The following is a 115,343-nucleotide window of genomic DNA, read 5'->3' on the forward strand; positions in this document are numbered from 1 at the left end:
AACGAATTTTGCAGTTAGGCTTGGTATATGCCGGGATGATTTTGTTGCTAAGTTTTATCTTAAGTCTCTTGGTAGATTTTGAATTACTGCTTCCATTGATGACAAGCGAAAAGCCAATTACTCCAGAGGCCTTACGCCAGGTTTACTTGATTCTCTTCTTCGGGGCAATGCTATATGTGCCAGTGGCAATGCTAATGTGGTTCTCTCCAGTACTGGTGGCATGGGCTGATATGTCTGTACCTCAAGCACTCTTCTCTAGCTGCCTGGCATGCTGGTCCAACAAAGCAGCGTTCTTTTTGTACCTCTCCATTTGGAGCGCCATTCTAATTGCTATTCCACTCACAGTCGGAATGATTTTTGATGCTCTCGATCTAGGGCAAGTAGCTTCCTTCATCATCGCCCCCATCTCTATGGCGGGTTTAACAGTGATGCACTGTACTTTCTATGCGACCTGGAAGGCCTGCTTTACCGAAGATGAAGTGTTGCCTATCTAACTGACTGATTAGTCAATCGCAGCAAGCTTCGCAATACTCAGCTGTAACCATTTAATGCCGTGGCGCTTGAAGTTCACTTGCGCCCGTGCATCAGCATCTACTCCCTCAAGACCAGTAACACGTCCCTCACCAAACTTGGTATGAAACACGTTTTGTCCAATCGTGAATGGATAATTTCCTCGCGGAGGAGAGGCTAATCTTTTCACCTCCATTGAAGCTGAGCCAACTCTTTTGGCTGGCCTTTGACGCTCAGAGCCTGAATCAAAAAAGTCATTGGACTCGTATTCACGCTGACGGGTGTAGCCATCTTGCCAGGTAGATCCTGATCTTGAGTTACTGTTACCACTGCCGCCCCAGCGTGCATCTCTTGCTTTAGGGGTGAGCCACTTCAATGAATCAGATGGAAGCTCTTCCAGGAAGCGAGAAGGCATGTTGTAGCGAACCTGGCCATGCAACATCCGTGATTGAGTGTGAGAGAGATACAAACGCTCTTTGGCACGTGTAATCGCCACATACATTAGGCGACGTTCTTCCTCCAAGCCATTCTGCTCATTAACACTGTTCTCATGGGGGAATAAACCCTCTTCAAGTCCGGTAATGAACACTGAAGTGAACTCCAATCCCTTGGCTGAGTGCACTGTCATTAACTGCACAGCATCTTGACCTGCCTGAGCTTGGTTATCGCCCGCTTCCAATGAAGCATGGGAAAGGAAGGCGGCCAAGGGTGAAACCTCAACTACGCCTGGGGCATTCTCACCGGGCAGCACAGCGGCTGCAGCATCCTGACCATAGCCTTCTTCTGCAATAAACGCAGTCGCAGCGTTAATCAATTCTTGTAAGTTCTCAACGCGATCTTGCCCTTCGCGCTCTGAAAGATAGTGCTGAATCAATCCGCTATGTTGAATCACAAATTCAACTGTTTCAGGCAAGGTGTTGTGACGAGTAGCTTCACGCATGTGATCTACTAAGCGCACAAATCCACCCAGTGCAGCACCGGCCTTACCCTCTAAAGAAGAGGCAGCCAAATACAAAGAGCATTGTTGTGCTCTGGCGGCATCTTGCAATGCTTCAATTGATCTTGCGCCAATTCCGCGAGTAGGGAAATTCACCACTCGGGAGAATGAGGTGTCGTCATTCGGATTTTCTAACAGACGCAAGTAAGCCAGTGCATGTTTAATTTCAGCGCGCTCGAAGAATCGCAATCCACCATAAACACGATACGGAATACCCGCAGAAAATAATGCATGTTCAATAATGCGTGACTGGGCATTGCTGCGATAAAGCAGAGCGACTTCTGTTCGTTTGATGCCGCTATTTACTAAGGCTTTGATCTCATCAACCAACCAAGCAGCTTCTGCATGATCGCTCGGAGCCTCATAGATACGGACTGGCTCGCCATGACCAGCATCGGTGCGCAGGTTCTTGCCAAGACGCTCGGAGTTATTGGCAATCAAGTGATTCGCTGTATCCAGAATATGGCCATGTGAGCGATAGTTCTGCTCTAACTTCACCATTAGAGGGTGATATTGCTTTTCGTAAAGGCGCATGTTTTCAACATCAGCCCCACGGAATGCGTAAATACTTTGATCATCATCACCCACTGCAAAAACGGAACTACTGCCCATGCCGCTGACATTGATACTGCTTGCGTCATGGCCTGATAATAATTTAAGCCATGCATATTGCAAGGCGTTGGTATCTTGAAACTCATCGATCAAGATGTGACGGAAACGCTCTTGATAGTGAGTGCGAATCGCTTCACTGTGCTTGAGTAATTCATAGCTACGCAATAAGAGTTCAGCAAAATCTACTACGCCCTCACGTTGACATTGCTCATCGTAAGCTGCATATAGTTGCGCCATCTTGGCCTGGAAATCATCCCCAAGCGCTAAATCTTTTGCACGCTGACCGCGCTCTTTGGCATGGGCAATGAAGTATTGCAATTGCTTAGCAGGGTACTTTTCATCATCAACCTTTAAGCCCTTTAAAAGGCGCTTAATCGCTGAAAGCTGATCCTGGGTATCTAGGATTTGGAAAGTAGACGGTAAACCTGCCTCTTTATGGTGAGCTCGCAATAAACGGTTACAAAGACCATGAAAGGTGCCAATCCACATTCCACGCGTGTTTATCGGTAGCATGGCACTCAGGCGTAGCATCATCTCTTTAGCGGCCTTATTGGTGAAGGTCACCGCTAGGACGCCAATGGGAGATACCTGGCCGGTCTGAATCAACCAGGCTATACGGGTGGTGAGGACGCGGGTCTTGCCGCTCCCAGCCCCAGCCAAAATCAAGGCTGACTGGGCTTGGCCATTTTCATTTACGGGCGGGAGGGTCACTGCCTCGCGCTGTTCTGGATTGAGGTTCGCGAGCAAGTCTGAGTACATCAGCCCAATTATAATTTGCCTCTTATGCCAAATGCCTCAAATACCCCTAATTCACCAGCGGCCAGCTCAGCGGACGAGCTCGCCAAATCCTACGAACCCGCCCCGATAGAGGCCTACTGGGGTCCAGAGTGGGAGCGCCGGGGTATTGCCGACTCCACTATGGATGAAGGTAAGGGTGATTTTTCCATTCAGCTTCCTCCTCCGAATGTGACTGGCACCCTACATATGGGTCATGCCTTTAACCAAACCATCATGGATGGATTGGTTCGTCATGCCCGCATGTCAGGCAAAAACACTTTGTGGGTACCCGGCACCGATCACGCTGGTATTGCCACTCAAATCGTAGTTGAACGTCAACTCGATGCGCAAAAAGTTTCTCGCCATGATTTAGGTCGTGAAAAGTTTTTAGAAAAAGTGTGGGAGTGGAAAGAAACTTCCGGAAACACGATTACTCGCCAAATTCGTCGTCTAGGCGCATCAATCGATTGGGGCAAAGAATATTTCACGATGGACGACAAGATGTCCAAAGCGGTAGTGGAAGTATTTGTACGCTTACATGAACAAGGCTTGATTTATCGCGGCAAACGCTTGGTAAATTGGGATCCAGTCTTAGGCACTGCAGTTTCAGATTTGGAAGTAGTCAGTGAAGAAGAAGATGGATCGATGTGGCACATCCGTTATCCATTAACCGATGGCTCTGGTCACCTCACCGTTGCTACCACTCGCCCAGAAACCTTATTGGGCGACGTTGCTGTCATGGTGAACCCAGAAGACGAGCGCTATAAACACCTCATCGGTAAGTCAGTAAACCTACCTTTGTGCGACCGCCAGATCCCTATCATTGCTGATGACTATGTCGATTTGAACTTTGGTACCGGCGTTGTGAAAGTAACTCCTGCACATGACTTTAATGACTATGCAGTTGGTCAACGTCACCAACTACCAATGATCAACATCCTTACCTTGGATGCGAAGATTAATGACAATGCGCCAACTGCTTATCAAGGCATGGAACGTTTTGCGGCACGCAAGCAAGTTGTCGCTGATCTGGATGCTGCTGGTTTACTAGAAAAAGTTCAGCCGCATAAATTAATGGTGCCACGCGGAGATCGCACTCAAACGATTATTGAGCCAATGCTCACTGATCAATGGTTTGTGGCGATGTCCAAACCAAGTCCAGATAACAAATATCAACCTGGCTCATCTATTGCTGGCGCAGCATTAGATGCAGTTACTAAGGGCGATATCAAACTCGTCCCAGAGAATTGGATTAATACCTACACCCAGTGGTTGGAAAACATTCAGGACTGGTGCATCTCTCGTCAACTCTGGTGGGGCCATCAAATCCCCGCCTGGTACGGCGATGATGGGCAAATTTTTGTAGGGCGCTCAGAGGAAGAAGCGAAAGCGAAAGCGGCGGCGGCTGGCTATACCGGCCAACTCAACCGCGATCCTGACGTTCTTGACACTTGGTTTAGCTCTGCCCTCGTTCCATTTAGCTCTTTGGGTTGGCCAGAAGAGACTCCGGCCTTAAATCATTTCCTACCCTCCTCTGTTTTGGTAACAGGCTTTGACATCATCTTCTTCTGGGTAGCACGCATGGTCATGATGACCTGCCACTTCACTGGAAAAGTACCATTCCACACCGTCTATGTTCACGGTCTGGTGCGTGATGCTGAAGGTCAAAAGATGAGTAAGTCCAAAGGCAATACTTTGGATCCAATCGATTTAATTGACGGTATCAAGATCGAAGAGTTAGTAGGCAAGAGAACTACTGGCCTTATGAATCCTAAGCAAGCGGAGAGCATTAGCAAGAAGACTAAGAAAGAGTTCCCAGATGGCATTCCAGCATTTGGTACCGATGCTTTGCGCTTTACCTTTGCATCTTTAGCATCACTTGGTCGCAATATTAATTTTGATCAAAAGCGTTGCGAAGGCTATCGTAATTTCTGTAACAAACTTTGGAATGCTACTCGCTTTGTACTCATGAACTGCTCGGGCAGTGATGAAGAAAATGGTTTGGCGCCATGTGACAACCAATGCGGACCCGAAGGATATTTAGACTTTTCGCCTGCAGATAAATGGATCGTTTCCCAACTCCAAAGGACTGAAGCTGAGGTAGCAAAAGGCTTTGAAGCCTATCGCTTTGACAATATCGCTAGCAGCATTTACCAATTTGTTTGGGATGAATATTGCGATTGGTACTTGGAGCTTGCTAAGGTGCAATTGCAAACTGGCACTCCAGCACAGCAACGCGCTACTCGCCGCACCCTCTTGCGTGTCTTGGAAACGATCTTGCGCATGGCACATCCACTGATTCCGTTCATCACTGAAACGCTTTGGCAAACGGTTGGACCGAAGTCTGGAAAAGAGCTTGCTAAACAAACCAAGCAAACCATTGCGCTTCAACCCTACCCTATTTCTCAACCTGAAAAGATTGATGAACAAAGCGAAGCTTGGGTTGCTCAGATTAAAGCAATTGTCGATGCGTGCAGAAATCTGCGCGGTGAGATGCAGGTTCCCCCTGGCAATAAAGTACCACTCTGGATTTATGGTCCACAAGCATTCTTAGAAAAAGCGACGCCGTATTTAATGGCACTTGCTAAGTTAGCCGAGGTCAAAATCTACAGCGATGAATCTGCCCTAGAAAAAGATGCCCCAGATGCACCAATTGCCTTAGTGGGTGATATCAAGCTCTTACTCAAAATTGAAGTCGATGTTGCTGCTGAACGCATCCGCCTTGGCAAGGAAATCGAGCGCCTAGCTAATGAAATCAATAAAGCCAAGGGCAAATTGACCAATGAAAGCTTTGTGGCACGTGCTCCAGTTGAGGTTGTTGCCCAAGAAAAGCAGCGCCTTGCCGGGTTTGAGCAAAACCATGAGAAGCTTGTTGCACAATTAGAACGTCTCAAATAAAAACGGTAAGAACGGATCTTCCATGACATTACGTTTCAGCTCCAAAAAAGTAACTAAGGCCGTCTTTCCGGTTGCGGGATTTGGCACACGCTTTTTGCCTGCCACCAAAGCAAGCCCAAAAGAAATGTTGAATGTCGTAGACAAGCCTTTGATTCAGTATGCGGTGGATGAAGCTATTGCCGCTGGCATTACAGAGCTGATTTTCGTCACAGGTCGCAGCAAACGCGCCATTGAAGATCACTTTGATAAAGCTTATGAATTAGAAGCGGCTCTGGAAGCAAAGAATAAGCAGGATCTCTTGCGTCTCGTTAGAAGTGTGAAACCGGATAATGTTGATTGCGTTTATATCAGGCAATCCGAACCTCTGGGATTAGGTCATGCGGTCTTATGCGCAGAGAAGCTAGTAGGCGATGAGCCGTTTGCCATTATTTTGGCTGACGATCTTTTGGATGGTCATCCACCTGTGCTCTCCCAAATGCTGAAAGTGCATGAAGAGCAACATGGATCCGTATTGGCGGTAGAGAAAATTGATCCTGCGAAAAGTAGCTCTTATGGAATCATCTCGGGGGATGCTACCAGCAAAGATATCTATCGCCTCAATGGCATCGTTGAAAAACCTCAACCTGCTGATGCACCATCCAACTTAGCGGTGGTGGGTCGCTATGTACTGTCCTCAAAGATTTTTGATCACATTCGCAATGTGAAGCCTGGTGCAGGAGGAGAAATTCAACTTACCGATGCGATCGCAGCCTTACTCAAGGAAGAGCCCGTATTTGGCTATGAATACGATGGAGTGCGCTATGACTGTGGCAGCAAATTAGGCTATCTCAAGGCTTCGGTAGATTTCGCCTTGCGTCACCAAGAAGTCGGCGAGGAATTCGCGGAGTATTTAAAAAGCTGGTCCTTAAAGTAATTCTCTTTAGTAGAAACAAAAAAGGCAGGGATCGATCTCTGCCTTTTTGCTTTATTACTTACCAAAAAGTATGTGGTTCAGACTTTTTCTTATCTACGCTTCATAAAGAAAACCAGCACATCACCTTCTGTAGTGCTTGCAAGCAGTTCATTACCAGTTTGCTTGGCAAATGCAGGAAAGTCATGAGCAGCACCCGCATCGGTTGCTTTGATTTTCAAGACTTCACCGGACTGCATGGTTGCTAAAGCCTTTTTGGTACGCAAGATCGGCAGCGGGCAGTTCATGCCAATCGCATCTACCTCTGCATTAAAAGTCATATTTACGGGTTCACTCATTTGCTTGCTACCCAGTCTTTAACACCGTCTAAAGCCACACCCAGCTTACTAGGGTCAGTTCCACCGGCCATCGCCATTTCTGGTTTGCCGCCGCCTTTACCACCCACCTGCTGAGCAACAAAGTTGACGAGATCACCCGCCTTAACTTTGCCAATGGAATCAGCCGTGACGCCAGCAATCAAACTGACCTTATCGCCTTGAACTGATGCCAACACAATAGCTGCAGTCTTGAGCTTCGCTTTGAGGGCATCCATGGTTTCGCGAAGTACGCCAGCATCAGCGCCATCAAGTCGAGCGGCAAGTACTTTGATGCCATTCACATCAATCGCTTGACCAGCTAACTCATCGCCTTGGCTAGCTGCCAATTTAGAATTCACTTTTTCTAACTCACGCTCAGCTTGACGCAGGCTTTCTTGAAGTTGCGCAACGCGATTCACCAGGTCACCTGGGTGGGTTTTGAGGATCGCTGCCGCTTCATTGATTTTGTCTTCTAAACCCTGCAAGAAGTGCAGTGCGTTATTGCCAGTCACTGCCTCAACACGGCGGATACCGGCAGCAACGCCACCTTCAGAAACAATCTTCAAGCTTCCGATATCACCGGTGCGTCCAACGTGTGTGCCGCCACATAGCTCTTTAGAAGAGCCAATCTCCAGCACGCGCACCTCATCACCATACTTCTCACCAAAGAGCATCATGGCGCCAGTCTTTTGCGCATCATCCAAGGACATGACTTTGCCTGAGGTTGCCGTGTTTTCCAGAATCTCTTGATTCACAATATCTTCGATGCGGCGAATTTGTTCTGCGGTAATCGGTGCATTGTGCGTAAAGTCAAAACGAGTTTTAGTAGCATCAACCAAAGAACCTTTTTGCTGCACGTGATCACCCAATACCTCACGCAATGCTTTATGCAAGATATGAGTAGCACTGTGATTGCGCATGATGTCAGTTCGCTGCTGGGTATCTACCAATGCGTTGAGAGAATCACCCACCTTGAGTTCACCTTCAAGAACTTCGCCCTGATGGCCAAATACATCAGCCTGGATCTTAAAAGTATCTTCGACCGCAAAACGAATGCTTTCGTTACGGAGCTCACCTTTATCGCCAACCTGACCGCCAGATTCAGCGTAGAAAGGGGTGTTATCCAAAACAATCACTGCTGCATCGCCCGCCTTAACTAACTGCACAGCTGAACCATCTACGTACAGCGCAGTTACTTTCGCTCCGTCATGTTTTAAGGTGTCATAGCCATGAAACTGGGTCGGCTTGCCTTTGTAATCCAATCCTTGGGCTACCTTGAACTTACCCGCAGCTCTTGCTTGATCGCGCTGTTTTTGCATCGCCACTTCAAAGCCTTCAGCGTCAACCGTCACAGCACGCTCACGACAAACGTCTGCAGTTAAATCTAACGGGAAACCAAATGTGTCATGTAAGCGGAAAGCAGTTTCACCATCGACTACTTTTGCACCGCCAGCCAAAGCGCCATCCAAAATTTCCATGCCATTAGCAATGGTCTGGAAGAAGCGCTCTTCTTCTTGCTTAATGACTTCGCTTACTTTGTCTTGCGCAGCACGCAATTCTGGATACGCATCACCCATCTCCTTAACAAGTGCAGGCACCAATTGATAGAAGAATGGTTTGCGAGCACCGAGCTTATAGCCGTGACGAATCGCACGACGAGCAATACGACGCAATACATATCCACGACCTGCGTTACCTGGAATCACACCATCCACCACAATGAAGCTACATGCACGAATGTGGTCAGCAATCACTTTTAATGAAGGGCTGTCTGCATCACAGTTCTCACCGCCAGCTGCATCTACCGCTTCCTTGGCAGCCTTAAGGAGATTGACGAAGAGGTCGATTTCATAATTAGAGTGAACATGCTGCAAGACTGCGGCAATACGCTCAAGACCCATACCTGTATCAACACTAGGCTTAGGTAGTGGGTGCATCACACCAGCTTCATCGCGATTGAACTGCATGAAGACGTTGTTCCAAATTTCAATGAAACGATCACCATCCTCATCTGGACTTCCAGGAGGGCCGCCAGGAATATGCGCACCATGGTCGTAAAAAATTTCAGTACAAGGGCCGCATGGACCTGTGTCACCCATCATCCAAAAATTATCAGATGCGTAACGCGCGCCTTTGTTATCGCCAATCCGAACGATGCGCTCAGCAGGAACGCCAATTTGTTTATTCCAAATCTCATAAGCCTCGTCATCTTCCGCATACACGGTGACCAAGAGCTTTTCTTTGGGTAACTCAAATACTTGAGTTAATAAATCCCAGGCAAATTGAATGGCATCTTTCTTGAAATAGTCCCCAAAAGAGAAATTTCCCAGCATTTCAAAAAAGGTGTGATGACGGGCTGTGTAGCCTACGTTATCCAAGTCGTTGTGTTTTCCGCCTGCCCGAATGCACTTTTGGGCAGTCGTAGCACGGTTATAGGGGCGCTTATCAAAGCCCAAAAACACGTCTTTGAACTGATTCATGCCTGCATTCGTAAATAGCAGGGTTGGATCATCCCCAGGCACTACTGGGCTGGATGGGACGATTTGATGGCCTTTTTGGGCGAAGAAGTCCAGGTAAGCCTGGCGAATTTGGGAGACTTTCATGCCAATAATTATCGCATTGGCACTAGCATAGGGCAAACGCTAGGCAGTTAGCCCCAAACCTGCCTTACAATCCCACAACATCAATAAAAATCGGCTTTAAGTCGACAATTAGGAGAGCATCTTGAAAATTCGCAATCAACGGGATTTTGGGGCCGGGATCATGTATATGGTCATTGGCCTCTTCTTCGCCATCATGGCCACTCAGTACCCCATGGGAACTGCCGCCAAAATGGGCCCCGGCTATTTCCCATTCTTCCTTGGGATACTTATGACTCTATTGGGCGTACTGGTATTACTACAGTCGCTAAATGCAAAAGCGGCCATTGAAAGCATTCCAAAATTCAATTGGCGCATCATTGCCCAGATAACCGGCTCTGTAGTGCTCTACGGATTACTCTTACCTCGCTTAGGCTTCTTGGTTGCCGTGGTTGTCTTGGTATTGGTGTCCGCAAGCGCCAGCAAAGAATTTACTTGGAAGGGCTCATTGATTAATGCCGGCTTCCTCGTTGCGTTTACTTATTCAGTGTTTGTGTTGGGTCTGAAGCTTCAGTTCCCACTCCTGCCTGTATTCCTACAACAATAACGAACCGGGACTCTGAAAAATGGATTTATTTGCTAACTTAGCGCTCGGTTTCGATACCGCGTTTACATTACAAAACCTGCTTTACTGCCTGATTGGCTGTATCTTGGGAACCTTGATTGGCGTATTGCCAGGCCTTGGCCCAATCGCAACCATTGCGATGTTATTGCCTGCTACCTATGCGTTGCCTCCAATTGCTGCATTGATTATGTTGGCCGGTATTTACTACGGCTCACAGTACGGCGGCTCCACAACAGCGATTCTCTTGAATATTCCGGGGGAGACGTCCTCGGTGGTGACGGCGATTGACGGCTACCAAATGGCCCGAAATGGCCGCGCTGGTGTTGCACTCTTTACTGCAGGTATGGGCTCATTCTTTGCAGGTTGCGTAGCAACTTTGGTATTGGCTGCGTTTGCTGCCCCACTCTCTCAGCTCGCATTTAAGTTTGGTCCTGCTGAATACTTCTCCTTGATGGTCTTAGGTTTAATTGGTGCGGTTGTATTGGCATCAGGCTCTTTGATCAAGGCGATTGGCATGATCATCTTGGGTCTCTTGATGGGCTTGATTGGTACTGACGTGAACTCTGGTGTATCACGCTATGCGTTCGACATTCCTGAATTGAGTGACGGTATTGGCTTCGTTGCTGTTGCAATGGGCGTATTCGGTTTCGCTGAAATCATGGGCAACCTTGAAAAGACTGGCGAAGATGAGGGTTTCTTGAATAAGATGACCACCATGATCCCAACCAAGCAAGACATCAAGCGCATGATTCCTTCTATCTTGCGCGGCACAACGATTGGTTCGATCTTGGGCATCTTGCCTGGTGGCGGCGCAGCTCTTGCAGCTTTCGGCGCCTACTCTGTTGAAAAGAAATCATCCAAGTACAGCCATGAATTTGGTAAGGGCGCAATTGAGGGTGTTGCTGGTCCAGAATCAGCCAATAACGCTGCTGCACAAACATCATTCATTCCATTGCTCACATTAGGTATCCCGCCAAATGCGGTGATGGCTTTGATGGTTGGTGCGATGACGATTCATAACATTCAACCAGGCCCACAAGTAATGACCAGCAACCCAGCTTTGTTCTGGGGCCTGATTGCTTCTATGTGGATTGGTAACGTAATGTTGATCCTCTTGAACTTGCCTTTGATTGGTATCTGGGTGAAGCTCTTGAAGATTCCTTATCGCTTCCTCTACCCAGCGATTTTGGTGTTCTGCTGTATCGGTGTGTACACCGTGAATAACACTGTGTTTGACGTTTATGTAACCGCAGGCTTTGGCTTGATTGGTTACCTGTTCTTCAAACTGGGTTGCGAACCTCCTCCGTTGCTTTTGGGCTTCGTACTTGGACCAATGATGGAAGAAAACTTCCGTCGCGCCCTGTTGTTATCACGTGGTGACTTCACTACCTTCGTAACCCGCCCACTTTCTTTAGGTTTGCTGATTGCAGCAGCCCTCTTGGTGGTGATCGTGGCCCTACCAGCGGTAAAGAAGACTCGCGAAGAGGCATTCGTGGAGGATTAATTCCCGCTACCTCTCCAGAAATGAGCCCGCAGCAGTTTGCGGGCTTTTTTCTTTATGGGTCAGGGGTTTTCTCTACAATGTGACTATGTCCCAAGATAGCAAACCCACTAAAGCAAATACCGGCGCTGTAGCTGAGCCATCCAATTTCTTACGCCAGATCATCGATCATGATTTGGCAAGCGGTGCTTTTTCACAGCGCACGAATTTAGCTGGGCAGCCGATTCCCTCCATCATTACCCGCTTTCCACCTGAGCCTAATGGCTATTTGCACATTGGTCACGCCAAAAGTATTTGCCTGAACTTTGGCTTAGCTGCTGATTACAACAATCAAACTGGTGGTGCTCGATGCAATATGCGTCTAGACGACACCAACCCTGTAAAAGAGGATGTTGAATACGCCGACAGTATTTTGGATGCCGTGAAATGGTTGGGCTTTGATTGGGGAACCAATCTGTATCACGCTAGCGACTATTTTGACAAACTGTATGAGTTTGCCGAGATCCTGATTCAAAATGGTAAAGCGTATGTGGACAGCCAAAGTGCTGATGACATTCACACCAATCGCGGCAATTTTGGTCAAGCGGGGAAAAATAGCCCCTATCGCGAGCGCAGTCCAGAAGAAAATCTACAGCTGTTCCGTGACATGCGTGATGGCAAGTTCAAAGATGGTGAGCATGTTCTCCGGCTGAAGATTGATATGGCGCATCCAAATATCGTGATGCGCGACCCAGTCGTATATCGCATTCGCCATACCGATCACCACCGTACTGGCAGCAAGTGGTGTATTTACCCTCTTTATGACTTCACTCACTGTATATCTGATGCCCTGGAGAATGTCTCCCACTCCATCTGCACGCTGGAGTTTGAGAATAATCGCCCTCTCTACGACTGGATTGTGAATTCCCTAAAAGAATTGGGTGTCTTCAAAGATCCCGTACCGCATCAGTATGAGTTCGCCCGCTTAAATTTAACTTACACCATCACTAGTAAGCGCAAGTTATTACAACTAGTCGAAGAAAAACATGTTGAAGGCTGGGATGATCCACGCATGCCAACCATCGTTGGTATCCGTCGTCGCGGCTACACCCCAGAAAGCATTCGTTTGTTCTGTGAGCGCATTGGCGTCTCTAAAGCAGATAGCTGGATTGATATGAGCACTCTAGATCAAGCCTTGCGTGACGATCTAGAAGCAAGGGCACCGCGCGCGACTGCAGTACTCAAACCGCTCAAGCTCGTGGTGGAAAACTTTGACGCCTCAGTAAAAGAAGCCTGTTCAGCTCCACGTCACCCCAATCATCCAGAATGGGGTAATCGTGAATTTAATTTCACGCGTGAACTATGGATTGAGGCGGATGACTTTATGCAAGAACCTGTAAAGGGATTCTTCAGACTGTATCCACCCATGGGCGATCAGCCTGGTAGCCGCGTACGTTTGCGCCATGGCTTTGTGGTGGAGTGCACCGGCTTTGAAACTGATGGCCAGGGCAATGTCACCCAAGTCAATGTGACCCATTTCCCAGATAGCAAGAGTGGCACTGCCGGCTCCAACAATTACAAGGTTAAGGGCAATATTCATTGGATTAGCGCTGCTGAAGCCATCCCAGCTGAAGTGCGCTTATACGATCATCTCTTTAGTGACCCACATCCAGATAGTGGCGATAAGAACTTCTTAGATGCGATCAATGCGAACTCCATGCAGACGATTAGCGCTTACTTAGAACCTTGTATGAAGGATGTTAAAGCCGAAGATCGCTTCCAGTTTGAGCGTCATGGCTACTTTGTTGCCGATAAGAACGATTCCAAACCTGGCAAGCCAGTATTCAATCGTACTGTTGGCCTTAAGGATTCTTGGAAATAGTTTTCAGAAAATGTCCTACGCTGGGATAGCGTAGTGGTGTTTTAAGTTCATGCAAGCGAGTGTTGGTCACTCTGCGTGATTCACGCATAAAGGACCAAAGCATCGGGCTAACGATTTTCTGCAATTCGCTACCAGGCAATCGATTCGGTCTTTCCAGGCCAAAAGCATCAGCTACCTCATTGAAGTAATCACCCATTTTGGTTTCACCACCATCACCTGTATTGATAATGCGCTGGGGTTTGCCGTGATAGACCGCTGCACATACTAGCCGCGCTAAATCATCGCTGTGAATATGATTGGAGTAAGCATCTTCCTCTGGCAGTAGCGCGGGTGTTTTGGCTCGCAAACGCTCAATCGGTAGACGGTCAGCGGCATAAATCCCCGGAACACGCAGAATGGTTAAGGCCACCCCGTGAGCAGGCGCCCATAAACGTAGCACCCTCTCCGCATCAACCCTTCTCTGAGCGCGTTCACTTTGGGGGTTGACTGGAGTTACCTCACTCACCTTGCCACCCCTGTGATCGCCATAGACACCCGTAGTGCTGATATAAATCAGGCGCCTGACGGTATTAGAGCCTTGGGCTAAAATTCGGAGTAGGTTGCGGGTTCGGCAATCGCGATTTCCACCATTTTGAGGTGGCGCCAAATGAATGACGGTTTGAGCTAAACCACTAAGGCGCCATAAGGACTCTGGATGATCCAGATTACCTAAAATAGGGATCGCGCCAACCTCCCTCAGCTCCTGAAAGCGATTCTGTTGAGAAGTGAGTGCGTAAACACGATGACTTCGCGAAAGCTGTTTAGCTACCCGGAGACCAATATCGCCGCAGCCAATAATCAGGATTGAAGGTTTACCAAAAGATTGCATAAGTAACATCGTAACGATTTATTGAAAGGAATGAGAGTGTCTTATCAAGTCACGCTCAAAACGAGCGGCAAACAATTTACCGTTAATCCAGATGAAAACCTTCTGGAGGCCGCCCTTCGTCAAGGCATCAACCTGCCCTATGGCTGTAAAAATGGTGCTTGCGGCTCCTGCAAAGGCAAAGTATTAGAAGGTCAGGTGACCCATGGCCAGCATAGCGAAAGCGCTCTCAGCAAGGCCGATGAAACAGCTGGCGGCATTTTGTTTTGCTGCTCCCATCCCCAGTCAGACCTACTGATTGAAGCTCGTGAGGTCCAAGGTGCGGGTGATATTGCGATTCGTAAGGTCCCCTGCCGCGTTAATACCATCAGTAAGCCTAGTAGCGATGTAGCCATTCTCAAACTCCAACTACCTGCTGCTGAACGTTTCCAATTCCTAGCCGGTCAGTATTTAGAGTTTTTGCTCAAAGATGGTCAACGCCGCGCTTACTCAATTGCCAATGCACCTGAGCAAGAAGGTCCGCTTGAGTTGCATATTCGCCATTTGCCTGGCGGCGTATTCACGGACTTCGTATTTGGCGCCGTCACTCCCGCACTAAAAGAAAAAGATATCTTGCGCTTTGAAGGTCCATTGGGAAGCTTCTTCTTGAGAGAAGACTCTAAAAAACCAATCCTCTTTGTTGCTGCTGGTACAGGCTTTGCCCCAATCAAATCCATCATTGAACAAATGCAGGCAAAGAAAATTCATCGTCCGATTCATTTGTATTGGGGCGGTCGTCGTCCAAGTGATTTGTATTTAGCTGATTTATGCAAATCTTGGGAAACGGCAATTGCCGACTTTAAGTACATCCCCGTGATTTCTGAAGCCCTGCCAGAAGATTCCTGGCAGGGTCGTACAGGCTTTGTACACCAAGCCGTCATGACAGACCACCCTGATATGAAGAATGTTCAGGTTTATGCCTGTGGCGCCCCGGTAATGGTCAATGCCGCCAGAAATGACTTCTCAGCCAAATGCCAACTGCCAGAGGAAGAGTTCTTTGCCGATTCCTTCACCAGCGCGGCTGATTTAGCGACTGCTTAAGTCCTGCGCCATAAATCCCATTCAGTTAGATAATAGACACCTCATTCGACTTTATTGACCACTAATTCAGCATGAACAAGCCAGCTCAAGCCATCAACACCCATTCAGTGATGTTCATTACCCCACGTCCAGAGGTATCCATGGTCGAGGGCAATGGTTCATGGCTAACGGATAACAATGGCAAACGCTATTTAGATTTCTTGCAAGGTTGGGCGGTGAATTGCTTGGGTCACTGCAATCCAGGAATAATTGAAGCACTCAATGTGCAAGCAAAAAAGCTCATTAACCCAAGTCCTGCGTTTTATAACGAACCCATGATTGGTTTATCTAATCTGCTGACTCAAAACAGCTGTTTTGATAAAGTATTTTTTGCTAATAGCGGTGCTGAAGCCAATGAAGGTGCGATTAAGTTGGCGCGCAAGTGGGGTCAACTAAATAAATCTGGTGCGTTTGAAATTATTACTTTCGACCACAGTTTTCATGGCCGCACATTAGCAACAATGAGCGCTTCTGGTAAGCCAAACTGGGACACGATGTTTGCTCCACAAGTAGCGGGCTTTCCTAAAGCAGATTTAAATGATTTGGAGTCAGTTAAAAAACTCGTCACCGATAAAACAGTGGCGGTCATGCTTGAACCTGTTCAAGGTGAAGGCGGCGTCATTCCAGCGACTCCAGAATTTATGCGTGAACTGCGCAAGTTCACCAAAGAAAACAATATTCTGCTGATTGCCGATGAAGTGCAGGCTGGCTGTGGACGTACCGGCGCGCTCTTCGCTTACCAAAACTACGGTATTGAGCCAGACATCATGACGCTGGGCAAAGGCATTGGCGGCGGCGTACCCTTGGCCGCTTTATTAGCAACTGATGCGGTAGCTTGCTTTGTGCCAGGTGATCAAGGTGGTACCTATAACGGCAACCCACTAATGACAGCTGTCGGTATTAGCGTCATTGAACAACTCTTGGCGCCAGGATTTTTAGATAACGTCAAAGCCAAAGGCGAGTTACTCAAATCTGAATTACTCAAGCTTTGTGCAGAATTTAATCTTGAAGGGGAGCGTGGCGCAGGTTTGTTGCGCGCGCTGATGCTTGGAAAAGATATTGGCCCAAAACTAGTTGAACTGGCACGCGATCGCAGTCCTGAAGGTTTGCTGATTAACTCACCAAGACCAAACTTGTTACGCTTTATGCCTGCCTTAAATGTATCTGATGATGAAATTCGTCAGATGTGCAATATGCTGCGCGAGTTACTCAAAGAAGTAGCTTAAAAAACTATCAGTCTACTCACCTAAGTAGGCTGCACGCACTCGAGAGTCTTCTAATAACGCTTTGCCGGACCCGCTCAGCGTTATTAAGCCACTTTCCATGACGTAAGCTCGGTCAGCCATCTGTAGTGCTAGGCGCGCATTCTGCTCCACCAGCAAAATAGTCATACCACTTCCCGACAGACTTCGAATCACATCAAAGATGGTCTCTACCATGATCGGTGAGAGCCCCATGGAGGGCTCATCCAACAGCAATAACTTAGGCTGGGCCATCATCGCCCTGCCCATGGCAACCATTTGCTGCTCACCACCCGAAAGAGTCCCAGCTAGCTGAGATAAACGCTCTTTTAATCTTGGGAAATAGGAATACACCTCTTCAAGCTTGCGCTCGATCTCCTTAGCATCCGACTTCAGGTAAGCGCCCATTTGAAGGTTTTCCAGAATAGTCATCCGCTTAAAGACGCCGCGGCCCTCCGGAACCATGCCCAATCCTAAGCGCACCAATTCATAGGCCGGCAACTTTTTAGTTGCATGATTTGCAAAATTAATTTCACCGGCAGATGGTGTCAGCAAGCCTGCAATCGCTTTCAAGCTCGAACTCTTACCAGCACCATTAGCACCAATCAATGCAACGAGCTCGCCATGATTCACATGCAAATCAATTCCTTTGACGGCATTAATTCCGCCATAAGAAACCTTGAGATCCTTGACGGTTAATAGGGCGCTCATTAAACGGCTCCCTGGCCAAGATAGGCTCTGATGACTTCTGGATGAACGCGCACATCTGCAGGCTTCCCTGCGGCAATGACTTTGCCGTAATCTAAAACCGTCAGGCTATCGCAAATTCCCATTACCAAACTCACATCGTGCTCAATGAGCAAGATCGTTTTACCGTCAGCTCGGATACGCAATAACAATTCACGAAGCTCTAATTTCTCAGTAGCATTCATGCCGGCAGCTGGCTCATCTAGCGCCAAGAGCTTTGGCTCTGTAGCTAGGGCCCTGGCTATTTCAAGGCGACGCTGGTGCCCATATGAAAGGTTGCGCGCCTCCATCTGGGCAAACTCACTCAGGCCAACATAAGTCAATAACTGCATTGCCTTATCTCGTATCGCTCGCTCTTCACGTCTTGTAGACGGAAAGCGGAAGATTGCACCCAGTAGTCCCGCCTTAGTTCGGCAGTGACAACCCACCATCACATTTTCAAGAACAGACATTTCACCAAAGAGACGAATATTTTGAAATGTTCTCGCCAAACCAGATTTAGTCACTTCAGACACTGACTCTGGAAAATAGGATTTGCCATCAAACAAAAAGATGCCAGAATCTGCGGGATATAGACCGGTGATGACATTAAAGAAAGTAGTTTTACCGGCACCATTGGGACCAATCAAGCCAACAATTGCTCCTTGTGGCACTTGTAAACCAACAGAATCTAGCGCCTGTACGCCACCGAAGCGCTTAGAAACATCCGTCACATCTAAAAGTAATGGAGTAGTCATCGGCCACCTCCACGCTTTTGCCAAATACCACCTGGGCGATATAGCATGATCAAAATCAAAGCGAGGCCATAAATTAATTGACGGATGATCTCCACGTCGACAATGACATGGCCAAATAGAAATTGCTGAACTGGTTGAGCAATCCCACGCAAGACTTCTGGAAATACTGCCAAAAGAACAGCGCCTAAAATTACTCCCGGAATGTGGCCAATCCCGCCCAGAACCACCATGGCTAGGACCACGATCGACTCCCAAAGGGTAAATGATTCCGGGGAAACAAAGCCCTGAAAGGCAGAAAATAGTACGCCCGCTACTCCAGCGAATGAAGCGCCGATTGCAAAGGCAAGTAATTTCATATTGCGGGTATTGATACCCATGGCTTTAGCTGCAATCTCATCTTCACGAATTGCAATCCAAGCGCGCCCAATGCGTGAGTCCTGTAAATGCAAACAAACGATCGCTACCGTAATCGCCAATAATAGGAATAAATAAAACACCAAATACAAACCCGGAATTTGAATGAAGCCTAAATCTAAAGGCTTTGTAAATGAAATACCAAATAGGTGAATAGGATCTATTCCAGAAATTCCTTTGGGGCCGTTGGTGAGATTTAAGGGGCGATCTAAGTTATTCATGAAGATACGAATAATTTCACCGAAACCTAAAGTGACAATTGCCAAATAATCACCGCGTAACTGGAGTGTTGGTAAGCCCAAGATCAAACCAAATAAGGCGGCCAAAATAATCGAGAACACCGCAACCAACCAAGGGGAAAAATGCATTCCCTCTGGGAACGTGGCTGCAATCGTTTCAAAATGTGTTGGTAAATGTGGGGAAGCCAATAATGCGTAGCTATATGCGCCCAGGGCATAAAAGGCGATGTAACCTAAATCTAAAAGACCTGCAAAACCCACAACCACATTCAAGCCCAGGGCAAGAACGATATAAAGCAAAGCAAAATCGAGCACCCGCACCCAATAGTTACCGCCACCAGCACCAACGATCCAAGGCAAAAGAACTAAAGCAATCAGTCCAAGCCATAGGTAGGTAGAACGACTCAGTCGATTGGCGAAAAAAATCTTAGGCACGATCCGAAACTTTCTCACCTAACAAACCTGTGGGCCGCAAAACCAATACCAAGATCAAAACCAGAAATGCAAAGATATCTTGATAGTTTGAGCCAAAGACTCCACCAGTAAGCTCACCGATATATCCAGCGCCCAAAGATTCAATCAAACCTAAAAGCAATCCTCCTAACATCGCACCCTGTAAATTTCCGATACCTCCAAGGACGGCGGCAGTGAACGCTTTGAGACCAGGAATAAAGCCCATATAAAAATGGACATTGCCATAGTTGCTCGCAATCATGACGCCCGCTAAACCTGCCAGAGCCCCACCCAACATAAAAGTAATGGAGATCACACGATTTGGATTAACGCCCATCAACGCAGCAATTTGAGTTTGCTCAGCAGTAGCCCGCATCGCTCTGCCAAGTTTTGTTTTTTCCACCAAGAACAGTAAGCCTGACATCACTGCCAATGCCACCACAATGATCACAATTTCTTTACCGGTAATGGTGGCACCACTTCCCCACAAATCAATTGGAGCAGCAGGCAACAACTGAGGATAGGTCATAGGATTGCGTGACCAAATCATCATTGCAATCGTTTGCAGCAAAATAGACATGCCGATAGCCGATATCAACGGCGCTAAACGCGGCGCATTTCGTAAGGGGCGATAAGCAATTCTCTCGATCCAATAACTTAATCCAGCACAAACTGCCATAGTCACTGGTAATACGATCAAAAGCGTCAGCCAACCTGGTAAATCACTAGTTAAATTCAGAATCAAGCGCAATAGAGACAACGAAACCATTGCACCAATCATCAATACTTCGCCATGTGCGAAGTTAATAATGCCCAACACGCCATAAACCATGGTGTAGCCCAACGCGATCAAGGCATAGATGCTGCCAAGCACTAAGCCGTTAATGATCTGTTGAAGAAGGATATCCATGGGGGTCGAGAATTTATTGAATCTTAATAAAAAAAATAGCACCGCATAAGCGGCGCTATTTTTGATTGAAGGATCATTACATCTTAATCACTTCAAGGACTGTTTTCTTTTTATCTTTGAAGTCATACAAGGTAATCACGCCCTCTTTCATATCGCCTTTGTTATCAAAAGCAATATTACCGATCAAGCCCTGCATTTTTGTATCAGGCATAGCAGCCAAAATCTTTGCAGGATCGGTTGAATTTGCGCGCTTCATAGAATCCACCAAGACATAGACAGCATCATAGGTGAAAGGTGCGTAAATCTGTACATCAGAGTTAAAGCGTTCTTTATAACGCTTCTGGAAGTCAGCTCCTTGAGCCATCTTTGATAAAGCCATGCCCGCTTCGGAGCAAGTCACATTGACCACAGCCTCACCCGCCAACTCAGCAAGCTTTTCTGTACACATACCATCACCACCAACTACCTTCGCCTTAATACCCAACTCAGCCGCTTGCTTGGTTAATGGACCACCGGTAGCATCCATACCGCCATACATGATGACATCGGGTTTGCTACCTTTAATCTTCGTCAAGATGGCCTTGAAATCAGTAGCCTTGTTATTGCTCGCCTCACGAGTCACCACTTTCACGCCAGCGGCTTTTACTGTTTTTTCAAACTCATCAGCCAAACCTTTGCCGTACTGGGTAGAGTCATCAATGATGGCTACAGTCTTTGCTTTCAAATTATTAACAACGTAGTTAGCAAGCGCTGGACCTTGTTGAGCATCCGTCGCCACTAAGCGATAGGTCGTTTTAAAGCCTTGCTTGGTGTAGTCAGGGTTAGTTGCAGATGGAGAAACTTGAGTAATACCTGCATCGCTATAAATACGTGATGCCGGAATGCTGGTTCCAGAATTGAGGTGGCCGACTACTCCGACTACTTTGGCATCCACTAATTTTTGCGCAACTTGCGTAGCCGTCTTTGGATCTTCAGCATCATCCTCAGGAACCAAAGTCAGAACTACTTTTTTTCCATCAATTGTTAAGCCCGCTTTATTGATCTCTTCTAGCGCGAGTCGGGCACCGTTCTCATTGTCCTTGCCCAAGTGGGCAATAGGTCCTGTGAGGGGAGCAACGTGGCCAATCTTTACCTCAACGCCATCAACCGGGGCTGTAGCAGACTTATCGCCGCCTTTGCCACAAGCAGTCAGCAGCAAAGCCGCGGCCGCCAAAGCAAGGGCGCTGCTTGTAAAAGTAATGTGTGATTTGATCATGTATAGCTCCTCTGTTATGAATGGATACTTCAATCAACTAAATTTTTAGGTAACGAAAAGGTAACGTCCTCAACTACACCCTCAAGAGGACGCACGCTTCTTGGTCCAAACTCTTGTATGCGGCTGACAATAGACTGAGCCAAACTTTCTGGAGCAGATGCTCCCGCAGTTAAGCCAACCCGTTTTTTACCAACAAACCATTCTGGTTTGAGTTGGTCGGGGGCATCCACCATGTAAGAAGGGACGCCAAGCTTTTCAGAAAGTTCACGCAGGCGATTGGAGTTTGAGCTCGTCGCACTTCCCACCACAATTACCACCTCAACCTGAGGCGCCATGAATTTCACAGCATCTTGACGATTCTGAGTGGCATAACAAATATCTTGTTTTCGAGGCTGAACAATATTGGGAAACTTTTTGGTTAGCGCTTCTACGATTTCTTTAGTCTCATCTACTGAAAGTGTTGTCTGGGTAACAAATGCAATTTTTTCATCGGCTGGAAACGTCAAAGAGTCCACATCACCGAGCTTCTCAATCAAGAAAATGCCTTCTTTGACCTGCCCCATAGTGCCTTCAACCTCAGGGTGTCCTTCATGACCAATCATCAACACCGTAAAGCCATCTTTGCACATCTTCACCACCTCAAGATGAACCTTAGTTACCAATGGGCAAGTGGCGTCATATACCTGAAGCCCTCTAGCTTCTGCATCCTTGCGAACTTCCTGAGAAACGCCGTGCGCACTATATACCACGATGCCGCCCTTAGGAACTTCATGCAATTCATCTACGAATACTGCGCCTTTATCACGCAACTCGTTCACAACATAGACGTTGTGAACAATTTCATGACGTACATATATGGGTGCGCCAAAACGATTGAGTGCCTCATTAACAATATTGATCGCACGATCTACGCCTGCGCAAAAACCACGCGGCTGAGCCATCAAAATTTCTGGGTTATTGAAATCACTCATGGTTTACAAAATCGCCACAATCTCTGCTTCAAAGCTGATTGGTCTTCCTGCCAGGGGATGGTTAAAGTCAAACCAAGCCCCCTCTTCATTAATCGATTGCAATACACCTGCGTATTGAGCGCCACCCGGCGCATTGAATTCAATCACATCACCTGGATTAAATTCCACGTCGTCATCACGACCTTCTTTAAGCGCCTTCAGAGATACCCACTGAACTAAATCCTCTTTGCGCTCGCCAAAACTTTCTTCAGGCGCAAGCAGCGCACTTTTTTTCTCACCAACACCTAGGCCCAATAAGACATTTTCAAAACAAGGAGCAAATTGTCCAGACCCCATCAAAACCGTCGCAGGGCGATCAATAAAAGTGTTGATGTAATCCTCCCCGCTGGGCAAAGTGAGCCGGTAGTTGAGAGTCAAAAAGGAATTAGGCAAAACGGTAAGCTTAGTCATAAGGTGATTGTATCTAGGCCTGCGCTAGCTGTGCACTCCCCAATTACAGGTTGGCCCAAAAATGAGCAGCCCCGAGAAAAGCTGCGCTTAAATGGCGCCGCGTCTCTTTCTGATGCTGAGCTACTTGCCATCTTTTTGCGGGTCGGGGTAAAGGGTAAAAGTGCTGTTGCCCTAGCCAAAGATCTACTGCACCATTTCGGAAGCTTGCCCCGCCTTCTGGCTAGCTCTCCTGAAGAATTTACCCGAATACACGGTATGGGGCTCTCCAAATGGTCTCAAATTCAAGCGGCATATGAACTTGTGAAGCGAAGCTTAGAAGATGGCCTTAGCCAAGACCCCATCTTTTCATCGCCAAACCACGTTAGAGAGTTCTTGCAGGCCAAAATTGGACGCCTTCCCCATGAGGTATTCCTATGCCTCTATCTGGACTCACGCCTGCATTTGATCGAATGTGACGAGCTTTTTAGGGGTTCCATCACCCAAACAGCCATCTACCCCCGAGAAATCCTCAAAGAGGCCCTTGCCAAAAATGCCAGCGCCCTGATCGTGGCTCATAACCACCCTAGCGGCAATCCATTACCCAGCAATGCAGACCAAGAACTTACAAAACTACTGGCAAACGCCTTACAACTGGTAGATATTCAGCTGCTGGATCATTGCATTGTGAGTGGCAGTGGTTTTTTCTCTTTTTCAGACTCTGGCCTTATGGGCAATATCAATAAATGATAGTAATTACTAACTTATTGACCCAAATGACACCCTGTCACATGGTTTATTTTCAATTCCCTCTCACGAAAGCTATTTAGGGCTAGCCCAAAATGGGCTGGGACTGATACAATCTTCTTTTTTCGCAATTAATGGAGTTATGTCATGGCAAAAGTTTGCCAAGTCACTGGGAAGAAGCCGATGGTTGGCAACAATGTATCCCATGCAAACAATAAAACGAAGCGTCGCTTTTTGCCGAATTTGCAAAACCGTCGTTTCTGGGTTGAATCTGAAAACCGTTGGATTAGCTTGCGCTTAACCAATGCTGGTTTGCGCGTTATCGACAAGAACGGCATCGATGCTGTGTTGTCTGATCTACGTGCACGTGGCGAAATTTAAGGAGCGCACAAATGGCTAAAGGCGGCAGAGAAAAAATCAAGTTAGAGTCATCAGCAGGTACTGGTCACTTCTACACAACTTCAAAAAACAAGCGTACAAAGCCTGAGAAAATGGAGATCATGAAGTTTGATCCAACTATTCGCAAGCACGTTGCTTATAAAGAAACAAAGCTGAAGTAACGCATTCATTTAATACTGACTTTCAGCAAATAAAAAACCCGCTACATCAGCGGGTTTTTTATTGTCTAGAAATTAATTTAAGCGTAACGACGTAGACGCAAAGAGAACTCACGCAGACTTGATAAGCCACTTTCTTCTGCATGTTGACACCATGTGTGCAACTGAGAAAGTAATTGCTCTTTGGTGGCGCTAGAGCGACCCCAAATAGCCTGCAGATCACGGCGCATCTCAATCATCTTGCGAAGCTGCGCATTGCTAGCCATGAGCTCTTCTAGCTTTGCTTTCTCTTCTACACTCAGGCGTGACTCATCTTTAGCCAGCCAAGTGCGGGCATCGCCTAAATGCGCTGCCAAGACTTGCATGTGCTGCACTTCATTATTGAAGAAGCGGCGTAATGTCTTGCTGTAACGCGCCATGATTTCATAGCGATTGGCGATGATAGCTTCAAGAGTGTTTTGATCGGCCGGACGCAAGTCACTTAGTACTGGCTTAGGTGGAGTCTTCTTCACAGTAGCCAAACCAACTGCACTCATCATCTGGATATACATCCAGCCAATATCAAACTCGTACCATTTGTTAGATAGCTTCGCACTGGTTGCGAAAGTGTGATGATTGTTATGCAACTCTTCGCCACCAATCAAAATACCCCAAGGCACAATATTTCTGGAGGCATCTTCACAGTCAAAGCTGCGATAACCCCAATAGTGGCCTATACCGTTAATCACGCCAGCAGCAGTAATTGGGATCCACAGCATTTGCACTGCCCAAACAGTTAACCCAACTGCCCCAAATAAAAACACATCAATGATGAGCATGATGGCAACACCCTGCCAAGAGAATTTGGAATAGATGTTGTGCTCAACCCAGTCATCTGGCGTGCCATGTCCAAACTTGTCTAAGGTCTCTTGGTTGGCGGCTTCTTTTTTATAAAGCTCAGCACCGCGAGAGAGAACGGTATTAATTCCTAAAACCTGTGGACTATGCGGATCGTCGACTGTCTCACATTTGGCATGATGCTTGCGATGAATCGCAGCCCATTCTTTGGTGACCATGCCTGTAGTTAGCCAAAGCCAAAAACGGAAAAAATGAGAAACGATAGGATGCAGCTCTAGGGCACGATGCGCTTGGCAACGATGCAAGTAAATAGTGACTGCTGCAATCGTGATGTGAGTGACTATCAGAGTGAAAACGATAATCTGCCACCAAGACCAATCCAAATATCCATTCGCAAGCCAATGGAGAAGCAAATCAAAACCTGAAGCTGTGTTCAAAAGGGAGTCCCTAAAGATGTCTAAAAGCTTATTTTAGATCTTTAGGGGCCTTCTTGTTTTTGACCTTAGTCTCTTTTTCATCGCCTATTTCAGACTTGGGAACTGGAGCAGCAGCTTTCTTCTGGAATACCGCCCCAAAGAAGCCGTCGGTTCCATGAATATGTGGCCATAACTGCCACCAAGGATTGTCGAGGCTGCATCCTAAGGGTAATTTTTCCTTTGGAAACAATGGCTTAAGAACTTCTGCGGCTGGAACAACCTCAAATTGCGGGTGATTTGCCAAAAATTCCTCGGCAATTGCCTGATTTTCCTGAGGCAATAGGCTACAAGTGGCATAAACCAAGCGTCCGCCTGGCTTTAACAGACGGGCTGCGGAGGCCAAGATGCTTCTTTGCTTTTGGTTAAGCTCCAACACCCCTTCTGGGGTCTGGCGCCACTTCAAGTCTGGATTGCGGCGCAAAGTACCCATTCCACTACAAGGGGCGTCTACCAGGACACGATCAATCTTGCCGGCCAAGCGCTTGATCTTGGCGTCGTTCTCACTGTCAATCCACACCGGATGAACGTTTGAAAGGCCGCTACGAGCCTGCCGTGGCTTCAAATTGGCTAAGCGACGCTCTGATGTATCTAAAGCATACAAACGTCCTGTGGAGCGCATGATCGCTCCAATTGCCAAAGTCTTACCGCCGGCACCAGCGCAAAAGTCTACGACCATCTCGCCGCGCTTAGGTGCGAGCAAGTAAGCCAAGAGTTGACTACCTTCATCTTGCACCTCAAACATACCCGCTTTAAAGCCTGCAGTATTTTGTAAAGCTGGCTTACCCATGATGCGCACACCATCAGGCGCGTATGGCGTTGGGATTGCTTGATAGCGACCACCCAATGCATTCATTTGCGCGAGTAATTCTTCGCGATTGGTTTTCATAGTGTTCGCACGCAAATCTAAAAGCGCTGGATGCATTAAAGATTTAGCAAGCTCTTCACGATTATCTTCACCGGGATACGTACCAAATGCATCCCACAACCACTCTGGCAAATTGTTACGCACAAGCGGATTTAATGCAGCTGGATCTACCGTTGCAAAACGTTGCAACCATTCGTATTCACCCGTCTTCAGTACATGCGCTAAATCAGCAATTGCGCTCTCTGCACGATTAGCAGAACCTAACCCACCTTCAGACAGAGCAGACAGCAAACCCAATAGGGCTAGGCGTCTAGCCTGAGAGCCTTCCCCGCTAGAAGCGAATTGGGAGAACTCATTTTTACGACGCAAAATGGCGAACGCACTCTCAGCAATCAAAGCACGATCGCGATTTCCAAGTTGTTTCTCTTCCCTGAAATAACGACTAACTACTCGATCAGCTGGCTGCTCAAAACTAAGCAATTCAGGAAGTAAACGCTCAAGATGAATCGCATGTTGTGGCAATGCTTTCGCATTAGAGAAATTCTTTTGACCTTCTGGTGCAATTAAATTACCGCTAGCATTGCGACGCTCGGGACGACGCAACGGATCTTTCGATTTCGTTGCGTAACTTTTGTGGGGGGCTAATCTGCTACCAGATCTGCGGGGTGGACGTTCTGCACTCATAATTTAAAAAATTGCGACTCCGGGGGTTGTAACTTCACTTGATTACCATCTATGCGCAATCGTCCATCAAGGAACCATTTTACGGCCCGCGGGTAAATTTGATGTTCAGCAGACAAAACACGGGCGGCTAGGGTGTCAGCATCGTCACTTTCTAGTACTGGAACCGAAGCCTGGCAAATAATCGGACCCTCATCCACACCCTCGTTCACGAAGTGAACAGTGGCGCCATGCTCCTTCACCCCAGCTTCCAAAGCCCGTTCATGGGTGTGTAAGCCAGGAAAGGCAGGCAATAAGGCGGGATGAATATTGATCAATCGCCCCTCAAAATGACGGATAAATCCTGGGGTCAGAATTCTCATAAAGCCCGCAAGAACCACTAAATCAGCCCCTAAGGCATCAATCTGCGCAATTAAGGCGGCATCAAAGGACTCGCGGGTCGCGTGCGCCTTATGCTCAATAGCAAAGGCCGGAATACCCTGCGAGCGAGCAAAATCAAGGCCCTTAGCCGCAGAGTGATTCGCTATGACCCCCGCAAAGGTGACTGGCCATTGCTCTTTTTGAGCTGTTTTGACGATGGCCTCGAAATTAGATCCGCGGCCGGAGATTAAGGTGACGATAGAAGGCATGCCCACAATATAATTGATGGCTACCCTGAAAGCGATTTTGTGAACGTATTCCGTGGCCCCACCCAGTTTTCTGCAGGACCAGCTTGTGCCCTAACTATCGGCAATTTCGATGGCGTGCACAGGGGTCATCGCGCCCTGCTCAAAGAACTCGTTGATGGCGCCAAGGAGCGAGGCCTAGTCAGTTGCGTAATGACCTTTGAGCCGCACCCAAAAGAATTCTTTGCTCCTGAACAAGCGCCGCCCCGCATTTTAAATCTGCGCGATAAATTAGCCGCTCTTTCCAACCTCGGAATTGATCGTGTTGTTGTTGAACACTTCAACTCCGCTTTTGCGAAACTTTCTCCCGAAGAATTTGTTTCAGAAATTATCGTGAAGAGACTGAACGCAAAATGGATCTTGATTGGCGATGACTTTTGCTATGGTGCAAAACGTGCCGGTAACTTTTCCAGCCTCAAAGCTGCCGGCGAAAAGTATGACTTTGAGGTGTCGAGCATCCAAACCATCCAAGAAAAAGGTGAGCGTATCTCGAGCTCCGCATTGCGAACTGCACTTGCAAATGGAGACATGGCACAAGCTGAAAAATTATTAGGTCGTCCTTACGGAATTTCTGGTCATGTTATTCATGGTCAAAAACTGGGCCGTCAGCTTGGCTTTCCTACTTTGAACTTAGCGGTTGCCAATCACCTACATCATCGCAAACCAGCAACAACCGGAATCTTTACGGCACAGGTTTTAGGGCTTGGAGATAAGCCGCTCCCAGCAGTTGCAAGCCTAGGCGTCAGACCAACAGTAGAAGACGAAGGTAGAGTATTGCTTGAAACCCACATCTTTGATTACAACGCAGATGTTTACGGCAAAATCATTACCGTAGAACTATTAGAAAAAATACGTGACGAGGCGAAGTACTCGGACCTCGAAACCCTTACACAAGCGATTGCAGCAGATGCAGCGCATGCCAGAAATTATTTCCAGAAAAAAGCTTATGTCTGAAAAAGAAAACTCTTATCCCGTTAATCTACTAGATACCTCTTTCCCAATGAGAGGAGATTTAGCCAAGCGTGAGCCTCAGTGGGTTTCCGGATGGCAAAAAAATAAGCTCTACGAAAAGATTCGTGCAGCCCATGCCAATCAGCCAAAGTTCATCTTGCATGATGGCCCCCCATATGCAAACGGCGACATTCACATTGGTCATGCGGTCAATAAGATTCTGAAAGACATGATCATCAAGTCACGCTGGCTCATGGGCTTTGACTCTGTTTATGTGCCTGGCTGGGATTGCCACGGCATGCCAATTGAAATTCAGATTGAAAAAGAATTCGGTAAAAATTTACCAACTGCTGAAGTGCAATCTAAAGCACGTGCTTATGCTCACGTCCAAGTCGAGAAGCAAAAGAAAGATTTTGAGCGTTTAGGCGTATTGGGCGACTGGAGCAACCCTTACCTCACCATGAATTTCCGCAACGAGGCAGATGAAATCCGCGCCCTTGGAAAGATCTGGGAAAAAGGTTACGTCTTCCGCGGCTTAAAGCCCGTGAACTGGTGTTTTGATTGCGGCTCTGCACTTGCTGAAGCTGAAGTTGAGTACCAAGATAAAACAGATCCAACCGTTGATGTTGGTTTTGCATTTGATGATGCGCAGCGTCCACAGTTAGCCAAAGCATTCGGGCTTGCAGAACTGCCAAACAAGCCAGGTCAAATTGTTATTTGGACAACAACCCCTTGGACTATTCCTGCTAACCAGGCGATGAATGTCCACCCAGAACTCACATATGCATTAGTTGATGTTGGCGATAAATTATTAATCCTCGCAAAAGATCGAGTTGATACTTGTCTAGAAGATTACGGTCTTGAAGGTAAAGTGATTGCAACCTGCACTGGCAGCCAGCTTGCGAATATTTCCTTCTGGCACCCCTTGGCTTCATTACACGAAGGCTATAAGCGCCTTTCTCCTATCTACCCGGCCGAGTACGTCACACTCGATACTGGCACAGGCGTTGTTCACTCTGCGCCCGCTTATGGCGAGGAAGACTTTAAGTCCTGCAAAGCCAACAAGCTTGCTGATAAAGACATTCTGAATCCAGTGATGGGTAATGGTGTGTATGCATCATGGTTACCACTCTTCGCCAACGAATACATCTGGAAAGCAAACCCAAAGATCGTTGAGGCCATGCGCGAAGCAGGCAGTCTCCTGCGCGATAAAACGTATACCCATTCTTATATGCATTGCTGGCGCCATAAGTCGCCCATCATTTACCGCGCCACATCACAGTGGTTTGCGAGCATGGATAAGAAGCCATCTGATAAAAAAGCCAGCTTACGTGAGACTGCGTTAGCGGGCATCGATAGTACTGAGTTCTTCCCAGCATGGGGCAAACAACGCTTAAGCAGCATGATCGCCAACCGTCCTGATTGGACCTTGTCACGTCAGCGTCAATGGGGTGTCCCAATGGCTTTCTTTGTCCACAAAGAAAGTGGTGAACCACACCCGCGAACTGTTGAGCTGCTGGAAGAGATTGCTAAGCACGTAGAAAAAGAAGGTATCGAAGCTTGGCAAAAGTTAGAAGTTGCCGACCTACTGGGTGAAGAAGCTGCGCAATATGAAAAGAACCGTGACACCTTAGATGTTTGGTTTGACTCTGGCACAACGCACTGGCATGTCATTCGTGGTTCACACCGTGATGAGCTGTTTACTGCTGAAGCAGAAACTCCAAACGGTCGTTTAGCCGACTTATATCTCGAAGGCTCAGACCAACATCGCGGTTGGTTCCACTCCTCCTTGCTGACTGGCGCAATGCTCGATGGCAAACCGCCATATAAGGCGCTCCTTACCCACGGCTTTACTGTCGATGGCCAAGGTCGCAAGATGAGTAAGTCTGTAGGTAATGTGATTGCACCCCAACAAGTAGCAGACAAGCTGGGTGCTGAAATCATTCGTCTTTGGGTGGCTTCAACAGACTACTCTGGAGAAATGACGATCTCGGATGAGATTCTTAAACGCGTCACCGAGAGCTATCGTCGCATTCGCAATACCTTGCGCTTCTTGCTAGCTAACTTGTCGGATTTTGATCCCAGTCAGCACACTGTGCCTGCCGATCAGTGGCTAGAAATTGATCGCTATGCACTTGCTCTTGCTAACCAATTGCAGAAAGATGTTGAGGCGCACTATAAGACATATGAATTCCAGCCTGCAGTTGCTCGCATGCTGACCTTCTGCTCCGAGGATTTGGGCGGCTTCTACTTAGATATTCTCAAAGACCGCCTCTATACAAGTGCACCGGACTCACCAGATCGCCGTGCTGCACAGAACGCTTTATTCCATATCACCCGCAATCTCTTAAAGTGGCTCGCTCCATTCCTCTCCTTCACTGCAGAAGAAGCTTGGAAGGATTTCCCGCATGGCACAGGAACTAAGCCTGCGGAGTCTATCTTTATGGAAGAGTTTGGTGAGTTCCCACAAATTGCTCACGCTGACGAATTGCTCGCCAAATGGGATCGCATTCGTGAAATACGTTCTGAGGTGACTAAAGCAATTGAAGTTGAGCGTGCAGCAGGCAATGTAGGCTCATCGTTGCAAGCTGAATTGACGATCAAAGTGGGGGATATTGACTTTGCCATCTTGCATTCACTTGAAGATGATTTACGTTTTGTAACTATCACTTCTAGCGCCAATATTGAACTCAGTAGTGCAGGCTTGGAAGTTTTAGTTCGCGGCAGCCAATACAAAAAATGTGGTCGCTGCTGGCATCACACCAAAGACGTGGGAAGCAATGCTGATCACCCTGAATTATGTAGACGCTGTATCAGCAATCTATTTGGTGATGGTGATCATCGCCTCTTCGCTTAAGCGGTCACCACATGAAAAGTCTTGCTCTGCCTCGTTACCTAGCAATTGCTGTCATAGTCCTATTGCTAGATCAACTCAGCAAGTGGTCTGCGCTAAGCAATTTGCAAATGGGTGTGCCTGAACCAGTTCTTCCTTTCCTAAATTGGTTGCTTCTCTTTAATCCTGGTGCAGCATTTTCATTTCTGGCGCAAGGCTCTGGTTGGCAGCGCTGGTTCTTTACTATTCTTGGCCTAGCAGCATCCATCTACATTATTTGGCTTCTGTATAAAAGCCAAAGTGACAAGTTGCTCTGTATTGCTCTGAGCCTAATCTTGGGTGGTGCACTAGGGAATGTCTTAGATCGTGTGATGTATGGTGCCGTAGTCGACTTTATTGATGTGTATTACGGTAATTGGCATTGGCCTGCATTTAATGTTGCCGATAGCGCCATCTGCATTGGCGCCACCCTCATCATTTGGGGTGAATTACGCAAGTCATTTGGCAAATCTGCCCAATCCCATTAAGCTGGCGCCATGCAATCACTTTTAAATAAGAAGATCGTTCTCGGCATCTCTGGCGGCATTGCCGCCTACAAAGCCCCTGAGCTTGCTCGTCAACTGATGCAAGAAGGCGCATCAGTACAAGTCGTGATGACTGAGGCTGCGCAGCAGTTTGTGACTCCTGTAACCTTGCAGGCCCTCACTGGCAATCCAGTTTACTTAAGCCAATGGGATAGCACTATTCCAAACAACATGGCGCATATCGAGTTGTCTCGCTCTGCAGATGCGATTTTGATTGCGCCCGCAAGCGCTGATCTGATGGCCAAACTATCCCTGGGTTTAGCTGATGACCTGCTAACTACGCTTTGTCTTGCAAGAGACTGCCCTTTGTTACTCACCCCGGCAATGAATAAGCAGATGTGGGAGCATCCCGCCACACAAAGAAGTGCACAAAGACTGATTGACGATGGTGTTGCCCTCCTGGGTCCTGCTAGCGGCTTTCAAGCTTGTGGCGAAATAGGCATGGGCAGAATGCTTGAGCCCGCTGAAATCACAGAACAAGTCATCTCCTTCTTTCAGAAAAAATCTTTAGCTGGTAAAAAAGTATTAATTACTGCGGGCCCAACATTCGAAGCAATTGATCCAGTGCGCGGCATTACCAATCACAGCTCAGGAAAAATGGGTTTTGCTATTGCAAGGGCGGCTGTTGAAGCAGGGGCTCAAGTCTATTTAATTGCTGGGCCATGCGACCTTCCGACGCCTCTTGATGCCACTGGACAAATCGTCCGAACTAACGTGGTCAGCGCTAAAGAAATGCATGCAGCCACGCTCGGCGCTACTGACTGTGACATCTTCTTTGCAGTAGCTGCCGTTGCTGACTGGGGCATCGCCAAACCAGCAAAGGAAAAGATCAAGCGCCAAGGAAATCAAGCGCCAAACCTTGAGTTTGTTGCCAATCCAGACATTCTTCTCGATATTGCTAAAGCAGCAAAGACTAAAGCTGGTAAACCACATCCATACTGCGTAGGCTTTGCGGCTGAATCGACGGATCTAGAAAAGCATGCTGATGAGAAGCGTAAACGCAAAGGCATTCCAATGATCGTTGGCAATATTGGACCAGATACCTTTGGTAGCGATCTCAATCAATTGATCGTCATTGATTCTGCTGGCAGCAAAAAAATTGCTAAGGCAGAAAAACTGCAATTAGCACGTCAACTTATTGCGCTAGTTGCCAAGAAAATTTAAACCCTGTTTTAGGAAATATCATGCAATCACTCCAAGTCAAAATTCTCGATGAGCGTATGCGCGACCAGTTGCCAAGTTATGGCACCCCTGGAAGTGCCGGCCTAGATCTTCGTGCATGCATTGATGAAGCGATTGAGATTGCCCCCGGTCAAACTGTCTTGGTGCCTACTGGATTGGCGATCTACGTGGAAGATCCACGTTATGCTGCATTTATTCTGCCGCGCTCAGGCTTAGGTCATAAACATGGCATTGTTCTTGGTAACTTAGTTGGTTTAATTGACTCTGACTATCAAGGTCAATTGATGGTGAGTACCTGGAATCGTGGCTCCACGCCATTTAAGCTTGAGCCAATGGAGCGTTTGGCTCAATTGGTTGTGATGCCAGTACAACAAGTAGAGCTAAAAGTCGTTGAAGAGTTTACCGAAAGCAGTCGTGGTGCAGGTGGCTTTGGAAGTACTGGCAGAGCTTAAAGAAATTACTGATAGTTGCATATAGAAAAAGCCACCCGCAGGTGGCTTTTCTTTTAAGCATGACCGCTTACTTACGAATATGTGCTTTGCGAGCAGCATCTTGTGACATACCGGCACCAGCGCCTTCACGAGACTCTTTTTCAGCGGTAATTTCCTTACGACGCTCTTTGCATGAGCCAGCAATCTCTTGCAAAGCCTTGCGCGCACGAGCTGCTGAAGCTTTAACACCCTTACCCTGAAACTTTTCGTTCTCGGCTTTGTAAGTTTCAAAAGCTTCTAGTAATTTATCGTGATGGGACATATTTTCCTTTTTTGGTTTGTTTTATTTAAATCAGTTGATTAATCAAATTTCTTCAGCAGGCGCTACATCAGCTTTAGTACGTTTGCCAGGCAACGCTGGGGCTTCAAAGTTCAATAAAACCTTGCCATCAGCATCAATATCGACGTCTACATGGCCACCTTGAGCTAACTTACCAAACAGAAGTTCATCAGCAAGCGCCTTACGCACAGTATCTTGAATAATGCGCTGCATTGGACGCGCACCCATTAAAGGATCAAAGCCATGCTTAGCCAAATGGGCTCGTAATGCCGGGCTGAAGGTTGCATCCACTTTCTTCTCGTGAAGCTGCTCCTCCAACTGCATTAAGAACTTATCGACAACGCGCATGATGATTGACTCATCCAGTGCTTTGAAGGAAACAATGGCATCCAAGCGATTGCGGAACTCTGGCGTGAAGAACTTCTTGATATCCGCCATCTCATCACCAGACTCACGCGCATTGGTAAAGCCAATGGTTGATTTCTGCATGGCTTCAGCACCAGCATTCGTGGTCATGATGATGATCACATTACGGAAATCAGTCTTACGACCATTGTTATCCGTTAATGTGCCGTGATCCATCACCTGCAAAAGAATATTGAAGATGTCAGGATGGGCCTTCTCGATTTCATCAAGCAAGAGAACGCAATGCGGCTTCTTATTGACGGCTTCAGTCAGTAAACCACCTTGATCGAATCCTACATAGCCTGGAGGTGCACCAATCAAACGGCTCACCGCATGACGCTCCATGTACTCAGACATATCGAAGCGCAGAAGCTCAATACCAAGGATGTAAGCAAGCTGCTTAGCCACCTCAGTCTTACCAACGCCAGTTGGGCCAGAGAATAGGAATGAACCAATTGGCCTATCGATCTTGCCAAGACCAGCACGTGTCATCTTGATGGCACTAGCCAAGGCCTCAATTGCAGGATCCTGGCCGAAGACCACACTCTTAATATCACGATCTAAAGTTTGCAGCTTACTGCGGTCATCTACGGTGACTGATTGGGGTGGTATGCGCGCAATCTTCGCAACGATCTCTTCAATCTCTGGGCGGCCAATAGTTTTCTTCTGCTTAGACTTTGGCAAAATACGTTGAGCAGCTCCAGCTTCATCAATAACATCAATCGCTTTATCAGGCAAATGACGATCATTGATGTAACGCGCAGAAAGCTCGGCAGCAGCAACTAATGCACCGGCCGCATACTTCACGCTGTGATGCTCTTCGAAACGTGACTTCAAGCCACGTAGAATTTGCACGGTTTGATCAACTGTTGGCTCTACAACATCAACCTTCTGGAAGCGGCGTGACAAGGCTGCGTCTTTTTCGAAGATGCCACGATATTCTGTAAAGGTAGTTGCTCCGATACATTTCAGCTGACCATTGGACAATGCAGGCTTCAATAAATTACTAGCATCCAATGTTCCACCAGAAGCTGCACCAGCACCAATCAATGTATGAATCTCATCAATAAATAAAACGCCATGAGCATGATCTTTTAAAGACTTGAGAACACTCTTTAAACGTTGCTCAAAGTCGCCACGGTATTTGGTGCCCGCTAAAAGCGCGCCCATATCTAATGAATAGACAGTTGCATCGGCCAAGATATCAGGCACATCGCCCTTAACAATTCTCCAGGCCAAACCTTCGGCTATAGCAGTTTTACCAACACCAGCTTCACCCACCAATAGCGGATTGTTCTTACGGCGACGGCACAGTACCTGAATTACACGCTCTACTTCACTCTCACGGCCAATTAGTGGATCAATCTTGCCTTGACGAGCCAGAACATTGAGGTTCTGGGTGTATTGCTCTAGAGGACTTTCTTTGCCAGAAGCACTAGATTCCTCAGTTTCCTGGGAGGGCTCAGCAGGTTTCACATACTCAGACTGATCCTTGCGTACACCATGACTAATGAAATTGACAACGTCTAAACGTGTGACGCCCTGTTGTTGCAAGAAATACACCGCATGCGAATCTTTTTCACCAAAGATTGCTACCAGCACGTTTGCACCAGTTACCTCTTTCTTGCCATTCGATGTCGACTGTACGTGCATGATGGCGCGCTGAATGACTCGCTGAAATCCTAGCGTTGGCTGTGTATCAACTTCATCATTACCCGGAACCACAGGTGTGTTGTCGTTGATAAAGTTTTTAAGTTGGGCACGTAGCTCTGCAATATTGACTGCGCAAGCCTTTAAGACCTCTACCGCAGTAGCGTTATCCAATAAGGCTGCGAGCAAATGCTCAACTGTGATGAACTCGTGTCGGGATGCCCTTGCGTCAACAAACGCCATGTGCAAACTCACTTCTAATTCTTGGGCAATCATGCTTCCTCCATAGTGCACTGTAGTGGGTGACCCGCTTCACGGGAGAGTTCAATAACTTGATGCACTTTCGTAGCAGCAACGTCACGGGTAAATATTCCGCAAACGCCTTTGCCAACTAAATGTACTTGCAACATGATGCGTGTAGCTGTTTCATGATCCTTATTAAAATACTCCTGAATCACCATCACCACAAATTCCATTGGCGTGTAATCGTCATTCATTAATAAAACTTTATACATCGAAGGCGCCTTAACTTGCTCGATTTCCTTTTCGAGCAGCAGGGTGTCTTCAACGTATGGATTGCTGGGGTTACCAGTAGTGGGATTTTTGGGTGTGCGACTCATGAGAAACATTCTAAACACAGATATCTAAACTTTAATTTACTAGGGTCTTGTTGCGAAAAACACGCAAAAAAGCCCTTTAAACCCATATTGGGGCATTTTTCTAGAAAAAAAGGGGTATTTAATAGGGGGTAGATGCATATAACTCCTTGACACCCCTCCAAAAAGGGCAAACAATCAGGGGGTAGGCTTCAAGAGAGGTTCTATTTAGGCGTGTTGTGGATTGAGACTGATTAAAAAGTATTTACCCTCATCACGGTTGTTTTAAGTTTATGTAATGGAGTTCGCATGGCGACCGGAATTGTTAAGTGGTTCAATGATGCAAAAGGTTTTGGCTTTATCAAACCTGATGATGGTGAAGAAGAGTTGTTCGCGCATTTCAGCGCAATTACTATGCCTGGGTTCAAAACCCTCAAGGAAAACCAAAAGGTAACGTTTGACATTACCCAAGGTCCTAAAGGCAAGCAAGCTACCAATATCCAAGCGGCTTAATAGTCCTTAGATCATTATTAAAAACCCAGGATTCGTTCCTGGGTTTTTTTTCGTCCGTAATTTGCCTCACTTAAAATGTAAGGCATGCTTATTTATAAAAACTCTATGCGCAAACTATTTGCCCTTCTTCTCCTTGCAAGCTCAAACCTTGTGCTTGCACAAGTCAATATCGGCCTACCAACTCTTGAATTAAAAGCAGGCATCTACCGCATTCAAGCTGAGTTAGCCGATACGCCAAAGGCTAGAGAGGTTGGCCTCATGAACCGCACTAGCATGCCAACCAATTCTGGAATGTTGTTTGTCTTTGAACAAAAGGCTGGTCACTGCTTTTGGATGAACAATACTAAGATCCCACTCTCCATTGCATTCATTGCCGACGATGGCAAGATTGTGAATATTGAAGAGATGCAGGCAGAAACTACAAATAACCACTGCCCTAAAGCAGCTGTGCGTTATGCGCTAGAGATGAATAAACAATGGTTTTCTGAGCGCGTGATTGTTCCGGGATCTGTGATTACGGGATTACCAAAAAAATAAGATCGCAGACTTAGCCCTGCCGCATCCAGGCTTTTATTTTATCTACAACTTCTTGCTCAATTCCCCTGTAGCCATGATGTCCGGCAGCCTGACAAGGATCTCCCTCATCAATGCCACCCTCCATAACAAAAAGAGTAGTGCCATAGCGCTGACCATTCTCAATCGATGAGCTTGTCGGTGTAATACGTGTGCATCCATCATGCTTGTGAGTCACGATCAAGTTCCGGCTTTTACGATTTCTGGTATCCAGGCCACCAATCGCACCTACTGAAGAAGTATGAATGAAGCCCGCAACCTCTCCATCCATATTCTCAGACATATAGATCGTTTCAGTTGTACTCATGCTGGTACCAGCTATGTATATTTGTGCCGTAGGAAATTTAGTTTTTAAATCAGCAATAACTCCGCGCATACGGTTTAAGCTTCTGCCTCGATCAATAACAACTACCGCTACATCATTATCTGCAAACATTCCCCTAGCACGAACCAAGAAATTACCTTTGCCCGAAAAAAATGGCGTTCCATCTGAGTTTTTCTTTAGCCCAATGGTCCCATGGCCGCCGGGCATAACGATCAGGACATACTTTGGTGGCGATACAAGGGAAGGTACAAATACATAAGGAATCTCATCTCCATCTGGATAGCGAGCTGTATCAACATACAAATCCACCTTCTCCGACTGCGCAAGCGCAATGGGAGCAAAGAAAAGAGTAAAGGTAATGCTAATAAAACATGCTTTTAAGATATTCATATTCATAGTCATAGCTTAGCCTAATTTTCGGACAAAAATAAAGCCACCCTAGGGTGGCTTTATTTAAAGCATCTTCTAGCTACTCAAAGTGGCAAACGTAATGCACTGGCTGCTCAGCACGAATAATGAAGTAGCCACCCTTTTCCACTTCCCAGCTTTGACCGGCCTTGAACTCTTGCTCAGGGGCGCCATTAATACTGACGAAAGCATTGCCATCCACTACTTCCATGACCTCTTTGGTACTCAAATCAAAACGCAAAGTGCTTGGCAACACAACGCCAACTGACTTACGAATGCCATTTGGCAAAGTCACGGTATGAGAAACACACTTGCCATCGAAAAATACATTGGCTTTCTTGCCTACGGAAACTTGATCAAATTGCATGCTAATTCTTTCTATTCTGTTGAGTTCTAATCGTTTATTTACTTTTACGCGTTTTTCTTTTAGTTATTTCGTGGCGCGCTTACGCTTTGCGATTTCAGCAATACGCATACGCAAAGCATTGAGCTTAATGAAGCCGCCAGCATCTGCTTGGTTATATGCGCCACCGTCATCATCAAAGGTTGCAATGTTTTGATCAAACAAGGTATTTGCTGAATCACGTGAAATTACGGATACAGATCCTTTGTAGAGCTTCAGGCGAACAACGCCATTTACAGCCTGTTGCGTATGATCAATCAAGGCTTGCAAAGCAAGACGCTCTGGCGCCCACCACAAGCCGTTGTATATCAAGCTTGCATAGCGTGGCATCAGATCATCTTTCAAGTGAGCTACTTCACGATCTAAGGTAATACTTTCGATGCCACGGTGCGCCTTCAGAAGGATTGTGCCGCCAGGAGTTTCGTAGCATCCACGACTCTTCATACCAACAAAGCGGTTTTCAACAAGGTCTAGGCGGCCAATGCCATGCTTACCGCCAATACGATTTAACTCAGCCAACAACTCATGTGGCTTATAAGTTTTGCCATCAATTGCTACAGGGTCACCAGCTTTAAATTCAATTTCAATAATTTCTGGGGCGTCTGGAGCTTTCTCCGGAGACACCGTCCAACGCCACATTGACTCTTCAGCCTCAGCATTAGGATTTTCTAAATGACGGCCTTCATAGCTAATGTGCAAAAGGTTTGCATCCATAGAGTATGGCGAGCCACCCTGCTTGTGTTTCATCTCAACCGGAATGCCATGCTTTTCTGCGTAAGCCATTAACTTCTCACGAGAAAGGAGATCCCATTCACGCCAAGGAGCGATTACTTTGATTCCTGGCTCTAAGGCGTAGTAACCCAACTCAAAGCGAACCTGGTCGTTACCTTTGCCGGTAGCGCCATGAGATACAGCATCTGCACCAGTTAAGCGGGCGATTTCAATTTGGCGCTTAGCAATTAGTGGGCGAGCAATAGATGTACCCAATAGGTATTCGCCTTCGTAAATCGTATTTGCGCGGAACATGGGGAATACAAAGTCGCGGACAAACTCTTCGCGCAAGTCATCGATAAAGATGTTTTCAGGCTTAATGCCAAACTGCAAAGCTTTAGCACGTGCCGGCTCCAGCTCTTCACCCTGACCTAAGTCAGCTGTAAAGGTTACGATCTCACAGCCATAAGTATCTTGAAGCCATTTCAAGATCACGCTTGTATCTAGACCACCGGAATACGCTAAGACTGCTTTTTTAATATCAGACATGTTTTCTTATTCAATCAAAAAATTATTCAATAACTAACTAAAAAAAACTATTTAATCCAAACGCCCACAGAGCAAATACTCCATCAACGCTTTTTGAACGTGTAAGCGATTTTCCGCCTCTTCCCAAACAATGCTTTGCGGGCCATCAATGACAGCAGCCGAAACCTCTTCACCACGATGCGCTGGCAAGCAGTGCATAAACAACGCGTCTGGCTTAGCGGCCGACATCAACTCTTCATCAACCATCCAATCCTGAAAGGCATTCATGCGCGAAGTATTTTCTGCCTCATAGCCCATGCTCGTCCATACATCCGTGGTAACTAAGTCAGCATCTTTACAAGCTTCCTTAGGGTCAGCACAAATCGTCAAATGTTTTGCTGCCTTTGGCGTCAAACGCGCAGCATCTAATTGATAACCCTCTGGAGCCGAGAAGCGTAACTGGAAATCTAAACATTCGGCAGCTTGAAGCCAGGTATAGGCCATATTGTTGGCATCACCTACCCATGCAACGGTCTTTCCCTGAATGGGGCCACGGGCCTCTACAAAGGTAAAGATGTCAGCCAACACTTGGCATGGATGAAATTCATTTGTCAGACCATTAATTACTGGCACGCGAGAGTTAGAGGCAAACCGCTCAATAATCTCTTGGCCAAAGGTACGAATCATGATGATGTCCGTCATCCTTGAAATCACCTGTGCAGCATCCTCTACCGGCTCGCCACGGCCCAACTGAGTGTCTCTAGTGTTTAGGTATACCGCGTGACCACCAAGCTGATGTATGCCTGCCTCGAAGGACAGGCGAGTACGGGTGGAGTGCTTCTCAAAAATCATTGCCAAGGTGCGATCATGCAGTGGGTGCCAGGTTTCGTAACTCTTGAACTTAGCCTTGAGCCAGGCGGATCGCTTCAGTAAATAGTCATACTCTTCACGAGTCAGGTCGGAAAACTGCAGGTAGTGCTTCACCTTCCCGGGCGCTTGAGGCTTTGCCAGCGATGTCATAGTTGAGCTTTCTACTAAAGTTTTGGCTTGCATTTTTTTCTTCAAACATTCGGCTGCACGAAAATAGATCCTAAAGTCATCTTACGGCCAACTCAGGCTGTTAAGCTAGAGGACTTAGTAATACTATTTCTCACAACCATCATTACGCGAACTTGAACCACAAAAAGCTTTTCATTCAAGGCATTACCACTTCTGGCAAACCATTTCGGCCCAGCGATTGGGCAGAGCGTCTGTGCGGGGTGATGGCTACTTTTCGCCCTCCCGGTGATTCCGGGGACCCTCGCTTCACTTATTCGCCCTATGTCAGACCAGTGCTTATTGCAAAAGTGAAATGCGTTGTTATTGATACTCGACTGAGAGACTTAGATCCTCGAGCGCTAGACTTTGTCATGAACTTTGCCAAAGACAATGACCTACCGATCGAAGAGGCATGTGAGTTCAACCCAACAGCCTCAGCACAGCCTTAAAAACAAAAACCCGCTCTGTTGAGGAGCGGGCCTAGGTCGAAACTACTTCGACCAGCCTAAAACTAAAACTCTATTACGCTGCCATCGCCTTGATAGCTGCAGACAAACGTGACTTCTGACGAGCCGCAGTATTTTTATGAGCGATCTTCTTGTCAGCAATCTTGTCGATTGTTGCCTGAGTTGCTGAGAAAACTTTCGCTGCAGCAGCTTTGTCACCAGTTTCGATCGCTTTACGAACTGCCTTAATGGAAGTGCGGAGCTTTGAACGCAAACTGGAGTTGTGTTCGTTTTGTTTTACTGCTTGGCGTGCACGCTTGCGCGCTTGTGCTGTATTGGCCATCTTTAAACCTTGCCTCTATAAATTCAAAATGCGATTAGTTAAAAATCTTGCGGACTTGCCAGATTCATAAGCAAGCTCGCCAAAACCCAAGATTTTACCTTAAAGGGGCAAAAAAGCCCAGCCGACCGATAAATAGGTGAAAATCGGCTCATGAATCTGCTTTCTGCCGCCGCTAAGGTCAGCTCCCTGACCATGCTTTCCCGTATTACGGGCCTGCTCCGGGAGACCCTGATAGCCCGTAGTTTCGGGGCCTCCGAGTGGACGGACGCCTTTAATGTGGCTTTTAGACTACCCAATTTGCTACGCCGGCTTTTCGCAGAAGGGGCCTTTTCTCAGGCTTTTGTGCCTATTTTGGGGGAAATTTCCACAAATGAGGACCAAAGTAAGGCCAAAATCCTTGTAAATGCGGTCGCCACGCTCTTATTTTGGGCCTTGCTGCTCACAGTACTACTTGGAGTCATAGGCGCCCCCTTGCTCATTTTGGCCATTGCTACAGGCTTTAAAGGGGGTCCGGCCTATGACGCCAGCGTTGTCATGACCCGCATCATGTTCCCTTATATCGGGCTGATTTCCATGGTCTCACTCTCCGCGGGCATTCTGAACACCTATCACCGCTTTGCCATCCCCGCTTTCACGCCCGTTTTACTTAATCTGGCCTTAATCGGCAGCGCCATCTTTTTATCGCCACATTTAGATCAACCGATTTATGCCCTGAGCATTGGCGTTCTCATTGGCGGCGTATTGCAACTAGCCATTCAAATTCCTGCGCTATCTCGCATTGGTCTATTACCGCGCATTGGTTTGTTACCAGGCGCTATCAAAACAGCCATCGCCAATCCAGATGCAAGACGAGTGTTGCGTTTAATGGGGCCAGCAGTCTTTGCAGTTTCAGTCGCACAAATCTCCCTCATCATCAATACAAACATCGCTTCACGCCTGCAGGCAGGAAGTGTTTCCTGGCTATCTTATGCAGATCGCTTGATGGAGTTTCCTACCGCACTACTTGGAGTAGCGCTCGGTACCGTGCTGCTGCCAAGCTTAAGTAAAGCCAATGCCAAGAATGATTTAGTACACGCAGGTGAATTATTAATCTGGGGACTGCAACTTACCTTCTTACTAGCAGCACCTTGCGCAATTGCACTCTTTATTTTCGGAGAGCCTCTAGCTGCTGTCTTGTATCACTATGGCAAATTTAATGCGCTTGATGTAGTAATGACGCAGCGAGCTTTAGCCGCCTATGGAGTTGGGCTGATTGGCTTGATTTTGGTAAAAATTTTGGCTCCTGGTTTTTATTCTCGCCAAGATATCCGCACCCCAGTCAAAATTGGTTTATTCGTTTTAGTGGCTACTCAACTAGCCAACCTCGTCTTTGTGCCCTGGCTTGGTCATGCTGGGCTTGCTCTCTCCGTCGGTACGGGCGCCTGCCTGAATGCTGCCCTACTGTGGGTTGGCCTACATCGACGTGGCGCTTTACCCAGCAATGCTTGGGCCAAGTACTTAGGTCAACTATTCCTGGCGCTGATTCCTTTTGCGGCAGTGCTTTTTTATGCTGCCAGCGCACACAATTGGATTGAGCTTCAAGCCGAACCATGGCTTCGCGTTGGTTTACTTGCTGCATGGCTAGGTATTGCTGCCATCGTTTACTTCGCATCCCTAGCCCTGGTTGGAATTCGCTGGCAAAAATTCTTACGTCATGCAAAATAGGCCTTATGCCAACACAACAACTCGACTATTTCACTTCCCTAGTTGCTGAAGACGAACACCTCCCTTTAACGGAGGCTGCAATCGCTGTCGCACAACATGCCTATCCCGATCTAGATGTCCAACACGTGCTGGATCAGCTTGATCAATTAGGTAATAAATTAAAGTCACGCGTGACTCCAGATACATCACCAGTTCAACGCTTACAAATTCTCAAGCATTTCTTTTATAACGAACTCGGATTTGGTCCAAACCCCAATGACTTTTATGCGCCCGAGAATTCGTACTTGCATTACGTACTCGAGAATCGTAGGGGCATTCCAATTTCCTTGGCGATTCTGATGATGGAACTAGGCAATCAAATTGGCTTAAAGATACGGGGGGTTTCATTTCCCAATCACTTCATGATGCGCATCTCTTTGCAACAAGGTGAAGTAATCATGGATCCTCTCACAGGAGAATCACTCTCGAAACACCAATTGCAAGAGATGCTAGACCCCTACTTAGATGCCAAGGGTTATCGCGGCGAGCTCAGCCTGCCGCTGAACATCTTCCTGCGCGCCTCTAGCTCGAGAGAGATTCTGTCGCGTTTTCTAAGGAACCTCAAAATGATCTACTCAGAACATGAGCGCTGGGAGCGTTTATTGGGGATTCAAGAACGTCTCGTCATTCTGCTGCCAGACTCTGTTGAAGAAATTCGAGATAGAGGCTTGATATTTGCACAGCTAGAGTATTTACGTCCCGCATTGGCGGATATGCATCGCTATCTGAGCGAAATGCCGGAAGCTGAAGATGCCGGAGATATTCGTGACCATATCGCCACACTGGAAAGCCAAACCAAGCTGCACTAAAGCCAGACTACTTTAGCTTTAGTGCTTTGCCTTCTTTAGTCTTGCTTGCGTTGGAATATTTTGTAGAGCGCCGCTAAAACCACGGGAATAGCGGCTGCACCAACACCTACCAGAACGATCACATTCAGGTTCTGGCGAATGATCGGAATATTGCCAAAGAAATATCCTGCAATTACCAACCCGAATACCCACAAGGCCGCGCCCGTGATATTAAAAAACTGAAAACGGGAAAAATGCATTTCAGATACACCGGCAATAAAAGGTGCGAAGGTCCTGATGATCGGCAAGAAGCGAGCAAGTATGATGGTCTTGCCACCATGCTTTTCATAAAACGCCTGCGTCTTCAATAGGGCGCCTTGATCAATCCAGCGCGATTTACTATTAAATACACGCTTGCCAATCCAGCGACCAATGAAATAGTTCACGGTATTGCCTCCGACCGCAGCGATTAACAAACCGATACATAAGGTCAAGATATTGAAATGCTCGGTAGCGCAATAAGCACCAGCAATGAACAAGAGAGAGTCGCCCGGCAAGAATGGCGCCACCACTAAGCCGGTTTCTGCAAACACAATCGCAAATAGCAAACCATAAGCCCAGGGGCCATATTGCTGAATCACTACATCTAGATGTTTATCGATATGAAGCAATAAATCACTGATTTGCAAAAGGGTATCCATCGACTCGCTCTCTAACTTATGGGTTGTTGCGGATATTAACAGGCTCTTATAATCAGGTATGCCAACTGAACCTTACATTCAGCCTATGCATGCTCCAGGCAATGCCCCCATTCTTTGTATTGTTGGGCCTACTGGTGCAGGCAAAACCCATCTCGCCATGTCTTTGGCTGAGTATGCAAAATCTATTGGCCAGACACTTGAACTCATCAGCATGGATTCTGCCCTTGTCTATCGCGGTTTAGACATAGGCAGCGCTAAACCAACGAAAGCTGAACAAGCTGCAGTCATTCATCATCTAATTGACATCATCGATCCCACCGAAGTGTATTCAGCGGCGCGCTTTGCTAAAGATGCAAAACGACTATGCACTGAGATTCGTGCGCGAGGAAATATCCCCGTTGTTGTAGGTGGAACTATGTTGTATTGGCGCGCATGGGCGCATGGACTCTCCTCGCTACCCCCTGCCAATCCTGAAATTCGGGCTCGTCTAGATGGAGAAGGTAAAGACATCGGATGGCCGGCAATGCACGATAAGCTTGCTAAGATTGACCCAGAAACTGCTGCTCGCTTAAAGCCAAATGACTCTCAACGAGTGCAGCGCGCACTTGAGGTTTTTGAAATCACTGGCAAACCCATGTCAGCATTACTTGCTGACTCACCCAGTGAAGATGGTAGAGAGGGTTCTGCCATTCCACCATGGATTAATTTGGTTTCACTAGAACCAAATGATCGCAAGCGATTACACCTGAATCTAGAAAAACGTTTTGATGAAATGCTTGCTGCGGGATTCATGGATGAAGTTAAAGCGCTCCGCATAAATACTAGATTACATGCAGATCTTCCAGCGATTCGTTCAGTAGGCTATCGCCAAGCTTGGGAATTTCTCAATGGAGAAATTAATGCCGAGGAGATGCGCTACAAAGCATTGGCAGCAACTAGACAACTTGGTAAGCGGCAGCTCACGTGGCTGCGTGCAATTGAGGGGAGAAAAACATTTGACCCCTTCAACCCCGAAGAGTTGAAGGCGGCTCTGGATTACTGCAAGAAGAATTTAAGTGACTAGCTTGGTAGATTAAATAACGATAGTCTGTGGTGCATCTTTGGGACGCTCAACTACTTCGCCAACTGTCCAAGCTTTGAGACCCTGAGCAGTTAATGAGTTGATCGCAGCATCTGCTTGATCTGGTGAAACGATTACCACCATACCGATACCGCAGTTAAATACACGCACCATTTCTGCATCAGCAACGCCACCCTTCATTTGCAACCAACGGAAGAGCTCTGGCATTTGCCAACTATCGCGATGCAATACCGCTTGCGTATTTTCTGGGAGCACGCGCGGTACGTTATCCACCAAACCACCACCAGTAATATGCGCCATTCCTTTTACATTGATTTCAGAAATCAATTTCAAAAGTGGCTTTACATAAATTTCGGTTGGTGCCATCACCACATCACCCAATGGGCGACCGCCTAAATCATCGCTTGGCTTTGCACCAGCACGTTCAATAATCTTGCGCACTAATGAATAACCATTCGAATGGGCACCACTAGAACCAATTGCTAAAACCGTATCCCCCGGAACAATGGTGGCGCCAGTAATGATTTTGGATTTCTCAACAGCACCCACTGCAAAACCAGCCAAGTCGTATTCACCTGGCGGATACATACCCGGCATTTCTGCAGTCTCACCGCCAATTAATGCGCAGCCTGATAATTCACATCCTTTAGCAATGCCACCAACAACTGTTGCCGCTGTGTCGACAGTCAGCTTGCCACAAGCAAAGTAATCCAAGAAGAACAGTGGCTCAGCGCCCTGAACTAAGATGTCGTTCACACTCATGGCCACTAAATCCTGGCCAATCGTTTCATGGCGATTCCACTCGAATGCCAACCTTAGCTTGGTGCCAACGCCATCAGTACCGGCAACCAAAACTGGCTCTTTGTAGCGCTTAGGCACCTCAAAAAGGGCTCCAAAGCCACCAATTCCGGCCAGAACACCCTCACGCATGGTCTTTTTGGCCAGCGGCTTAATACGATCGACCAAATCGTCCCCAGCATCAATATCGACGCCTGCGTCACGGTAGGAAAGGCCTTTTGAGGAAGAATTAGTAGATGAAGTCATGTCGGAGCCGGAATATTAGTAAAAAATGCTACTTCGTCAGTAGAATCATTGAATTCTAGAGGATTGAAGCACGATGGCCGAAATTTTTACCCCTTTTCTTACCGCATTCATTCTGGCATATGCCCTGCGCCCTTTTTGCCTGTGGCTTGAGGGGCGTAGAGTGCCCCGTGCGCTCGCTGCCGCCTTGGCCATGTTGATAGGTCTGATTGTTGTTTTCTTGGTTCTCAGCCTCCTCGTGAGCCTCCTGAGGTATGAAATTCCACTTATTAAGGCTCAGCTACCTAACTGGATTTCCAATACCCAGGCCTGGCTTGGTCCAAAACTCAGCGAATTTCACATTAGCCTTGATTGGGGCTCTCTCAAAGCTACTGCCACCCAAAAAATTACTGAGCACATTAATGACAATGCAGATAGCTTAATGTCCTCGACTATCAGTACTGTTCTCATGTCAGGCAGTTCAGTGATTGCTGGATTTGTGAATGCAGTGCTAATTGTTTTTGTGATGTTTTATTTACTGATGGACTGGGATCATTTTTTTGGTCTAGTCAAAAATATAGTTCCACTACGCGCTCAAGAAACTGTTCACCACTTAGCAATGCATACAGATGGATTGCTCTCTCAATACTTGCGCGGTATGTTGATTGTCATTGCCATCATGTCCATTTATTACAGTGCCGGCTTAAGTTTGATTGGCGTCAAAGGTGCTGCTGCTCTTGGCATCTTTACCGCGCTCATGATTGTGATTCCTTACATAGGCATCACCTTAGGTCTCACACTCGCAACCTTATCTGCGCTTCTCCAATTTGGCCCGGGCACAGAAATTATTGGTGTACTGATCTTATTTGGCATTGGTCAGTTCTTAGAAGGCTTCTTCTTGACTCCCCGCTTGGTGGGAGAGCGCATTGGCCTGCACCCAGTAGCAGTCTTGTTTGCCTTGCTGTTGTTTGGCAAGCTATTTGGCTTCTTTGGTGTATTACTCGCCCTACCAATTAGTGCCGTCAGCCTAGTCCTCGTCAAGTACCTATGGTCTCTCTACACGCAAAGCGCTTGGTATCAAAAATAAATTGGTAGTAATGAATACAACTCCGCTTCCAAAACAATTTGCGCTAGATATTAGTCACTTACCTATAGCTAGTTTAGAAAACTACCTTCCCGGAAAAGATCTCGCATTAATTTCTGCTCTACAACATATTGAAAAATCTTGGAGCGAGGCAAATACTCGAAGTTCAGAGAACCCCCTGAATCAGCGTTGGATTTACTGGTGGGGGCCTGAAGGTTCCGGGCGAACACATTTACTAGATGCAATTGGGAATGCAGCCGAACATGCTGGCTTAGATCGCATTGCCCTCACCCCATTCGAGCCTACTGCTTGGGTTCGCCTCGAAGAAAAAATGGGTGGAATCTCAGAAAGCGCCACTCCGTCAGTAATTACTGTAGATGATGTTGATCGTTTAGATGATCGACTAGTTGGGTCACTTTTTCGCATCCTCAATGGAGTGCAGGCAAGCAAAGCGGTATATATTTTCATGGCTGGTGACGCTGCACCAGCCAATTTAAAGCTTCGGGAGGACCTCCGAACCCGCCTGGGCTGGGGTTTGATCTTTCAGACGCAGCTTTTGGATGATGATGAGAAAATACAGGCTTTAGAGGAAGCAGCCAAAGCACGAGGACTGGTTTTATCTCCCGATGTGTTGCCTTGGTTATTAAGTCGGTTTTACCGGGATATGCCCAGCTTAATGGCCTTAATTGATGCATTAGATGCCTACTCATTAGAAACAAAACGTGCTGTAACCTTGCCTCTTGTACGCGAGCTTTTGCAGCCCAAATAATTTATTCAATATTTCATTCGTGACCCAGCTAGCCCTTTTCGATTTAGACCACACTCTTTTGCCCTGCGATAGCGATTACGAATGGGGTCAATTTTTAGCTCGCATTGGTGTTGTAGACAGCGAGTATTACGCACAACAAAATGAACGCTTTTATCAAGACTACAAAGATGGCAAGCTTGATATTCATGAGTTTCTGCGATTTGCTTTAAAGCCTCTTTCAGAGCACTCCCGTGCACAGCTTAAAGAATGGCATGATGCCTTTATGAAGGAAGTGATTAACGGCCAACTCCGCCAACAAGCGATGGATCTTGTAAAACGTCACCAAGATGCTGGCGATCTATGTTGCGTGATCACCGCTACCAACAGCTTTGTCACTCGACCCATTGTTGAGAGTTTTGGGATTGAGCATCTGATTGCTACAGAGCCCGCAACGGCCGATAACCAGCCCCTCGCCAACTACACGGGCGAAGTGAAAGGTATTCCTAACTTTCGTGAAGGCAAAATTCAAAATCTACATGACTGGTTGGCGACTCAAAAACTATCCCTAGATACCTTACCTTACAGCTATTTTTATTCTGACTCGATGAATGATCTTCCTTTACTCGAAAAGGTAAGTCATCCTGTTGCTACTAATCCAGATGATCGCCTGCGCAATGAAGCGAAGCGGCGTAACTGGCCCATTCTTGAATTGTTTGCATGATCACTAAATTTATTAAACGTATTTTGCGCCGTGACCCAATGGTCAAGCACACACAGGCGAACAATACTGGCGCCCCAAAACGCATTCCCAAAAAAGCGCATCGTATTGACCCTCACTTACTGTCTAAAAATGCAGTAAAGGTAACGCATACATTGCAACAAGCAGGCTATGAGGCATTTATTGTTGGTGGCGCCGTCAGGGATCTTGCACTCGGTATTAGCCCAAAAGATTTTGACGTTGCAACCAACGCAACGCCTGATCAGGTCCAAAGACTCTTTCGTAAAGCGCGCTTGATTGGCCGCCGCTTTCAGATTGTGCATGTGACTTTTTTTGGGAAGGGGCACCCAGAAATTATTGAGGTATCGACCTTTAGAGCTCTACTGGATAACGCAGGAGATCATGTAGCGGAAAGCGGTCGGATCCTCCGAGATAACGTCTGGGGATCGCAAGGTGAAGATGCGGCAAGACGCGATTTCACGATCAATGCCATGTATTACGATCCATCTTCTGAAACTGTTCTCGACTATCACGGCGGCATGGCGGACATGCAAAAGAAAACTTTGCGCATGATTGGTGATCCAGCCAAGCGCTATCGCGAAGATCCCGTTCGTATGCTTAGAGCAGTTCGGTTCGCAGCCAAGACTGGATTTGAATTAGACAGCGCTACACGTGCACCGATTGCGAAGTTAGGCAAGCTATTAAATGATGTTCCCTCAGCTAGACTCTTTGATGAAATTCTGAAGCTCTTGATGTCAGGCTACTCTTGGAAGGCCATCCAGGGACTGAAGGATGCCGGTCTACATCACGGCCTACTTCCGCTGCTAGATCACATTTTAGATAAAGGCGAGGACTCCAAAGGGGCGAATGATTTTGTAAAACTGGCTTTAGCCAATACTGATGATCGAATTCAATCAGGCAAAAGTGTTTCTGCAGGATTTTTATTTGCCACCCTACTTTGGCCTGACTTATTAAAGAATTGGAAAGCCAATTCCACTAAAGGGATGGCCAATATTCCCGCCTTACATGATGCGATGGATGACACGATTGCCACCCAAAGTAGCGGTATGACCATTCAGCGTCGCTTTGAAAGCGATATGCGCGAAATTTGGTCTATGCAACCCCGCTTTGAAAGACGTGTGGGGCGCTACCCCTACCGCCTGATCGAATCCCCTCGTTTTAGGGCAGGTTATGACTTTATGCTGCTCCGTTGCGCCACCGGAGAATTAAATCCTGCAATTGGCCAGTGGTGGACGGACTTCATCGCAGCTGACCCCACAGGCCAAGACGAGCTCATGGCTAGCGTTAAAAATGAATCCGGCAACAGTCCAAGCCCAGCCAAAAGACGGCGCCGTAGAAAGCCCAAATCAGCAGTGCCCCCAGAAAGTGCAGCAAGCTAAGCAAACTTAGAGAAATTTCAGTAAAGTAGTTTCATCTCTAGTTTGGAAACTTATGGCACGGGCATATATCGGATTTGGCGGCAACATCGGCGACACGCGTCAGCTTATTACTGATGCCATTGTTTGCTTGGCATTGCGCTCCGAACTGCAGATCCTAGCAAAAAGCTGTTTTTATCAAAGCGCGCCCGTTGAGGCTTTGGGTGGCGACTACATTAACGCCGTGATTGAAGTGGAAACTGAATTAAGCCCGTACGGTCTTTTGCACGTTTGCCAGGCTATTGAACAAGAGTTTGGTCGTGAACGGCCATATGCAAATGCCCCTCGCACACTTGATCTCGATATCCTGTCTTTTGAAGGGGTTGCTCAGAATGAAACTGAATTAATGCTTCCGCACCCAAAAATCATCGAGCGGTCTTTTGTACTTTTACCCCTACTGGAAATAGCACCAGACTTCTTTCTACCCAACTGGGGTGAACTCAAGGCCTATTTACCTAACGTAGCCCACCAAAGAATAGAAAAACTCCCTTGCAGGAACTGCAATTGCGGTGAAAAAGACGTTTATAGCCAAACGGCGCATTAATTCATTAAACTCTCGCCATGGGTTACTTACAGGGCGATAAGCCGATCACGATTACCAAGCTCCTCGCAATGCATGCTGAGGGTGAAAAAATTTCTATGCTTACTGCATATGATTCAACCATGTCAGCGCTTCTGAATCGCTGCGGAGTTGAAACTATTTTGGTTGGTGACTCTCTGGGTAATGTGATTCAAGGACACTCCAGCACTACACCAGTGACCATTGAGCAAATGGCGTACCACACCGAATGTGTAGCGCGTGCCAATACCCATGCATTTCTCATTGCCGACCTGCCATTTGCAAGTTATGGAGATCCCGTACAAGCCTTAGATTCAGCCGCTCAACTGATGCGCGCTGGTGCAGATATGGTGAAGCTTGAAGGTGGTGGTGAGTGGCAGGTGAATGTTATTAGCCACTTGGTAGCTCGAAGCGTTCCTGTCTGCGCGCACTTAGGCTTGTTGCCACAATCTGTTCACGTCTTGGGCGGGTACAAGGTGCAAGGCAAATCTAAAGATGCCGCTAGTGTCATGCTGGAACAAGCGCTTGCTTGCCAAGCAGCTGGGGCTCAAATGGTAGTTTTAGAAGCAATTCCATCTTCACTAGGTGAAAAAATTACTGCTGAACTTCATATTCCAACGATTGGCATTGGCGCCGGACCAGATTGCTCAGGGCAAGTATTGGTTCTGCAAGATATGCTGGGCATCAGCCCAGGAAAGCCGCCGAAGTTTGTAAAAAACTTTATGGACGGCCATCACTCTGTCGAAGCAGCCGTTAAGGCTTATGTTCGCGAAGTGAAGTCCGGGAAATTCCCCGGACCTGAGTACGGCTTTGCTGGCTAATTGCCAGCTAGCCTATCTACCAGCTACTAACTAAAGAAACTCTTCACCCCGTCAAACCAACCTTTTTGTTGGGGGCTGTGTTTGTCGCCACCCGACTTTAGACTGTCATCGAACTTTTGCAACAGTTTCTTTTGCTCATCAGTGAGTTTAATTGGCGTTTCCACCAAAACATGCACGAAAAGATCGCCTACCAAAGTTGAGCGTAAGCCCTTAATACCTTTGTTACGCAAGCGGAATGTCTTACCGGTCTGAGTGCCCTCTGGAATAGGAAACTCAACTCGCCCAGCAAGTGTTGGCACTTCAATATCACCACCGATAGTCGCTGTCGCAAAAGAGATTGGCATTTGTACATGTAAATCGCTACCATCGCGCTCAAATACTTTATGGGGTTTTACGCGCACCTCTACGTAAAGATCACCAGATGGTCCACCGTTGATACCTGGTTCGCCGTTACCAACTGAACGAACACGCATGCCATCATCAATACCCGCTGGTATTTTGATCTCAAGTGTTTTTTGTTCTTTGTGTTTTCCGCTGCCGTGGCAAGTTTTGCAAGGCTTAGGAATGTACTCACCAGTACCGCGGCACTTAGGGCAAGTTTGCTGCATAGAGAAAAAGCCTTGCTGCACACGTACTTGGCCATGACCATTACAAGTGGTACATGTCTCCGCTTTCGATCCTGGCTCCGCACCAGTGCCATGACATGGCTTGCAATTGCTCCAGCTTGGTACACGAATTTGGGTTGTATAACCCTCAGCCGCCTGTTCAAGCGTGATATCCATGTTGTAGCGCAGGTCAGCGCCCTTATAAACTTGAGGGCCAGACTGACGTCCGCCGCCTTGACCAAAAATATCGCCGAAGATGTCGCCAAAGGCATCCGCAAAACCGCCGCCGCCAAAACCACCCCCACCGAATCCGCCGCCCATGGAGGGATCAACACCAGCATGGCCATATTGATCATAAGCTGCGCGCTTATTAGGGTCAGTTAGGGTTTCGTAAGCCTCTTTAACTTCTTTAAACTGGGCTTCAGCCGTTTTACTATCAGGATTGCGATCTGGATGATGTTTCATCGCCATCTTGCGATAAGCTTTTTTCAACTCATCATCACTGGCACCTTTTGCTACACCAAGCACTTCATAAAAATCGCGTTTACTTTTAGGCACGGCCTATTCCTCTCAACAACCTGAATGACACAAGTCGGCACGAGGCCGACTTGTTATTTAAGTACATCAAAACTACGTTAACGAATGTCTGATTTCAGAATTACTTCTTGTCATCAACCTCTTTAAAGTCAGCGTCAACAACATCTGCATCAGGAGCAGCGCCTGGAGCTGCGCCACCAGGAGCGGCACCAGGAGCGCCACCAGCTTTAGCCTGTTCAGCAGCCATGACTTTTTCGCCCAGCTTCTGACTTGCTTTACCTAAAGCTTCTGTTTTTGCTTCAATCACTTCTTTATCGCTACCTTTGATTGCTTCGTCCAAATCTTTCAAGGCCGCTTCAATCGCTTCTTTTTCAGCAGCTTCTAAGCTAGCACCATGCTCTTCCAAGGCTTTCTTGGTGGAGTGAGCCAAAGCGTCAGCAGTATTGCGTGCTGTTACCAGCTCTAGTGCCTTCTTGTCTTCAGCAGCATTAGCCTCAGCATCCTTAACCATGCGTTGAATTTCTTCTTCGGTCAGGCCAGAGTTTGCCTTGATGGTGATCTTGTTCTCTTTGCCTGTCGTTTTGTCTTTTGCGGTTACATGCAAAATACCGTTGGCATCGATATCAAAGGTCACCTCAATTTGTGGCATACCGCGTTGCGCAGGTGCAATACCTTCAAGGTTAAATTCGCCGAGCAACTTGTTTGCAGCAGCCATCTCACGCTCACCTTGGAAGCACTTAATAGTTACAGCAGGCTGGTTGTCTTCAGCAGTGGAGTAAACCTGTGAATGCTTAGTAGGAATCGTGGTGTTCTTAGGAATCATCTTGGTCATTACGCCGCCAAGTGTTTCGATACCCAATGACAATGGGGTAACGTCCAAGAGCAATACGTCTTTACGATCGCCAGACAATACAGAGCCCTGAATTGCAGCGCCAACGGCAACAGCTTCATCTGGGTTAACGTCCTTACGTGGCTCTTTGCCAAAGATTTCTTTTACTTTGTCTTGAACCGCAGGCATACGCGTTTGACCGCCGACCAAAATCACGTCGTCAATATCAGCCACGTTCACACCAGCATCTTTAATCGCAGTTAAGCAAGGACCAGCAGTACGCTTGATCAATTCTTCTACCAAAGACTCTAACTTGGCACGAGTCAACTTCAAGTTCAAATGCTTAGGACCGCTAGCGTCAGCTGTCACGTAAGGCAAATTGATTTCTGTTTGTTGTGCAGATGACAATTCGATCTTGGCTTTTTCAGCAGCGTCTTTCAAACGCTGTAATGCCAATACGTCTTTGCTCAAGTCAACGCCTTGTTCTTTCTTGAACTCAGCAATGATCCAATCAATGATACGTTGGTCAAAGTCTTCACCACCTAAGAATGTGTCGCCGTTAGTAGAGAGCACTTCAAACTGCTTCTCACCATCAACGTTGGCAATCTCAATAATAGATACGTCGAACGTACCGCCGCCCAAGTCATACACAGCGATCTTGCGATCTACCTTGTCTTGCTTGTCTAGGCCGAAAGCCAATGCAGCAGCAGTAGGCTCGTTAATGATGCGCTTCACATCTAAGCCAGCAATACGGCCAGCATCTTTAGTTGCTTGACGTTGGCTGTCATTAAAGTAAGCAGGAACAGTAATCACTGCTTCTGTTACTTCTTCACCGAGGTAATCTTCGGCAGTTTTTTTCATCTTGCGCAGAATTTCAGCTGACACTTGTTGTGGTGCCATTTTTTTATCGCGTGCTGATACCCAAGCGTCGCCATTGTCTGCCTGAACAATTTCGTACGGCATAAGGCTAATATCTTTTTGCACTTCTGCATCTGTAAATTTACGACCCATCAAACGCTTCACTGCGTAGATAGTATTTTTAGGGTTCGTCACTGACTGACGTTTTGCTGGCGCACCAACCAATACTTCGCCATCTTCTACGTAAGCGATGATGGATGGAGTTGTACGACCGCCTTCGGCGTTTTCGACAACTTTAGGTGCATTGTTTTCTACGACTGAAACGCATGAATTCGTGGTTCCTAAGTCGATTCCGATAATCTTTCCCATAATTGCTCCAAAAAATTAAATTGTTTTGTTGTACTAATGAATATTTCGATACCCAGTAAATGGGGTCTAAAAAGGGGATTTCAAGGGCATAAAGAGCAAAAAAGGCAGAAATCTGCCTTTTTCTACCTTTTTGATGCCTTTTTTGGGGTATTAGCCCTTATTTAGCTTATTTTGGGGCGCTGACCGTCACTAAGGCAGGTCGGAGAACTCGATCAGCGACGGTGTAGCCTCGCTGGAGGACTGAAACCACGGTATTGGGCTCTTGCTCAGAAGGCACTGAGGCAATCGCTTGGTGGTGGTGAGGGTCAAATTTATCCCCAATAGCAGGGTTAATTTCTGTCATACGACCTTTTTCAAAGGCAGAGAGCAATTGCTTAAGAGTAATTTCCAAGCCTTCTTTAAATGCTTTGGCATCACCTGCATCGGTACTCAATGCCGCATACAGACTATCTGTAACAGGCACTAAATGCTCTGCAAAACTTTCAATTGCGAACTTATGTGCTTTAGCAATATCTTCCACAGCACGACGACGAATATTTTCACCCTCCGCTTTTGCACGCAAAAAGTTATCCTGCAATTCGCCAATCTTTTGATTCAGTTCGGCAATTTCCTGTTCGGGCGTTTTTACAGCTGAAGTTTCTGCTGCAGCTTCCGCGCCTGAATCAACCGCAGGATTCTCTTGCTCCGGGGATGGGTTTTGGTTTTCTTGTGTCATGAGGGCTATTTTACTTTTCTATAAAGATCGCTATTACTTTGTAATATGGGGTCAATCATGTTGATTTCAAGACTTCATTCTTTCAGCTAGCTCAGCCCTTTCATTGCGCTGCGCTAATTCAACCGCAGACTCCACCCCTAAAGACCAGCCTTGTAAATGATGGTGGGCAATATCACTAAGAGCCTCAATCCACTTGGGGTTGCTGTTTAAACAAGGGATGTAGCGATAGTCCTTGCCACCATGCTCCAAAAAGATTTCGCGGGCTTCCATCGCAATCTCCTCTAGTGTTTCTAGGCAATCTGCCGGAAACCCTGGGCAAAAAATATCAATACGCTGACAGCCTTCTTTGGCCAGTTTTTCAATGGTTGGTGCGGTGTAAGGCTTCAACCACTCGGCCTTACCAAAGCGAGATTGGAAGGTCACAATATATTGACCTGGTTCTAAGCCCAAAGATTCACCAAGTAAACGACCTGATTTCAGGCACTCACAATGGTAGGGATCACCCTTCATTAAATTGCGCTTTGGCAAGCCATGAAAAGACATGACAAAACGATCGCCTTTTGCAAAATCAGGACGTCCATCTTTGTCCCAGCTCGATAACACCTGATCACGTAACGCATGTATGTATGCAGGACTATCGTGATAGTGCTTCACTAAGCGCAACTCCGGTTGATCACGCCAGGTACCTAAAACACGAAAAACTTCGTCAAAGCTAGATGCCGTTGTAGTAGCGGAATACTGTGGGTACAAAGGCAATAACAATAAACGCTCCATGCCCTGCGCCTTCAGGCTCTCAAGGGCTGACTGGGTAGATGGCTCACCATAGCGCATTGCCAAGTCAACTAAAACGGTATGGCCTTCAAGCGCAAATTTTTCTCCCAACTCTTTCGCCTGTAGGCGTGAGTAATGCATTAATGGTGAACCTAATTTTGGCAACCAAATAGAAGCATATTTTTTGGCAGATGCACCACTACGAATAGGCAAAATAATGCCGTTCAGAATGCACCACCAAATAATGCGCGGAATTTCTACTACACGCGGATCGGAAAGAAACTCTTTTAAATAAGCGCGAACCGCTTTCGATGTTGGTGCTGATGGCGTTCCAAGATTCAACAATAAGACTGCGGTTTTGGATGCACGTAGATGCGGGTTCTGATTCAAGATGTTTTGTCTCTAGTAGTGTGTTTTAAATATAAAAGGTTTGGATCTATGGTTAAGAGCTTAAGGCGCCCGATAGTAATTTAGAAGTGATATCGACAATGGGAATCACTCTGTCATAAGCCATGCGAGTTGGCCCAATCACGCCTAGCGTACCCACTATCTGCCCATCAACGCTATATGGGGCGCTGATCACAGCCAAATCTTCATATGGCAACAAATCACTCTCACCACCAATAAAGATCTGAATGCCGTCCGCATGACTAGATACATCAAGCAATTGCATGAGTACGGATTTCTGCTCCAACATATCGAACATCTTGCGTAACTTATCCAAGTTAGAGCTTAAATCCCCAACATTCAGCAAACGACGTTCGCCAGAGAGCACCATGTCGCCACCACCCATATCGTAATCAGCAACACCGCTCTGTAGAGCTAAGGCCATCAACCCAGAAATATCGGCACGCAAATTATCCAAATCGGATTTGAGATGCATGCGCACTTGATCAAAACTTTTTCCAGCAAACTGAGCGTTAATAAAGTTGCCCGCCTCAATCAGTTGGCTCGGTGTGTAATCTTGAGTGGTGGGCAAGATACGATTCTGTACATCGCCTTCTGGGGTGACCATGATGAGCAAAATTTTGCCTTCACCCAAACGTAAGAACTCAATGTGCTTGAAAACCTGGGCTCGCTTAGGCGTCATCACTACACCAGCAAAATGGGTCAGGTTGGACAAAATCTGCGCTGCCGAGTTGAGAACCCTTTGCGGAGAATCTGGCAAAAGGCCTTTTTCTACCTCTCTAGCAGCCATTGCTTCCAAGGGGCGAACGGTCACCATGGTGTCCACAAACAGGCGGTAACCCCGTGGGGTCGGAATGCGACCAGCAGATGTATGGGGGCTGGTAACGAGCCCCATATCCTCCAAATCCGCCATGACATTACGAATAGTGGCTGCGGACAGGTCCAAACCCGAGAATCTTGATAGCGTGCGGGAGCCAATGGGCTGGCCCTCTTCGATATAGCGCTCGATGAGGGTTTTTAGTAGAGCTCGGGAACGTTCATCCATGGTGGAAGGGATTTTATGCCTATGGTTTAATCGTTATATGTTAAGCCCATCCCCAAATTCCAGCAAAAAGGCCTTTAGCCGAGTAGCGCTTGTCGGCAAATACCAGGCTGATGGTATTGAGGAGCACCTTAAAGACTTGGCTAAATTGCTCGCAGCCTTGGGTTGCGAGGCATTTATTGAGTTCGATACAGCCACCCATCTCGCCCTTTCAGGCTATCCAACCAAAACAGCGCGAGACTTTGCTGGGGCAATTGATCTTGTAGTTGTTCTGGGGGGTGACGGCACTATGCTTGGCATCGCCCGGCAGTTAGCCGGCAGCAATGTTCCGCTGGTCGGGATCAATATGGGCCGACTAGGTTACATGACGGATATTCCAATCCAATCCGTTCACACCACCTTACCAAAAATTATTGCGGGTGAATATGAGGCTGATACACGTACTTTGTTAGATGCGGTTGTTCTGCGTCATGGCAAAGAAATTAATCGCGCGCTTGCCTTAAATGATGTTGTTGTAAATCGTTCAGGCATTTCAGGGATGGTTGAATTAGCGGTGCATGTCAATGGTTCATTTATGTACAACCAACGCTCTGATGGCTTAATTGTATCTACCCCTACCGGCTCGACTGCTTATGCCCTTTCCGCTGGTGGCCCAATTTTGCATCCACACGTTGCGGGTATTTTATTGGCGCCAATTGCACCGCATTCACTCTCTAACCGTCCAATTGTCCTGCCACAAGATAGCGTCACAGTAATTGAAGTAGTAGATGGTCGTGAGGTGATTGTTAATTTTGATATGCAATCTCAAACCCAATTGCAAAGCGGCGATAAGATTGAAGTACGCCAGTCCAATAAAACCATTGATCTACTTCATCCAAGCAATCACAGTGACTACAAAACTTTGCGCGAGAAGCTGCATTGGAATGAGTATCCATCGACATTCTGATGTCAAGTTTTTTGCTACGCTAATACATGCTTCAAACCATCTCACTTCGTGACTTTGTCATTGTTGACCAACTAGAGTTAGATTTCTCTAGCGGGTTTACCGTACTTACCGGAGAAACTGGCGCTGGTAAATCTATCCTGCTTGATGCTCTTGGCTTGGTACTAGGTGAACGCGCAGATAGCAGTCAAATCCGCGAAGGCAGCAACCGTGCAGAAATTTCCGCACTTTTTCGCATTGAACCTGAGTTAGTAACCTCTTTTGGTCAATGGCTTGATGTTCAAGGGTTTCCATTGGAAGATGATGGCCAAAGTCTATTGCTTAAAAGAACCGTTGAAAGCAATGGACGAAGTCGTGCCTTTATCAATGGCAGTGTTGCAACCTTGGCGCAATTACGTGAAGCAGGTGATCAGCTGGTAGATATTCATGGGCAGCACGCACATCAACTTTTATTAAAGGGTGGCGCTCAACGTGAACTTTTGGATCGTCATGCTGGATTACTGCCACTGGCAAGCGAAGTTGCGCTGACGTTTAAAACTCTCGCTGATTCTCGCCGTCGCTTAGAGCAGGCAGAAAATGCCGGTCAAGATGTTGAACGTGAGCGTGAGCGTCTTGAATGGCAGCTAGAAGAGCTCACCGAACTTTCTCCACAAGTAGGGGAATGGTCCAGCGTACAAAGTGAGCATGCACGACTAGCCAACGGTGCAAAGCTCATTGGCGGCTGCCAAGAAGCGATTGAAATATTGAGTGACGCTGACAACTCTCTTGAATCTTCACTATCGAAGGTATGCGCCAATGTGGGCGCGCTAGCCGAGCATGACCCAGCGCTAGCGGATATTAATCAAGCCTTAGAGTCGGCCAGCATTCAGCTTGATGAAGCTATTCATGGGCTTAATCGTTACCTGCAAAAAATTGATTTGGATCCTGCCAGACTTGTCCAAGTTGAAGAGCGTATGCAAGCATTACATGGCACAGCCAAAAAATATCGTACCGAAGTGGATGAACTACCAGCATTACTTCAAACCACGACAGAGCGACTCGAAGCTTTAACAGCTTCGCAAAATATAGAAGTGTTACGAGAGCAAGTAAAGCAGGAAGAGGCGGCGTATTTAAAGCTTGCTAAACAGCTTTCACAAAAACGCCAAAAAGCAGCATCTGATCTTGGCAAATTAATAAGTGATGCCATGCAAGATTTATCTATGGCCGGCGGACGCCTAGAGATTGCCTTGGTACCTCTTAATGAAGGCGGTTCCCACGGTCTCGAACAAATTGAATTCCTAGTTGCAGGCCATGCTGGCAGCACGCCACGCTCACTTGCAAAAGTGGCCTCTGGTGGTGAGTTAGCCCGTATTAGCTTAGCCATTAGCGTGATCACCAGCAAAGCCTCATTTACACCAACTCTGATATTTGATGAAGTCGATGCTGGTATTGGTGGTGCAGTGGCTGAAACAGTGGGCAAACTCTTGCATCAATTAGGTCAATCTCACCAAATTCTGTGCGTAACCCATTTACCCCAGGTTGCCGCCCAAGGCAACCATCATCTCAAGGTCAGCAAGTCACAGTCTGGCGAGAAGACGGTGTCGCAAGTCCAGATCCTAGCCAGAAATGAACGTGTTGAAGAAGTGGCGCGCATGCTTGGTGGCGCTACTATTACAGACACCACCCGCCGTCACGCCCGCGAGCTGCTGGAGCAAAACTAGCGCCTGCTACCTTCTAGGCGATATTAGAGGGCGCCTTAAATATCTCCAACCATAGTGCTTGCACTTCATCTCTTGCAGCAATCAATTCCACTTCATTTACTAGGCTAATACGGGTCTTTTCTGCGCCGTCTAATCGCAAACGATGTTGACGTGCCCTCAAGAGGCGGTAAGCATCCCCCACAGATTGCGCAGCTTCATGAGTAATTAAACCCACATCACCAGCGATGCGTAACAGGGCAATATTACCTAGATTACCAATCAATTGAGGGTGCTGATGGGCATATGCTAGAACTAAAAACTGCACCATAAACTCAATATCAACCATGCCACCAGCGTCGTGCTTTAAGTCAAAATCAACGTTTGCATTAGGATGGCCCGCATGCACCTTGCGACGCATTTCTAATATCTCAAGTCGCAGTTGATTAATATCTCGCGACTGACTTAATACCTCTGAGCGAACAGAATTGAAGAATAGTCCCACACTTGAACTGCCGGCAGAGAAGCGTGCCCGAGTCAGTGCTTGGTGCTCCCACACCCAGGCAGCGTTATCACCTTCACGTAGTTGATATTTTTTAAAGGCCTCAGCGTTAGTTACTAAGAATCCGGCAGAGCCATTTGGCCGAAGGCGGGTATCAATTTCAAATAAGCTCCCGGTTGAGGTGAACGCTGTGAGCCAATTAATCATCCGCTTCGCTAAAAGCGCATAAATTTCTTGCGCTGCATAGTCAGATTCATCTGCCTGATATAAAAATATAATGTCCAAGTCAGAGGCATAGCCCAACTCCTTACCCCCTAATTTGCCATAAGAAATCACCGCAAATGGTGGATCAGCCTCAAGAGCCAGGTCAAACTTTTTGGCCACACTAGGCCATACACGCTCAAAGGTGGTCTGCAAAATTAAATCTGCCAGGGCGGATAAATGATCGCTCACACGCTCTACTGGTAAAGCTTGCTGAACACCGATACCCAAATCCGTTAACAACGTAATAAAAGTTTCGTTGTGATGGGTGACCCTCAAAATATCCATCGCCTGCTCAGAGCCATCTCCTTCGGCCATTACATCATCAAGCTGCATATTGAGATTAGATCGCACCTCCGCCCAATACTGCTCTGGATCTTCGATTAATGCTCTCTCTGATTGAGCATTCAATAGGTGATCCAATAAATGGGGATGTCGCGTTAAGTACTGAGCGCCCCATTGGGAGGCCTTAAGCAAATCAAGAACATTAGCTAGAGCCCTGGGATACTCCGCCAAAATAGAAAGATAAGCACTGCGTCTTGCAATTGCTTCTAGCAAGTCAAAGAAACGCAATAGTGTTTTGTCGGCATACCCTGGAGTAGCATTTGCAATTTGCAAAGCCTCTGCCGCCTTGCACATTAAATTATCAAAAATTAAGCGGCTTTTTTGCGGCAATAGTTTTTGTTTGGGACTGTCTATCCATGCCTGCCAACGAATGCAGGAATCCGGGAAATAAGTTTGGTCGGGCGCCCAGTCTTGAGCTAAGGGCGCAATCTCGAGACGCGCACCATCATCTAGTAAAAATGCTTTTTCAAATAGTTGTGCGACATTATTCTGATGATGCTCTAATTCAGCCATAAAAGCTTCGGTAGGGATATTTTGCCCCTGCATCGCAGTTGCTAAACGTGAGCGTGCCTCATTATCCCCTGGTAAATAGTGCGTTTGCTGGTCATCCCATACCTGAATGCGGTGCTCTAAGCGTCGCAAGTACCCATAAGCCGCCTGAAGGGACTCCACCTCGTGAGCAGGCAAGATACCGCACTGCTTAATCAACTCTAATACCTCTAAACTTGGGCGCACTCTAAAGCGAGGGTCTGTACCACCTCGCATCAGTTGAAACATTTGAGCCAGAAACTCAATCTCGCGGATGCCACCGCGCCCCAATTTAATATCTCTTGAGCGCCCCTGATGACCTGAGGATCGCTTCTCTGCCTCTGCCTGAATCTGTGCATGTAAATCACGAATAGAAGCAATCACACCATAGTCCAAATGACGTCGATACACAAAAGGACGAATGAGTTGATCAAGCTCTTTTTGACAGTGCATGAAATCCGGTGAATCTGGAAGGGGTGCAATTAATCTCCCTTTAATCCAGGCATAGCGCTCCCACTCTCTACCCTGCACTAATAGGTACTCTTCCAGCATATCTAGACTGCATACCAAGGGCCCCGAATCACCATTGGGACGAAGACGCATATCTACTCTGAATACAAATCCATTGGCGTCATGTTCAGCTAGTAACTTAATTAAACGCTTGCCCATTCGAGTAAACCACTCGTGGTTAGACAAACTCTTAGGGCCGCCAGTAGTGTCGCCCTCATGCTCGTACAGAAAGATCAAGTCGATATCTGATGAAAGGTTTAACTCAAGACCGCCTAATTTACCCATCCCAACAACCATGAGGGGCATCTCAGATTGTGTTGAATTACTCCAAGGCAGGCCAAAACGACTTTTGAGATCCTCGCGGACAAAGGCAATCGAAGCAGAAACCGCTAATTCAGCAAAGTGGCTTAGCGCATGAGTAACCTCTTGGAGGTCAGCCATTCCGTTGAGGTCCCGGAATGCCACCCACAGCATTAAACGCTGTCTTGCTAGACGAAGATTAGACATCCATAAGGTCTCATCCAGCTCATCGACCTGGCTATTGATGCCGCAGTCTTGCAGCAAATCTCTAATCCCCTCAATATCGACTTTTTTCTGCCCTAGAATGCGAAGCCAATCCAGCCATTCAGGGCGAGCACTTAACCAGCGTCGCGCATAAGTCGAGTGTTGCTCTAAAAAATCAATTTGTCGGGAAAAATCATCCATTCCCCCATCTTAATCCGACCCCAAGACCCAAGCCAGAAGCTTGGCGATCCAGCTAAGCCTGAAGGATAATAGAGGCCATGCTGCAAAAGTTCATCCCGCCTCGCCTCAAGAGCGTGCTTGCTAAACGTCCTCAAGGTTCGAGTGGGGCCTGGCGCAAGCGTGCTTTGATTTTGGCTGGTGTTGTAGCGACCCTTTTTGTCCTTGGGCATGTAGGAGTGCGCTTTGTCCTTTGGCCACAAATTGAAAAATCAAAAGCATCGGTTGAAAAACTCATTAGCGCCCGAATTGGTGCCGATGTTTCGATGGATTCTCTTCAGGTTTCATGGACAGGAATCAGACCCAATTTTGAAATTGAGGGTTTGCGTTTCAACAACCCAGATAAATCACAGCCGCTCTTATTTGTTCAAAAAATTAACGGTCAACTGAGTTGGGCATCTTTTTATCACCTCGCGCCTTTTTTTCATGAACTGAATATTGAAAATGCTGAGATATATACCCAACGCAATAAGAAAGGCGTCATTACTATTGCCGGTATTTCAGTTGATGGAAATTCAAATGACTATTCCGCAGAGAATTGGCTCTTTGCGCAAAATGAAATTCGTATCAGCAACGTCAAAATACTTTGGGATGATCGGCTCCAGAAGAAAGCAGTCACGACAATAGATATTCAAAGTCTATCTCTGAGCAATGGCATTCGTAGCCACCAGGGCTCAGTGAGTGCCGCCACACCATGGACCAAAGGTCCTCTGACGCTAGACATTGATTTAGTACATCATATCGGCGGCCAAGCTGGTAATTGGCGAGACTGGATTGGAACCATTTCCTGGAACTTAAATGAGCTACAGCTAAGTCAAATAGCTAGCGACTTTTCTCTCCCGCTTAATGCGCTGGAGGGAATACTCAATTCCAATGGAAAACTAAAAATTGATAACGGCAAACCTGATGGTGGGGAAATTTATCTGGCCGCTGATAACTTCACTATTCAGCTATCTAAAGATGAAGATGCCATTGCGCTTGGAAGATTAGAGACCAGCCTGATTCAAGAAAACGATGGTGGTTTGATAGCTGTTACCACGAAAAATTTTGCTTGGCGCGATAGCGATAGCCCCAAATCCTCGCCGCTAGAGAACCTGAGTCCCATGACTTTCCGCTGGAGACCTCCTGCTGGAGACGGGGAAATTAAAGAGTTCGGGTTTTCCTCGCCAAAGATATTGGTTGAAGATATTGCATTGTTTGCCCTCAACCTGCCTCTATCCAAAAAAGTTCATCAATGGATTAAGGCCTCAAAAGCAGACGGAGAATTACAAGATCTAGATATCAATTGGTCAGAAAGTAAATCCCCTTTATCCGCCCTCAATATTCCTGGCGGCTGGTTTAAGTCCAACAAGCTAGACTTTACCGTGAGTGGCAAGCTGATTGACTTAAGTTTTGTTGGCATTAACAAATCAATGCCTTCTGTAAAAAAGCTCTCGGGGTTTTTAACTGCAGATCAGAATAAGGGAAGTTTCTCGGTTAAATCCAATAATCTGGAGCTTGAAGTAAATGACTTATTGGTGGACCCAAAAATAACTTTAGATCAAGCCAATGGTCAAATATCCTGGTCAAAGCAAAAAGGAAATTGGGTTATTACTGCTAAGCAGTTGGCACTAAGCAATCCCGATATTTCAACAACACTCAATCTAAATTACATCGTTGGCGAGGCTAAAAAGCCAGACTATATGACATTAGATATGGACTTTGCACAAGCCAACCTCAAAACTGCCTATCGTTATTTACCAGTTGGAATGGGTGGGGATGTTAAGACTTACGTAAGTAAAGCCTTCGATGCAGGCGTTATTCAAAAGGGTAGTCTTCATATTCAAGGCGATCCCAATGCGGTGCCTTTCCCTGTTGTGGGCGCAGGAGAATTCACACTGAATCTGCCGATCACTGGCGCAACTTTCAGCCCAGCTCCCACAGCATCACCTGCGCTAGGTGTTTGGTCCGCACTGAATAAGGTCAATGGCGTTCTGAAGATGCAGAATGCCAAATTTACGGTAGATATTGATCAAGCAAGCTACAAGCAGGTTGTCCTCAGCAAATTCCATGCGGAAATTCCAAGCGTTAGTGCAAAGCAATTACTGCTAACAGTTGACGGTGAAGTGCAAGGTGATGCCCCGCAATTATTGGAGTATTTATTTTTATCGCCCGTAGGTAAAAAACAAGTTGATCTTGAGAAAAATCTAAAGGTAACGGGACCTACCAACCTTAGTCTGGGCCTGAAGATTCCACTGTCGGGCAATGGAGACACCAACTCCGACATTCAATTAAGTTTTCCTGGCAATAGAATTCAATGGGCCGACTTACCACCCTTTGAGAATCTCAAAGGAAAGATGCGAATTACCGAAGTCAATCCAGAATTTGAAAACATTACCGCCAATTTCTTAGGTGGTGACATCAACATTTCCAGCATCGGATCAAACCAAGGCAACCAGAGCTACAACATCTCAGGAGATATTTCAGCGAACTTTATCAAGAACTACTTTGCAAAAGATACTGATGTGCAAGCATTTCCGATATTGCAGGCAATGGGCGGTGTCGCTAAATATGACGGCACTATTAGCTTTAACAAAGGAAATAGCGACACTAATCTCAAGATTGATATGCGCAACTGGAGTAGCTCCGCTCCCGTACCCGTTAAAAAACAGAATGGCACCCCAATGTCAGGCCAGCTGAATCTTAAGACTTTTGCAAAAACTAAAACTAGTTCAAGCCGCCTCTCTTGGGATGGAAAGATTGGTGATGCCTACTTTATTCAAGGTGAAATAGCCAGCGACGATACCCTTCGTCATGCAGTTGGAATTGGAACGCCTGCCATAACTCCTCAACAGGGCTTTCAACTGAATCTGCTAAGCAATGAGCTCAACTTAGATATTTGGCAAGAGTTTTTGAGCCAGCAAAATATCAACAAATCCGCGCACAATTCTGCCTCGCATAACGCAAAAAATATTCAAGTTTCAGCACAGGTAAAGCAATTGACCTTGTTTGACCGCGTTTGGCAGGACTTAAACCTGGCGGCAGCTAACAAAAATTCGGCCTGGCAACTGCGCTTAAGAGGCTCTCCTCAAATTGCCGGCAACATCCAGTATCAACCTGGCAATCAATCTCAGGCTGACCTTATCAGCGGACGTCTTGTGCGCCTCAAAGTACCTGAGGTGGTCATTGCCCCACCGCCTCCGCCGACAAAGCAGGCTCAGAAAACGCCAGCCATTAAAAATTCGCTTGAGCCTGGTTCTATACCTAATCTTGATTTAACCATTGATGACTTTGACTGGGATAAAGCGCAGCTTGGACAGCTAAAGATTAAAACCACTACCAGTGGCAATGCTCTCAATATCGACTCTATTCAATTTAGCAGCCCACAAGGTAGCTCAAAGATTACGGGCCGTTGGGTTGGCAGCACGCCTAATTCCTCGACCCATACAAACTTAAATGTTGATCTAGATATTAAAGATGCTGGTCAGATTATTGGGCATTGGACTAATCAGAAATCAGTAGAGGGCGGGCAAGGTAAATTAATTGTCAATGCCGATTGGGACGGATCTCCGTTTAATCCTAAATATGACACTCTTGCGGGCAAGGTAAATCTCAATCTGGAAAAAGGTCGTCTGTTAGAGGTTAATACTAATGGCGCAAAATTGCTCGATGTTCTGAGCTTACAAAGTTTATTTAGATTTGCCACGTTTGACCTAAAAGGAAGCCTAGGCGATATTGTCGCCAAAGGCACTCCGTTTAATACTATTGATGCTTCATTTGAAATGAATGCAGGGGTTGCTCAGACTAAGCAATTCACGATGGGCCTAGATCAAGCAAGGGTAGCTATGTCTGGTCAAATTAACATTCCTAAGCAAACACAAGATTTGCGGGTCACTATTTTTCCAACGATTGATGCTACAGCAGGCTCTTTGGCTGCGTTTGTCATCAATCCAATCGTAGGGCTTGGCGCATTAGTAGGGCAATATTTAATTACCAGCCAAATTAATCGCAATTTTCAGTCAGACTACTTAATTCAAGGGTCCTGGGATAACCCAGAGGTAATCCCGCTTGATCAAAAGGGTCAGCCAATTGATAGCAAAACAATTGATACGATTCGCAGTAAAGATTTACTAAAAGAACAGGCTAAACCGAGCATTAATAGTACGAACCCACAAAGCAATCCAAATAATTCGACCAGCCCCATTAAAAATCCTAATTAAATTTAACGAATACAGCATGAGCACATTAGCCAGTAGTGCAAAAATGAAGATTGCCTCGATTCAGATGGTCTCAACCCCTGATTTGCAGGAGAACTTATCCACTGCTAGTAGGCTCATCGCTGCTGCTGCCGCAGATGGTGCGCAATTAGCCGTTCTGCCAGAATATTTTTGCTTAATGGGCCTTAAAGATACAGATAAGGTGCGTGCTCGAGAGAGTGTTGGCAGCGGCCCCATACAAGAGTGCCTCTCACGGATTGCCCAAGACAATAATCTTTATTTGGTAGCTGGCACGATTCCATTGGAGGCGAAAGACCCCAACAAGGTGCTCAATACAACTCTTGTATTCGATCCTACGGGCGCTCAAATTACACGTTACGACAAAATCCATTTGTTTGGCTTTCAAACGGCGACTGAGCGGTATCAAGAATCAGAAACCATTGAAGCCGGTAATGAGCCAGGTCTTTTAAAGATTTCAATCAACGGGATCGATTGGACGTTTGGGTTAAGCATTTGTTACGACTTACGCTTCCCTGAGCTTTATCGCGCCCTAGGGCAAGTCGACTGCCACATCATCCCAGCTGCATTTACCTATACAACCGGCAAGGATCATTGGGAAATCTTATTGCGTGCCAGAGCTATTGAAAACCAATGCTATGTGTTGGCATCAGCACAAGGTGGAAAACATCAGAATCAGCGACGTACTTGGGGTAATAGCATGTTCATTGATCCCTGGGGTGATGTCCTGACCAATCTCCCTGAGGGTGAGGGCTTTATTTCCGGGGTCTTGTGCAAAGATAAATTAAACGAGGTACGCTCTAAGTTACCTGCACTTGCACATCGCAAGCTTTAAAGAAAGATCTGCCCAATCACATGAATGCACCAGAAGCACTATTTCCCGCCAATTGGACTAAAGCCAAAAAGCAAGCAGACCTCATTAAATTAGCCAAATCTATTTTGCTTGAGCCGACAGGGCTATCAGAGCAGGACCTACATCACACCTTTGGCAATCTATTCACCCATCGCCTTGATGATGCGGACCTTTACTTTCAACACACACGCAGTGAAAGCTGGAGTCTTGAAGAAGGCATTGTTAAATCAGGCAGCTTTAATATTGATCAAGGTGTTGGCGTGCGCGCCATCTATGGCGATAAGACTGCTTTTGCTTATTCAGATGAAATTAATCTAGAAGCATTAAATAAAGCCGCTAAAGCTACTCGAGTGATTGGTCCTGAGGGTGGCAAGCAAGCCGTTGCAACCAAGCTATTTAATAACGTATCGAATAAGCTCTACTCAGACATCAATCCTTTGGATTCACTACAGCCCAAAGAAAAAATTGCGTTGCTAGAAAGTATTGAGCGTCGTGCTAAAGCACGTGACCCCCGCATCATTCAAGTCATGGCAAGTTTGGCTGGAGAGTTTGATGTCGTTTTAGTTGTGCGCGCAGATGGTCTATTAGCTGCCGATGTTCGCCCTTTAGTGCGCGTTTCAGTACACGTTATTGCAGAGCAGAATGGTCGTCGTGAGTCAGGCTCTTCTGGAGGTGGTGCACGTCATGACTATCTTTACTTCAACACCGATCTCATTAATCGCTATGTAGATGAGGCTGTTGATGGCGCCTTAATTAATCTTGAATCTCGCCCAGCGCCTGCTGGTCCAATGACAGTAGTGATGGGGCCAGGCTGGCCTGGTGTTCTATTGCACGAGGCAGTAGGTCATGGCCTCGAGGGCGACTTTAATCGCAAGGGATCATCTGCTTTTGCTGGTCGCATTGGGGAACGTGTGGCAGCTAAGGGTGTCACTGTTGTTGATGACGGCACACTAGCTGGACGTAGAGGCTCATTAAATATTGATGATGAAGGCACGCCCACACAATGCACTACCTTAATTGAGGATGGCATCTTAAAAGGTTATATCCAAGACAGCCTGAATGCCCGCCTCATGAATATGCCACTCACTGGCAATGGTCGTCGTGAAAGTTTCGCCTCTCTCCCAATGCCACGCATGACCAATACCTATATGTTGGCAGGTAAAGATGATCCCCAAGAAATTGTCGCCAGCATTAAGCGTGGCTTATATGCCGTCAATTTTGGCGGCGGGCAAGTGGATATCACTAGCGGAAAATTCGTTTTTTCCGCTTCAGAGGCATATTGGGTTGAGAACGGCAAAATCCAATATCCCGTAAAGGGCGCCACTATTATTGGCAGCGGTCCAGAGTCCCTAAAACAGGTGTCTATGATTGGAAATGACCTGAAATTAGATGGCGGCGTGGGGGTTTGCGGCAAAGAAGGGCAAAGCGTTCCAGTCGGGGTTGGGCAACCTACCCTCAGGATTGATAGCCTGACCGTAGGTGGGACTGCCTGATATCGGCTAATTACGGCTTAAAATAGCCGAATGAGCCAACAAAATACGAATCCCGCTAATTGGTACTCCGCTGTCGACAAGACTTCGGATACTGACGATCAACGCATTGACAATATTTCTGTTCTGCCTCCGCCAGAGCATTTGATTCGTTTCTTTCCAATATCTGGAACACCAACAGAAACATTGATCAGCAATACTCGCAAAAAGATCCGCGACATTATTCATGGCAAAGATGATCGCTTATTAGTCATCATCGGACCATGCTCTATTCATGACCCAAAAGCAGCGCTGGAATATTGCCAACGACTCTTAGCAGAGCGTGAGCGCTTTTCTGGTGAATTAGAAATTGTGATGCGTGTGTATTTTGAAAAGCCGCGCACTACGGTTGGCTGGAAAGGTTTGATTAACGACCCATACTTAGATGAGAGCTATCGCATTGAAGAAGGTCTACGCCTAGCTCGCCAAGTATTAATGGAAATCAATCGCCTTGGCATGCCAGCCGGTAGTGAATTCTTAGATGTGATTTCACCGCAATATATTGCTGACCTAATTTCTTGGGGCGCAATTGGTGCACGCACTACTGAGAGCCAAGTTCATCGCGAACTAGCATCTGGCCTCTCTGCTCCTATTGGATTTAAGAACGGCACTGATGGCAATATCAAAATTGCAACTGATGCCATTCAAGCAGCAGGTCGTCCACACCACTTCTTATCCGTTCATAAGAATGGTCAGGTATCCGTTGTAGAAACTAAGGGCAATAAAGATTGCCACGTGATTTTACGCGGCGGCAAAGAGCCAAACTACGAAGAAAAGTATGTTCAGGCTGCCTGCTCCGAGCTAGAAGCAGCAAAGCTCCCAGCCAGTTTGATGGTTGATTTATCGCATGCTAATTCAAGCAAGAAGCATGAGCGTCAAATCGTGGTTGCGGATGACGTAGCTAAGCAGATGGAATCTGGATCTCATCAGATTTTTGGTGTGATGATTGAAAGTCATTTAAATGATGGTGCCCAGAAATTCACCCCAGGAAAAGATGATCCAAGCAAATTGGAGTATGGTCGCAGCATCACTGACGCCTGCATTAACTGGGATGATTCTGTGAAAGTATTAGAGCGTCTTGCGACTGCCGTTAAGAATCGTAGAAGTAAGAAAAAGTAATGCGGATTTCTAAAATCTGAGCTTTAAGCAATGCAGATAAAAGAGACTAATTTATTTAGTCTCTTTTTTTTCGTGCTTCCAAAGCACATCAGAGCCACCAGCAGCGCGATTCAGAATACGTGCAAGCACAAAGAGCAGATCAGACAAGCGATTGACGTATTGCCGCGGAGAATCGTATAGAGGCTCTTCCCAGCCTAAACGAACAATTGAACGCTCTGCTCTACGACATACAGTTCGACAAACGTGCGCTTGTGCAGCAGCGCGAGTACCGCCCGGCAAAATGAATTCAGTCAAAGGTGGCAATTCTTTGTTGTACTTTTCAAGCCAAATATCCAATTGCGCGACATGGTCGGGATTCAGGAGTTTGTAATTAGGTATACAAAGCTCGCCACCCAAATCGAATAAATCGTGCTGAACTTGTAGAAAAAGCTCATGTAATTCCGGGGCAATAGCCGCAGGAATGTCTTCAGTCATCAAAACACCGATTTCTGAGTTCAACTCGTCAATATCGCCCATGGCGCAGATTCGCAGGTGATCCTTCTCTACGCGACTCCCATCGCCTAAGCCTGTCATCCCTGCATCACCCGTTCTAGTGGCGATTTTTGATAGTCGATTTCCCATAAGCTTAATTATAGGTAAATGGCTAAAATGATTCTTATGAATATGGTGACCCCGCCCCCTGATTTAGCCGCTATTAGCGCCCTACAGTCCAAATTGGTAAAGGCATTGCGCCCCATCCTGCCGGAACACGCCCTGCTATGGGAGCCGGAAGACACCATTCCCTATGAATGTGATGGTTTAGCGGCCTATAGGCGTATGCCTTTGGCGGTAGCTTTGCCTGAAACAGAAGAGCAAGTTGCTCAAATTTTGAGGATTTGCTATGCCATGCAGATTCCTGTGGTGCCGCGTGGGTCAGGCACGGGTCTTTCTGGTGGTGCGATGCCCCTTTCTCAAGGGTTGGTCCTGTCGTTGGCTAAGCTCAAGAAAATTATCAGCATTGATCCGTTTACCCGCACTGCAGTCGTTCAACCTGGCGTGCGTAATCTTGCTATCTCTGAAGCTGTTGCCCACCTTGGTTTGTATTACGCGCCCGACCCCTCTTCACAAATTGCCTGCTCCATTGGCGGCAACGTCAACGAAAACTCAGGTGGCGTGCATTGCCTTAAATATGGTTTGACATTACATAATGTTCTGCGTGTTCGCGGATTACTCATGAACGGTGAGATCGTTGAATTTGGTGGCTTAGCACCAGATGCGCCTGGACTCGACTTACTGGCGATCATGATGGGTAGTGAAGGTATGCTCGCCGTGGTTACCGAGGTAACCGTGAAATTAGTCGCCAAGCCAAAATTGGCTCGTGTGATCATGGCTAGCTTTGATGATATTGAAAAAGGTGGCAACGCCGTTGCTGCCATCATTGCTGCCGGCATTATTCCCGCTGGTTTAGAAATGATGGATAAAGCAACCACTCGTGCTGTAGAAGAATTTGTACATGCCGGCTATGACTTGGATGCGGAAGCCATTTTGCTTTGTGAATCTGACGGTACACCGGAAGAGGTTGCCGAAGAAATTGAACGCATGACTAAGGTGCTTGAGGATTCTGGTGCAAGCGGCATTCAAATCTCCAAGGATGAAAGTGAACGCTTAAAGTTTTGGAGCGGACGTAAGAACGCTTTTCCAGCAGCAGGTCGTTTAGCTGCCGATTACTACTGCATGGATGGAACCATACCCCGCCGGCACATTGCCACACTACTGAAGCGTATTCAGGGAATGGAAAAAAAATATGGCCTTGGTTGTTTAAACGTCTTTCATGCAGGCGATGGCAATATGCATCCATTAATTTTATTTAATGGCGCCGATCAAGATGAATGGCACCGTGCAGAAGAATTCGGAACCGAAATTTTAGAAGCCTGCGTAGAACTCGGCGGCACCATCACTGGTGAACATGGTGTTGGTATCGAAAAAATTAATTCCATGTGTGTACAGTTTGGTGAAGGTGAGCGCGAATCTTTCTGGGGCGTGAAGAGCGCTTTTGATCCAGAAAAATTACTCAACCCAGATAAAGCCATCCCAACTTTGAGTCGCTGCGCAGAATATGGTCGTATGCGCATCAGCGGCGGCCAATTGCCTCATCCAGAATTGGAGCGCTTCTAATGAGCCTCTCCCATCCAAAAATCGATGCATTCCGCGAGCAAATTCTGAATGCAGCGAAGAATAAAACTCCGCTCTCAATTGAAGGTGGTGGCACTAAATCCTGGTATGGAAATCCGAATAGCTATACCAAGCTAGATACTCGCTCCTACTCAGGCATATTGGAGTACCAACCAGAAGAGCTAGTCATCACTGCTTGCGCTGGCACCCCCCTAAAAGAAATTGAAGCGGCCCTCAAAGAAAAAAATCAGGCTCTCGCTTTTGAACCGCCTCATTTTGGCGAGAATGCAACCTTTGGTGGTGCCATTGCTGCGGGGCTAGCTGGTCCAGGACGAATTACTGTTGGTAATTTCCGCGACTTTGTATTGGGCGCTCGTATCCTTGATGGTAAAGGTCAAGATCTTTCCTTTGGCGGAAAGGTCATGAAGAACGTCGCTGGATATGATGTCTCCCGTTTATTGCCCGGTTCTTTAGGAACACTGGCACTTTTACTAGAAGCCTCAGTTAAGGTATTACCAAAGCCTGCCGCAACTGCAACCTTACGTTGCCAGATCTCCCAAGCGAATGCTCTTAGAGTATTAAACGAGTGGGCCGGTCAGCCACTCCCTTTATCAGCAAGCTGCTGGATCGGCTCATCTAAAGGTGGTGATGGAGAATTAACTTTCCGCCTTGCAGGTGCCGCAGCAGCAGTGAAAGCCGCCATTCCGCTCATGAGTTCTTTGGTAAATGCCACAGAGCTTAATAGTGAAATTGCAGAAAATTTCTGGAATGAATTGCGTGAGCAAAAACTTTCTACATTTATCAATCTAGGCGCTAATCAAACGCTTTATCGCTTAGCGCTGCCCGCAGCGTGTGGGCCAATCAACATTGATGGCGCTGACGAAGAAATTATTTTGGAGTGGCATGGGCAACAGCGCTGGGTTAAAGCACCTAGTGATGAAGCTCATTTCAAGATGATCAAAGCGTTAGCTAGCGCTCATGGAGGACATGCAACTCGTTTCAGACAAGGTGCAGATGTAGATCCTACCTATCAGCGCTTTACTTTGCTATCAGAGCAAGCGCATTCCAAAGCCCTTGAGGCAGTGCAAGAGCGCCTGAGATCAGCCTTTGATCCCGCAGGTGTATTCGCCACTAAACGTCTTCCATAAGTCTCTATATGCAAACTCAACTCGCCCCCCAATTTGCCAACACACCGGAAGGTATCGAAGCTGCTCGCATTCTAGGCAAATGTGTTCACTGCGGCTTTTGTACCGCTACCTGCCCCACCTATCAACTTCTTGGTGATGAATTAGATGGTCCCCGTGGACGAATCTATCTCATCAAACAAATGGCTGAAGGTCAAGCGCCTACTGAAAAAACTCGCTTACATTTAGACCGCTGCCTAACCTGTCGCAATTGTGAGAGCACCTGTCCTAGTGGCGTGCAATACGGCAACTTAGTTGATATTGGTCGTAAGTGGGCCGAAGAAAATACGCCTGAGCGACCAATCGCCCAACGCCTTACTCGTTGGGCCCTCAAAGAAGGCTTAACAAAACCCGCTTTATTTAATTCGGCGATGGCTTTAGGCCGCCTGGTTCGACCATTAATGCCTAGTGGTATTCAACGCAAGATTCCATTAACTGTTAATAAAGCGCTAGCTAATTCCACCGATGCCTATGCGAGACCCACAGCATCACATCAGCGCAAAATGGTTTTGCTTGAGGGTTGCGTTCAACCCGGCATGCTTCCGAACATCAATTCAGCAACAGCGCGTGTACTCAATGCACTAAAGATCCAACTCATTAGCGCACCCAATGCCACTTGCTGTGGCGCGCTTCGCTATCACCTCAATGATCAAGCTGGTGGATTAGATAATGCCAAGCAAAATATTGATGCATGGTGGCCATTAATTGACAGTGGTGTAGAAGCCATTGTGATGACAGCCTCAGGTTGTGGCGTGATGGTCAAAGACTATGGCCATCTCTTTGCAAATGATCCAGCCTACGCAGCCAAAGCGAAAAAGATTTCTGAGCTAACAAAAGATATTTCTGAAATACTGCCTTCCTTACAAGATGAGTTGGTGCAACTGGTAGGTAGTGATACAAAGCCTGGCGTGGTGTATCACCCGCCGTGCACTCTTCAACATGGTCAGCAAATTCGCGGCAAGGTTGAGGGGCTGCTTTCTGGTATTGGCATTGGTGTGCGTTTATGTGCTGATAGCCATCTTTGCTGCGGATCCGCTGGTACCTATTCAGTTACTCAACCAGAACTATCTGAGCAACTCCGCAAAAATAAGCTAACTCACCTCAATGCCGCATGCGAAGAATCTGGAGCAGAAGTGATTGTTTCTGGAAATATTGGTTGTATTGCCCATCTGCAACAAGATGACACACCAGTAGTCCATTGGATCGAAATGGTAGATCAGTTGCTTAGCAAATCCTCTAAGGCCTCATGAATTCGATTGTTGCAAATCTGATGCAAGTCAGGGCAAGAATTGAGCTTGCCGCTCTGGCAGCAAAGCGAGAGCCCGAAGAAATTGAACTCCTTGCGGTAAGTAAAACGTTTCCGGCTTCGGCAGTTGAGGAGGCGATGCATGCTGGTCAATCTGCCTTTGGTGAAAACTATGTACAAGAGGCCGTTGAAAAAATTGAGAAGCTTGCCAAATTACGCCCTTGGTTAACCTGGCATTTCATTGGCCCCTTACAGAGCAATAAAACCAGAGAGGTAGCACAGCATTTTGATTGGGTTCATAGTGTGGACCGCCTCAAAATTGCAGAACGCTTATCCACCCAAAGAGGTGAGTTTCCAGATTTACCGCCATTGATGGTTTGCGCGCAGGTCAATGTAAGCGATGAAGACAGTAAAAGCGGCGTTTCTTTGTCAGAAGTCGAAGGGCTGTGCAACGCCATTACCGCTTTGCCAAACTTAGTTCTTAGAGGTCTCATGGCTATTCCAGAACCCAGTTCTGATCCAGCCCAGCAGCGCAAGGCTTTTGCAGCCGTACGAGATTGCTTTTTGAAGATCCAAACCGCCCATGCCGTTGAACTGGGATACCAATTCTTTGACACTCTATCGATGGGCATGTCAGATGATTTAGAGGCTGCTATTGCTGAAGGTAGCTCGATAGTTCGCGTAGGTACGGCCATTTTTGGGAAGCGCGATAAGATTAGCAAATGAGCACAAACAAAACCCCACAAAATAATAGTAACGCCCACATTACCTTTATCGGTGGCGGCAATATGGGGCGCGCCCTTATTAGCGGCCTCCTTGCAAGTGGATTTGAGTCCAATCAAATTTCTGTTGTAGAAGCCAATGCCGCGACCGCACTCAAGTTACACGAAGATTTTGGTGTGCAAGGAATTGGCGCATTAGAGCAAGTCGCTTTTGATTTCTCAAAAAATAATGTGCTTGTTATGGCAATCAAGCCCCAAGATTTCAATGTAGTTGCCAAGGGATTGGCTGCAAAACTTAAGCATGCCAGTGCACCCGGCCCCCTGATTCTCAGCATTGCAGCTGGCATTCGCTTAAAAGATATGAGTCGCTGGCTTGATCACACGCGTTGTGTTCGTGCTATGCCCAATACTCCCGCCTTAATTGGTAAAGGTATTACCGGCCTCTTTGCGGATGCTGCTGTAGATCAATCTGACCGCTCACTAGCAGAAACGATTTGTAATGCTGTAGGGCAAGCAGTTTGGGTAAAAGAAGAGAAGTTGATGGATGCAGTGACGGCTGTTTCTGGCAGCGGCCCCGCCTATGTATTTGCGTTTCTTGAGGCAATGCAGTCTGCTGGCGAGAAGCTAGGTCTTGATACAGAAACAGCTCGCAAGTTGGCTTACGCCACTCTTGAGGGTGCTACACAGTTAGCCCATAACTCCGATGAACATGCGGGTGTATTGCGTGAGAGAGTCACCTCTAAGGGCGGTACTACTGCAGCAGCTTTGGATGTCATGAAGCAGCAGGGCTGGAATGAGATTCTAGAAAAAGCGATTGATGCGGCAAGTCAACGTGGCAAAGCCATGGGTGATGAGCTAGGTCAGGGCTAATTAAGGCTTAGCCCCAACACAATCCCTAGAAATAAAAATCCGCCTAGCCAGTTGTTATGGCGGAATGCCTTAAAGCAATCATCTCCATTGCGAGTTGATACCAGTTTTAAGTGATAGACGGCACAAGCGAGCGCAGCAAACCAACCCAATAAGAAGTAATTGCTTAAGCTAGCCAGCTGCGCCACCCACAATTGACTAATAAATAGCACTCCATAGCTCATGGCAATTGCCATGACATCGTACTTACCAAAAGTAATAGCAGATGTTCTCAAGCCTAAGCGCAAGTCATCATCACGATCGACCATGGCATAGGCAGTGTCATAGGCAATTGCCCAAAAGATATTTCCAACAAATAGGATCCAGGCCTCTAGGGGAATGAAATCCAAAATCGCCGCATATGCCATGGGAATACCAAAGCCAAAGGCAATTCCTAGGATGGCTTGGGGCATAGCAAAGAAGCGCTTAGTGAAGGGATAGATAAAGGCAACCAGTAAAGCAAGTACTGATAGTTGCTTTGTAAATATATTCAAGGGCTGAATCAGCAGAAAAGCAATAAAAGCTAATGAGCCAGCCACTGCTATAGCCTCTTTGCCAGAAATCTTTCCACTTGTTACAGGGCGGCCTTGAGTCCGCTTGACATGGCGATCAAAGTCACGATCAGCGTAGTCGTTGATTGCACAACCTGCGCTGCGCATTAAAAAAGTGCCAATGATAAAGATCAGCAAAATAGATAAATTAGGCACCCCACTACTTGCCAACCAAAGTGCCCAAAGCGTAGGCCATAAGAGCAACAGAGTCCCGATAGGCTTGTCCAGCCTAATAAGATAGGCATAAGAAATGAACCGCTCTCTAAAATTCATGGGGTAATTATCAAGCCTTTAGAAATTCTGCACGAGATCCAAGCCAACGCTCTAAATGACGCTCTACTAAATCCGCATGTTCAGCAAGTAAACGTTCGGCTGCCTGCTGAGCCAGCTCAATTAACCAAGTATCGCGTTGCAAATCGACAAAACGCAGCATGGCATCGCCCGATTGTTTTGCGCCAAGCAATTCACCAGGGCCGCGAAGAGACAAATCCCTCTCAGCAATCACAAATCCATCTGATGTTTCACGCAAGGTTTGCAAACGCTCCTTAGCGGCCATCGAAAGAGGTTCGGCATACATCAAAATGCAAACCGAATCTACAGAGCCTCTGCCTACGCGCCCCCGCAATTGATGAATCTGAGCATAACCAAAACGCTCAGCGTGCTCAATGACCATAAGCGCTGCATTAGGTACATCGACACCAACTTCAATCACTGTAGTGGCTACCAAAAGCTGAATTTCATTTGCTTTAAAGGCAGCCATGACAGCTGCTTTTTCTTCGGCCTTTAGTCTGCCGTGTACCAAGCCAACCTTAAAGTCAGGCAAAGCCTGTGTAAGTTGTTCAAAGCTCTCAACGGCTGTTTGCAATTGCAGCACCTCAGACTCTTCAATAAGAGGACAAACCCAATAGGCTTGCAATCCTTTTGATAGCCAACTTTGTAGACCGCCGATTACTTCATCGCGGCGACTAGCTTTAATGACTTTAGTGGCAATCGGTTTTCGACCTGGGGGTAACTCGTCAATAACCGAAACATCTAAGTCCGCGTAATAGGTCATTGCTAAAGTACGAGGAATAGGAGTGGCAGACATCATCAACTGATGACAGTAAAATAATTCCGAGCCAACACGTTGCTGAATTTCTAATCGCTGTCTAACGCCGAATCGATGTTGCTCGTCAATCACTGCTAAACCCAACTTGGCAAAGCTTACGCTCTCCTGAATGAGGGCATGCGTACCAATAATCAGTTGCGCTTTGCCATTCTCAATCACCTCTTGCGCCAATCTTTTGTCTTTAGCTTTCAGACTTCCTGATAACCAAGCGATTTTTACCCCCAAAGGCTCAAACCATTCCTTCATTTTGAGATAGTGCTGCTCGGCCAATATCTCCGTGGGGGCCATGATGGCGGCTTGATACCCATGATCCATTACCCGCGCTGCAGCCAGGGCAGCCACTACAGTCTTGCCACTACCCACGTCTCCCTGCAGGAGGCGATTCATGGGGAAGGATTGAGTGAGATCTTTACTGATTTCAGACCAAACACGTTCTTGTGCATTTGTTAATTTAAAGGGCAAAACCTTCAGCAAACCCTCTTCAAAACTTTCCTTTTTACTGATGTATTTACTCGCATCCTGTATTTTTTCAAAGCTTGGCGCATGTCGCTCTCGACGAATCGCATGCGCTCTCTTTAACGAGATTTGCTGTGCAAGGAGCTCCTCAAATTGCACTCGACGCCACGCAGGGTGAGTGCGCTCCAGTAATGACTGAGTATTAGCATCTGCAGGTGGTTGATGTAAGTAGGTAATCGCTGCTTGCAAGTTTGGCCAGTCATTACTTGGCAATAACTCTGCCATCAGTTTTTTAGGCAGGAACTCGGCCAAACTGTCTTGCAGACTTGGATCGCACAAAGCTTGCTTTACGGCTTTACGAATAATCGTTTGTGATACACCGACACTTGCCGGATATACAGGGGTCAAACTGGCAGGCAATGGGGCATCTGGGGCTACGGCTCGCACTGTGGGGTGAACCATTTCTGAGCCTTGGAAACCCTCGCGTACCTCACCGCGTACCCGAATATGAGCCCCCACCGCCATCTGCTTTTGCTGACTTGGATAGAAATTGAGAAAACGCAGATTTAAGGTTTCAGTCTCATCCTCAATGGTGACGAGCATCTGTCTTCTAGGTCTGAACAAGACCTGGTTGCGGATCACCACTCCCTGGGTCTGGGCTGAGTTAAATCTCCCCTGGACAATAGCTTCTTCGATGGTGAGTAGCTCAGTCTCATCCTCATAACGGGATGGCAAGTGCAAAGCAAGGGCCATAGGGCTGTCTAAACCCATCTTTTGGAGTGTGCTTGGCGCTTGTTTAGTAGTCATCGTTAAAATCTAATACCTGATGGTAATGCTATGCAACTTTCCGACTTCAATTACGAACTTCCTGCCGAACTAATCGCCCAACATCCCTTGGCGAATAGAACCGATAGCCGCCTCTTGGAGGTCAAGGCTGATGGGCCAAATCACGCCCAACTGGTAGACCGACAGTTTAAGGACATTCTGAGTATTGTTCAGCCTGGTGACTTATTAGTCTTTAACGACACCAAGGTTATTCCAGCGCGACTCCACGGCAAAAAAGAGACTGGCGGGAATGTAGAGCTACTTATTGAGCGCATTAGTGGCGAAAAGCAGGCCTGGGTACAAATCAGAGCATCTAAAGTGCCAAAAACTGGGACCATTGTTTATATCCACAATCAGGCTGGTGAAACCTTCCCTGTCGAGATGATTGGATATGACGGACGTTTTTACGAGGTTCGGTTTCCTGACAATGTCTTTTCATTGCTGGAGAGGTTTGGCGAGCTACCTCTTCCCCCATACATTGAACATCAACCCGATGGTGAAGATGCTCAGCGATATCAAACAGTAGTTGCCAAAAATCCAGGGGCAGTCGCCGCTCCAACAGCAGGCTTACATTTTGATGAAGTCATTTTGCAAAAGCTAAAAGAGTTGGGCGTGAATCAAGCAGCCGTCACCCTGCATGTCGGTGCTGGAACATTTACTCCGGTGCGTGAAGAAGATCTTACAAAACATAAGATGCACTACGAGTGGTTCTCTATCCCCAGTGATACTTTACGAGCAATAGAAGCTACCAAGAAAAATGGCGGCAGAGTGATTGCAGTCGGTACTACGAGCCTTCGGGCCCTTGAGAGCCAGGCGGCCAGCGGGGATAACAGCGGCGAGACCAATCTCTTTATTACACCAGGCTATCAATTTAAAACGGTAGATTGCTTGTTAACAAACTTTCATCTGCCAAAATCTACTTTATTAATGTTGGTAAGCGCATTTGCAGGAATGGATAACATTCGCGCTGCTTATCAACATGCCATTCATCAGAAGTATCGTTTCTTCAGCTATGGAGATGCGATGTTTCTTTGCCGACTCGAGAAAACAAAGTTATGACCAAACCTGTTCACTTCAATATCCTGGCACGCGACTCACAAAGTCCGGCCCGCCTTGGGCAGCTTGATCTCCCGCACGGCAGTGTGCAAACACCGATCTTCATGCCAGTGGGCACCTATGGCACCGTCAAAGCCATGACGCCACGCGACCTCAATGAAGCCAAGGCGCAAATTATTTTAGGTAACACCTTCCATCTCTGGTTAAGACCCGGATTGGATGTGATTAAAAAACATGGTGGCTTGCATCGCTTTATGGGCTGGGACAAACCCATCCTCACCGACTCAGGCGGCTTTCAGGTATTTAGCTTAGGAGCACTTCGTAAGATATCTGAAGAAGGCGTGACCTTTGCCTCACCGATTAATGGCGATAAATTATTTATGTCGCCAGAAGTATCGATGGAAATTCAGGCAGTGCTCAATAGCGATATCGCTATGCAATTTGATGAATGCACTCCATACGAAATCAAAGGTCAACCCACTTCTGAAAAAACAGCTCGCGCCTCATTGGAGATGTCCTTGCGGTGGGGTGATCGCTCACTCAAACGGTTTCGTGAACTGAATACTGGTAACGGACTCTTTGGCATCGTTCAAGGTGGTATGTTTGAGAATCTCCGTGAATTTTCTTTGGATGCCGTAAGCCAACAAGGTTTTGATGGTATTGCTATTGGCGGCCTCTCCGTTGGCGAACCTAAACCAGAGTTTGAGCGCATCCTGAATTTCACCGCCCCAAAATTACCAGAACACATGCCCCATTACCTGATGGGTGTGGGTACCCCAGAAGACCTCATTTTGGGCGTTAGCCTTGGCATCGATATGTTTGACTGTGTAATGCCCACCCGCAACGCCCGCAATGGCTGGCTCTTTACCCGCTTTGGCGACCTGAAGCTACGTAATTCTGGGTACAAAGACGATGATCGCCCTGTTGACCCTACCTGCGCCTGCTATACCTGCCAAAATTTCACCAGATCCTATCTAAATCACCTCCAAAAGGCCAATGAGATCCTCGGGTCCCAACTCAACACTATCCACAACCTGTCCTATTACCTCCAACTCATGACAGAGGTGCGGGAAGCGCTCAGCAAAGACCGTTTTAGCGCTTATCGCGAGGAATTTCATAGTAATCGCCAACGTGGCGTTGAGCCCGGACAGGACTAATAACCCCACGGGGGACAAAACCCCGTGCAAATCACCCCCGAAGCCCCACACAGTTTAGAATTGCGGGTTACGACCTGAGGTTTGTAGGTCAAAAAACTCAGTAGTTTTTAATTGGTAATTAATGGAGGTTTTGTATGTGGATTAGTAACGCTTTTGCCCAAGCTCCTGCAGCGGGCGCAGATTCTGGTGGCTTGATGAGCTTCCTTCCTTTGGTTCTGATGTTTGCAGTGTTGTATTTCATCATGATTCGCCCACAAATGAAGCGTCAAAAAGAAACTAAAGCCATGCTTGAGTCATTAGGTGTTGGTGATGAAGTGGTTACTGTTGGCGGCATTATGGGCAAAGTAACAGCATTGAAAGATCAAGTGGTTACCGTTGAAATTTCTGCTGGCACCGAAGTGCAGATGCAAAAAGGCGCTATCACTACAGTATTGCCAAAAGGCACACTGAAGTCTGCTTAATACATTTGCTTAATACGTCTTACTAAAAGTATCTCAATATGAATCGCTACCCTCTCTGGAAATATCTAGTTATCGCCATTGCATTACTGATCGGCGGACTATATTCATTACCCAATTTCTATGGTGAGGCCCCAGCGGTTCAAGTCTCGTCTGCCAAACCAACCATCAAGGTTGATTTGGCAACTCAGGCTCGTGTAGAAAAGATTTTGACAGATGCCAGCATTAATAACACTGGCATCTTCTTTGAAGTCGCCGGCAATGTAGGCTCAATCAAAGTTCGCTTCAACAATACTGATATTCAATTGCGCGCACGCGATCTATTGCAGCAAAAATTGAATATTGATCAGAACGATCCCAATTACACAGTTGCATTAAATCTTCTATCCAATACGCCGGGCTGGTTAAGTGCGATCAACGCATTACCAATGCCCTTAGGTCTTGACTTACGTGGCGGCGTCTACTTCCTTTTGCAAGTGGACATGAAGGGCGCCGTTCAGAAGAAGGTTACTTCTTTGGCAACAGATATTCGCAGTCAATTGCGTGACAAAAGCATTCGTCATCAGGGCATTGAGCGCGGAGCTGATTTCATCTCTATTAATTTCGGCAGCACAACAGATGCCGAAGTGGCTCGTTCCGTATTGCTGACTGCTCAACCAGAACTCATCTGGCAAGTAAAGCCTACCGGCCTTTCGCCAAAGTTAGTTGGTGAATTTAAGCCAGCCGCATTAAAAGAAATTCAAGATAACGCCGTTAAGCAAAACATCATTACCCTTAATAAGCGCGTAAATGAATTAGCAGTTAAAGAGCCAGTGATACAACAACAAGGTGCTGAGCGTATCGTGGTGCAGCTACCTGGCGTACAAGACACGGCCCGTGCGAAAGATATTATTGGTCGCACAGCAACACTGGAGTCTCGTTTGGCAGATCCTTTGGTATCTACCATTGGCCTAGGCGAAACTCCTCCTCCAGGCATGGATACATTCCGCTTTGGAGAAAATCGTTTGGGTGTATTTAAAAAGTCAGTCATCTTCAGTGGTGATCGCATTACTGATGCAAGTGCCGGCTTTGATCAAAACCAACGTCCTGCTGTAAACATCTCCTTAGATGCTGCTGGTGGCCGAGTCATGCAAGAAGTGACTCGTGAGAATATTGGCAAGCCAATGGGCATGATCTTGTTTGAAAAAGGCAAGGGTGAAGTACTCACTATTGCCACCATTCAAAGCGAATTTGGCTCAAAGTTCCAGATCACTGGTCAGCCGACTACCGAGAGCGCAAATGATTTAGCCCTCCTCTTGCGTGCAGGCTCTTTAGCGGCTCCAATGGAAATCATTGAAGAACGTACTATCGGACCTAGCCTTGGTGCAGAAAATATTGAAAAAGGTTTCAAATCCCTCTTGATCGGCTTTACTGCGATTGCGATTTTCATGATGGCCTACTACTTGTTGTTTGGCACATTCTCTGTTGTGGCTTTGGCGGTGAACTTGCTCTTACTCATCTCAGTGCTATCCATGTTGCAAGCTACGCTCACCTTGCCTGGTATCGCAGCGATGGCCCTAGCCCTGGGTATGGCGATTGACTCCAACGTGTTAATTAACGAACGTATTCGTGAAGAGTTGCGCAATGGCGCGGCGCCACAAACGGCAATTGCTGTTGGTTTCGATAAAGCCTGGGCAACTATCTTGGACTCAAACGTAACTACTTTGATTGCTGGTCTGGCATTGTTGGCATTTGGATCAGGTCCGATCAAAGGCTTCGCGGTGGTTCACTGCTTAGGTATTCTGACTTCAATGTTCTCGGCTGTCTTCTTTTCACGTGGCCTTGTTAACCTCTGGTACGGCAGACATAAGAAGATTCAAAAACTCGCTATCGGCCAAGTTTGGCGACCACAGGAGAAATAAGCCATGGAATTTTTCCGGATTAAAAAAGATATTCCCTTTATGCGCCATGCACTGGTGCTCAATGCGATTTCTTTAATTACTTTTTTAGCAGCAGTCTTTTTCCTCTGGCATAACGGTCTACATCTCTCCATCGAATTTACTGGTGGTACGGTGATGGAAGTCAGCTATCCGCAGACCGCTCCGCTAGACTCAATTCGAACCAAGGTTGAGAAGCTCGGCTATGCCGATACTCAGATTCAGAACTTTGGTAGCTCACGCGATGTGATGATTCGCTTACCTTTACAAAAGGACGCTGAGGGCAAACTCATTTCCTCAGCCGATCAAAGCACGGCAGTGATGCAGGTTCTCGATCCAGCGGCAACTGGTGTAAAGCTTCAGCGCGTGGAATTTGTTGGTCCACAGGTTGGGCGTGAGCTAGCAATGGATGGACTGATGGCTTTGCTATTTGTCATCATCGGCATCGTGGTCTACCTCTCTTTCCGCTTTGAGTGGAAATTTGCTGTTGCAGGCATCATCGCGAACTTGCACGATATTGTGATCATTCTGGGTTTCTTCGCATTCTTCCAATGGGAGTTCTCACTATCAGTATTAGCAGCAGTTCTGGCAGTTCTAGGCTACTCAGTAAACGAATCTGTGGTGATCTTTGACCGTATCCGCGAAAACTTCCGCAAATACCGCAAGATGAACACCCGTGAAATCATTGATAACGCAATCACCAGCACTATTAGTCGTACCGTCATTACTCACGGCAGTACTGAGATGATGGTTCTGGCGATGCTGATCTTTGGTGGCCCTACGCTCTTCTATTTTGCCTTAGCGCTAACCATTGGTATTTTGTTTGGTATTTACTCTTCAGTGTTCGTTGCTGCGGCATTGGCCATGTGGCTTGGTGTTACACGCGAAGATTTAGTTAAGGGCGATAAAAAGCCTGATGACAATGCCCGTAACGATGACCCTAATTTCGGGGCACGCGTTTAACTAAGTAATTTTTAGTTTAGAGAGAAGTTTTGACGATCAAGGGCGGCTAAGATTCTCTTAGTTGCACCTTGATGTTCGGCTGAGTAAGACTTCGCAGCCATACCCATCTTTGCCAACTCGGCAGTATTGAACAGTAACCCCTTCAAAGCTTCCGTCAAGGCAATTGGTTCGGTTAAGAGCAGTTCGCCCTTAATACGTTTTGCTGCACCACTCTCAAGCGCATCTAAGGCTGCCTGCTGAAAGTTATAGGTATGCTCACCCAACAAAACAGGGCAGCCAGCTGCGCATGCCTCAATGAGGTTTTGGCCCCCAAATGGCAAAAGACTGCCGCCCATAAGCACCAAGTCTGAAGCGCTGTAATACAACGGCATCTCGCCCATGGAGTCGCCAAGAACAACATCTAAACCAGCACAATCATTGGGAATGCCAGTCCATTCACTGCGACGACGAAACTTCAAGCCAGCACCGCTAATCTGATCTGCCACTTCATTAAATCGCTCGGGATGACGTGGCACTAAACAAAGCAAAGGAGGGGTCGCAAATGCATCACTTAAAAGCAAATCCTTCCAGGCCTTCAGAATGATCGCCTCTTCTCCATCGCGCGTACTGGCAGCGCATACCATCATACGATTTTCAGTATGCAATTCTTTCTGCCACTCTTTACCTTTAGCTAGTAACTGAGGATCCAATGGAACGTCAAACTTTAGATTGCCTGCAATGACAACCTTTTCCACGCCTAAGCTACGATAACGTTGTGCGTCAAACTCAGTTTGGGCCACGATGCCAGCAAAGGCCTGAAACAATGCACGTCCAGCTTTACCAAATCGATTGACGCGACGAGCACTTCTCTCAGATAAGCGTGCATTGACCAAGAACAATGGCAGATCAATTTCTTTGCAACGAAAGACTACTGTTGGCCAAGCTTCAGTTTCCATGAAGAGTCCAAGTTTTGGTTTAAAGGTTTTTATGAAATTCTCAACAGCCCAACAAATGTCATACGGCAAATAGACTTGTCGAATTTTCCCAGAGGCAATATCTTTGGCAAATAACTGTTTGCCGGTGCGACGACCATTCAAAGTCATATGCGTGAGAAGGATGGATTCACCCTTAGCCAAATAGGCTTCAATCAAAGGTTGAGCTGCGCGAGTTTCACCCACTGAAACCGCATGAATCCAAATAGACCCTTGAGTAATGGGTTTGATATAGCCAAAACCCAAGCGCTCAGGAATATGATGCAAATAGGAGAAGGAGTGACGAGCCCGCCAAGCCAAGCGTATGAATGCTAACGGCAATAAGAGATGCCATAGCAGTTGGTAAGCAGCAAACCAGATCCGGGGACGCGCCCCGTATTCTGAATTGGTAGTCAAGCTCACTTTTTGAGACGTTCGGTCAGCTCGACCGCCTTACCCAAATAGGAGGATGGAGTCATCTCCAATAGACGTGCCTTAGCATCTTCCGGAATCTTCAAGCCACGAATAAAGGTCTGTAGATCTGCTTGGTTAATACCTTTACCACGAGTCAATTCTTTTAATTGCTCATAGGGGTTCTCAATACCGTAACGACGCATCACAGTTTGTACTGGCTCAGCCAATACTTCCCAGCAAGCATCTAAATCAGCGGCAATTGCAGCATGGTTTACCTCCAACTTACCAAGTCCACGTAAGGCGCTGTCATAAGCTAATACGCTATGACCAAATGCAGGGCCTAAATTACGCAACACAGTAGAGTCAGTCAAGTCACGCTGCCAACGAGAGATTGGTAATTTTTCAGCAAGGTGACGCAGCAATGCATTGGCAACACCTAAATTACCCTCGGAGTTTTCAAAGTCAATCGGGTTTACTTTGTGCGGCATTGTTGATGAACCAATCTCGCCTGCTTTAGTGCGCTGCTTAAAGTATCCAACAGAGATATAAGCCCAGAAGTCACGGTCCATATCCAAGAGAATCGTATTGGCACGAGCAATCGCATCAAAGAGCTGGGCCATACCGTCGTGTGGCTCAATTTGAATGGTGTAAGGGTTAAAGGTGAGACCCAGTCGCTTCTCAACTACATTCTTGGAAAAATTTTCCCAATCGAAATCAGGATAGGCCGACATGTGAGCGTTGTAGTTACCTACTGCACCATTCATCTTACCGAGCAAGGGAGCTGCAGCGATAGATTCAATCGCACGCTCTAAACGCTTGGCAATATTCGCAATCTCTTTGCCCAAGGTGCTTGGTGAGGCTGGTTGGCCATGAGTGCGGGAGAGCAAAGGCACTTTAGCGTTCTCAATCGCGAGATCAGTCAATACTGAAAGTACTTTTCTGAGTTGAGGCAAGAGCACCTCATCACGAGCACCACGTAACATCAAACCGTGAGAAGTGTTGTTAATGTCTTCTGATGTACAGGCAAAATGAATAAACTCACTTGCTTTTAATAAATCAGGGCGACCTGCTACTTTTTCTTTTAAGAAGTACTCAACGGCCTTTACGTCATGGTTGGTTACCGCTTCGATATCTTTAATACGCTGCGCATCGGCATCGGAAAAGTTTTCTGGGAGTGAAAGCAAAAAGGCTTCGTCAGCTGCGTTAATTTTGGGCACATCAGGAAGACCGGCAGAAGCCAAAGCCAAGAGCCAATGAATTTCCACAAAAACACGTTGACGCATAAAAGCGGCTTCGGAAAGCCAGGGACGCAAGGCATCCAACTTTCCGGCATAACGGCCATCTAAGGGTGAAAGGGCATTAAGGGTTGAAAGCGGCTGACTCACGAATATTGCCTTTACATTGAATATGTCAATAAAAGCTAATTTTAATGCGTTCCGGCGTACAGCAAACCCCAAATAGGATGGCTATACTTGAGCCCATGAAACTAATCGGATCCCTAACCAGCCCCTACGTACGCAAAGTACGCATTGTTTTTAACGAAAAAAAGGTCGATGTTGACCTGGAACTAGAGAATGTCTGGGCTGCAGACACCAAAATAGCCGCTACTAACCCCCTAGGGAAGGTTCCTTGCCTGATTGCTGACGATGGAGAGGCCATCTATGACTCCCGCGTTATCGCCGAATATGCTGATGGCCTAAGCCCTGTAAGCAAGCTCATTCCAGCAGATAACCGTGAACGCGCTGCCGTAAAGACCTGGGAAGCACTTGCGGACGGAATTATGGACGCGGGTATTTTGGCTCGTTTAGAGCGTACTTTGCGACCAGCAGAACAACAAAGCCAAACTTGGTATGACCGTCAAATGGGCAAAATTGACGCCGCCCTTCGTCAAATGTCAGAACAGCTTGGCGAAAATGCCTGGTGTCATGGCAATCAAATCACATTAGCTGACATCGCTGTAGGTTGTGCAATCGGATATTTATTGTTTCGCTTCCCAGAAGTGAAATGGCAAACTCAGTATCCAAACTTAGATCGTCTGTATCAAAAGTTATTGCAACGACCTTCTTTTATAGAAACCGAACCACCTGCTGCTTAATTAACCTGCAGATTAACAAAAAATGCCAATCAACACTGATTGGCATTTTTGTATCTGATACTCAGCGATAAATATTATGCGGAAATAATTCCGCCGCCCAAACAAACATCTCCGTCGTATAAGACAGCAGATTGTCCAGGCGTAACCGCCCACTGCGCATCTGGAAAACTTAAATCAAAACTCAGCGCTTCATTACCAGCACTCAATGTACAAGCGGAGTCTGCCTGTCTATATCGCGTCTTAGCTGAATAATTTCCAGGCGCTGGCGCAGCACCGGCAACCCAACTGGCATCCATTGCAGCTAGCTGGTTAGCCAACAACCACGGGTGTTCATGGCCTTGCGCTACATACAAAGTGTTGTTAGGTACATCCTTGCGCGCTACATACCAAGCATCACCATTGCCATCTTGGCTGCCTCCCAAACCAATGCCCTTGCGTTGACCCAAGGTAAAGAACGCTAAGCCCATATGCTCGCCAACTATCTTGCCCTCTGGTGTTTTGATGGGACCGGGTACGCGTGGTAAATAGCGATTTAAGAATTCTCTAAAGGGCCGTTCACCAATAAAACAAATTCCAGTGGAGTCTTTTTTCTTGGCATTGTGCAATCCAATTTGCTCAGCAATTTTTCTCACTTCTGTTTTGGGGATTTCTCCGAGCGGAAACATCACGTTCGCCAATTGTTGCTGCGTTAAGCGATGCAAAAAATAACTTTGATCTTTGCTTGCATCAACCGCTTTTAATAGTTGTACCCTGCCGCCCTCATGACGAACGCGTGCATAGTGGCCTGTTGCAATAGCATCAGCACCTAGACTCATAGCGTGATCTAAAAAAGCCTTGAACTTAATTTCAGCATTACATAAAACGTCGGGATTGGGTGTTCGCCCTGCGGCGTACTCACGCAAGAAATCAGCAAATACCCGCTCACGGTACTCAGCTGCAAAATTCACTGCTTCGACGTCTATTCCGATCATATCGGCCACCGACACGACATCTAGCCAGTCCTGACGGGCCGAACAGTACTCGTCGTTATCGTCATCCTCCCAATTTTTCATAAAAAGGCCAATAACCTCAAAGCCCTGCTCCTTGAGCATCCAGGCAGCAACCGACGAATCTACCCCTCCAGACATGCCAATAACGACTTTCTTGGGCTGGGAGGACGGGATTGAAGAAGAATTGAGCGGGATCATCAAAAAATGCGAAAATTCAATATAAGCTGACAGACCATATTGTAGAAGTCTTAGCCCGATTTCACAGAATTTTGGGCAAAAACCAAGCAAGAGGACTTAGGGGTAAGTAAATAGGTGCGATTAGCCCTATTTAACTAAAATAGATTTTTTATAAATTTTGCTTTTGGAGACATGCCATGCGCATAGGAGTGCCACTGGAAACAAGGCCTGGGGAAACTCGAGTAGCCGCCACACCAGAAACCGTTAAAAAATTAATTGGTCAAGGTCATACCGTCGTTATTCAAAAAGACGCCGGGGTAAAAGCCAGTCAACCTGACTCTGTATACGAGGCTGTAGGTGCAAGCATTGGAAGCGCCGCAGATGCATTTGGCGCAGAGATTGTTCTCAAAGTACGCGCACCAGAGGCGGCTGAACTAAAACAGATTAAATCCGGTGCTGTGCTTCTAGGTATGCTTGACCCATTTGATAACGACATGATTGCAGCCATGGCTGCGCAAGGTGTTACCGCATTTTCCTTAGAGGCTGCACCACGTACAACCCGCGCACAAAGCATGGACGTTTTATCTTCCCAAGCAAATATCGCTGGTTACAAAGCAGTATTAGTTGCAGCAAATGAATATCAACGCTTCATGCCAATGTTGATGACTGCCGCGGGAACTGTTAAAGCAGCTCGCATCCTCATCTTAGGTGCTGGTGTTGCCGGCCTTCAAGCAATTGCTACTGCAAAGCGCCTTGGCGCGGTGATCGAAGCGTCTGATGTTCGTCCTGCTGCTAAAGAACAAATTGAATCTTTAGGCGCTAAGTTCGTTGACGTTCCATACGAAACAGATGAAGAGCGTGAGATCGCCCAAGGTGTTGGTGGCTATGCCCGCCCAATGCCTGAGGCTTGGATGAAGCGTCAGGCTGCCCTGGTTGCAGAGCGTGCACAACAAGCTGACATCGTCATCACTACCGCATTGATTCCAGGACGTAAGCCACCCGTACTTTTGCATAGCGACACTGTTGCCAATATGAAACCGGGTTCGATCGTGATCGACTTAGCTGCCGGTAGAGGTGATAACGGCTCAGGTAACTGTCCTTTAACGCAAGCAGACAAAGTGGTTGATGTGAATGGCGTGAAGATTGTTGGCTACACCAATTTAGCCAGCATGGTTGCAGCAGATGCTTCTGCACTCTACTCGCGCAACTTGCTCGATTTCATGAAACTCATTGTGGATAAAGAAGCGAAGTTAGTTATCCCAGCTGATGATGACATCGTTACTGCTTGCTTAATGTGTCGTGATGGCCAAGCCATCCGCAAAAACTAATAGTAAAAATACTAAGGAAACACTATGGATCTCGCTGCCTTTCAAAGCATCCTCACCGTTCAAAACATTACCGTGTTTGTATTGGCCATTTTTGTTGGTTATCACGTAGTTTGGAACGTCACTCCAGCATTGCATACGCCTTTAATGGCGGTGACCAATGCCATCTCCGGCATCATCATTGTTGGCGCATTGCTGCAGACTGAAGTCATTGGTGGCGATGAAATTACACTCACTAGCATTATTGGTGCAGTAGCGGTATTCCTCGCATCTATCAATATTTTTGGTGGCTTTATGGTCACCCGTCGCATGCTTGAAATGTTCAAGAAAAAAGCTCCTAAAGCTGATGCGGCTGGAACCAAATAAACCTAGAACAAGACCTATATAGAGACCAAAACTATGTCAAACATAACCGCTATTTCTTATCTCATTTCATCGGTGTTGTTCATCCTCGCTTTGCGTGGCTTATCTTCACCGACCACTTCACGCCAAGGCAATACTTTCGGCATGATTGGTATGTTGTTAGCAGTCATTACCACCTTCTTCATTCCTGATTTCAAGCCAGTCATCTCTTTGATTGGCGTTGCAATTGTGGGTGGTGCCATCATTGGAACTATCGCTGCTAAGCGTGTGCAAATGACCAAGATGCCTGAGTTGGTTGCTTTGATGCACTCCTTCGTAGGTTTATCAGCTGTATTAATTGCGATTGCTGCAGTATTTAATCCAGCGCATGACCATACAGGTGCACAGAAGATTGAACTCTTTATCGGTGCATTTATTGGCGCCATTACCTTTACAGCATCTGTGATTGCATTCGGCAAGTTATCCGGCAAGGTTAGTGGCAAGCCTGTGAGCTTTGCTGGCCAACATTTGCTGAACTTGATCTTGGCTGTTTCCATGGTGGGCGCAGGTATCGCTTACTACATGGGTGATAGCCACGCAGCCTTCTTGGCAATGTGTGCTATTGCTCTGGTATTGGGTGTGACTTTAATCATCCCTATCGGCGGCGCTGATATGCCGGTGGTTGTATCAATGCTGAACAGTTATTCTGGTTGGGCCGCAGCCGGTATTGGTTTCACATTGAACAACCCAGTATTAATTATTGCGGGCGCTTGCGTTGGTTCATCCGGCGCAATTCTGTCTTACATCATGTGTAAGGCCATGAACCGCTCTATCTTGGCTGTATTGCTCGGCGGCTTTGGTGCTGAAGCCGCTGCTGGCGGCGGTGATGATGGCGGCCCGAAGAATTACAAAACAGGTTCACCTGAAGATGCGGCTTTCCTGATGGAAAATGCCGACACTGTAATCATCGTTCCAGGCTATGGCTTAGCAGTAGCTCGCGCTCAACACGCCTTAAAAGAGCTAACTGAAAAGTTAACCCACCATGGCGTGACCGTGAAGTATGCGATTCACCCGGTAGCAGGTCGTATGCCTGGTCATATGAACGTACTTTTGGCCGAGGCTGAAGTTCCTTACGATCAAGTATTTGAGATGGAAGACATCAACAGCGACTTTGGTCAAGCTGACGTAGTGCTAGTACTTGGCGCTAATGACGTTGTTAACCCAGCGGCACGCACTCCAGGTAGCCCAATCTTTGGTATGCCAATCTTGGAAGCTTTCAAAGCCAAAACCATTATTGTGAACAAGCGCTCTATGGCAGCTGGTTATGCAGGCCTAGATAACGAACTTTTCTACATGGATAAAACCATGATGGTGTTCGGTGATGCGAAGAAGGTTGTGGAGGAGATGGTTAAGGCAGTTGAATAAGCTCGATTCAAAAATTATTAAATAATTAACCGCCTTCGGGCGGTTTTTTATTACACTAATTACACTTCTTAACCTTATCACCCTATCTTACGAGAACTTGCTATGCACTATTTCATGGAGAATCACCTCAATGTAGTGAAATATGCCCCCTATATATTCTTAGTATCTATTCTCATTTTTTTAGGCATAGGCTGGCTATTTGGTAAGTACCGCCTGCGTACTTCAGAAAAGGTCATTGTTCGGGACTCTTTAGCAGCAGCAATCTTTGGCTTGTCTGCACTTGTTTTGGGTTTTACATTTTCGAGTGCTAATGACCATTTTGATAAACGTATTAGCCTTATTCGAGCACAAGCAGATGCACTTACTCAGGTCTATCAATCTAGTAAGTACCTAAGCGCTGCAGATCAAACTGCAGTAAGAAATTCTCTTAAAGAAATTCTTATCGATCGACTGTCGATCTATCAAGATGTCCACACATTTGTAGCGCTCAATCAAAATGTGGCCCACCTGGGAAATAAGTTAAATAATTTTAATGAGTTAATGATGATGAGCATTCCTCGCGCGCCAATAAATAACAGGGAAATGGCAGATAAAATCTTGAGGCCGCAAATGAATCACCTCATGGAAGTGATGAGAGATGGAATGCTGAATGCTAGACACCATCCGCCCGCCATTCTTGAACGCTTTTTATTTACTCTCCTAACGATTGGCGCACTTTTAAGTGGTTACGCTATGGCAGTGAAGAATGAAGAAGATTGGTTTTTAACCTTCATTTACCTGGCACTGATGGGGTTTGCTCTGTACGTCATCTTCGCATTAGAGTTCCCAAATGAACTATTTCCATATAATTCCTTTAATGCAGACTTACTGGGGACTCAAACTCTAATGCAATAAGCAGTCGAGCAAATCTATCTTCTTTGATAGCTATTGGATAAATTGTCCTGCAGCACATAGGCAATACCATTAGCTAGCAAAGAAAGGTCTTGATCAAGTACGCGGCTTCTGTAAGTCCAACCAGCAGGTAATTTGAGTTGCTCGCCCAACACCGGTAGATCTCTCATGCTGAGCGCAGGATTCACGATTTGCGAATAAGACTGCATCACATAAACATCGCCTCCAGGAGAGGTGAGTTCGTATACGGCGCTGCCAACCCTATATATAAAATTAGTGGTACGAACAATTTCATTTGGGGTGTATTGTTTGCTACCTATCAATTGCTTCAACAAACTCAATTGGATTGTTGCCCGCAAATTCATTTCAATTCCGCCAAAAGATTCTTTAACGTCACTTATTGTGCTGCCCGCTGCCTGAATTTCATCCATAGTCCAATAGCGCGGTCCATTGAGGATAGCAAAAGAGACATCGAAAGTCTTTTCAATAGATTCTTTCGTTAAAGAATCCCACTGTGCTTCAGGACAATGATTGAGTCCTTGAGTGTTAAATACCTTAACCTCTAGCTTAAGCCACGTGCGCTTACCCAGTAGAACCTCACAATAGCGTTGGTTACGAAGGTTAGAGACACTTTTTTGAAATACCGGCTGCGCATCAGCTGACTGAGCAACTACAGACTCAGCAGTAAATAGATAGCCCATTACGAGCAAGCCTATTGAAATGAAGTAGGTGGCTCGATTGCGACTAGTCATTTTGACGCCCATTCCAAAGGTAAAGTTGGGTATAGCTTACTCCTATAAAGAAAAAGCGCCTGGTCTTTTGAACCAGGCGCTCCTATTTCTACAGCTTGGTAGCCGAGGAAATTAACGGCTATTACATCATGCCGCCCATACCACCCATACCACCCATGCCACCCATATCAGGCATACCGCCAGCACCAGACTCATCTTTTGGTGCTTCAGAGATTGCGCAATCGGTAGTCAACAACAAGCCAGCAACAGAAGCAGCATTTACCAATGCAGTTTTTGTAACCTTAGTTGGGTCAATAACACCTTGTGCAACGAGGTCACCATATTCACCGGTAGCTGCGTTGTAGCCGTTATTACCTGTGCTTGCTTGTACCGCATTAACAACTACACCAGCGTCTTCACCGGCATTGCTAACGATAGTACGCAAAGGCTCTTGCATAGCGCGCAACACGATGCTGATACCAGCATCTTGATCGGCATTGTCGCCCTTCAATCCCTTGATACCTTGCATTGCACGAATCAACGCTACGCCACCGCCAGGAACAATGCCTTCTTCCACGGCTGCACGAGTTGCATGCAATGCGTCGTCAACACGAGCCTTCTTCTCTTTCATCTCTACTTCAGTAGCAGCGCCAACACGAATTACTGCAACACCGCCAGCCAACTTGGCTACACGCTCTTGCAATTTTTCTTTGTCGTAGTCGCTAGTAGCTTCTTCGATCTGAACACGAATATTCTTCACACGAGCTTCAATCGCTTTAGCATCGCCAGCACCGTCAATGATGATAGTGTTTTCTTTACCTACTTCGATACGCTTTGCTTGACCCAAGTGCTCAAGAGTTGTTTTCTCGAGTGTGAGGCCGATTTCTTCAGCGATCACTGTACCGCCAGTCAAAATTGCAATGTCTTCCAACATAGCTTTACGACGATCACCAAAACCTGGAGCCTTAACAGCACAAGTCTTGATAATGCCGCGAATATTATTCACAACTAAAGTTGCCAAGGCTTCGCCTTCAACATCTTCTGCAATGATCAACAATGGACGGCCAGACTTTGCTACTTGCTCAAGGACTGGGAGCAAATCACGGATGTTGGCAATCTTCTTGTCAAACAAGAGAACGTATGGGCTTTCCAATACGGCAACTTGCTTTTCTGGTTGATTGATGAAGTATGGAGAGAGGTAACCGCGGTCAAACTGCATACCTTCAACGACTTCAAGCTCATCTTCTAAAGACTTGCCATCTTCAACAGTAATAACACCTTCTTTACCTACTTTTTCCATTGCTTCTGCAATGCGCTGACCAATGCTGTGGTCGCTGTTTGCAGAAATAGAACCTACTTGAGCGATTTCTTTAGTAGTGGTGCAAGGCTTGCTGATTTTTGCGAGCTCTTGAATCGCAGCTGCAACAGCTTTGTCGATACCGCGCTTCAAGTCCATTGGGTTATGGCCTGAAACTACATATTTCATACCTTCGCGAACGATAGACTGAGCCAATACAGTAGCGGTAGTAGTACCGTCACCAGCGATGTCAGCAGTTTTGGAAGCAACTTCCTTAACCATCTGTGCACCCATGTTCTGGAGCTTGTCTTTGAGTTCGATTTCTTTTGCTACGGATACACCGTCTTTAGTGATTGTTGGTCCACCGAATGAACGCTCGATCACTACGTTGCGACCCTTTGGTCCCAAAGTGGTTTTCACTGCATTAGCAAGAATGTTTACGCCTTCGACCATCTTGGTGCGGGCGCTATCTCCAAATACAACGTCTTTTGCTGCCATGATTAAATTCCTCTCTTAAATACCGAAATTACTTCTGTACAACAGCCATGATGTCGTCTTCACGCATCACGATGAGTTCTTCATTGTCAACTTTTACTGTTTGACCTGCATATTTACCAAACAACACACGGTCGCCTACTTTGACGTCAGGTGCATTTAATTTACCGCTGTCATCGCGCTTGCCTGGTCCTACTGCCAAAACTTCACCTTGATCAGGCTTTTCTGCGGCAGCGTCAGGAATGATGATTCCGGAAGCAGTTTTTGATTCTTGATCTAAACGCTTGACGATTACGCGATCATGTAAGGGACGCAAATTCATCTCTTCTCCTATGTTAGTAAGTGTTAACTATTTAAATAAACTATATAAATCAATGCTTTGTAATCTCTTCACACGGCAGCCAAGGGTTATTTACGGATAAATTGCCTCTTTAGCACTCGCATGCAGGGAGTGCTGATTATATAGGTCTGAATGCCCAGATTTCAAGGGCGGATCTCCATAAATTCTTTAAGGAATTAGCCTCTATCTATACTTTGGACAGGCTGGTAGGACTATTCCTACAGATAAATCAGCCTAAAGCCCTTACCGCTCCAATCTGTCCTGCCTAGACTGGACAGTCACCGATTGGAGAATGCTGATGAGCCCGAAATCCCGGCTGTACACGCTTGTAAAGGCATGGAAGAACAAACCCTTCCAAGAAGTACGAGACGCCTGTGGCGACCCCTGGCTTGGCCTGAGTAACCAAGCCCTTGAAGAACACCAATCGTGGTCCAAGCGACAAGTGATTAGTCATGAACCCATTTTTAACTGCAAGGGAACAAAACTGACAGGATCTTTATTTAGACCACTTCTTACTGCGTCCGATATGCAATTACTACGCCTTTTTATGGAAGGCTTAGACACTATCGCGTATTGGTATCGCAGCGGTAGATTTATTCCAGGAATTTTGCCAGTGCCGGCACATGCCTTAGCTTCAAGTGGCTATGTCGATGCCATGAGTGAACTCATTTTGAACTCACGTCTACCGGTGGGCTTGGTCAGCATTGGCATACAAACAATTCCTGAGTCTGCAATAGCAGATGCTTTTAAAGAAGGATTGTTACGCTTACGTCGCCTTGGTGTCTTACTGCACTTCCTCAAATTCACAGGCAGCATTGAAGAGATTCGGTGGATCACTGAGATGCAATTAGAGGGCGTACATATTGATATGAGTCAGATACGCGAGCACGAACTGGCAGGCGATGTTCTTTCTCAACTCAGGCAATCGCCGTATTCACCGACACAAATTTATGCCAGCAATATCGGGTTGGTAAGGGATCTAGAAAACGCCTCCACTCTCATCGCTGATCATTCCTATGGAGGCCTCATGATGTCGCCCGTCAGCCGCCATCAGATGCTACAGATTAGCGATAGTCGTATCGCTAAAGCCATTTTTTCGCTGCACCCTCATCAACACCCAAACCAAAACGGAGATAAGTAATGAGAAAACGCGTGATGTTGGTAGATGACCATCCAGCAATGCTGATGGCTCTTAAAAGTATGTTGCAAGATCAGTTGTTATTTGAAATTGCAGGGCAAGCTCAGAATGGGGAGGAGTGCCTCAGATCGATGAAAGAGGTTAATCCCAATATGGTGATTCTAGATCTAGATATGCCCAAGACCGATGGCTTTGACGTCATACGTCGCATCGGATTAATGTACCCCGAAGTTCGCATGCTCGTTCTATCTAGTATGGATGAAGCAGTTTACGGCGGGAGAGTTCGCTCATTAGGTGGGCACGGCTTTGTAAACAAAACTGCTGGGGCAGATGTGATCTTAGCTGCGTGTGTTGCTATCTCTCAAGGCTACAACTTTTTCACTCATGGCAAAAATGGTAATAGTTCATTAACCGATAACGATAAGCTCGCCTTAATTTCTGATCGCGAATTACAAGTTATGAAATACCTTGGCAAAGGCAATACCAATCAACAGATTTCTGACATGTTGCATATCAGCAATAAGACGGTGGCAACTTACAAGACTAGGGTATTTGACAAGTTAGGGATTAACAACATTGCTGATCTCATTTTGTTCTGTCGTATGAACAACATTATCGAAAGCTAAGTAGAAATGCATCGATCCATCACTCGCATTACCCTCTTTGTCATATTGAATGGCCTTTTGGGTAGCGTTTCTGCCAAATTGCTTAGCTCAACAGAGCAAGAGTGGATCGATGCCCATCCTGTAGTGCGTTTTAGCATTCATGAGAAATATGCTCCCTATCTAGACGCCAATGAAAATGGTCAGTCCGGAGTCTTTCACAGTCTCTTGAATAAGTTAGGTGAATTTACCAAGCAAGAATTTCTTCCAAAATGGCGCAAGAGCGATCAAGAAGGGCTTGATCAGATTGCTAACGGGGAGGTCGATTTCATGATTGATCCACCTACCTTGGAGGATGAGCACCTCAAGTTTGGCTCATTATCGGAAGCAATCTTTTGGGGTCACGATGCCATTCTGACCAAGCGATCAAAGAACGATGTACCTATTGAACCAATCAATATTGCTTACTTTGATCGTGGTTTTGAAAACCCGCCGACACCAAATAACCTCCAAGCTAGTGTTTCTGATCATGTTGATAAGTTGGTCTTTGATCTTCTCAAAAATGATGTTCAAGCACTTGTCTTGCCACTTCGCTTAGCGCAAAAACTGATTCAGAAATTGAATGGCGATAATCTACAGGTTGATGGACTGTACCGTAGAGAACCATTTGAATATCGCTGGTTTATTTCCCATCAAGATGAGGCTTTGCATGGTGTGCTTGGGCACTTTCTTAAAAACCTAGACCCAATCGCATCTCGTCAACTGTTTAATCTCAATGCATCTACTCTTGAGGCAGAACCCTCTGCTGTATCAAACTCAATATCCTGGCTTTCTACTTTAGGAGTCCTATTCATTGGTGCCTATTGGTTATGGCGCATGCATCAAAAGCAATCCCTTCAAAAACAAGAAGCGGATATTTTGACGTCATCAAAAGAGCAGGCCGAGCATGCAAATGCTGCGAAGTCCGCCTTCCTTGCCACCATGAGCCATGAGATTCGAACACCAATGAATGCAATTTTAGGTGTCCAGGAATTATTACTCAAAAGCCCTCTTCCCGAAAATGAAAAAACTTTATTGAAGAGCGCACACTCATCAGCAGAATCTCTGCTGGGAATCCTAAATCAAGTTCTGGATCTATCAAAGATAGAGGCTGGCAAGCTCACACTTAATATTGAACCCTGTAATCTCATTGCCTTGATTGATGACATCGATGCAGCATTCTCAACCGTTGCTCATAAACAGAATCTCAAACTACGTACCTCAAAAGACCCGCGTATTGCTGCAGTATTGATGCTAGATACCCTGCGCTTACGTCAAATACTACAAAACCTCATTAGTAACGCCATCAAATTTACCAATCAAGGTGAGATTTATTTCTCAATCAGCGTCTTAGCAGATGATCATGCGGGACAGCTGATTGAATTCAGAATCATTGACACGGGGGTTGGGATGGGAGCGGAGGAAATTACCCTTGCGCTGCAAGCCTTTGAGCAAATACCTGGTACTACAGAACAAGCAAATGGAACTGGTCTTGGTTTAACCATCACCAACCATCTTGTCACCTCCATGAATAGCCAACTCTATTTTGAAAGTTCTCCTGGCTATGGAAGTAATATCCATTTTTGCCTTGCATTTCCGCGTACTAGTATTGCTGCAACCAGAACTTCAGCTCCAGAACAAACCAATACTCCTAGAAAGCTAGTATCTAAACATGCCCAAAGTAGTGAACATCCATTGCAAGCTTTAGTGGTCGAGGATCATCCCGCCAGCCGTCAAATTATTTCCCTCCAACTACAGGCCCTAGGCATCGAGTCATCAGTTTGCGATAACGCCACTACCGCCCTAGATCTCATTAACCAAAAACATTTTGATCTACTTTTAACCGATCAATCCATCCCCGGAATGCAGGGCTCTGAACTTGCCAAGTATCTACGCGATAAGGGGCATCAAGATCTCATCATTATTGGAATTACTGCGGATATCTATGCCCTAGACTCACGCCATCAATTTTTGACTGCCGGCATGAATGGGGTTCTCATAAAGCCGTTAAGCCTGATGGCCTTAGAAAATGAACTCTCGCGTTATTTCCAAACTAAAGAATCCACTGAAACCACAACAGGCAATCAGGATTTGGAGGAGTATTCATTTACCGCCTTTGGGAATCTTCTTAAAAATAGCCCTGAATACATTCAGCTCATCCTAGATGAAATTAAAAAGGTTCATGATGAGACCCTTCTTGTCTTAAGGAATGAAACGGTAGATGAAGCCAGTTTCAGAAGCATGGTCCATAAAGTGAAAGGTGGGGCTCAGCTTCTTAATGCTGAAAAATTTTCTAAGGCCTGCCAGGATCTCGAACACGACGGGGATCTAGGCAACCGAACTGCTTCTTTTATCCAATTACTTGAAGAGCAAAATCAAATGATAAGTAGGCATAAATCTCGATATTCAAAGCTTTAATCTTTGATAAGGTAGGTTTATCCTATGGGAGATGCTTTTTTACTATTCCCGCCCATCTGCTTTTATTGCGACTCTCTTTTGGTTGGCTAGCTCTCTAGCCTTAGCCGGCGAAACTCCATCACTAACCATTCCACAATCCGTAACAAGCAGCCTAGAGCGCAATCAAATCCCGCTTGATACGATAAGCATTTCAGTTTCCGAGATCGAACCTGGACGTCCTGGAAAGCATATTGGCAAGAAAGTTTTAGATTGGCGCGCTAACGATCCAATGAATCCGGCTTCTACGATGAAGCTGCTCACCACATTGAGTGGCCTAGATATCTTGGGTCCACAGTATCGATGGCGCACTAATGTCTACACTGATGGTGTAATTCGTCAGGGAGTTTTAAAGGGTAACTTGTATTTACAAGGCACTGGAGATCCTAAACTCGTTCCTGAAGAGCTTGCGAAAATGATGAAAGATCTTCAGGGCTTAGGTATTCAGAAGATTGATGGAAATCTATTCTTTGATCGCAGCGCCTATGCGCCCAGCGTAATGGAGCACAACACCATTGATGGCGAATCTCTTCGCGCATACAACGCCCCGCCAGATCCCTTGCTCTACGCATTTAGAACGCTCTCATTTCAACTCAGCAAGTCACGTACTGCCGACTTTATCGATATCAGCTACACACCGCCACTTTCACAACTCAAAATATCCAACCAAATGCAATTGGTTGATCGATCGTGTGATAACTGGAAAAGCAATATTCGCTTTAATTTAGATCCAGAAGGTATCAGCAATACTGATCAACCTTTGACTGCACAGTTTTCCGGAGCATTTCCAAGTTCCTGCAAGGGCGTGAACTTTAATGTTGTCGCGCTTGATGCAAATACCTTTCTAACGCAAGGTTTTGCTGCCGCCTGGGAATTGGCTGGCGGCACATGGTCACAGCCACCAGTTGGAAAAAACGGTACTGTGCCGCTAGCAGCCCGACTGCTAATTCAGTTTGAGGGTATTGCTCTCGCAGACGATGTTTTAGATATCAATAAATACTCTAACAACGTCATGGCACGTCAACTTCTGCTGACCCTGGCTTTAGAAAAAATGGGTAAACCTGCAACTACAGCCAATGGCGACTTAGTGATTCAGAGTTGGCTAAAACAAAATGGGTTGGATTTTCAGGGGCTGGTAATTGAGAATGGCTCAGGCCTGTCTCGCAATGAAGCAATCTCCGCTAGCCAGATGAATCAACTCCTCTTGACTGCTCGCAATCTTCCCGTGGGTGATATTTTTTACAATAGCCTACCAATCGCCGGTACTGATGGCACGATGCGCAATCGTTTAATGGTTCAACTACGTAAGTTTTTACATCTGAAGAAAAAACCCGAGGCCAGAATTAAGACTGGCTCTCTTGCAGATGTACGAGCAATCTCAGGTTATGTTTTAAGTAAATCTGGAAAGATGTATGCGGTAACTTCATTCATCAACCACCCCAATGCTTGGAGAGGATTAGAGGCGCATGATCAGTTGCTGTCGTGGCTACTTGAAGATGGGCCAGAGCCAAAGCACGCACGCTGAAGTCGATCTCTAACGCCGTCCCACTCCTCGCCTGATGGCGGCTCTGGAAACAATATTAAATCCCAGCCCTGCTGATCTAGATCACGTAAGGAGCGATATAAGAGACTTGCAAAAGCGCTGCTATCACTAGGAACCTCCACTTCCTCAAAGTGAGCTGATGGATGTCCATCCTCGCTTAAAGAAGACTCAGAATCCCACACAGCTACAGCGACGCGCGATTTAATGTCTGGAAACTCGCTCAAGGCATCTAAGACACGCCCTGGAGCATATAAACGTAAAGGTGTAGTTGGCGCGTAATGAGCCTTAAGACTTCCAGATACCCTTGGAAGATCTGCTGTTACTTCATTGGCTGCCTCATTAGCCTTTACTTCACCAGGCTGATAAACCTTCACGCCTGTCTTGGCGAAGATCTCACTTGGAGTAATTGCACCAGGCCTTAGAAGTACCGCTTTATCGCCAGAGGACAAATCAATAATGGTTGATTCAATCCCCACTTCACAATCGCCACCATCTAACACCATCAAATCAAACATGCCTTCAAATTCATTACGGACATCTGCAGCACTAGTAGGGGATACTTTGCCAAAGCGATTTGCAGAGGGTGCTACAACTCCACCTTTAAATTTACGTAATAGCTCTTGAGCAATCGGATGGGAAGGCGCACGAATCGCTACAGTATCCTGCCCACCTGTTAGTTCATTTAAAACGCTTTTATCCTTCTTAAAGACCAGCGTTAATGGGCCAGGCCAAAATGAATTGATTAACTTTATGGCCTCATCGGATAAATCCCTCACCCAAGGTGCCAATAGCGCAACCCAATCAATGTGAGTTTGATCGAATTTATCTGGAGCAGCTAAGTGAACAATTAAAGGATGATTTGATGGACGACCTTTGGCGGTAAAGATTTGCTTAATCGCCTCAGGGTTCTTGGCATCTGCACCTAAGCCATAAACCGTCTCAGTAGGGAACGCAACCAACCCACCATCGCGCAAGGTTTGTACTGCTTCATTAATCACTGCCGATGATTGCAGTGACGTACTATCGCTAGACATTCTAGGGCTCGATCCCTAATTCAATAGCAACAGCTGCGCAATTTTGGCGAGCCTCATTGAGGGCTTCACCTAAGCAGTTAATGTGACCCATTTTTCTACCAATGCGGGGGGCAGACTTACCGTAAAGATGTAACTTCGCATCAGGATGAGCAAGCACTTTGTTCCAAGCTGGTTCGCGCGCTTTGTCTTCGCTACCTTCAAACCAAAGATCGCCCAATAAGTTCAGCATGGATACAGGGGCTAACTGACGGGTATCACCCAAAGGCAATCTTGCCATAGCTCTCACCTGCTGCTCGAACTGGCTGCTCACACAAGCATCCATAGTGTAGTGACCAGAGTTATGTGGGCGTGGCGCTATTTCGTTAGCAACAATGTCCCCATTCTTGAGAACAAAAAACTCTACACAAAGAACACCAACGTAATCAATCTTCCGAATAAGTGCCTTAGCTGCATCAATAATTTTCTTCTCTTGAGCAGGCTTAAGTGACGGGGCTGGCACAGTCGAGGTATGCAAAATACCATTGCGATGAATATTTTGAGCCACTGGATAGGCCACTACAGCGTCGTCATAACCGCGCACTACCAAAGCGGACACTTCAAAATCTAACTCCATGCGCTTTTCGAGCACGCAAGGTACGCGCCCAAATTCAATCCATGCAGCTGTTAAATCTTCCAATGTATATACAGTCGCCTGACCCTTACCGTCATAACCCATACGAGCAGTTTTTAAGATTCCAGGAAAGAGATCTGTTGGAGTATGGGCAATATCTGCCTCATGCTCAATCACAAAGTTGGGGGCCGGACCAATATTGGTTTCTGATTTCCAAGTAGCTAAGAAATTTTTCTCAGCAATGCGGTTCTGCGCCAAAGAAACACAACTACTGCGCGGCGCCACAAAGACACCCAGAGACTCCAACTCATCTAAAGCTTGAGCAGGGACATTTTCAAATTCAGTACTCACTGATGAACATAGGGAGGCCATCTCTTTTAAAGCGGCACTATCAGTGTAATCAGCTTGAATAAACTTCTCTGCAATGGAGCCAGCAGGGCTGTCAGATCCTGGATCAAGGACGCAGACTTTATAGCCCATCGCTTGAGCAGCTTGGGTAAACATTCGCCCCAATTGACCGCCACCTAAAATTCCTAAATACGAACCCGGCAAAATGGGTTCCATACGATCTGCCATGTAATTAATATCCCGGCAAATTCATTGAACGTGCAGTATCAGACTGTTTTGCACGGAAATCTTCTAGGCGCTTAGCCAAATCAGCATCATGTAAAGCCAAACCAGCAATCACATGAAGTGCGGCATTAGCTGCACCAGCTTCACCAATCGCAAAAGTAGCAACCGGGATACCCTTTGGCATCTGCACAATGGAATAGAGAGAATCTTCACCGCGCAAATATTTGCTTGCAACGGGAACACCATAAACTGGAACAATAGTCTTAGATGCAAGCATGCCTGGTAAATGGGCTGCGCCACCTGCTCCAGCAATAATTGCCTGCAGGCCATTGGCTTGTGCCTTTTCTGCATACTGGAACATATCGTCAGGCATACGATGCGCGGAGAGGACTTTTGCCTCATGAGCAATGCCAAATTGCTCGAGCATTTGAGCAGCGTGCTGCATGGTGTCCCAATCTGAATTGGATCCCATCACTATTCCGACGATTGGCTTCTTGCTCATTTACCTCTCCAAATGCCCTAAATATTTACTTGCCATCTATTAAGGACTCTATTATCCCTGAGTTACGTCTTCTGAGTTAAGCGGGTAAGGGCTTCACGGTACTTTTGGGCAGTCTTTTCAATGACATCTGCTGGCAATTGAGGCGCAGGGGCTGTTTTAGGCCATAACTTGCCATCCACCATAGCGGTTTCAAGCCAATCTCGCACAAACTGCTTGTCATAAGAGGGTGGGTTTGAGCCCACATAGTAAGTCTCCGCTGGCCAAAAACGAGAAGAGTCAGCGGTTAATATCTCATCCATCAACACCAACTGGCCATTGACATCTAATCCAAACTCAAACTTGGTATCGGCAATGATGATGCCGCGAGTCGCAGCGTATTCGGAAGCCTCTTTGTACAAACGAATACTCACTTCACGAATTTGATTGGCCAACTTTTCGCCAATCATCTCGATCACTTTTTCAAATGAGATATTTTCATCATGCTCACCGACTTCAGCTTTAGCCGCTGGAGTAAAAATCGGCTCAGGCAATTTTTGGGCATTTTCCAAACCTTCCGGTAAAGCAATGCCGCATACCTTGCCAGTTTCTTTGTAATCTTTCCAGCCACTTCCCGCTAAATAACCACGAACTACTGCTTCAACCAATATTGGCTTCAAACGCTTAGCCACAACCGCACGGCCTATAACCTGATCAACTTCATCTGTAGTAACAACAGTAGCTGGGTCAATCCCAGTCAAATGATTTGGAATAACAGACGCCAATTTATCAAACCAAAAATTAGCCATTTGATTCAGAACCACACCCTTCTCAGGAATAGGCTCACCCATCACCACGTCAAATGCGGACAGGCGGTCAGTTGTAATCATTAGCAATTTGTCATCATCTAATGCATAAACATCGCGCACTTTACCTTTGGACAACAGAGGCAATGACTTAATGGAGGTAGCGTAAAGAGCTGGCATAGTTAAATCACTTCACAATTTGAGTTAATTTTCCGCTCTTATAGAGCTCGGCCATCTTCTCTAAAGGAATCGGCTTAATTTTGGAGGCTTGTCCAGCAGAACCAAAGGCCTGGAAACGAGCAATACAAACCTTTTTAGCAGCTTCACGAGCAGGCTTTAAATAATCGCGTGGGTCAAACTTGGATGGGTTTTCAATAAAGTAACGACGGATCGCGCCAGTCATTGCCAAACGGATATCGGTATCAATATTGATCTTGCGTACGCCATTCTTAATGCCTTCTTGAATCTCTTCAACAGGAACGCCATAAGTCTCTTTCATGTCGCCACCGAATTCACGAATCTCCGCCAGCAACTCTTGAGGAACGCTAGAAGAACCATGCATTACCAAATGCGTATTCGGAATACGCGCATGAATTTCTTTAATGCGATCGATAGCCAAAATATCGCCTGTTGGCTTTTTGGTGAACTTATAAGCACCGTGACTAGTACCAATAGCAATCGCTAAAGCATCGCATTGGGTTGCCTTCACAAAATCAGCAGCCTGTTCTACGTCGGTTAGCAACTGCTCGCGAGTCATCTTGCCATCAGCGCCGTGGCCATCTTCCTTATCGCCCTGCATAGTCTCAAGTGAGCCCAAAACACCTAACTCAGCCTCAACAGTAACCCCAATAGAGTGAGAGAACTTTACTACCTCTTTGGATACGTCGACGTTGTACTCGTAGCTAGCAACACTCTTGCCATCTGCTTCCAATGAACCATCCATCATTACGCTAGTAAAGCCGCTCTTGATTGCTGCCATACATACTGCAGGGCTTTGACCATGATCCTGGTGCATTACCACCGGAATATGAGGATAAGCCTCAACCGCAGCAGAAATCAGATGGCGTAAAAATGCTTCACCAGCATATTTACGAGCGCCTGCTGAAGCTTGCATGATGACCGGGGAATCAGCCTCATTCGCCGCTTCCATAATCGCAGTTACTTGCTCCAAGTTATTCACGTTAAACGCTGGCAGGCCGTAACCATTTTCAGCAGCATGATCCAAGAGTTGTCTTAAAGATACTAAAGCCATGGTGTTCTCTTAATAAATAGTAATGAAGTTAAAAATAAATCTGTTGTAAGTCTGTTTTCAGGGTGAATTACTTCACATGAATAATCTTAAGGGTATTGGTTCCACCGGGTTCGCCCATCGGCTCACCAGAAGTTAACACTACAGTGTCACCTTTTTTAACGGCGCCCACTTTTTTCAAGCAAGCCTCTACCTCTTGCAAGGCAGTATCACGGTCTTTGGTGTAGTCCAAGCCAATCGGCGTGACATTACGATAGGTACTTAAAGCGCGCTGGGTTGCAATCTTCGATGTCAATGCAAAGATTGGCACGTGAATATTATGACGACTCATCCAAATCGCCGTTGAGCCAGAATCAGTCAATGCAGCAATAGCATCGGCATTCAGGTGATGCGCTGTAAATAAAGCTCCTAAAGCAATCGTTTGATCAATGCGGGTAAAAGTCTGGTCTAGGAAGTCGGTATCGAGCTTCACAAGGTCGGATTTCTCAGCCTCAATACAAATTTCTGCCATCGCCTTAATCGTCTGCACAGGATAACTACCTGCTGCAGATTCTGCGGATAGCATCACTGCATCAGTGCCATCAAGTACAGCATTTGCCACGTCACTCACTTCAGCACGAGTAGGAACTGGGGCATTAATCATGGACTCCATCATTTGCGTAGCGGTAATCGTAAATTTGTCCGCTTCACGCGCCCACTTAATCATGCGTTTTTGCAAGGCTGGAACTGCGGCATTGCCTACTTCAATTGCGAGGTCACCGCGAGCAACCATGATGCCATCACTCTCAGCAATAATACTTTTCAGCGCTTCAGGTTCAATCGCTTCTGCACGCTCTACTTTGGCAATCGTTCTGACTTTGCCAACACCATACTTAGCACTAGCGGCATCAGCCAACTTACGGGCATAGGCCATATCGGCACCGTCTTTAGGAAAGCTGATAGCCAAGAAATCCACGCCCATCGCAATGGCAGCATCTAAATCAGCAATATCTTTTTCAGTCAGTGCGGGCGCAGTCAAGCCGCCACCAGCACGATTGATGCCTTTGTTGTTGGAGAGGGGGCCGCCTTGCTCAACAATAGTAAAAATCTCTCCGCCTTTAACACTGTCAACTGTCAGAACAACTAAACCATCATTTAACAAAAGACGATCGCCCGGTTTTACATCGCCTGGTAGCTCTTTGTAATCAAGACCTACTTTGGTTTGATCGCCAAGCTCGCAAGCCACATCCAGAGTAAATTTGTCACCTTCTTTTAGGAGAATTTTGCTATCAGCAAATTTACCGACACGAATTTTAGGGCCTTGTAAGTCAGCCATAATGCCAACTTCTTTACCTGCTTCCGCAGAAATTGTGCGCACTAAGTCATGACGCGCCTTATGGTCGGCAACAGTGCCGTGAGAGAAGTTCATCCGCACAACATCTACACCAGCACGGATCATGTCACGCAAGACTTCAGGCTTTTCGGAAGCGGGCCCTAAAGTTGCAATGATCTTTGTTGCTCTCAACATAGTTAGTCTTTCGCTCTTTCAGCAAGTACTGCAAAGGCTGGCAAGGTTTTACCTTCTAAGAATTCTAAGAAGGCGCCACCACCAGTAGAGATGTAATCCACTTGATTCTCAATACCGTATTTCGCAATAGCCGCCAAAGTATCGCCACCACCAGCAATAGAAAATGCAGGTGAGTGCGCAATAGCAGCAGCCAACATCTTAGTTCCACCGCCAAATTGATCAATTTCAAATACGCCCAATGGACCATTCCAAACAATCGTGCCAGCGTGAGCGAGCATGGTGGATAAACGCGCAGCAGTCTTTGGACCGATATCCAAAATCATGTCATCCTCTGCCACTTGATCAGATGCAACCCGGTTTGCGCGGGCTAATGGAGACAATTCATTTGCAACTACAACATCTTCTGGAATCGGAACATGGGCGCCACGCTTTTCCATGATTTCCATAATCTCTCTGGCTTCATCAACCAAGTCAGGCTCAGCAAGCGATTTACCAATAGGCAAACCTTTGGCTAACATAAAGGTATTCGCAATGCCGCCACCAACAATGAGCTCATCTACTTTTTCAGAGAGCGCTTTCAGAATTGTGAGCTTAGAAGAAACTTTAGAGCCAGCAACAATCGCCACCAAAGGACGCTTCGGACTTGCCAATGCACGACTCAATGCATCCAATTCGGCGGCCATCAAAGGACCAGCGCAAGCGACTGGTGCGAACTTAGCTACGCCATAGGTAGTAGCTTCAGCGCGGTGAGCGGTTCCGAATGCATCATTCACATAGACATCACACAATGTAGCAATCTTTTTAGCTAACTCGTCGCTATTCTTTTTCTCACCAACATTGAGACGACAGTTTTCTAGCAGCACTAGCTCGCCAGGATTTACTTCAAATCCTCCGTTCACCCAATCACTAATTAATGGAACCTTGCGATTCAATAAGCTAGCAATGCGATCAGCAACGGGAGCCAAACTATCTTCTGGTTTAAATTCCCCCTCGGTTGGACGTCCTAAATGGGAGGTCACCATCACAGCTGCTCCAGCATCCAAACACATCTGCATTGCTGGCATCGATGCCCGAATGCGAGTGTCCTCAGTAATGTTGCCAGCCTCATCCTGAGGAACATTAAGGTCGGCACGAATAAATACCCGCTTACCCTTTAATTGACCTGATTGGGCTAATTCGCTTAAACGCTTAACTTTAAATAAGGAATCCGGCATGAGTTTGGGTGAATAAGATGGTTTATGGGGAAGGCTCCATTCTAAAGGCTCTGGCCCAGCTACTACCCCTAAGGATCCAAGCCGACAGACTGTCCTGCCTGCTCTACAATAAGGACTTGAATGCATTCTGGGCCGGAAGACCAAACCCGATCGGCCGGATGCCTGGATTACAGATAATTAATAGACACAAAAGGTAAAGAAAATGTCGATGTCTGACCGCGATGGCTTTATTTGGACTGATGGGAAGCTAATTCCTTGGCGCGAGGCCAATATTCACGTATTAACCCATAGCCTGCACTACGGAATGGGTGTATTTGAGGGCATCCGAGCCTACAAAACCCCCCAGGGAACCGCCGTTTTCCGCCTCCCGGAGCACGTAAAGCGCCTTTTTAATGGCACCAAGATCTTCCAAATGAGCATGCCTTTCAGCCCAGAAGAGATCACCAAGGGCATTATTGACGTGGTTAACAGCAATAAGCTCGAAGCCTGCTATATCCGCCCAATTATCTTTATTGGCTCCCAAAAACTTGGAATATCCCCTAAAGGCAACAGCATCCATACCTCGATCGCTGCTTGGGAATGGGGTGCCTACTTGGGTGAAGATGGCCTTAACAAAGGTATTCGGGTTAAAACCTCGTCATTTACACGCCATTTCGTTAATTCTTCCTTGGTTCGCGCTAAGGCATCTGGCTACTACATCAACTCCATTTTGGCCAATCAAGAAGTGACTGCCAATGGATACGATGAAGCTTTATTGCTCGACACCGAAGGGTATGTTTCCGAAGGTTCTGGGGAAAACCTCTTTATGGTTCGCAATGGCATTGTGTACACGCCAGACTTGGCTTCATGTTTAGACGGCATCACTCGTGACTCCGTTATTCAGATCGCAAAAGACCTAGGATATGAAGTGCGTGAGAAACGCATCACCCGTGACGAAGTCTATTCTGCGGATGAAGCATTCTTTACCGGTACTGCTGCTGAAGTAACTCCAATCCGTGAATTAGATGATCGCACGATTGGTGATGGTAAGCGTGGCCCGATCACTGAGAAAATTCAGAAAACGTATTTTGATGCTGTTTACGGCAGAAATGATAAATACAAATCTTGGCTCACTTACGTTAAGTAATTTCAGTAATTAGGAAATAGCACATGACTCAAGCTCAAGTTGTAATGGTGGATGGCAAAGATTTGCCGCTGCACTGCCCCACCAATAAAACGCCAGCATGGAACTCTCACCCACGAGTTTTCTTAGATATTACTGAAACCGGTGAAGCCAAATGTCCATACTGTGGCACAGAGTACAAACTCATTCCCGGCACCGAGCCGCACGGTCACTAAACCTTATCAGCACCCCCTGGGGTGCTGAGTCGGGATGCATTACATGCACGGTATTCTGATCATCGCCCCCAACTGGATTGGGGATGCTGTAATGACTCAGCCTTTACTGGCCAATATCAAAGAGCAATATCCAGAAGCAAAAATTGATGTACTCGCCAGCACCTGGGTGGCACCCATCTATCGTGCTTGCCCAGAAGTTAACGAAGTCATCGAAGCAAAGTTCGAACATAAACAATTGCAATGGTGTCTGCGTAAGAAGCTCGCCAAAGCACTTGCAGTAAAAAAATATCAGGCCTGTTTTGTATTGCCAAATAGCTTAAAGTCGGCATTAATTCCTTGGCTTGCTAATATTCCTTTTCGAATTGGCTATCGCGGCGAAGTGCGCTTTGGCTTAATTAATTTTTCGCTGGATAACCCAAGCAAAGTTCATCGTCCACCAATGGTCGAACACTATCTTGCCTTAAGTCAACTTCTCAATAAAGATCAAACTGCTGCGGCACCAAGTAATCTCACTCCAAAGTTGAATGTATCTGCTGCCGCAAATCAATCAGTACAGGCAAAATTAAAAAGTGCCAATATTGATCCGGCTAATATCTACGTGATGTGCCCTGGTGCTGAATATGGTCCAACTAAACGCTGGCCGACCAGTCACTTTGCACAATTGGCGAAAAAATTAATTGCCAGCAACCCCAATAATCAGATCATTCTTTTGGGAAGCAAAGGCGATCATGCGCTTGCCCAAGAAATTCAGTCTCAAGCGAGCCAAGATGGTCACATTCATAACTGGTGTGGAGATACCTCGCTTGATGAGGCTATTGCCCTGATTGGTATGAGTAAAGCCGTTATCAGCAATGACTCGGGATTAATGCATATTGCAGCAGCCCTGAAAACCCCTCAAGTCGCCATTTTTGGATCGAGCGACCCAGCGCATACTCCACCACTGTCAGATAAAGCTAAAGTCATTTGGCTTAACCTGCCTTGCAGCCCATGCCATAAAAAAGAATGTCCACTCGGTCACTTAAAGTGCTTAAACGACATCTTGCCGGAACAAGTATTCGCTACACTCAATACCTTACAGCCATAACCCAGGAACAGTAAGCCATGACTAAACTTGCCAGACTCTTTCACAATGCAGATGAAGTTGTAGAAGCATGGCGAGATGCCTTACGTCATCGTGATGTTCAAGGCGCCCTGGATATTTGGCTAGATGATGATTCCATTACCTGCGTTCTCCCAGAGGGTCATCGCTTAACTGGTCATGCAGAAATTAGAGAAGGTCTAGAAAGGCTGCTGGCAAAGCAGCCTCTATTCTTAGAACCGATCGCTTGTATTAGTCACTCTGTTTTAGGTGCTGCGGTATACGACACCACTGAAGCAGTGCACCTAAGGGCCGATCAAGTTGAAGCAGAATTTTTTCTAAATATCACGCTCGTACTACTGCAAGATAGTCAGGGTTGGCGTATTGCTCACCTGCATGCCAGTCACTCTACTGAAGACACTTTCGACGCCCCTTCTACGCCGCACGGTCTGCACTAAAGAGCATGGATGATCAAGTACTTAGGTCACTGATAAAGTGGCCAAATGTGCCTGATTGCTATGGCTGGCTTGCCTTAGATCGTCGTGGTCAATGGCGTATGCGTGATGAGTTCACACAACTGAACAATCTCCCAGGTCAAGTAATTCAACATATTGCTCTGAAAGAATTTATCGCACGTAACTATGCCTGCGACGAACTCGGTAGATACTTTTTTCAGAATGGGCCACAGCGCGTTTACATAACACTAGATGCTACCCCCTGGATTACAAGAATCCTTCCTAGTGACAAAGGTCTCAGTTTCATCAACCAATGCCATCAAAGCATGGATCCAGCTGGAGCACTAAGTGATGAGAATGGCAATATTTATATTGTCGGAAACGCAAATCAAATGATTTACAACAGCAACGATAGCAAGAACAGTCAATTTACTGAGGGTACTATTCAAACAATCGCTTTGTTGCATGATCACGATTTAGATCAGTTTTCTGGGCTTGCCAAACTACATGAAGAAGCTTGTAGTTTTGGAGGGTCATGGTTTTGGCGGGATAAACAATTGCCTTTGGATCCTATTCACTCTGAAGAGCTAGCTTCCCGCTTTAATTACATTCCAAAACCGCAGCCCTAGCCTGGCATTTTCTTGCCCTGCTCCTTGAGCTCATCGTAATACTGCCTTTGCATTTCACGCAAACGCGCATCAATACTAGATCCTTGATAAAAATCGGCGCCACCAGCAGAGCGAGCAATTCTCAACTGCTCAATTGCTGAGGGCCAAGCACCCTCTAAAGCATATTTTTCCCCGAGAGCGTAATGGCGCATAGGGACATTTTTAGCCTGATCATAGGATTGAGAAAGTAAGGTCCACCAAACAATCTCGTTAGGCTGAGACCTTGTGCGAGCCTTTAACCA

At 46.6% G+C, this 115,343-nt stretch carries 105 protein-coding genes (2 of these 105 only partly in view); 58 read left to right on the top strand and 47 right to left on the bottom strand.

The genetic code is table 11. The features are described 5' to 3' along the window. Positions 1–494, top strand: partial view of a BPSS1780 family membrane protein gene (locus ICN20_RS02385; protein WP_216237941.1) — the 3' portion only. Its footprint begins 283 nt before the window's first position; only the last 494 of its 777 coding nucleotides appear in the window; the start codon falls outside the window, past its left edge; the stop codon is at positions 492–494. Positions 495–502: 8 nt separating this feature from the next. Here ICN20_RS02385 and ICN20_RS02390 read toward each other — a convergent pair whose 3' ends face one another. Then, a complete protein-coding gene (locus ICN20_RS02390) occupies positions 503–2,878 on the bottom strand; it encodes a UvrD-helicase domain-containing protein (protein WP_216237942.1) in 2,376 nt (791 codons plus the stop codon). Positions 2,879–2,902: 24 nt separating this feature from the next. Between ICN20_RS02390 and ICN20_RS02395 the strand changes: the two genes are divergently transcribed. Both ICN20_RS02395 and galU read left to right on the top strand, forming a co-directional pair. Further along, on the top strand, positions 2,903–5,794 hold the full coding sequence (locus tag ICN20_RS02395; RefSeq protein WP_216237943.1) for a valine--tRNA ligase: 2,892 nt from the start codon (positions 2,903–2,905) through the stop codon (positions 5,792–5,794). 22 nt (positions 5,795–5,816) lie between these two features. Beyond that, a complete protein-coding gene (galU, locus tag ICN20_RS02400; protein ID WP_216237944.1) occupies positions 5,817–6,707 on the top strand; it encodes a UTP--glucose-1-phosphate uridylyltransferase GalU in 891 nt (296 codons plus the stop codon). 89 nt (positions 6,708–6,796) lie between these two features. On the opposite strand, the gene ICN20_RS02405 is transcribed toward galU, so the two are convergent. Beyond that, a complete protein-coding gene (locus ICN20_RS02405; RefSeq protein ID WP_216240145.1) occupies positions 6,797–7,024 on the bottom strand; it encodes a sulfurtransferase TusA family protein in 228 nt (75 codons plus the stop codon). A gap of 14 nt (positions 7,025–7,038) precedes the next feature. Further along, entirely contained in the window at positions 7,039–9,663 is a 2,625-nt protein-coding gene (alaS, locus tag ICN20_RS02410) for an alanine--tRNA ligase (RefSeq protein ID WP_216237945.1), read from the bottom strand. A 121-nt stretch (positions 9,664–9,784) separates the two neighbouring features. Here alaS and ICN20_RS02415 point away from each other — a divergent pair, with 121 nt between their 5' ends. The 3 genes from ICN20_RS02415 (at position 9,785) to ICN20_RS02425 (ending at position 13,626) form a co-directional block, all read left to right on the top strand. After that, complete coding sequence (locus tag ICN20_RS02415) at positions 9,785–10,246, top strand: tripartite tricarboxylate transporter TctB family protein (RefSeq protein WP_216237946.1); 462 nt, start codon at positions 9,785–9,787, stop codon at positions 10,244–10,246. Between the two features lie 19 nt (positions 10,247–10,265). After that, a complete protein-coding gene (locus ICN20_RS02420) occupies positions 10,266–11,768 on the top strand; it encodes a tripartite tricarboxylate transporter permease (RefSeq protein WP_216237947.1) in 1,503 nt (500 codons plus the stop codon). Positions 11,769–11,853: 85 nt separating this feature from the next. Continuing rightward, positions 11,854–13,626, top strand: a complete 1,773-nt coding sequence (locus ICN20_RS02425) for a glutamine--tRNA ligase/YqeY domain fusion protein (RefSeq protein WP_216237948.1) — start codon at positions 11,854–11,856, stop codon at positions 13,624–13,626. Here the strand turns inward: ICN20_RS02425 and ICN20_RS02430 are convergent. Next, the gene (locus ICN20_RS02430; RefSeq protein ID WP_255534617.1) at positions 13,607–14,503 is read right to left on the bottom strand and encodes an SDR family oxidoreductase; all 897 of its coding nucleotides are present in this window, start codon (positions 14,501–14,503) and stop codon (positions 13,607–13,609) included. The genes ICN20_RS02425 and ICN20_RS02430 overlap by 20 nt on opposite strands. Before the next feature lie 27 nt (positions 14,504–14,530). Here ICN20_RS02430 and ICN20_RS02435 point away from each other — a divergent pair, with 27 nt between their 5' ends. Together ICN20_RS02435 and ICN20_RS02440 are read left to right on the top strand one after the other, a co-directional pair. Next, positions 14,531–15,571 carry a 2Fe-2S iron-sulfur cluster-binding protein gene (locus tag ICN20_RS02435; RefSeq protein WP_216237949.1) on the top strand — a complete coding sequence of 347 codons (1,041 nt, stop codon included), beginning with the start codon at positions 14,531–14,533 and terminating at the stop codon, positions 15,569–15,571. Positions 15,572–15,642: 71 nt separating this feature from the next. Then, complete coding sequence (locus ICN20_RS02440; protein WP_216237950.1) at positions 15,643–16,836, top strand: acetylornithine transaminase; 1,194 nt, start codon at positions 15,643–15,645, stop codon at positions 16,834–16,836. A 12-nt stretch (positions 16,837–16,848) separates the two neighbouring features. On the opposite strand, the gene ICN20_RS02445 is transcribed toward ICN20_RS02440, so the two are convergent. The 7 genes from ICN20_RS02445 to ICN20_RS02475 all read right to left on the bottom strand — a co-directional run bounded on the left by ICN20_RS02445 (position 16,849) and on the right by ICN20_RS02475 (position 23,027). Next, positions 16,849–17,562, bottom strand: coding sequence for an ABC transporter ATP-binding protein (locus ICN20_RS02445; RefSeq protein WP_216237951.1), 714 nt, complete (start codon positions 17,560–17,562; stop codon positions 16,849–16,851). Then, positions 17,562–18,335 carry an ABC transporter ATP-binding protein gene (locus ICN20_RS02450; RefSeq protein WP_216237952.1) on the bottom strand — a complete coding sequence of 258 codons (774 nt, stop codon included), beginning with the start codon at positions 18,333–18,335 and terminating at the stop codon, positions 17,562–17,564. Before ICN20_RS02450 ends, ICN20_RS02445 begins: the two co-directional genes overlap by 1 nt. Further along, positions 18,332–19,414, bottom strand: coding sequence for a branched-chain amino acid ABC transporter permease (locus ICN20_RS02455; protein ID WP_370624550.1), 1,083 nt, complete (start codon positions 19,412–19,414; stop codon positions 18,332–18,334). Before ICN20_RS02455 ends, ICN20_RS02450 begins: the two co-directional genes overlap by 4 nt. 1 nt (position 19,415) lies before the next feature. Further along, positions 19,416–20,351, bottom strand: a complete 936-nt coding sequence (locus tag ICN20_RS02460) for a branched-chain amino acid ABC transporter permease (protein WP_216237954.1) — start codon at positions 20,349–20,351, stop codon at positions 19,416–19,418. 76 nt (positions 20,352–20,427) lie between these two features. Further along, positions 20,428–21,606, bottom strand: coding sequence for a branched-chain amino acid ABC transporter substrate-binding protein (locus ICN20_RS02465; protein ID WP_216237955.1), 1,179 nt, complete (start codon positions 21,604–21,606; stop codon positions 20,428–20,430). 29 nt (positions 21,607–21,635) lie between these two features. Beyond that, a complete protein-coding gene (ispH, locus tag ICN20_RS02470; RefSeq protein ID WP_216237956.1) occupies positions 21,636–22,577 on the bottom strand; it encodes a 4-hydroxy-3-methylbut-2-enyl diphosphate reductase in 942 nt (313 codons plus the stop codon). A 3-nt stretch (positions 22,578–22,580) separates the two neighbouring features. Next, positions 22,581–23,027: a peptidylprolyl isomerase gene (locus ICN20_RS02475; protein WP_216153245.1), complete on the bottom strand. Its 447-nt coding sequence runs from the start codon at positions 23,025–23,027 to the stop codon at positions 22,581–22,583. A 3-nt stretch (positions 23,028–23,030) separates the two neighbouring features. On the opposite strand from ICN20_RS02475, the gene radC reads away from it, so the two are divergent. From radC to rpmG, 3 genes are all read left to right on the top strand, one after another. Next, entirely contained in the window at positions 23,031–23,753 is a 723-nt protein-coding gene (gene radC / locus ICN20_RS02480) for a DNA repair protein RadC (protein ID WP_216237957.1), read from the top strand. A 144-nt stretch (positions 23,754–23,897) separates the two neighbouring features. Then, positions 23,898–24,131 carry a 50S ribosomal protein L28 gene (rpmB, locus tag ICN20_RS02485; protein WP_011903570.1) on the top strand — a complete coding sequence of 78 codons (234 nt, stop codon included), beginning with the start codon at positions 23,898–23,900 and terminating at the stop codon, positions 24,129–24,131. Positions 24,132–24,142: 11 nt separating this feature from the next. After that, positions 24,143–24,310, top strand: a complete 168-nt coding sequence (gene rpmG / locus ICN20_RS02490; protein WP_015421876.1) for a 50S ribosomal protein L33 — start codon at positions 24,143–24,145, stop codon at positions 24,308–24,310. A 77-nt stretch (positions 24,311–24,387) separates the two neighbouring features. Here rpmG and ICN20_RS02495 read toward each other — a convergent pair whose 3' ends face one another. The 3 genes from ICN20_RS02495 to purN are packed head-to-tail and all read right to left on the bottom strand — an operon-like array spanning position 24,388 to position 27,795. Next, positions 24,388–25,581: an acyl-CoA desaturase gene (locus ICN20_RS02495; protein WP_216237958.1), complete on the bottom strand. Its 1,194-nt coding sequence runs from the start codon at positions 25,579–25,581 to the stop codon at positions 24,388–24,390. 28 nt (positions 25,582–25,609) lie between these two features. Beyond that, positions 25,610–27,169 (bottom strand): RsmB/NOP family class I SAM-dependent RNA methyltransferase, encoded by a 1,560-nt coding sequence (locus ICN20_RS02500; RefSeq protein WP_216237959.1) that lies wholly within the window; start codon positions 27,167–27,169, stop codon positions 25,610–25,612. Continuing rightward, positions 27,166–27,795, bottom strand: coding sequence for a phosphoribosylglycinamide formyltransferase (purN, locus tag ICN20_RS02505; RefSeq protein ID WP_216237960.1), 630 nt, complete (start codon positions 27,793–27,795; stop codon positions 27,166–27,168). Before purN ends, ICN20_RS02500 begins: the two co-directional genes overlap by 4 nt. A gap of 39 nt (positions 27,796–27,834) precedes the next feature. Here purN and ICN20_RS02510 point away from each other — a divergent pair, with 39 nt between their 5' ends. The 5 genes from ICN20_RS02510 to dut are packed head-to-tail and all read left to right on the top strand — an operon-like array spanning position 27,835 to position 33,833. Then, a complete protein-coding gene (locus ICN20_RS02510) occupies positions 27,835–28,785 on the top strand; it encodes a bifunctional riboflavin kinase/FAD synthetase (RefSeq protein ID WP_216237961.1) in 951 nt (316 codons plus the stop codon). Further along, entirely contained in the window at positions 28,760–31,639 is a 2,880-nt protein-coding gene (ileS, locus tag ICN20_RS02515) for an isoleucine--tRNA ligase (RefSeq protein ID WP_370624551.1), read from the top strand. The genes ICN20_RS02510 and ileS overlap by 26 nt, the downstream gene beginning before the upstream one ends. An 11-nt stretch (positions 31,640–31,650) precedes the next feature. After that, a complete protein-coding gene (gene lspA / locus ICN20_RS02520) occupies positions 31,651–32,142 on the top strand; it encodes a signal peptidase II (protein WP_216237963.1) in 492 nt (163 codons plus the stop codon). Positions 32,143–32,151: 9 nt separating this feature from the next. After that, positions 32,152–33,363 (top strand): bifunctional phosphopantothenoylcysteine decarboxylase/phosphopantothenate--cysteine ligase CoaBC, encoded by a 1,212-nt coding sequence (gene coaBC / locus ICN20_RS02525; protein WP_216237964.1) that lies wholly within the window; start codon positions 32,152–32,154, stop codon positions 33,361–33,363. A 20-nt stretch (positions 33,364–33,383) separates the two neighbouring features. Beyond that, a complete protein-coding gene (dut, locus tag ICN20_RS02530) occupies positions 33,384–33,833 on the top strand; it encodes a dUTP diphosphatase (protein WP_216237965.1) in 450 nt (149 codons plus the stop codon). A 67-nt stretch (positions 33,834–33,900) separates the two neighbouring features. On the opposite strand, the gene ICN20_RS02535 is transcribed toward dut, so the two are convergent. From ICN20_RS02535 to clpS, 3 genes are read right to left on the bottom strand one after another with little or no spacing between them, the layout of a single operon-like run. Then, complete coding sequence (locus ICN20_RS02535; RefSeq protein WP_216237966.1) at positions 33,901–34,134, bottom strand: hypothetical protein; 234 nt, start codon at positions 34,132–34,134, stop codon at positions 33,901–33,903. A gap of 42 nt (positions 34,135–34,176) precedes the next feature. Then, the gene (gene clpA, locus ICN20_RS02540) at positions 34,177–36,483 is read right to left on the bottom strand and encodes an ATP-dependent Clp protease ATP-binding subunit ClpA (RefSeq protein WP_216237967.1); all 2,307 of its coding nucleotides are present in this window, start codon (positions 36,481–36,483) and stop codon (positions 34,177–34,179) included. Continuing rightward, the gene (gene clpS, locus ICN20_RS02545) at positions 36,480–36,836 is read right to left on the bottom strand and encodes an ATP-dependent Clp protease adapter ClpS (protein ID WP_370624552.1); all 357 of its coding nucleotides are present in this window, start codon (positions 36,834–36,836) and stop codon (positions 36,480–36,482) included. Before clpS ends, clpA begins: the two co-directional genes overlap by 4 nt. 276 nt (positions 36,837–37,112) lie before the next feature. Between clpS and ICN20_RS02550 the strand changes: the two genes are divergently transcribed. Continuing rightward, positions 37,113–37,316, top strand: coding sequence for a cold-shock protein (locus ICN20_RS02550; protein ID WP_011903586.1), 204 nt, complete (start codon positions 37,113–37,115; stop codon positions 37,314–37,316). A gap of 105 nt (positions 37,317–37,421) precedes the next feature. Next, positions 37,422–37,853: a DUF192 domain-containing protein gene (locus ICN20_RS02555; protein WP_255534619.1), complete on the top strand. Its 432-nt coding sequence runs from the start codon at positions 37,422–37,424 to the stop codon at positions 37,851–37,853. 10 nt (positions 37,854–37,863) lie between these two features. Here the strand turns inward: ICN20_RS02555 and ICN20_RS02560 are convergent, their stop codons facing one another. The 4 genes from ICN20_RS02560 to argF form a co-directional block, all read right to left on the bottom strand. After that, positions 37,864–38,616 carry a hypothetical protein gene (locus ICN20_RS02560; RefSeq protein ID WP_216237969.1) on the bottom strand — a complete coding sequence of 251 codons (753 nt, stop codon included), beginning with the start codon at positions 38,614–38,616 and terminating at the stop codon, positions 37,864–37,866. Between the two features lie 67 nt (positions 38,617–38,683). Beyond that, positions 38,684–38,989, bottom strand: coding sequence for a pyrimidine/purine nucleoside phosphorylase (locus tag ICN20_RS02565; protein WP_216237970.1), 306 nt, complete (start codon positions 38,987–38,989; stop codon positions 38,684–38,686). A gap of 63 nt (positions 38,990–39,052) precedes the next feature. Further along, entirely contained in the window at positions 39,053–40,285 is a 1,233-nt protein-coding gene (locus ICN20_RS02570) for an argininosuccinate synthase (RefSeq protein WP_216237971.1), read from the bottom strand. Between the two features lie 51 nt (positions 40,286–40,336). Beyond that, complete coding sequence (argF, locus tag ICN20_RS02575) at positions 40,337–41,284, bottom strand: ornithine carbamoyltransferase (protein ID WP_216240158.1); 948 nt, start codon at positions 41,282–41,284, stop codon at positions 40,337–40,339. A gap of 152 nt (positions 41,285–41,436) precedes the next feature. On the opposite strand from argF, the gene ICN20_RS02580 reads away from it, so the two are divergent. Next, positions 41,437–41,751, top strand: coding sequence for a DUF3579 domain-containing protein (locus ICN20_RS02580; RefSeq protein ID WP_216153261.1), 315 nt, complete (start codon positions 41,437–41,439; stop codon positions 41,749–41,751). 73 nt (positions 41,752–41,824) lie between these two features. Here the strand turns inward: ICN20_RS02580 and rpsT are convergent, their stop codons facing one another. Further along, a complete protein-coding gene (rpsT, locus tag ICN20_RS02585) occupies positions 41,825–42,091 on the bottom strand; it encodes a 30S ribosomal protein S20 (protein WP_215391548.1) in 267 nt (88 codons plus the stop codon). Positions 42,092–42,241: 150 nt separating this feature from the next. Here rpsT and murJ point away from each other — a divergent pair, with 150 nt between their 5' ends. Next, the gene (gene murJ / locus ICN20_RS02590; RefSeq protein ID WP_216237972.1) at positions 42,242–43,795 is read left to right on the top strand and encodes a murein biosynthesis integral membrane protein MurJ; all 1,554 of its coding nucleotides are present in this window, start codon (positions 42,242–42,244) and stop codon (positions 43,793–43,795) included. Positions 43,796–43,800: 5 nt separating this feature from the next. Further along, positions 43,801–44,643, top strand: a complete 843-nt coding sequence (locus ICN20_RS02595; protein ID WP_216237973.1) for a SirB1 family protein — start codon at positions 43,801–43,803, stop codon at positions 44,641–44,643. 35 nt (positions 44,644–44,678) lie between these two features. On the opposite strand, the gene ICN20_RS02600 is transcribed toward ICN20_RS02595, so the two are convergent. Further along, on the bottom strand, positions 44,679–45,323 hold the full coding sequence (locus ICN20_RS02600) for a VTT domain-containing protein (protein ID WP_216237974.1): 645 nt from the start codon (positions 45,321–45,323) through the stop codon (positions 44,679–44,681). A 58-nt stretch (positions 45,324–45,381) separates the two neighbouring features. On the opposite strand from ICN20_RS02600, the gene miaA reads away from it, so the two are divergent. After that, positions 45,382–46,386 carry a tRNA (adenosine(37)-N6)-dimethylallyltransferase MiaA gene (gene miaA / locus ICN20_RS02605; protein ID WP_216237975.1) on the top strand — a complete coding sequence of 335 codons (1,005 nt, stop codon included), beginning with the start codon at positions 45,382–45,384 and terminating at the stop codon, positions 46,384–46,386. A gap of 9 nt (positions 46,387–46,395) precedes the next feature. On the opposite strand, the gene purM is transcribed toward miaA, so the two are convergent. Next, complete coding sequence (gene purM, locus ICN20_RS02610) at positions 46,396–47,448, bottom strand: phosphoribosylformylglycinamidine cyclo-ligase (protein WP_216237976.1); 1,053 nt, start codon at positions 47,446–47,448, stop codon at positions 46,396–46,398. A gap of 73 nt (positions 47,449–47,521) precedes the next feature. Here purM and ICN20_RS02615 point away from each other — a divergent pair, with 73 nt between their 5' ends. The 6 genes from ICN20_RS02615 to panB are packed head-to-tail and all read left to right on the top strand — an operon-like array spanning position 47,522 to position 52,790. Beyond that, positions 47,522–48,511 carry an AI-2E family transporter gene (locus tag ICN20_RS02615; protein ID WP_216237977.1) on the top strand — a complete coding sequence of 330 codons (990 nt, stop codon included), beginning with the start codon at positions 47,522–47,524 and terminating at the stop codon, positions 48,509–48,511. Positions 48,512–48,521: 10 nt separating this feature from the next. Beyond that, on the top strand, positions 48,522–49,277 hold the full coding sequence (locus ICN20_RS02620; protein WP_216237978.1) for a DnaA ATPase domain-containing protein: 756 nt from the start codon (positions 48,522–48,524) through the stop codon (positions 49,275–49,277). A 19-nt stretch (positions 49,278–49,296) separates the two neighbouring features. Beyond that, positions 49,297–49,977 (top strand): HAD-IB family hydrolase, encoded by a 681-nt coding sequence (locus ICN20_RS02625; protein WP_216237979.1) that lies wholly within the window; start codon positions 49,297–49,299, stop codon positions 49,975–49,977. Beyond that, positions 49,974–51,374, top strand: a complete 1,401-nt coding sequence (pcnB, locus tag ICN20_RS02630; RefSeq protein ID WP_216237980.1) for a polynucleotide adenylyltransferase PcnB — start codon at positions 49,974–49,976, stop codon at positions 51,372–51,374. The genes ICN20_RS02625 and pcnB overlap by 4 nt, the downstream gene beginning before the upstream one ends. Positions 51,375–51,426: 52 nt before the next feature. Next, positions 51,427–51,954, top strand: coding sequence for a 2-amino-4-hydroxy-6-hydroxymethyldihydropteridine diphosphokinase (gene folK / locus ICN20_RS02635; protein WP_216237981.1), 528 nt, complete (start codon positions 51,427–51,429; stop codon positions 51,952–51,954). A gap of 17 nt (positions 51,955–51,971) precedes the next feature. Next, positions 51,972–52,790: a 3-methyl-2-oxobutanoate hydroxymethyltransferase gene (gene panB, locus ICN20_RS02640; protein WP_216237982.1), complete on the top strand. Its 819-nt coding sequence runs from the start codon at positions 51,972–51,974 to the stop codon at positions 52,788–52,790. 26 nt (positions 52,791–52,816) lie between these two features. Here panB and dnaJ read toward each other — a convergent pair whose 3' ends face one another. The 5 genes from dnaJ to hrcA form a co-directional block, all read right to left on the bottom strand. Then, positions 52,817–53,953: a molecular chaperone DnaJ gene (dnaJ, locus tag ICN20_RS02645; RefSeq protein ID WP_216237983.1), complete on the bottom strand. Its 1,137-nt coding sequence runs from the start codon at positions 53,951–53,953 to the stop codon at positions 52,817–52,819. A gap of 100 nt (positions 53,954–54,053) precedes the next feature. Continuing rightward, the gene (gene dnaK / locus ICN20_RS02650; protein WP_216237984.1) at positions 54,054–55,988 is read right to left on the bottom strand and encodes a molecular chaperone DnaK; all 1,935 of its coding nucleotides are present in this window, start codon (positions 55,986–55,988) and stop codon (positions 54,054–54,056) included. A gap of 166 nt (positions 55,989–56,154) precedes the next feature. Beyond that, positions 56,155–56,703 carry a nucleotide exchange factor GrpE gene (gene grpE / locus ICN20_RS02655; protein WP_216237985.1) on the bottom strand — a complete coding sequence of 183 codons (549 nt, stop codon included), beginning with the start codon at positions 56,701–56,703 and terminating at the stop codon, positions 56,155–56,157. A 66-nt stretch (positions 56,704–56,769) separates the two neighbouring features. Continuing rightward, positions 56,770–57,864: a ferrochelatase gene (hemH, locus tag ICN20_RS02660; RefSeq protein WP_216237986.1), complete on the bottom strand. Its 1,095-nt coding sequence runs from the start codon at positions 57,862–57,864 to the stop codon at positions 56,770–56,772. A 52-nt stretch (positions 57,865–57,916) separates the two neighbouring features. After that, the gene (gene hrcA / locus ICN20_RS02665) at positions 57,917–58,927 is read right to left on the bottom strand and encodes a heat-inducible transcriptional repressor HrcA (protein WP_216237987.1); all 1,011 of its coding nucleotides are present in this window, start codon (positions 58,925–58,927) and stop codon (positions 57,917–57,919) included. A gap of 37 nt (positions 58,928–58,964) precedes the next feature. Here hrcA and ICN20_RS02670 point away from each other — a divergent pair, with 37 nt between their 5' ends. Continuing rightward, entirely contained in the window at positions 58,965–59,870 is a 906-nt protein-coding gene (locus ICN20_RS02670; protein WP_216237988.1) for an NAD kinase, read from the top strand. A 26-nt stretch (positions 59,871–59,896) separates the two neighbouring features. Continuing rightward, positions 59,897–61,567 carry a DNA repair protein RecN gene (gene recN / locus ICN20_RS02675; protein WP_216237989.1) on the top strand — a complete coding sequence of 557 codons (1,671 nt, stop codon included), beginning with the start codon at positions 59,897–59,899 and terminating at the stop codon, positions 61,565–61,567. A gap of 13 nt (positions 61,568–61,580) precedes the next feature. Here the strand turns inward: recN and glnE are convergent, their stop codons facing one another. Next, positions 61,581–64,394: a bifunctional [glutamate--ammonia ligase]-adenylyl-L-tyrosine phosphorylase/[glutamate--ammonia-ligase] adenylyltransferase gene (gene glnE, locus ICN20_RS02680; RefSeq protein WP_216237990.1), complete on the bottom strand. Its 2,814-nt coding sequence runs from the start codon at positions 64,392–64,394 to the stop codon at positions 61,581–61,583. A 77-nt stretch (positions 64,395–64,471) separates the two neighbouring features. Here glnE and ICN20_RS02685 point away from each other — a divergent pair, with 77 nt between their 5' ends. The 4 genes from ICN20_RS02685 to ICN20_RS02700 are packed head-to-tail and all read left to right on the top strand — an operon-like array spanning position 64,472 to position 72,145. Next, positions 64,472–68,629 carry a YhdP family protein gene (locus tag ICN20_RS02685; RefSeq protein WP_216237991.1) on the top strand — a complete coding sequence of 1,386 codons (4,158 nt, stop codon included), beginning with the start codon at positions 64,472–64,474 and terminating at the stop codon, positions 68,627–68,629. A 16-nt stretch (positions 68,630–68,645) separates the two neighbouring features. Beyond that, the gene (locus ICN20_RS02690) at positions 68,646–69,479 is read left to right on the top strand and encodes a carbon-nitrogen hydrolase family protein (RefSeq protein ID WP_216237992.1); all 834 of its coding nucleotides are present in this window, start codon (positions 68,646–68,648) and stop codon (positions 69,477–69,479) included. 20 nt (positions 69,480–69,499) lie between these two features. After that, entirely contained in the window at positions 69,500–70,990 is a 1,491-nt protein-coding gene (gene tldD, locus ICN20_RS02695; RefSeq protein ID WP_255534620.1) for a metalloprotease TldD, read from the top strand. 30 nt (positions 70,991–71,020) lie between these two features. Further along, positions 71,021–72,145, top strand: a complete 1,125-nt coding sequence (locus tag ICN20_RS02700; protein WP_216237993.1) for a 3-deoxy-7-phosphoheptulonate synthase — start codon at positions 71,021–71,023, stop codon at positions 72,143–72,145. Positions 72,146–72,196: 51 nt separating this feature from the next. On the opposite strand, the gene ICN20_RS02705 is transcribed toward ICN20_RS02700, so the two are convergent. After that, a complete protein-coding gene (locus ICN20_RS02705) occupies positions 72,197–72,766 on the bottom strand; it encodes a cob(I)yrinic acid a,c-diamide adenosyltransferase (protein WP_216237994.1) in 570 nt (189 codons plus the stop codon). Between the two features lie 42 nt (positions 72,767–72,808). Between ICN20_RS02705 and ICN20_RS02710 the strand changes: the two genes are divergently transcribed. From ICN20_RS02710 to proC, 5 genes are read left to right on the top strand one after another with little or no spacing between them, the layout of a single operon-like run. Then, positions 72,809–74,299, top strand: coding sequence for an FAD-linked oxidase C-terminal domain-containing protein (locus tag ICN20_RS02710; protein ID WP_216240170.1), 1,491 nt, complete (start codon positions 72,809–72,811; stop codon positions 74,297–74,299). After that, positions 74,299–75,444, top strand: coding sequence for a glycolate oxidase subunit GlcE (gene glcE, locus ICN20_RS02715; protein ID WP_216237995.1), 1,146 nt, complete (start codon positions 74,299–74,301; stop codon positions 75,442–75,444). The genes ICN20_RS02710 and glcE overlap by 1 nt, the downstream gene beginning before the upstream one ends. Positions 75,445–75,452: 8 nt before the next feature. Next, positions 75,453–76,730, top strand: a complete 1,278-nt coding sequence (glcF, locus tag ICN20_RS02720; RefSeq protein WP_216237996.1) for a glycolate oxidase subunit GlcF — start codon at positions 75,453–75,455, stop codon at positions 76,728–76,730. Further along, on the top strand, positions 76,727–77,452 hold the full coding sequence (locus tag ICN20_RS02725; RefSeq protein WP_216237997.1) for a YggS family pyridoxal phosphate-dependent enzyme: 726 nt from the start codon (positions 76,727–76,729) through the stop codon (positions 77,450–77,452). Before glcF ends, ICN20_RS02725 begins: the two co-directional genes overlap by 4 nt. Then, positions 77,449–78,318 (top strand): pyrroline-5-carboxylate reductase, encoded by an 870-nt coding sequence (gene proC, locus ICN20_RS02730; protein ID WP_216237998.1) that lies wholly within the window; start codon positions 77,449–77,451, stop codon positions 78,316–78,318. The genes ICN20_RS02725 and proC overlap by 4 nt, the downstream gene beginning before the upstream one ends. Here the strand turns inward: proC and ubiA are convergent. Both ubiA and recG read right to left on the bottom strand, forming a co-directional pair. Next, positions 78,315–79,178 carry a 4-hydroxybenzoate octaprenyltransferase gene (gene ubiA, locus ICN20_RS02735; RefSeq protein WP_216237999.1) on the bottom strand — a complete coding sequence of 288 codons (864 nt, stop codon included), beginning with the start codon at positions 79,176–79,178 and terminating at the stop codon, positions 78,315–78,317. The genes proC and ubiA overlap by 4 nt on opposite strands. Positions 79,179–79,188: 10 nt before the next feature. Next, entirely contained in the window at positions 79,189–81,276 is a 2,088-nt protein-coding gene (gene recG, locus ICN20_RS02740) for an ATP-dependent DNA helicase RecG (RefSeq protein ID WP_216238000.1), read from the bottom strand. Positions 81,277–81,306: 30 nt separating this feature from the next. On the opposite strand from recG, the gene queA reads away from it, so the two are divergent. From queA to secF, 5 genes are all read left to right on the top strand, one after another. Next, on the top strand, positions 81,307–82,353 hold the full coding sequence (queA, locus tag ICN20_RS02745) for a tRNA preQ1(34) S-adenosylmethionine ribosyltransferase-isomerase QueA (RefSeq protein WP_216238001.1): 1,047 nt from the start codon (positions 81,307–81,309) through the stop codon (positions 82,351–82,353). Then, a complete protein-coding gene (tgt, locus tag ICN20_RS02750) occupies positions 82,350–83,507 on the top strand; it encodes a tRNA guanosine(34) transglycosylase Tgt (RefSeq protein WP_072582910.1) in 1,158 nt (385 codons plus the stop codon). The genes queA and tgt overlap by 4 nt, the downstream gene beginning before the upstream one ends. A 134-nt stretch (positions 83,508–83,641) precedes the next feature. Then, the gene (yajC, locus tag ICN20_RS02755) at positions 83,642–83,968 is read left to right on the top strand and encodes a preprotein translocase subunit YajC (protein ID WP_216238002.1); all 327 of its coding nucleotides are present in this window, start codon (positions 83,642–83,644) and stop codon (positions 83,966–83,968) included. Between the two features lie 38 nt (positions 83,969–84,006). Continuing rightward, a complete protein-coding gene (secD, locus tag ICN20_RS02760; protein WP_216238003.1) occupies positions 84,007–85,866 on the top strand; it encodes a protein translocase subunit SecD in 1,860 nt (619 codons plus the stop codon). Between the two features lie 3 nt (positions 85,867–85,869). After that, positions 85,870–86,844 (top strand): protein translocase subunit SecF, encoded by a 975-nt coding sequence (gene secF / locus ICN20_RS02765; RefSeq protein WP_216238004.1) that lies wholly within the window; start codon positions 85,870–85,872, stop codon positions 86,842–86,844. Positions 86,845–86,855: 11 nt separating this feature from the next. Here secF and ICN20_RS02770 read toward each other — a convergent pair whose 3' ends face one another. Both ICN20_RS02770 and purB read right to left on the bottom strand, forming a co-directional pair. Further along, the gene (locus ICN20_RS02770; protein WP_370624521.1) at positions 86,856–88,217 is read right to left on the bottom strand and encodes a 3-deoxy-D-manno-octulosonic acid transferase; all 1,362 of its coding nucleotides are present in this window, start codon (positions 88,215–88,217) and stop codon (positions 86,856–86,858) included. After that, on the bottom strand, positions 88,214–89,593 hold the full coding sequence (gene purB, locus ICN20_RS02775) for an adenylosuccinate lyase (RefSeq protein ID WP_216238005.1): 1,380 nt from the start codon (positions 89,591–89,593) through the stop codon (positions 88,214–88,216). Before purB ends, ICN20_RS02770 begins: the two co-directional genes overlap by 4 nt. A gap of 95 nt (positions 89,594–89,688) precedes the next feature. On the opposite strand from purB, the gene ICN20_RS02780 reads away from it, so the two are divergent. Next, positions 89,689–90,303 (top strand): glutathione S-transferase, encoded by a 615-nt coding sequence (locus ICN20_RS02780; RefSeq protein WP_216238006.1) that lies wholly within the window; start codon positions 89,689–89,691, stop codon positions 90,301–90,303. 74 nt (positions 90,304–90,377) lie between these two features. Here ICN20_RS02780 and mnmA read toward each other — a convergent pair whose 3' ends face one another. Next, complete coding sequence (gene mnmA / locus ICN20_RS02785) at positions 90,378–91,490, bottom strand: tRNA 2-thiouridine(34) synthase MnmA (RefSeq protein WP_216238007.1); 1,113 nt, start codon at positions 91,488–91,490, stop codon at positions 90,378–90,380. A 176-nt stretch (positions 91,491–91,666) separates the two neighbouring features. Here mnmA and ICN20_RS02790 point away from each other — a divergent pair, with 176 nt between their 5' ends. The 4 genes from ICN20_RS02790 to ICN20_RS02805 all read left to right on the top strand — a co-directional run bounded on the left by ICN20_RS02790 (position 91,667) and on the right by ICN20_RS02805 (position 95,455). Beyond that, positions 91,667–92,797 carry a Re/Si-specific NAD(P)(+) transhydrogenase subunit alpha gene (locus ICN20_RS02790; RefSeq protein WP_216238008.1) on the top strand — a complete coding sequence of 377 codons (1,131 nt, stop codon included), beginning with the start codon at positions 91,667–91,669 and terminating at the stop codon, positions 92,795–92,797. A 24-nt stretch (positions 92,798–92,821) separates the two neighbouring features. Next, complete coding sequence (locus ICN20_RS02795; RefSeq protein WP_011903634.1) at positions 92,822–93,160, top strand: proton-translocating transhydrogenase family protein; 339 nt, start codon at positions 92,822–92,824, stop codon at positions 93,158–93,160. Between the two features lie 33 nt (positions 93,161–93,193). After that, entirely contained in the window at positions 93,194–94,561 is a 1,368-nt protein-coding gene (locus tag ICN20_RS02800; RefSeq protein ID WP_216238009.1) for an NAD(P)(+) transhydrogenase (Re/Si-specific) subunit beta, read from the top strand. 114 nt (positions 94,562–94,675) lie between these two features. Beyond that, positions 94,676–95,455, top strand: coding sequence for a hypothetical protein (locus ICN20_RS02805; protein WP_216238010.1), 780 nt, complete (start codon positions 94,676–94,678; stop codon positions 95,453–95,455). Between the two features lie 14 nt (positions 95,456–95,469). On the opposite strand, the gene ICN20_RS02810 is transcribed toward ICN20_RS02805, so the two are convergent. The 3 genes from ICN20_RS02810 to ICN20_RS02820 all read right to left on the bottom strand — a co-directional run bounded on the left by ICN20_RS02810 (position 95,470) and on the right by ICN20_RS02820 (position 98,297). Continuing rightward, positions 95,470–96,204 (bottom strand): hypothetical protein, encoded by a 735-nt coding sequence (locus ICN20_RS02810; RefSeq protein WP_216238011.1) that lies wholly within the window; start codon positions 96,202–96,204, stop codon positions 95,470–95,472. A gap of 121 nt (positions 96,205–96,325) precedes the next feature. Then, the gene (gene groL, locus ICN20_RS02815) at positions 96,326–97,978 is read right to left on the bottom strand and encodes a chaperonin GroEL (RefSeq protein WP_216238012.1); all 1,653 of its coding nucleotides are present in this window, start codon (positions 97,976–97,978) and stop codon (positions 96,326–96,328) included. A 28-nt stretch (positions 97,979–98,006) separates the two neighbouring features. Further along, positions 98,007–98,297: a co-chaperone GroES gene (locus ICN20_RS02820; RefSeq protein ID WP_216238013.1), complete on the bottom strand. Its 291-nt coding sequence runs from the start codon at positions 98,295–98,297 to the stop codon at positions 98,007–98,009. 316 nt (positions 98,298–98,613) lie between these two features. Here ICN20_RS02820 and ICN20_RS02825 point away from each other — a divergent pair, with 316 nt between their 5' ends. From ICN20_RS02825 to dacB, 4 genes are read left to right on the top strand one after another with little or no spacing between them, the layout of a single operon-like run. Further along, positions 98,614–99,456, top strand: coding sequence for a diguanylate phosphodiesterase (locus ICN20_RS02825; protein ID WP_216238014.1), 843 nt, complete (start codon positions 98,614–98,616; stop codon positions 99,454–99,456). Then, on the top strand, positions 99,456–100,079 hold the full coding sequence (locus tag ICN20_RS02830; protein WP_216152403.1) for a response regulator transcription factor: 624 nt from the start codon (positions 99,456–99,458) through the stop codon (positions 100,077–100,079). Before ICN20_RS02825 ends, ICN20_RS02830 begins: the two co-directional genes overlap by 1 nt. Positions 100,080–100,085: 6 nt before the next feature. Next, on the top strand, positions 100,086–102,512 hold the full coding sequence (locus tag ICN20_RS02835) for an ATP-binding protein (RefSeq protein ID WP_216238015.1): 2,427 nt from the start codon (positions 100,086–100,088) through the stop codon (positions 102,510–102,512). A 31-nt stretch (positions 102,513–102,543) separates the two neighbouring features. Then, complete coding sequence (dacB, locus tag ICN20_RS02840; protein ID WP_216238016.1) at positions 102,544–104,073, top strand: D-alanyl-D-alanine carboxypeptidase/D-alanyl-D-alanine-endopeptidase; 1,530 nt, start codon at positions 102,544–102,546, stop codon at positions 104,071–104,073. Here the strand turns inward: dacB and ICN20_RS02845 are convergent. The 7 genes from ICN20_RS02845 to ICN20_RS02875 form a co-directional block, all read right to left on the bottom strand. Then, on the bottom strand, positions 104,019–105,125 hold the full coding sequence (locus ICN20_RS02845) for an L-threonylcarbamoyladenylate synthase (protein WP_216238017.1): 1,107 nt from the start codon (positions 105,123–105,125) through the stop codon (positions 104,019–104,021). The two genes, dacB and ICN20_RS02845, sit on opposite strands and share 55 nt — an antisense overlap. Position 105,126: 1 nt before the next feature. Continuing rightward, positions 105,127–106,311: a 5-(carboxyamino)imidazole ribonucleotide synthase gene (locus ICN20_RS02850; RefSeq protein ID WP_216238018.1), complete on the bottom strand. Its 1,185-nt coding sequence runs from the start codon at positions 106,309–106,311 to the stop codon at positions 105,127–105,129. Positions 106,312–106,315: 4 nt separating this feature from the next. Next, a complete protein-coding gene (gene purE, locus ICN20_RS02855) occupies positions 106,316–106,810 on the bottom strand; it encodes a 5-(carboxyamino)imidazole ribonucleotide mutase (RefSeq protein ID WP_215391599.1) in 495 nt (164 codons plus the stop codon). Between the two features lie 62 nt (positions 106,811–106,872). After that, positions 106,873–107,772, bottom strand: coding sequence for a phosphoribosylaminoimidazolesuccinocarboxamide synthase (locus tag ICN20_RS02860; protein ID WP_216238019.1), 900 nt, complete (start codon positions 107,770–107,772; stop codon positions 106,873–106,875). Between the two features lie 7 nt (positions 107,773–107,779). Further along, a complete protein-coding gene (gene fba, locus ICN20_RS02865; RefSeq protein WP_215358596.1) occupies positions 107,780–108,844 on the bottom strand; it encodes a class II fructose-bisphosphate aldolase in 1,065 nt (354 codons plus the stop codon). Between the two features lie 67 nt (positions 108,845–108,911). Beyond that, complete coding sequence (gene pyk, locus ICN20_RS02870) at positions 108,912–110,348, bottom strand: pyruvate kinase (RefSeq protein ID WP_216238020.1); 1,437 nt, start codon at positions 110,346–110,348, stop codon at positions 108,912–108,914. A gap of 2 nt (positions 110,349–110,350) precedes the next feature. Next, on the bottom strand, positions 110,351–111,562 hold the full coding sequence (locus tag ICN20_RS02875; RefSeq protein ID WP_216238021.1) for a phosphoglycerate kinase: 1,212 nt from the start codon (positions 111,560–111,562) through the stop codon (positions 110,351–110,353). 202 nt (positions 111,563–111,764) lie between these two features. Here ICN20_RS02875 and ICN20_RS02880 point away from each other — a divergent pair, with 202 nt between their 5' ends. The 5 genes from ICN20_RS02880 to ICN20_RS02900 are packed head-to-tail and all read left to right on the top strand — an operon-like array spanning position 111,765 to position 115,062. Then, a complete protein-coding gene (locus ICN20_RS02880) occupies positions 111,765–112,688 on the top strand; it encodes a branched-chain amino acid transaminase (RefSeq protein WP_216238022.1) in 924 nt (307 codons plus the stop codon). Between the two features lie 23 nt (positions 112,689–112,711). Then, positions 112,712–112,900: a zinc-finger domain-containing protein gene (locus ICN20_RS02885; RefSeq protein WP_072582777.1), complete on the top strand. Its 189-nt coding sequence runs from the start codon at positions 112,712–112,714 to the stop codon at positions 112,898–112,900. A gap of 43 nt (positions 112,901–112,943) precedes the next feature. Then, on the top strand, positions 112,944–113,984 hold the full coding sequence (gene waaF / locus ICN20_RS02890) for a lipopolysaccharide heptosyltransferase II (RefSeq protein ID WP_216238023.1): 1,041 nt from the start codon (positions 112,944–112,946) through the stop codon (positions 113,982–113,984). Positions 113,985–114,001: 17 nt separating this feature from the next. Further along, on the top strand, positions 114,002–114,436 hold the full coding sequence (locus ICN20_RS02895) for a nuclear transport factor 2 family protein (protein WP_216226482.1): 435 nt from the start codon (positions 114,002–114,004) through the stop codon (positions 114,434–114,436). A gap of 5 nt (positions 114,437–114,441) precedes the next feature. Beyond that, entirely contained in the window at positions 114,442–115,062 is a 621-nt protein-coding gene (locus tag ICN20_RS02900) for a DUF2946 family protein (protein WP_216238024.1), read from the top strand. On the opposite strand, the gene ICN20_RS02905 is transcribed toward ICN20_RS02900, so the two are convergent. After that, on the bottom strand, positions 115,059–115,343 hold the end of the coding sequence (locus ICN20_RS02905) for a M48 family metalloprotease (protein ID WP_216238025.1). It continues 1,416 nt past the right edge of the window; 285 of the gene's 1,701 nt are visible here — the last part of the coding sequence; the start codon falls outside the window, past its right edge; the stop codon is at positions 115,059–115,061. The two genes, ICN20_RS02900 and ICN20_RS02905, sit on opposite strands and share 4 nt — an antisense overlap.

The organism is Polynucleobacter sp. JS-Polo-80-F4, from assembly GCF_018881965.1.
In the GTDB taxonomy this organism is placed as follows: Bacteria; Pseudomonadota; Gammaproteobacteria; order Burkholderiales; family Burkholderiaceae; genus Polynucleobacter.

Coding starts and splice junctions, on each gene's coding strand:
- hrcA (WP_216237987.1), bottom strand. CDS start 58,927: ATGGATGAACGTTCCCGAGCTCTACTAAAAACCCTCATCGAGCGCTAT.
- ICN20_RS02705 (WP_216237994.1), bottom strand. CDS start 72,766: ATGGGAAATCGACTATCAAAAATCGCCACTAGAACGGGTGATGCAGGG.
- miaA (WP_216237975.1), top strand. CDS start 45,382: ATGCCAACTGAACCTTACATTCAGCCTATGCATGCTCCAGGCAATGCC.
- clpS (WP_370624552.1), bottom strand. CDS start 36,836: ATGTTTCTCATGAGTCGCACACCCAAAAATCCCACTACTGGTAACCCC.
- yajC (WP_216238002.1), top strand. CDS start 83,642: ATGTGGATTAGTAACGCTTTTGCCCAAGCTCCTGCAGCGGGCGCAGAT.
- purN (WP_216237960.1), bottom strand. CDS start 27,795: ATGCCTTCTATCGTCACCTTAATCTCCGGCCGCGGATCTAATTTCGAG.
- ICN20_RS02395 (WP_216237943.1), top strand. CDS start 2,903: ATGCCAAATGCCTCAAATACCCCTAATTCACCAGCGGCCAGCTCAGCG.
- glcE (WP_216237995.1), top strand. CDS start 74,299: ATGAGCCTCTCCCATCCAAAAATCGATGCATTCCGCGAGCAAATTCTG.
- ICN20_RS02805 (WP_216238010.1), top strand. CDS start 94,676: ATGGAGAATCACCTCAATGTAGTGAAATATGCCCCCTATATATTCTTA.
- ICN20_RS02560 (WP_216237969.1), bottom strand. CDS start 38,616: ATGACTATGAATATGAATATCTTAAAAGCATGTTTTATTAGCATTACC.
- waaF (WP_216238023.1), top strand. CDS start 112,944: ATGCACGGTATTCTGATCATCGCCCCCAACTGGATTGGGGATGCTGTA.
- argF (WP_216240158.1), bottom strand. CDS start 41,284: ATGACATCGCTGGCAAAGCCTCAAGCGCCCGGGAAGGTGAAGCACTAC.
- ICN20_RS02830 (WP_216152403.1), top strand. CDS start 99,456: ATGAGAAAACGCGTGATGTTGGTAGATGACCATCCAGCAATGCTGATG.
- ICN20_RS02570 (WP_216237971.1), bottom strand. CDS start 40,285: ATGTCTGATATTAAAAAAGCAGTCTTAGCGTATTCCGGTGGTCTAGAT.
- ICN20_RS02795 (WP_011903634.1), top strand. CDS start 92,822: ATGGATCTCGCTGCCTTTCAAAGCATCCTCACCGTTCAAAACATTACC.
- ICN20_RS02420 (WP_216237947.1), top strand. CDS start 10,266: ATGGATTTATTTGCTAACTTAGCGCTCGGTTTCGATACCGCGTTTACA.
- lspA (WP_216237963.1), top strand. CDS start 31,651: ATGAAAAGTCTTGCTCTGCCTCGTTACCTAGCAATTGCTGTCATAGTC.
- ICN20_RS02500 (WP_216237959.1), bottom strand. CDS start 27,169: ATGAGTGCAGAACGTCCACCCCGCAGATCTGGTAGCAGATTAGCCCCC.
- ubiA (WP_216237999.1), bottom strand. CDS start 79,178: ATGAATTTTAGAGAGCGGTTCATTTCTTATGCCTATCTTATTAGGCTG.
- galU (WP_216237944.1), top strand. CDS start 5,817: ATGACATTACGTTTCAGCTCCAAAAAAGTAACTAAGGCCGTCTTTCCG.
- rpmG (WP_015421876.1), top strand. CDS start 24,143: ATGGCTAAAGGCGGCAGAGAAAAAATCAAGTTAGAGTCATCAGCAGGT.
- ICN20_RS02825 (WP_216238014.1), top strand. CDS start 98,614: ATGAGCCCGAAATCCCGGCTGTACACGCTTGTAAAGGCATGGAAGAAC.
- secD (WP_216238003.1), top strand. CDS start 84,007: ATGAATCGCTACCCTCTCTGGAAATATCTAGTTATCGCCATTGCATTA.
- ICN20_RS02685 (WP_216237991.1), top strand. CDS start 64,472: ATGCTGCAAAAGTTCATCCCGCCTCGCCTCAAGAGCGTGCTTGCTAAA.
- ICN20_RS02615 (WP_216237977.1), top strand. CDS start 47,522: ATGGCCGAAATTTTTACCCCTTTTCTTACCGCATTCATTCTGGCATAT.
- rpsT (WP_215391548.1), bottom strand. CDS start 42,091: ATGGCCAATACAGCACAAGCGCGCAAGCGTGCACGCCAAGCAGTAAAA.
- rpmB (WP_011903570.1), top strand. CDS start 23,898: ATGGCAAAAGTTTGCCAAGTCACTGGGAAGAAGCCGATGGTTGGCAAC.
- ICN20_RS02600 (WP_216237974.1), bottom strand. CDS start 45,323: ATGGATACCCTTTTGCAAATCAGTGATTTATTGCTTCATATCGATAAA.
- ICN20_RS02725 (WP_216237997.1), top strand. CDS start 76,727: ATGAATTCGATTGTTGCAAATCTGATGCAAGTCAGGGCAAGAATTGAG.
- purE (WP_215391599.1), bottom strand. CDS start 106,810: ATGAGCAAGAAGCCAATCGTCGGAATAGTGATGGGATCCAATTCAGAT.
- ICN20_RS02800 (WP_216238009.1), top strand. CDS start 93,194: ATGTCAAACATAACCGCTATTTCTTATCTCATTTCATCGGTGTTGTTC.
- ICN20_RS02475 (WP_216153245.1), bottom strand. CDS start 23,027: ATGACTAAGCTTACCGTTTTGCCTAATTCCTTTTTGACTCTCAACTAC.
- ICN20_RS02425 (WP_216237948.1), top strand. CDS start 11,854: ATGTCCCAAGATAGCAAACCCACTAAAGCAAATACCGGCGCTGTAGCT.
- dnaK (WP_216237984.1), bottom strand. CDS start 55,988: ATGGGAAAGATTATCGGAATCGACTTAGGAACCACGAATTCATGCGTT.
- pcnB (WP_216237980.1), top strand. CDS start 49,974: ATGATCACTAAATTTATTAAACGTATTTTGCGCCGTGACCCAATGGTC.
- ICN20_RS02880 (WP_216238022.1), top strand. CDS start 111,765: ATGTCGATGTCTGACCGCGATGGCTTTATTTGGACTGATGGGAAGCTA.
- ICN20_RS02895 (WP_216226482.1), top strand. CDS start 114,002: ATGACTAAACTTGCCAGACTCTTTCACAATGCAGATGAAGTTGTAGAA.
- ICN20_RS02430 (WP_255534617.1), bottom strand. CDS start 14,503: ATGTTACTTATGCAATCTTTTGGTAAACCTTCAATCCTGATTATTGGC.
- ICN20_RS02535 (WP_216237966.1), bottom strand. CDS start 34,134: ATGTCCCATCACGATAAATTACTAGAAGCTTTTGAAACTTACAAAGCC.
- fba (WP_215358596.1), bottom strand. CDS start 108,844: ATGGCTTTAGTATCTTTAAGACAACTCTTGGATCATGCTGCTGAAAAT.
- ICN20_RS02900 (WP_216238024.1), top strand. CDS start 114,442: ATGGATGATCAAGTACTTAGGTCACTGATAAAGTGGCCAAATGTGCCT.
- recG (WP_216238000.1), bottom strand. CDS start 81,276: ATGACTACTAAACAAGCGCCAAGCACACTCCAAAAGATGGGTTTAGAC.
- mnmA (WP_216238007.1), bottom strand. CDS start 91,490: ATGATCCCGCTCAATTCTTCTTCAATCCCGTCCTCCCAGCCCAAGAAA.
- purM (WP_216237976.1), bottom strand. CDS start 47,448: ATGACTTCATCTACTAATTCTTCCTCAAAAGGCCTTTCCTACCGTGAC.
- ICN20_RS02860 (WP_216238019.1), bottom strand. CDS start 107,772: ATGCCAGCTCTTTACGCTACCTCCATTAAGTCATTGCCTCTGTTGTCC.
- dacB (WP_216238016.1), top strand. CDS start 102,544: ATGCTTTTTTACTATTCCCGCCCATCTGCTTTTATTGCGACTCTCTTT.
- ICN20_RS02460 (WP_216237954.1), bottom strand. CDS start 20,351: ATGGATATCCTTCTTCAACAGATCATTAACGGCTTAGTGCTTGGCAGC.
- glnE (WP_216237990.1), bottom strand. CDS start 64,394: ATGGATGATTTTTCCCGACAAATTGATTTTTTAGAGCAACACTCGACT.
- ICN20_RS02465 (WP_216237955.1), bottom strand. CDS start 21,606: ATGATCAAATCACACATTACTTTTACAAGCAGCGCCCTTGCTTTGGCG.
- ICN20_RS02885 (WP_072582777.1), top strand. CDS start 112,712: ATGACTCAAGCTCAAGTTGTAATGGTGGATGGCAAAGATTTGCCGCTG.
- pyk (WP_216238020.1), bottom strand. CDS start 110,348: ATGTTGAGAGCAACAAAGATCATTGCAACTTTAGGGCCCGCTTCCGAA.
- queA (WP_216238001.1), top strand. CDS start 81,307: ATGCAACTTTCCGACTTCAATTACGAACTTCCTGCCGAACTAATCGCC.
- tldD (WP_255534620.1), top strand. CDS start 69,500: ATGAATGCACCAGAAGCACTATTTCCCGCCAATTGGACTAAAGCCAAA.
- ICN20_RS02780 (WP_216238006.1), top strand. CDS start 89,689: ATGAAACTAATCGGATCCCTAACCAGCCCCTACGTACGCAAAGTACGC.
- ICN20_RS02405 (WP_216240145.1), bottom strand. CDS start 7,024: ATGACTTTTAATGCAGAGGTAGATGCGATTGGCATGAACTGCCCGCTG.
- grpE (WP_216237985.1), bottom strand. CDS start 56,703: ATGACACAAGAAAACCAAAACCCATCCCCGGAGCAAGAGAATCCTGCG.
- glcF (WP_216237996.1), top strand. CDS start 75,453: ATGCAAACTCAACTCGCCCCCCAATTTGCCAACACACCGGAAGGTATC.
- ICN20_RS02810 (WP_216238011.1), bottom strand. CDS start 96,204: ATGACTAGTCGCAATCGAGCCACCTACTTCATTTCAATAGGCTTGCTC.
- ICN20_RS02555 (WP_255534619.1), top strand. CDS start 37,422: ATGCGCAAACTATTTGCCCTTCTTCTCCTTGCAAGCTCAAACCTTGTG.
- ICN20_RS02850 (WP_216238018.1), bottom strand. CDS start 106,311: ATGGCAGATCGTATGGAACCCATTTTGCCGGGTTCGTATTTAGGAATT.
- recN (WP_216237989.1), top strand. CDS start 59,897: ATGCTTCAAACCATCTCACTTCGTGACTTTGTCATTGTTGACCAACTA.
- alaS (WP_216237945.1), bottom strand. CDS start 9,663: ATGAAAGTCTCCCAAATTCGCCAGGCTTACCTGGACTTCTTCGCCCAA.
- folK (WP_216237981.1), top strand. CDS start 51,427: ATGGCACGGGCATATATCGGATTTGGCGGCAACATCGGCGACACGCGT.
- ICN20_RS02565 (WP_216237970.1), bottom strand. CDS start 38,989: ATGCAATTTGATCAAGTTTCCGTAGGCAAGAAAGCCAATGTATTTTTC.
- ICN20_RS02390 (WP_216237942.1), bottom strand. CDS start 2,878: ATGTACTCAGACTTGCTCGCGAACCTCAATCCAGAACAGCGCGAGGCA.
- ICN20_RS02450 (WP_216237952.1), bottom strand. CDS start 18,335: ATGACTACTCCATTACTTTTAGATGTGACGGATGTTTCTAAGCGCTTC.
- ICN20_RS02445 (WP_216237951.1), bottom strand. CDS start 17,562: ATGAGCGCCCTATTAACCGTCAAGGATCTCAAGGTTTCTTATGGCGGA.
- ICN20_RS02835 (WP_216238015.1), top strand. CDS start 100,086: ATGCATCGATCCATCACTCGCATTACCCTCTTTGTCATATTGAATGGC.
- murJ (WP_216237972.1), top strand. CDS start 42,242: ATGAATCTGCTTTCTGCCGCCGCTAAGGTCAGCTCCCTGACCATGCTT.
- ICN20_RS02690 (WP_216237992.1), top strand. CDS start 68,646: ATGAGCACATTAGCCAGTAGTGCAAAAATGAAGATTGCCTCGATTCAG.
- ICN20_RS02595 (WP_216237973.1), top strand. CDS start 43,801: ATGCCAACACAACAACTCGACTATTTCACTTCCCTAGTTGCTGAAGAC.
- dut (WP_216237965.1), top strand. CDS start 33,384: ATGCAATCACTCCAAGTCAAAATTCTCGATGAGCGTATGCGCGACCAG.
- ICN20_RS02440 (WP_216237950.1), top strand. CDS start 15,643: ATGAACAAGCCAGCTCAAGCCATCAACACCCATTCAGTGATGTTCATT.
- groL (WP_216238012.1), bottom strand. CDS start 97,978: ATGGCAGCAAAAGACGTTGTATTTGGAGATAGCGCCCGCACCAAGATG.
- panB (WP_216237982.1), top strand. CDS start 51,972: ATGGGTTACTTACAGGGCGATAAGCCGATCACGATTACCAAGCTCCTC.
- ispH (WP_216237956.1), bottom strand. CDS start 22,577: ATGAGTGATTTCAATAACCCAGAAATTTTGATGGCTCAGCCGCGTGGT.
- ICN20_RS02620 (WP_216237978.1), top strand. CDS start 48,522: ATGAATACAACTCCGCTTCCAAAACAATTTGCGCTAGATATTAGTCAC.
- secF (WP_216238004.1), top strand. CDS start 85,870: ATGGAATTTTTCCGGATTAAAAAAGATATTCCCTTTATGCGCCATGCA.
- ICN20_RS02700 (WP_216237993.1), top strand. CDS start 71,021: ATGAGCCAACAAAATACGAATCCCGCTAATTGGTACTCCGCTGTCGAC.
- tgt (WP_072582910.1), top strand. CDS start 82,350: ATGACCAAACCTGTTCACTTCAATATCCTGGCACGCGACTCACAAAGT.
- ICN20_RS02550 (WP_011903586.1), top strand. CDS start 37,113: ATGGCGACCGGAATTGTTAAGTGGTTCAATGATGCAAAAGGTTTTGGC.
- ICN20_RS02710 (WP_216240170.1), top strand. CDS start 72,809: ATGGTGACCCCGCCCCCTGATTTAGCCGCTATTAGCGCCCTACAGTCC.
- ICN20_RS02820 (WP_216238013.1), bottom strand. CDS start 98,297: ATGAATTTGCGTCCCTTACATGATCGCGTAATCGTCAAGCGTTTAGAT.
- clpA (WP_216237967.1), bottom strand. CDS start 36,483: ATGATTGCCCAAGAATTAGAAGTGAGTTTGCACATGGCGTTTGTTGAC.
- ICN20_RS02790 (WP_216238008.1), top strand. CDS start 91,667: ATGCGCATAGGAGTGCCACTGGAAACAAGGCCTGGGGAAACTCGAGTA.
- ICN20_RS02670 (WP_216237988.1), top strand. CDS start 58,965: ATGTTAAGCCCATCCCCAAATTCCAGCAAAAAGGCCTTTAGCCGAGTA.
- ICN20_RS02845 (WP_216238017.1), bottom strand. CDS start 105,125: ATGTCTAGCGATAGTACGTCACTGCAATCATCGGCAGTGATTAATGAA.
- proC (WP_216237998.1), top strand. CDS start 77,449: ATGAGCACAAACAAAACCCCACAAAATAATAGTAACGCCCACATTACC.
- ICN20_RS02875 (WP_216238021.1), bottom strand. CDS start 111,562: ATGCCGGATTCCTTATTTAAAGTTAAGCGTTTAAGCGAATTAGCCCAA.
- coaBC (WP_216237964.1), top strand. CDS start 32,152: ATGCAATCACTTTTAAATAAGAAGATCGTTCTCGGCATCTCTGGCGGC.